Annotated in this window: 81 protein-coding genes, 3 pseudogenes and 1 riboswitch; of the genes and pseudogenes, 28 read left to right on the top strand and 56 right to left on the bottom strand. The window is 50.2% G+C overall.

From position 1 onward, the window contains the following. Positions 1–112: 112 nt before the first annotated feature. The 7 genes from JZI27_RS14860 to JZI27_RS14890 form a co-directional block, all read right to left on the bottom strand. Entirely contained in the window at positions 113–670 is a 558-nt protein-coding gene (locus tag JZI27_RS14860; protein ID WP_122910210.1) for a GerMN domain-containing protein, read from the bottom strand. Between the two features lie 27 nt (positions 671–697). After that, complete coding sequence (locus tag JZI27_RS14865; protein WP_251243635.1) at positions 698–2,371, bottom strand: N-acetylmuramoyl-L-alanine amidase; 1,674 nt, start codon at positions 2,369–2,371, stop codon at positions 698–700. 229 nt (positions 2,372–2,600) lie between these two features. Further along, a complete protein-coding gene (locus JZI27_RS14870; protein WP_280208014.1) occupies positions 2,601–3,023 on the bottom strand; it encodes a hypothetical protein in 423 nt (140 codons plus the stop codon). A 77-nt stretch (positions 3,024–3,100) separates the two neighbouring features. Then, the gene (locus JZI27_RS14875; protein WP_122910207.1) at positions 3,101–3,358 is read right to left on the bottom strand and encodes a hypothetical protein; all 258 of its coding nucleotides are present in this window, start codon (positions 3,356–3,358) and stop codon (positions 3,101–3,103) included. A gap of 130 nt (positions 3,359–3,488) precedes the next feature. Then, a complete protein-coding gene (locus JZI27_RS14880; RefSeq protein ID WP_251243637.1) occupies positions 3,489–5,123 on the bottom strand; it encodes a peptide ABC transporter substrate-binding protein in 1,635 nt (544 codons plus the stop codon). 224 nt (positions 5,124–5,347) lie between these two features. Beyond that, on the bottom strand, positions 5,348–7,000 hold the full coding sequence (locus JZI27_RS14885) for a peptide ABC transporter substrate-binding protein (protein ID WP_122910205.1): 1,653 nt from the start codon (positions 6,998–7,000) through the stop codon (positions 5,348–5,350). Between the two features lie 163 nt (positions 7,001–7,163). Next, positions 7,164–8,180: an LCP family protein gene (locus JZI27_RS14890; RefSeq protein WP_280208016.1), complete on the bottom strand. Its 1,017-nt coding sequence runs from the start codon at positions 8,178–8,180 to the stop codon at positions 7,164–7,166. A 240-nt stretch (positions 8,181–8,420) separates the two neighbouring features. Between JZI27_RS14890 and JZI27_RS14895 the strand changes: the two genes are divergently transcribed. Continuing rightward, positions 8,421–9,650, top strand: coding sequence for an MFS transporter (locus JZI27_RS14895; protein ID WP_122910203.1), 1,230 nt, complete (start codon positions 8,421–8,423; stop codon positions 9,648–9,650). Between the two features lie 57 nt (positions 9,651–9,707). Here the strand turns inward: JZI27_RS14895 and JZI27_RS14900 are convergent, their stop codons facing one another. The 6 genes from JZI27_RS14900 to JZI27_RS14925 form a co-directional block, all read right to left on the bottom strand. Beyond that, the gene (locus JZI27_RS14900) at positions 9,708–10,088 is read right to left on the bottom strand and encodes an SDR family oxidoreductase (RefSeq protein WP_481752815.1); all 381 of its coding nucleotides are present in this window, start codon (positions 10,086–10,088) and stop codon (positions 9,708–9,710) included. A 133-nt stretch (positions 10,089–10,221) separates the two neighbouring features. Continuing rightward, on the bottom strand, positions 10,222–10,653 hold the full coding sequence (locus tag JZI27_RS14905; protein WP_122910202.1) for a BrxA/BrxB family bacilliredoxin: 432 nt from the start codon (positions 10,651–10,653) through the stop codon (positions 10,222–10,224). Positions 10,654–10,738: 85 nt separating this feature from the next. Then, positions 10,739–12,412, bottom strand: a complete 1,674-nt coding sequence (rnjA, locus tag JZI27_RS14910; protein WP_280208020.1) for a ribonuclease J1 — start codon at positions 12,410–12,412, stop codon at positions 10,739–10,741. Positions 12,413–12,615: 203 nt separating this feature from the next. Then, the gene (locus tag JZI27_RS14915) at positions 12,616–13,254 is read right to left on the bottom strand and encodes an SCO family protein (protein WP_122910200.1); all 639 of its coding nucleotides are present in this window, start codon (positions 13,252–13,254) and stop codon (positions 12,616–12,618) included. 82 nt (positions 13,255–13,336) lie between these two features. Then, positions 13,337–13,651 carry a rhodanese-like domain-containing protein gene (locus tag JZI27_RS14920; RefSeq protein WP_122910199.1) on the bottom strand — a complete coding sequence of 105 codons (315 nt, stop codon included), beginning with the start codon at positions 13,649–13,651 and terminating at the stop codon, positions 13,337–13,339. A gap of 272 nt (positions 13,652–13,923) precedes the next feature. Further along, a complete protein-coding gene (locus JZI27_RS14925; protein WP_280208023.1) occupies positions 13,924–14,148 on the bottom strand; it encodes a hypothetical protein in 225 nt (74 codons plus the stop codon). 128 nt (positions 14,149–14,276) lie between these two features. Next, a riboswitch (SAM riboswitch) is annotated at positions 14,277–14,388 on the top strand. Between the two features lie 102 nt (positions 14,389–14,490). Between JZI27_RS14925 and JZI27_RS14930 the strand changes: the two genes are divergently transcribed. After that, positions 14,491–15,792, top strand: coding sequence for a homocysteine synthase (locus JZI27_RS14930; RefSeq protein WP_280208024.1), 1,302 nt, complete (start codon positions 14,491–14,493; stop codon positions 15,790–15,792). A 77-nt stretch (positions 15,793–15,869) separates the two neighbouring features. On the opposite strand, the gene JZI27_RS14935 is transcribed toward JZI27_RS14930, so the two are convergent. Then, complete coding sequence (locus JZI27_RS14935) at positions 15,870–16,712, bottom strand: EcsC family protein (protein WP_280208026.1); 843 nt, start codon at positions 16,710–16,712, stop codon at positions 15,870–15,872. Between the two features lie 196 nt (positions 16,713–16,908). Between JZI27_RS14935 and JZI27_RS14940 the strand changes: the two genes are divergently transcribed. The 7 genes from JZI27_RS14940 (at position 16,909) to JZI27_RS14970 (ending at position 24,332) form a co-directional block, all read left to right on the top strand. After that, a complete protein-coding gene (locus JZI27_RS14940) occupies positions 16,909–17,973 on the top strand; it encodes an ArsR/SmtB family transcription factor (RefSeq protein ID WP_280208028.1) in 1,065 nt (354 codons plus the stop codon). After that, positions 17,970–19,211 carry an MFS transporter gene (locus tag JZI27_RS14945; RefSeq protein WP_280208029.1) on the top strand — a complete coding sequence of 414 codons (1,242 nt, stop codon included), beginning with the start codon at positions 17,970–17,972 and terminating at the stop codon, positions 19,209–19,211. Before JZI27_RS14940 ends, JZI27_RS14945 begins: the two co-directional genes overlap by 4 nt. Before the next feature lie 138 nt (positions 19,212–19,349). Then, positions 19,350–20,288 carry an AAA family ATPase gene (locus JZI27_RS14950; protein WP_122910194.1) on the top strand — a complete coding sequence of 313 codons (939 nt, stop codon included), beginning with the start codon at positions 19,350–19,352 and terminating at the stop codon, positions 20,286–20,288. 3 nt (positions 20,289–20,291) lie between these two features. Further along, on the top strand, positions 20,292–21,482 hold the full coding sequence (locus JZI27_RS14955; RefSeq protein WP_280208031.1) for a DUF58 domain-containing protein: 1,191 nt from the start codon (positions 20,292–20,294) through the stop codon (positions 21,480–21,482). Next, positions 21,479–22,801, top strand: a complete 1,323-nt coding sequence (locus JZI27_RS14960) for a DUF4129 domain-containing protein (protein WP_280208032.1) — start codon at positions 21,479–21,481, stop codon at positions 22,799–22,801. Before JZI27_RS14955 ends, JZI27_RS14960 begins: the two co-directional genes overlap by 4 nt. Positions 22,802–22,968: 167 nt before the next feature. Continuing rightward, positions 22,969–23,391 carry a DUF5937 family protein gene (locus tag JZI27_RS14965; protein ID WP_280208034.1) on the top strand — a complete coding sequence of 141 codons (423 nt, stop codon included), beginning with the start codon at positions 22,969–22,971 and terminating at the stop codon, positions 23,389–23,391. 26 nt (positions 23,392–23,417) lie between these two features. Then, positions 23,418–24,332 carry a Nif3-like dinuclear metal center hexameric protein gene (locus tag JZI27_RS14970; protein ID WP_280208036.1) on the top strand — a complete coding sequence of 305 codons (915 nt, stop codon included), beginning with the start codon at positions 23,418–23,420 and terminating at the stop codon, positions 24,330–24,332. Between the two features lie 46 nt (positions 24,333–24,378). On the opposite strand, the gene JZI27_RS14975 is transcribed toward JZI27_RS14970, so the two are convergent. The 3 genes from JZI27_RS14975 to JZI27_RS14985 form a co-directional block, all read right to left on the bottom strand. Further along, positions 24,379–25,416, bottom strand: a complete 1,038-nt coding sequence (locus JZI27_RS14975) for an NADH:flavin oxidoreductase/NADH oxidase (RefSeq protein WP_280208038.1) — start codon at positions 25,414–25,416, stop codon at positions 24,379–24,381. A 171-nt stretch (positions 25,417–25,587) separates the two neighbouring features. Then, positions 25,588–26,691 (bottom strand): citrate synthase/methylcitrate synthase, encoded by a 1,104-nt coding sequence (locus JZI27_RS14980; protein ID WP_251243645.1) that lies wholly within the window; start codon positions 26,689–26,691, stop codon positions 25,588–25,590. A 115-nt stretch (positions 26,692–26,806) separates the two neighbouring features. Next, entirely contained in the window at positions 26,807–27,718 is a 912-nt protein-coding gene (locus JZI27_RS14985) for a LysR family transcriptional regulator (protein ID WP_280208039.1), read from the bottom strand. A gap of 329 nt (positions 27,719–28,047) precedes the next feature. Between JZI27_RS14985 and JZI27_RS14990 the strand changes: the two genes are divergently transcribed. Then, entirely contained in the window at positions 28,048–29,694 is a 1,647-nt protein-coding gene (locus JZI27_RS14990) for a DUF6583 family protein (RefSeq protein WP_280208041.1), read from the top strand. 61 nt (positions 29,695–29,755) lie between these two features. Here the strand turns inward: JZI27_RS14990 and JZI27_RS14995 are convergent, their stop codons facing one another. Together JZI27_RS14995 and JZI27_RS15000 are read right to left on the bottom strand one after the other, a co-directional pair. Next, a complete protein-coding gene (locus JZI27_RS14995) occupies positions 29,756–30,124 on the bottom strand; it encodes a cupin (protein WP_122910186.1) in 369 nt (122 codons plus the stop codon). Positions 30,125–30,162: 38 nt separating this feature from the next. After that, entirely contained in the window at positions 30,163–31,983 is a 1,821-nt protein-coding gene (locus tag JZI27_RS15000) for an SgrR family transcriptional regulator (protein ID WP_280208042.1), read from the bottom strand. A gap of 110 nt (positions 31,984–32,093) precedes the next feature. On the opposite strand from JZI27_RS15000, the gene JZI27_RS15005 reads away from it, so the two are divergent. Next, on the top strand, positions 32,094–33,296 hold the full coding sequence (locus JZI27_RS15005) for an MFS transporter (RefSeq protein WP_280208043.1): 1,203 nt from the start codon (positions 32,094–32,096) through the stop codon (positions 33,294–33,296). Between the two features lie 70 nt (positions 33,297–33,366). On the opposite strand, the gene JZI27_RS15010 is transcribed toward JZI27_RS15005, so the two are convergent. From JZI27_RS15010 to JZI27_RS15030, 5 genes are all read right to left on the bottom strand, one after another. Then, entirely contained in the window at positions 33,367–35,049 is a 1,683-nt protein-coding gene (locus JZI27_RS15010) for a methyl-accepting chemotaxis protein (protein WP_245997062.1), read from the bottom strand. A 153-nt stretch (positions 35,050–35,202) separates the two neighbouring features. After that, positions 35,203–36,216 (bottom strand): NAD-dependent epimerase/dehydratase family protein, encoded by a 1,014-nt coding sequence (locus JZI27_RS15015; RefSeq protein WP_251243651.1) that lies wholly within the window; start codon positions 36,214–36,216, stop codon positions 35,203–35,205. Between the two features lie 23 nt (positions 36,217–36,239). Then, a complete protein-coding gene (gene clpP / locus JZI27_RS15020; RefSeq protein ID WP_122910181.1) occupies positions 36,240–36,839 on the bottom strand; it encodes an ATP-dependent Clp endopeptidase proteolytic subunit ClpP in 600 nt (199 codons plus the stop codon). A 21-nt stretch (positions 36,840–36,860) separates the two neighbouring features. Beyond that, the gene (locus JZI27_RS15025) at positions 36,861–37,127 is read right to left on the bottom strand and encodes a hypothetical protein (RefSeq protein WP_122910180.1); all 267 of its coding nucleotides are present in this window, start codon (positions 37,125–37,127) and stop codon (positions 36,861–36,863) included. Continuing rightward, on the bottom strand, positions 37,124–37,717 hold the full coding sequence (locus JZI27_RS15030; RefSeq protein WP_122910179.1) for a winged helix-turn-helix domain-containing protein: 594 nt from the start codon (positions 37,715–37,717) through the stop codon (positions 37,124–37,126). The genes JZI27_RS15025 and JZI27_RS15030 overlap by 4 nt, the downstream gene beginning before the upstream one ends. Before the next feature lie 213 nt (positions 37,718–37,930). On the opposite strand from JZI27_RS15030, the gene JZI27_RS15035 reads away from it, so the two are divergent. Next, the gene (locus JZI27_RS15035; RefSeq protein WP_122910268.1) at positions 37,931–38,206 is read left to right on the top strand and encodes a hypothetical protein; all 276 of its coding nucleotides are present in this window, start codon (positions 37,931–37,933) and stop codon (positions 38,204–38,206) included. Between the two features lie 36 nt (positions 38,207–38,242). Further along, positions 38,243–38,377 (top strand): hypothetical protein, encoded by a 135-nt coding sequence (locus JZI27_RS15040; protein WP_280208045.1) that lies wholly within the window; start codon positions 38,243–38,245, stop codon positions 38,375–38,377. A gap of 38 nt (positions 38,378–38,415) precedes the next feature. Here the strand turns inward: JZI27_RS15040 and JZI27_RS15045 are convergent, their stop codons facing one another. From JZI27_RS15045 to JZI27_RS15055, 3 genes and pseudogenes are all read right to left on the bottom strand, one after another. Further along, complete coding sequence (locus JZI27_RS15045) at positions 38,416–38,796, bottom strand: cupin domain-containing protein (RefSeq protein ID WP_221175557.1); 381 nt, start codon at positions 38,794–38,796, stop codon at positions 38,416–38,418. 54 nt (positions 38,797–38,850) lie between these two features. Beyond that, positions 38,851–39,234: pseudogene (locus JZI27_RS15050) on the bottom strand (DUF2500 domain-containing protein); the annotation flags it as partial. Between the two features lie 57 nt (positions 39,235–39,291). Continuing rightward, positions 39,292–39,879 (bottom strand): NAD(P)H-dependent oxidoreductase, encoded by a 588-nt coding sequence (locus JZI27_RS15055; RefSeq protein ID WP_280208046.1) that lies wholly within the window; start codon positions 39,877–39,879, stop codon positions 39,292–39,294. Between the two features lie 119 nt (positions 39,880–39,998). Here JZI27_RS15055 and JZI27_RS15060 point away from each other — a divergent pair, with 119 nt between their 5' ends. Further along, entirely contained in the window at positions 39,999–40,439 is a 441-nt protein-coding gene (locus JZI27_RS15060) for a MarR family winged helix-turn-helix transcriptional regulator (RefSeq protein WP_280208048.1), read from the top strand. Positions 40,440–40,670: 231 nt separating this feature from the next. Beyond that, entirely contained in the window at positions 40,671–41,840 is a 1,170-nt protein-coding gene (locus JZI27_RS15065; protein WP_280208052.1) for a cation:proton antiporter, read from the top strand. A 24-nt stretch (positions 41,841–41,864) separates the two neighbouring features. Here JZI27_RS15065 and JZI27_RS15070 read toward each other — a convergent pair whose 3' ends face one another. Next, the gene (locus JZI27_RS15070) at positions 41,865–42,047 is read right to left on the bottom strand and encodes a hypothetical protein (protein ID WP_148038773.1); all 183 of its coding nucleotides are present in this window, start codon (positions 42,045–42,047) and stop codon (positions 41,865–41,867) included. 108 nt (positions 42,048–42,155) lie between these two features. Here JZI27_RS15070 and JZI27_RS15075 point away from each other — a divergent pair, with 108 nt between their 5' ends. The 3 genes from JZI27_RS15075 to JZI27_RS15085 are packed head-to-tail and all read left to right on the top strand — an operon-like array spanning position 42,156 to position 45,674. Next, positions 42,156–43,520 carry a VCBS repeat-containing protein gene (locus JZI27_RS15075; RefSeq protein WP_280208054.1) on the top strand — a complete coding sequence of 455 codons (1,365 nt, stop codon included), beginning with the start codon at positions 42,156–42,158 and terminating at the stop codon, positions 43,518–43,520. 50 nt (positions 43,521–43,570) lie between these two features. Next, complete coding sequence (locus JZI27_RS15080) at positions 43,571–44,284, top strand: response regulator transcription factor (RefSeq protein WP_280208056.1); 714 nt, start codon at positions 43,571–43,573, stop codon at positions 44,282–44,284. After that, a complete protein-coding gene (locus JZI27_RS15085) occupies positions 44,271–45,674 on the top strand; it encodes a HAMP domain-containing sensor histidine kinase (protein WP_280208057.1) in 1,404 nt (467 codons plus the stop codon). Before JZI27_RS15080 ends, JZI27_RS15085 begins: the two co-directional genes overlap by 14 nt. Positions 45,675–45,723: 49 nt before the next feature. On the opposite strand, the gene JZI27_RS15090 is transcribed toward JZI27_RS15085, so the two are convergent. Next, a complete protein-coding gene (locus JZI27_RS15090; RefSeq protein WP_122910266.1) occupies positions 45,724–46,338 on the bottom strand; it encodes a nitroreductase family protein in 615 nt (204 codons plus the stop codon). Between the two features lie 121 nt (positions 46,339–46,459). On the opposite strand from JZI27_RS15090, the gene JZI27_RS15095 reads away from it, so the two are divergent. The 3 genes from JZI27_RS15095 to cyoE all read left to right on the top strand — a co-directional run bounded on the left by JZI27_RS15095 (position 46,460) and on the right by cyoE (position 49,035). Further along, a complete protein-coding gene (locus JZI27_RS15095; protein WP_280208058.1) occupies positions 46,460–47,218 on the top strand; it encodes an SDR family NAD(P)-dependent oxidoreductase in 759 nt (252 codons plus the stop codon). Positions 47,219–47,625: 407 nt separating this feature from the next. Next, complete coding sequence (locus JZI27_RS15100; RefSeq protein WP_280208059.1) at positions 47,626–48,159, top strand: TetR/AcrR family transcriptional regulator; 534 nt, start codon at positions 47,626–47,628, stop codon at positions 48,157–48,159. A gap of 18 nt (positions 48,160–48,177) precedes the next feature. After that, positions 48,178–49,035: a heme o synthase gene (cyoE, locus tag JZI27_RS15105; protein WP_280208060.1), complete on the top strand. Its 858-nt coding sequence runs from the start codon at positions 48,178–48,180 to the stop codon at positions 49,033–49,035. A 71-nt stretch (positions 49,036–49,106) separates the two neighbouring features. On the opposite strand, the gene JZI27_RS15110 is transcribed toward cyoE, so the two are convergent. The 5 genes from JZI27_RS15110 to JZI27_RS15130 all read right to left on the bottom strand — a co-directional run bounded on the left by JZI27_RS15110 (position 49,107) and on the right by JZI27_RS15130 (position 53,700). Further along, positions 49,107–50,774, bottom strand: coding sequence for a b(o/a)3-type cytochrome-c oxidase subunit 1 (locus JZI27_RS15110; RefSeq protein WP_122910169.1), 1,668 nt, complete (start codon positions 50,772–50,774; stop codon positions 49,107–49,109). 14 nt (positions 50,775–50,788) lie between these two features. Beyond that, positions 50,789–51,256: a cytochrome c oxidase subunit II gene (locus tag JZI27_RS15115; protein WP_251243652.1), complete on the bottom strand. Its 468-nt coding sequence runs from the start codon at positions 51,254–51,256 to the stop codon at positions 50,789–50,791. 27 nt (positions 51,257–51,283) lie between these two features. Further along, positions 51,284–51,445, bottom strand: coding sequence for a cytochrome c oxidase subunit 2A (locus JZI27_RS15120; RefSeq protein ID WP_122910167.1), 162 nt, complete (start codon positions 51,443–51,445; stop codon positions 51,284–51,286). 532 nt (positions 51,446–51,977) lie between these two features. After that, positions 51,978–52,634, bottom strand: coding sequence for a response regulator transcription factor (locus tag JZI27_RS15125; protein WP_122910166.1), 657 nt, complete (start codon positions 52,632–52,634; stop codon positions 51,978–51,980). Then, a complete protein-coding gene (locus JZI27_RS15130; protein ID WP_280208063.1) occupies positions 52,609–53,700 on the bottom strand; it encodes a sensor histidine kinase in 1,092 nt (363 codons plus the stop codon). The genes JZI27_RS15125 and JZI27_RS15130 overlap by 26 nt, the downstream gene beginning before the upstream one ends. A 171-nt stretch (positions 53,701–53,871) precedes the next feature. Between JZI27_RS15130 and JZI27_RS15135 the strand changes: the two genes are divergently transcribed. Together JZI27_RS15135 and JZI27_RS15140 are read left to right on the top strand one after the other, a co-directional pair. Continuing rightward, complete coding sequence (locus JZI27_RS15135) at positions 53,872–54,399, top strand: GNAT family N-acetyltransferase (protein ID WP_280208064.1); 528 nt, start codon at positions 53,872–53,874, stop codon at positions 54,397–54,399. A 66-nt stretch (positions 54,400–54,465) separates the two neighbouring features. Beyond that, entirely contained in the window at positions 54,466–55,650 is a 1,185-nt protein-coding gene (locus JZI27_RS15140; RefSeq protein WP_280208066.1) for an MFS transporter, read from the top strand. Here JZI27_RS15140 and JZI27_RS15145 read toward each other — a convergent pair whose 3' ends face one another. From JZI27_RS15145 to JZI27_RS15220, 16 genes and pseudogenes are all read right to left on the bottom strand, one after another. Continuing rightward, a complete protein-coding gene (locus JZI27_RS15145) occupies positions 55,651–56,652 on the bottom strand; it encodes a copper amine oxidase N-terminal domain-containing protein (RefSeq protein ID WP_280208068.1) in 1,002 nt (333 codons plus the stop codon). It abuts the gene before it with no gap. A gap of 83 nt (positions 56,653–56,735) precedes the next feature. Continuing rightward, positions 56,736–57,407, bottom strand: a complete 672-nt coding sequence (gene yunB / locus JZI27_RS15150; protein ID WP_481752816.1) for a sporulation protein YunB — start codon at positions 57,405–57,407, stop codon at positions 56,736–56,738. Between the two features lie 81 nt (positions 57,408–57,488). Beyond that, a complete protein-coding gene (locus JZI27_RS15155; protein ID WP_276531704.1) occupies positions 57,489–60,308 on the bottom strand; it encodes a calcium-translocating P-type ATPase, SERCA-type in 2,820 nt (939 codons plus the stop codon). 100 nt (positions 60,309–60,408) lie between these two features. Continuing rightward, entirely contained in the window at positions 60,409–61,083 is a 675-nt protein-coding gene (gene ytaF / locus JZI27_RS15160; protein ID WP_122909465.1) for a sporulation membrane protein YtaF, read from the bottom strand. 122 nt (positions 61,084–61,205) lie between these two features. Beyond that, positions 61,206–63,665: a S8 family serine peptidase gene (locus tag JZI27_RS15165; RefSeq protein WP_280208072.1), complete on the bottom strand. Its 2,460-nt coding sequence runs from the start codon at positions 63,663–63,665 to the stop codon at positions 61,206–61,208. Positions 63,666–63,785: 120 nt separating this feature from the next. Further along, positions 63,786–64,652: an arginase family protein gene (locus tag JZI27_RS15170; protein WP_280208073.1), complete on the bottom strand. Its 867-nt coding sequence runs from the start codon at positions 64,650–64,652 to the stop codon at positions 63,786–63,788. Positions 64,653–64,774: 122 nt separating this feature from the next. Next, entirely contained in the window at positions 64,775–65,749 is a 975-nt protein-coding gene (locus JZI27_RS15175; RefSeq protein WP_280208074.1) for a sporulation protein, read from the bottom strand. Positions 65,750–65,826: 77 nt separating this feature from the next. Further along, positions 65,827–66,249: pseudogene (locus tag JZI27_RS15180) on the bottom strand (adenine nucleotide alpha hydrolase family protein); the annotation flags it as partial. A gap of 483 nt (positions 66,250–66,732) precedes the next feature. After that, a complete protein-coding gene (locus JZI27_RS15185; RefSeq protein WP_122909486.1) occupies positions 66,733–66,933 on the bottom strand; it encodes a copper ion binding protein in 201 nt (66 codons plus the stop codon). Positions 66,934–67,015: 82 nt separating this feature from the next. Further along, the gene (locus tag JZI27_RS15190; RefSeq protein ID WP_280208077.1) at positions 67,016–69,433 is read right to left on the bottom strand and encodes a heavy metal translocating P-type ATPase; all 2,418 of its coding nucleotides are present in this window, start codon (positions 69,431–69,433) and stop codon (positions 67,016–67,018) included. Positions 69,434–69,611: 178 nt separating this feature from the next. Next, on the bottom strand, positions 69,612–70,529 hold the full coding sequence (locus tag JZI27_RS15195) for a pseudouridine-5'-phosphate glycosidase (RefSeq protein WP_280208079.1): 918 nt from the start codon (positions 70,527–70,529) through the stop codon (positions 69,612–69,614). A gap of 3 nt (positions 70,530–70,532) precedes the next feature. Continuing rightward, positions 70,533–71,633: a carbohydrate kinase gene (locus JZI27_RS15200; protein ID WP_280208080.1), complete on the bottom strand. Its 1,101-nt coding sequence runs from the start codon at positions 71,631–71,633 to the stop codon at positions 70,533–70,535. Positions 71,634–71,780: 147 nt separating this feature from the next. Then, positions 71,781–72,554, bottom strand: coding sequence for a pirin family protein (locus JZI27_RS15205; protein WP_280208081.1), 774 nt, complete (start codon positions 72,552–72,554; stop codon positions 71,781–71,783). Between the two features lie 72 nt (positions 72,555–72,626). Beyond that, positions 72,627–73,025, bottom strand: a complete 399-nt coding sequence (locus JZI27_RS15210) for a DoxX family protein (protein ID WP_122909490.1) — start codon at positions 73,023–73,025, stop codon at positions 72,627–72,629. A gap of 79 nt (positions 73,026–73,104) precedes the next feature. Next, positions 73,105–73,731, bottom strand: coding sequence for an FMN-dependent NADH-azoreductase (locus JZI27_RS15215; RefSeq protein ID WP_122909491.1), 627 nt, complete (start codon positions 73,729–73,731; stop codon positions 73,105–73,107). 147 nt (positions 73,732–73,878) lie between these two features. Continuing rightward, on the bottom strand, positions 73,879–74,334 hold the full coding sequence (locus JZI27_RS15220; protein ID WP_280208083.1) for a MarR family winged helix-turn-helix transcriptional regulator: 456 nt from the start codon (positions 74,332–74,334) through the stop codon (positions 73,879–73,881). A gap of 206 nt (positions 74,335–74,540) precedes the next feature. Here JZI27_RS15220 and JZI27_RS15225 point away from each other — a divergent pair, with 206 nt between their 5' ends. Continuing rightward, positions 74,541–75,440, top strand: coding sequence for a DMT family transporter (locus JZI27_RS15225; protein ID WP_122909506.1), 900 nt, complete (start codon positions 74,541–74,543; stop codon positions 75,438–75,440). A gap of 86 nt (positions 75,441–75,526) precedes the next feature. On the opposite strand, the gene JZI27_RS15230 is transcribed toward JZI27_RS15225, so the two are convergent. Beyond that, a complete protein-coding gene (locus tag JZI27_RS15230) occupies positions 75,527–77,041 on the bottom strand; it encodes an acetyl-CoA hydrolase/transferase family protein (protein ID WP_280208084.1) in 1,515 nt (504 codons plus the stop codon). A gap of 146 nt (positions 77,042–77,187) precedes the next feature. Next, positions 77,188–77,862: a LytTR family DNA-binding domain-containing protein gene (locus JZI27_RS15235; RefSeq protein WP_122909494.1), complete on the bottom strand. Its 675-nt coding sequence runs from the start codon at positions 77,860–77,862 to the stop codon at positions 77,188–77,190. A 144-nt stretch (positions 77,863–78,006) separates the two neighbouring features. Between JZI27_RS15235 and JZI27_RS15240 the strand changes: the two genes are divergently transcribed. The 4 genes and pseudogenes from JZI27_RS15240 to menC all read left to right on the top strand — a co-directional run bounded on the left by JZI27_RS15240 (position 78,007) and on the right by menC (position 83,693). Next, the gene (locus tag JZI27_RS15240; protein WP_280208086.1) at positions 78,007–80,043 is read left to right on the top strand and encodes a sigma-54 interaction domain-containing protein; all 2,037 of its coding nucleotides are present in this window, start codon (positions 78,007–78,009) and stop codon (positions 80,041–80,043) included. A 148-nt stretch (positions 80,044–80,191) separates the two neighbouring features. Beyond that, positions 80,192–81,295 (top strand): annotated as a pseudogene (locus JZI27_RS15245) (YfcC family protein). 74 nt (positions 81,296–81,369) lie between these two features. After that, positions 81,370–82,542, top strand: coding sequence for a M20 peptidase aminoacylase family protein (locus JZI27_RS15250; protein WP_280208089.1), 1,173 nt, complete (start codon positions 81,370–81,372; stop codon positions 82,540–82,542). Between the two features lie 2 nt (positions 82,543–82,544). Further along, positions 82,545–83,693: an o-succinylbenzoate synthase gene (gene menC, locus JZI27_RS15255; protein ID WP_280208091.1), complete on the top strand. Its 1,149-nt coding sequence runs from the start codon at positions 82,545–82,547 to the stop codon at positions 83,691–83,693. Positions 83,694–83,731: 38 nt separating this feature from the next. On the opposite strand, the gene JZI27_RS15260 is transcribed toward menC, so the two are convergent. The 4 genes from JZI27_RS15260 to JZI27_RS15275 all read right to left on the bottom strand — a co-directional run bounded on the left by JZI27_RS15260 (position 83,732) and on the right by JZI27_RS15275 (position 86,716). Further along, a complete protein-coding gene (locus tag JZI27_RS15260) occupies positions 83,732–84,637 on the bottom strand; it encodes a hypothetical protein (RefSeq protein WP_122909496.1) in 906 nt (301 codons plus the stop codon). A 112-nt stretch (positions 84,638–84,749) separates the two neighbouring features. After that, positions 84,750–85,805: a sensor histidine kinase gene (locus JZI27_RS15265; protein WP_280208093.1), complete on the bottom strand. Its 1,056-nt coding sequence runs from the start codon at positions 85,803–85,805 to the stop codon at positions 84,750–84,752. Positions 85,806–85,833: 28 nt separating this feature from the next. After that, positions 85,834–86,043, bottom strand: a complete 210-nt coding sequence (locus tag JZI27_RS15270) for a hypothetical protein (RefSeq protein WP_280208094.1) — start codon at positions 86,041–86,043, stop codon at positions 85,834–85,836. Position 86,044: 1 nt separating this feature from the next. Then, positions 86,045–86,716 carry a response regulator transcription factor gene (locus JZI27_RS15275; RefSeq protein ID WP_280208095.1) on the bottom strand — a complete coding sequence of 224 codons (672 nt, stop codon included), beginning with the start codon at positions 86,714–86,716 and terminating at the stop codon, positions 86,045–86,047. Between the last annotated feature and the right edge of the window lie 393 nt (positions 86,717–87,109).

Genomic DNA, 87,109 nt, shown 5'->3' on the forward strand with positions numbered 1-87,109 from the left:
ATATAACGATTTTACCAACAAATAGAGGGGCTTGCGCCCCTCAAAATTATATACTTTCCTATATAGTAAAAAAAAGCACTTCCCCGATTACAGCAGGGAAGTGCTTTTTCATTTATTTATTCTCTAGCTGATCACGCGTAAAAGGCTCCGTGATCTCGACGTGCCCCATCAGGGAATCGACAACCTCACCATCCCGAAGAATCGCGATGCTCTCTACCTCTGGAAACTGAAAGAGGGTTTTCGTCAGGGCTTCCAGTGCCATGCCTTCACCGCCGGACCCCAGATTGTAAAGATTTTTACCATCTGAATCAATCGTGATTCTCCCTTTATCAAAGGTGAGCGAGTGATACTTGAAATCTACCCACAGAGGAAAGTGCTTCTCCTTGTCCTTCGGAACTTCCAGGGTCGCGATTGCCTTTTTGTACTTCTCCAGATCATCCGCAAAAGCAATTTCCTGTTTTTCTTCCTGCAAGGACAGCAGATCCCCATCCGAATAAAATACAGATATCGTTTGTTTGGTCAATTCAGGACCGGCCGGCTGCTCTGCAGATGTGTTGGGCTGTGGTGCAGGTGTGGGTGTCGGTGCTGGTGTGGCATTTTGTTGGCCGCAACCCGCGACAAGCACCAGGGCAAAAATGGCCAGTCCGATCAGACGACGTCTGTTCTTCATCGTTATTTCCTCCTTACGGTTCACTGCCTACTGATAAGACTGATAGTATTCACGTATGGCAGCTACAAGCGATTTTGCGATTTTTTCTTGAAACGCTGGCGACGTGAGCTTGCTGTTCTCCGCTGGGTTGGAGAGGAAGCCTGTTTCAGTCAGAACCGCAGGCATTTTCGTATGCTTGATGACATAGAAACCGGAAGACTTTACTCCTCGATCCTGGAATCCGGTAGCTCCCTGCAGATGCTTGTGAACAAGCTGTGCAAACTCCTTGCTGTTCGCATTGTAATAGAAGCTTTCCGTACCGCCGCTTTTTGGATTGGAGAAGGAGTTGGCATGAATGGAAAGGAACAGGTCTGCATCCCAATCGTTCGCTATAGCCACGCGCTCAGACAATTCCAGGAATACGTCCGTGCTGCGCGTCGATACCACCTGAAACTCCGGATACTGCTTCAACAGCTCTACAGTCTTATTGGCTACTGCAAGGGTATAATCCTTCTCGTGGTTGCCGGTTACCCCTAGAGCCCCAGGGTCTTTTCCGCCATGCCCTGCATCTACCACGATCAGATAGCCTGTTTTTCTCGGTTGAGGAATCAGCTGTACTTCGATGCCTCGATCGGTGTAAGTCAGGTTGTATTTGCTCTTTTGGTTCAACTCGATGACGACGCGAACCGTGTTGGGCGACGAATGAAACTGGCTAAAGCGCAGGTCGGACACCAGTTCATCCTGTACAGGCTCAACGTCTTTATCTGCTTGGACAGCCTCAGCTGTTTGATCTTCATCCTCAACAGCTTGTCCATCCTCGTCTGTGGATTCATCTGCTTCGTCAGACTCTTTTTCCGCAGTGGAAGCTTCTTTATTGCCGTAGCTGAGTGGCACCAGATCCTCGTCGAGGACAGTCTGTGGCAGATCCAGCACGATGCGATGCGGTCCATTGAGTACGATCGCTTCTGATCCAACAGGCAGTGTCGTTTGAATATGTACAGTCTCACCTTTTTGCTTCACGTCAGTCAAATAGCTGATTCGTTCGATCTCTACTTGGTTCTTCTTTTGACTCCAGGTAAATGTACCGCCTAATTCCGATTCCATCTGATCCAGTGGCAAAGCGAGCAGTCCATCCATGTTGAGGCCTCGCTCTGGTCGCTTCCAGGAATGATTCTTCAGACCAAACTGATCGGCAATTGTCTGTGCGGTCATGTACAAGGTATCGTTTACCTGATAAAACTTGACCGCCTCAGGAGCCTTTTGTCCATTCAACGTTGCTTGCGGAGTTTCGTTGGCGATGACCGTCCGGTTGTTATTTTCCCAACCGACCGTAATTCCCAATGATTCTCCGACAAAGCGGAGTGGCAAAAGCATACGCTGCTGGTTGATCACCGGCGGCGTATCCAATTGAACCGGCTTGCCGTTGACCACAGCTTGTCGAGAATTGAGCGTCAGCACAAGCTTCTGACCATTACGCGTGATTTCTGCAGTCTTTTTTTCTGCATTCCAGTCCACTTCAGCACCTAATCCCTCTGCGATCACCCGCACTGGAACAAGCGTGCGTCCCCCTTTGATTACAGGTGGAACATCGGGGGTTACAGCTTGTCCACCAATGATCAGATTGACCGGTTGATCCTGGGCTGTAGTGGCCGCAGCCGCCCAACCAGGGATGAGCAACAGGACCAGCAGCATGAGCAACATGGGGTATAAACTTCTTTTCATCCTGACCTCCTCCGTGATTTCTCTCTTTACTCGCGTTTCGCACACATGCCACGCTCAACATTCTATTAGACGCTCGTTGAACCATAAAGTTTATAGTCAATTGGTACCAATCTCGACAAAAATCGCATTCTTTTTTATAAGTCTCTCTTCTGCTCTTGAACTTGCCGAAAGAAAAGACTGCCTCCTGAGAACCAAGAAAGGCAGCCACGAATAGTTATGCGTATTTAAACTAGCGAAACAGCCCGCGTCGCTCACGCCGACTTACCTGCGTGACCGGCTTCTGCTTCAAAGCATTTAATCCACCATTAGCGACAAATTGTTGAATCATTGAAAGAACAGCCGGATTGGAGAGAACCTTGATCGAATCAGCCACTTTGGGGTTTTTCAGTTGAGGAATCGCACTGCTCAGATGCGGCAACAGTGGAAGCAGGTCTTCCAGCGAAAGAACCGGCTTCGGTTTTTCCGGCTCAACCCGGACAGGAACGGTGCTTCTGGGACGAAAGAGAATACTGCGTCTCTGCGTGGTGACCGAGGGCTTTGCCTTGAGTCGACCCAGTTGCTCTTTCATATCTTTCAGCTCCTGACGCACCTCGCTCATTTCCCGCATCATCTGTTCGTTGCTCACATGAGTGGAATCAGCAAGTCTATTCATCATCTCCACCAAATGCTCTTGGGGATTAGCCGGCTTTTTCTTTCTTTTTGCCTTGGCAGCGATAATGTCACCTCCCCTTATTTGAAGCGCTTCTTGATGTTATCCAATTCTTTGGAGCTCATGCCCTTTTTGGAGAGTTTATCCAACAGACTTCCCACGTTTTCTGTCTTGTACATGCTTCTGAACTGAGCCACATACCGATTGAGTTCTTGATCAGTAAAGTTTTTTCCAGACTTTTTCCCCAAGTCGCGAATCACTTCTTTCAAACCAGCATCCGTCTTCAGCTTATCCTTCGGAATCGTTCGAATAAAGCTCATCAGCTTGCCCAAATCCACAGCTATCCCCCCTGGTACAGTTTGTTCCTTTCACTCTATGTCAGGAAGCGCGGAATGGATTGGTCATTTGTCCATATGCATAAAAAAAAACGAGAGGCGCGTAGCGCACCCCTCGTCGGTCGAACTAAAATTACTCAGCTTTATCAGCGTATTTGTAGTCAACGTTACCCAAACCGTCTACGATTACGCCTGTAACCTTCTCATTTTGTACCCAAGATTGCGTGTAGAAGTAGATTGGCATGATTGGCATTTCATCCATCAGGATTTGCTCAGCTTCAGCCAAGATTGCAGAACGTTTCGCTGGATCTTGCTCCAGAGCGGATTGGTTCAGCAGTTCTTTGTACTTCGGATTTTCCCAGTTGGTGTCGTTGTTGCCACCTTTTTTATCCTTGTACAGCTCCAAGAAGTTGATTGGATCGTTGAAGTCACCCAACCAGCCCATACGACCGATTTGGTAGTTTCCTTGATGCAGGTCTTCGATGTAAACTTTCCATTCTTTGTTTTCCAGTTTTACATCTACGCCAAGGTTTTTCTTCCATTGGTCTTGGATCGCTTCTGCAATCTTTTTGTGCCCTTCGGATGTGTTGTAGGAGAGTGTAACGGTAGGCATAGAAGTGATTCCCTCTTCCTTCATACCCTCTTCCAGCAATTTTTTCGCTGTTTCCACATCGTTGTCTTTGAAGTAGCCATCTTTGTTCAGCGCCATGGATGGTGGTACCGCACCTGTTGCTGGAAGCTGACCTGCTTGCAGCACGTTGTCGATCAGGCCTTGACGATCAATCGCATAAGCAAATGCTTTACGGATTTTCACGTTGTTGAAAGGCGCTTTTTCTGTATTGAATTTATACCAGTACGTACCTGCAGTTGGTTGAGTCTTCATTTTTCCGGAATCTTTCAGAGCCGGAATAGCATCGGTTGGGAGCGCGCTTGTAGGTGCACCTGCCCAATCCAATTCGCCGTTGTCAAACATGGACAGCTCTGTATTCTCGTCTTCAACCATGGAGAACTCGATCTTGTCCACTTTTACAGCGCTGTTATCCCAATAGTTTTCGTTTTTCTCTACAACCAGCTTGTTTTTGTGCTCCCAAGTGGTCAATTTGAAAGGACCGTTACCTACGTGCGTAGCAGCTTCTGTTGCCCATTTTTCATTGGCTTCTACTACTTTTTTGTTTACTGGGTAGTAGGTGTAGAAAGCAGTCAGTTCAGTAAAGAACGGAGTTGGGTTTTGCAGCGTTACTTCCAAAGTTTTATCGTCGAGCGCTTTTACGCCAACGTCATCCATTGTAGCTTCGCCTTTGTTGAAGGCTTCACCGTTTTTAATGTAATAGAGCTGGTAAGCATAGTTGGAAGCTGTTTTTGGATCCAGAGCGCGTTTCCAAGCGAATTCGAAGTCGCCTGCTGTTACTGGATCACCGTTGCTCCATTTTGCATCACGCAGTTTGAATGTATATTTTGTTCCGTCTTCGGAAACTTCATAGCTTTCCGCAGCAGCTTCATGCACTTTACCGTCTTCACCAGTACGGGTCAGACCTTCAAAGGTTGCACGGATAATAGTACCGGAAGTAGAGTCTTCCGCGATTCCTGGGTCAGCTGTAGGTGGTTCGGAGTGCAGGTTCAGTTTCAGAACTTTAGGACCAGTTGCTGGCGCCTCAGCGTTGCTACCTGAATTATTTTCTGGTGCTGCTTGGTTGCCGCCACCGCATCCTGCAAGTGCTGCACCAAGTACGAGAATCGAACTCATTGCCACGAACACATTCTTTTTCATACAACTAAATCCCCCTTTTCTAAATCCTTTATCAATATACATCCTTTTATATTATTTTTAAACATGTTTTAGAGTGATTTAATAAAATTTTATTTATTCATTAAATATTATTATTTTATTGTTCTCTTACTATACTCTCCTATTCTAGAAATAAAAATACAAAAACCGCGATTATTCTCGCGGCCTTTGTTTTTTGTTTACTTATCATCTAATTATTGACGTTCCTACTCTACTTTCTCAGCCCATTTCAGGTCGATAAAGCCGAGTCCATCCACTTGTACGCCTTTCACTTTGTCGCTTTGTACCCAGATGTCCACGTCTGTGAAGAGCGGAATGAGCGGCATCTCGTTCATGAAAATTTCCTCTGCTTCCGCGAACAGCTGGGTCCGTTTTGCAGGATCATTTTCAGTTGCAGACAGCTTCAGCAATTCCTTGTAGCGCTCATTTTCCCAACCGGTGTCGTTGTTACCTGTATTCTGGTCACGGAACATTTCCATGTAGTTGATCGGATCGTTAAAGTCTGCGTTCCAACCGATACGTGCTACTTCATAGTTCAACTGATGCATGTCATCCAAGTGTACCTTGAATTCTTTGTTCATCAGTTTTACATCAATACCCAGAGCCTTTCTCCATTGGTCCTGAATCGCTTCGGCAATTTTCTTGTGACGGTCAGTTGTATTGTAGGACAAAGTGATCGTTGGAAGCTGAGTTACACCCAGTTCTTTCATCCCTTCAGCCAGCAATTGTTTTGCGGTCTCTACATCGTTGTCTTTGAAATAGCCTTCTTTTTTGATGATCATCGACTGTGGCAGCATTCCCATGGTTGGAACCTGACCTACTTGTGTGATGTTGTCCACGATTTCCTGACGATTTACAGCCAGGGACAGCGCCTTGCGGATCTTCACATTAGCCAAAGGACCTTTGGTTGTGTTCATTTTGTACCAGTACATGGTCGCTTTTGGATGTACAACCAGTTTACCTGAGTCCTTCAAAGCCGGTACTGCATCTACAGGCAATCCGCCGAGTGGTTGACCTGCCCAATCCAGTTCGCCGTTATCAAACATGGACAATGCTGTGTTGTCATCCTCGATCATTGCAAAGTCGATCTTCTCCAGCTTCACAGCGTCTTTATCCCAATAATGCTCGTTCTTTTCCAGAATGATCTTGCTTTTGTGCTCCCAAGCAGTCAATTTGAAAGGACCATTGCTTACGTGAGTAGCAGCTTCCATCGCCCAGTTCGGATTGGCTTCTACCACTTTTTTGTTCACTGGGTAGTAGGTATAGAAAGCAGTCAGTTGAAGGAAGAACGGTGTTGGGTTTTCCAACGTTACTTCCAGCGTTTTATCATCCAGGGCTTTTACACCCAGCTGGTCTGCAGAAACTTCACCTTTGTTTACTTTTTCAGCATTCTTGATGTAGTACAGCTGGTATGCGTACTCAGCACCAAAATTCGCGTCCAGGGCACGTTTCCAGGCAAATTCAAAGTCGTGTGCCGTTACCGGATCTCCATTGCTCCACTTGGAATCACGGATCGTGAAGGTGTAAACCAGGTTGTCATCGGACAGCTTCACATCAGAAGCTACGGAGTTCATTGGTTTGGAATCTCCATCCAGGCGAGTCAAACCGTCAAATGTCGCGCGTACCAGCGTACCGGAAGTGGCATCCTTCGCCAGACCCGGGTCAGCAGTAGAAGGCTCGCTCGTCAGATTGGCACGGAATACTTGCTCCACATTGCTTGCAGGAGCAGGGGCCGATGCATCAGGAGACTGAACCGCTCCTGGTTGGGTGGTCGGTGCTTGCCCGCCGCCCGTGCAGCCAGCCAGAATGGTGCCTACCAGCAAGGTAATGCCAGCCAGCATTGAAATATTTTTTCTCATTAAAATTTTCCCCCTTTATCTAAAAAAACCCACTGCCCCCAAAATATACTCGACAAATGCGGATTTGGGAATGGGATTTGAAATGATTTAATTAAGTTTTACGAATATTTATTCAAATGTGAATAAATATAAAGAGCCATGTCAAAAGAAAACAACAGCCCGCTTAATGCTGCGTGCTGTTGTCATTTGGTGCTCCATCCTTCGGCAATTCTGTTTCCTTTTCCTGAACAGGCGGATTGAGGGATTCCTGAATAAACGCCTGCACTTGCTTGACGTCGGGAATAAGAACGGAGCCCGCACGATTGGATTCGCGGAACATTCCCATCGGAGGAACCTGGTAATTACCCGGATTATCCGTATTCAACATGAGTCCAAGGGATGAAAGCTTCAGCATATCCATGGAGCTGATGTTGGTTTGAATATACGGCGTCACTTCTTTCAGGATCGTCGGCAGCTGGATCAATGTCGTTCCCTGCTTCATCTGATCCGCTACGGCAGCCAACAGCTTGCGTTGACGCTCTGTGCGGGTGTAGTCAGAGGTTGCATCGTGACGGAATCGCACGTACTGCAATGCTTTGTCTCCATCCAAGGTCTGCAGACCCTTCTTGAGGTTGATGTCATACATACCTTTGTCAGTCGGATCATGGTAGTACATGTTTTTTTCGACATCCAGCTTCACTCCGCCCATTGCGTCAATCAGCGCCTTGAAGCCTTCGAAATCTGTGATGACATACCGGTTGATGGGTAGGCCCGTAAAATGACTGACCGTTTTCATCGCCAGCTCCGGACCGCCATTCACGACCGCCGCATTAATGCGCGACATGCCGTGTTCAGGAATTTCAACATACGTATCCCTTAAAATGGAAAAAAGGTCAAAGCGCTTGCGTTCAGGGTCTATGCTCACGACCATCATCGAATCCGAACGCGGCAATCCGCTGTTGCGAACCCCTCGGCGATCCACACCCATCAGCAAAATGTTGACACGATCCTTGCCATCCCATTGCGGAATCTCCGCCGCCTTCGTTTCCTGGCCGCCTCCAGTAGGCGCTTCTGTCTCATCTACCAGATTGGGCTGCTGAATCCCTTGTGAGAATTCGTAAAAGGCATATCCGTAATAACCCGTCGTTGCCACTATACAGAGAAATAACAGGACAAATACGCGTTTCCATACTCGTTTCAAGAACGACTCCACCTTTAAGCTCTTTCTATTCTGTAGTTAGCAGTTCTCCGCCAAGCCTTGGGCTGAAGCCGAAGTGGGGCTTGAGTCCACCCCCTCAACTTTTCTTAGTATACTCGAATATAATCATCACGGAGCAGCCTTTATTTGGGTGAGCAATAACTATTTACTAAACATTTCTATTTACAAAGTATACAAAAAATTCTATACTTAGAATATATTACCGCAAAGGTGTGACTTCCTATGGTTTCGCCATTTTCTTTGTTGAACCGCTATCCTCGTGAAGCATTGCTTTTCCTCACTGCCAGCTTTATCAATGCCTCTGGCAGTGCATTCATGTGGCCCTTGACCACGTTGTACGTACATACGATTCTGGGCCGTTCGATGACAGAAGCTGGCTTTGTTCTCATGCTTCAGTCCATCGCTGGCATTGTCGGCCAGTTTGTCGGTGGTACGCTTTTTCACCGTCTGGGAGCAAAACGGCTTATTGTCGGGGCTCTCTTTCTGCAAGGCATGTTTCAGTTTACAATACCACTGATTCATAGCTGGCCTGTCTATTTAGCCGTCATGATGTGTCTTGGTTTTACCTACAATCTTTCCGCTCCTGCCATTCAGGCATTTATCGGATTTCGCTGGAAAGAGCAGCGACGTGAAATTTTTAACGTCGTCTATGTGGGCAACAATATGGGTATGGCAATCGGTACTGCGCTTGCCGGATTGATTGCCACGATTTCCTTTCAGCTTACCTTTTTTATCAACAGTATCAGTACACTTTTGTTCGCCCTGTTCTTCTTCCTGATCATGAAACATATTTCCCATCAGGAGCTGGTCGGCAAAGACGGCGAAAAGGCGGTCAAACGCACTGGTCTGGAGACACTCAAGCTTTTGTTCAACTATCGCGTATACCTGTTCATGGCTCTCGGCGGCGGCTTTATCTTTTTCTCTACTACGGTCTGGAACACGGGTGTAGCCCCTTATCTGACCAGTCAGGGCATGCCACTCTCGGCTTACAGCTGGCTTTGGACGGTCAACGGAATCGTCATTTTCGCAGGTCAGCCTGTCATTGCCTGGTTCAAGCGCCTGCTGCAGCAAAATCTGTCCGCCCAGCTCGTCGCCAGTGCCGTTGCCTACGGCCTTGGATTTGCTTTCATGCTGTTCTTCCACGACAGCTACGCAGCTTTTATTACGGGCATGATCATTACGACGTTTGGCGAAATGTTGATTGCCCCTACTATCCCCACCTTTGTCTCAGAAAAAACGGGGGACATGGCTCCTTTTTATCTGGGAGTGGTGGGATCGATTACCACAGTCGGTCGTCTCTTGGGTCCGCTGGCCTTGGGCTATAGCTACGATCAGGGTGGCGTGCAGTCCAGTCTTCTGATTTCTACCATCGTTGCCTTTAGCGCCGTGCTTCTCTGTCTGCTTCACGCCTTTTTGCAACGGGATCGGCAGAATCAGGTCCGATCCTTATAGGAATTCATCGAAAACAAAAAGTCGCCCTCCCCTTTGGGAATGAGCGACTTTTCCTATTCAGACGGCCCGGGGACAGGTAAGTGACTTGCCATTTTCCTTTGGACCGATCTTGAGAAGATACGGTACGGCTACGCGGCTCCACGCTTCGGGGGAAGGCGCTGTCTCCACCTCTCCCGGGGAACACTGCTGAAGCATCGCAGTGTCGATACTCCCTCCCGGATCGAGTGCCACCACGGCCATCCCTTTAGGCAGCTCCTGAGCCAGTGACCGGGACAGACCTTCTACGGCAAACTTGGATGCACAATACGGAGCAACCATCCCCTCTCCATGACGTCCCCAATAAGAGCTGATGTTAATGATCACCCCTTCTGCCCGCTCCACCATCGCCCGACCCAAACCGCGTGTAACCCCTGTAATAATCACCAGTTTTTGCTTCAAGCGCAAGTTCCCTCAATCTTATACTTTTTAAACAAATATGTTTATTATAATAATAGAAGGGACTCATGCACAACCTATATGTGGGAAATAATAAAGACGCCCTTGCAGAGCGCCTTTTTAGCTTGCCTATGCCTTATTCACTGTACTTGTCGTAAGCACTGGTCAACAGGTTGGAGATCGTTTGCAGATCGTTGTTTTCGATCTGATGACGTTCGATCATCGTCATGATTTTGCCGTCCTTCATGATCGCAAAGGATGGGGAAGACGGAGCATAGCCTTCGAAGTACTCGCGGGCTTTTGCAGTCGCTTCCTTATCTTGTCCGGCAAACACAGTGTAAATGTTATCCGGTTTTTTCGCATGGTTCAAGGAATGAACAACAGCTGGACGTGCAAGTCCTGCTGCACAGCCGCAAACGGAGTTGACAACAACCAGCGTCAATCCTTTCGCATTTGGCAGGGTTTGCTCCACTTCTTCAGCAGTGCGAAGCTCTTGAAAACCATTGCGAGTCAACTCGTCACGCATGGGCTGGATCACTTGGCTCATATATGCTTCATAAGACATCATCGGGCAGTCTCTCCTTTTTTTCTCAATTCCATTACCACTATTATAACCCGTTCATTCCATTAGGAGAATCCGGAAGTGTGTAGGATTACACTTCCATCAAAATGGTAAGGATCATCGGGTTGCGCCCCGTTTTTTCGTAAATGAACGGTTTGATCACTTCGTTGATCTGCGACTTCAGCTCCGACCATTCCTTGATCTTCTTCTCCAAAGCTTCCTGGAGGCGCTGACGAACGAGCAGCGTCGCTTCCTGAATCAGGGATTCGGAGCCACGCACGTAAACGAAGCCTCGGCTGACGATGTCGGGACCCGTCAGGATCTTGAAGTTTTTCATGTCGAGGCTGACGACCACGACCATCAGACCATCCTCCGCCAAATGCTTGCGATCGCGCAGAACGATATTGCCTACGTCCCCGATGCCGCTGCCGTCGATCAGAACGATACCGGCTTGTACCTTGCTCATCCAGGTTTTTTCCCTCGAGCAGTTGAGCACTTCCCCATTATCCATCAGGAAGATGTTGCTCTCCTCGATCCCGACCTGCTGTGCCAGCTTGGAGTGCGTCTTCAGCATGCGATACTCCCCGTGAATTGGGATAAAGTAGCGTGGACGGATAAAGTTGAGCATCAGCTTCAGCTCTTCACTGCTGCCGTGACCGGAGGCGTGAATGTCAAAAGCATGGCTCAACACGACGTTGGCGCCAGCGCGATACAATTTATCAATCGTCCGGCTTACATTGATGGTATTCCCAGGAATCGGTGATGCAGAGATAATCACCGTGTCATCCGGATAGATGGAGACGGTGCGATGCGATCCCGAAGCAATGCGCGTCAAAGCTGCCATCGGCTCACCCTGGCTGCCGGTACAAATGATCAGCACCTGGTTGTCCGCGTAGTTGTCAATATGCTTGATGTCGATCAGCATACCCTCCGGCATCTGAATATAACCCAGTTCTTGTCCAATCAAAAAGACTTTTTCCATACTGCGGCCAATGACAGCTACTTTGCGATTGCACTCCTGTGCGGCATCGACTACCTGCTGAAGGCGATGTACGTTCGATGCGAATGTAGCCAAAATGATGCGGCCACGCGCTTTTTGCACAACCTCCAGAATTCCTTCGCCTACTGTGCGTTCCGACATGGTATAACCAGGACGTTCGCTGTTCGTACTGTCAGAGAGCAGTGCCAATACATCTCCGCTCGCGCCGATCCGGGCAATTTTTCCGTACTCGGTCGTTTGCCCTACTGGCGTCATGTCGAACTTGAAGTCTCCTGTGTGGATCACCATGCCCTCCGGTGTATGTAGAACGACCCCAAACGAATCCGGAATACTGTGATTGGTGCGGAAGAATGCTGCCTTCAACTGATTGAAAGGGATCTCCGTGTCTTCCGAAATCGGAATCAACGATACGTCATTTTGCATGCGGTGCTCTTCCAGCTTTGCCTTGACCAAGCCCAGGGTCAGGCGTCCGCCGTAGATCGGCACCTTGATTTGTTTCAACACATAAGGAATCGCTCCAATGTGATCCTCGTGGCCGTGCGTCAGCAACAAAGCTTTGATCTTGTGCTGATTTGCCACCAGATAGGAAACATCCGGAATCACCAAATCAATCCCGAACATCTCGTTTTCCGGAAATTTAACCCCACAATCAATGATGATGATTTCATCCTCGTACTCGACGCAGTACATATTTTTTCCGATCTCGCCGAGGCCGCCCATTGCGAAAATCTTAACGTCGCTCAAACTCTTTCCTCCTAACGTCATCGTGCATGATTTTGGGAACCCGAACCAAGCATGCCACCTCTATTGTATCACACCGGAAGGCATTCGTTTCATCTAGTCTTGCCAATCTCGGCCTATCTCCTACATTTTGATGAGAAAAGGGACACAAAACGCCCACCTGCTCTTGCTTTACTAAGCAATCGCAAGTGGGCGTTCGCAACATCCGATTGGACTGTCAACTTATCCTAATCTGCGAGGATCGACATCTCTTTCATCATCAAATCCATATCCATGTCCGCTGCCATGCCATAGGCTTGACGCATGTTGCCATCACCATCGACGAGGAACATACGGGCTGTATGGGTAATCGAATACCCAGACGGCGAATTCTCATCCGGCAGCTTCATGACAGCCATCCCAAAGTCTTTAGTGACCGTTTCAATGGCTGCATTGTCGCCGCGCAAAAACTTCCAGCCGCTCTGGTCAGCGTGGAATTTTTCCGCGTACTGCTGCAGCACTTCTGGAGTATCATAATCCGGATCAAAGGTAATGGTGAGGAACTCTACCTTGTCCCCAAACAATCCCTTTTCCTTCAACTGCTCTTGCAGCTGGGACATATTGTAAGTCGTCGCAGGACAAATATCCGGGCAATTGGTGAAGATGAATTCAACCAATCGCACCTTGCCCGCACTCTCCGAGAAGGTATACTTCGAGCCGTCAATATTGTCCAATGTGAAATCATTCAATGCCTTGATGACCGGAATCTGGGTCTTCTGCATGTATTGGTAACCAAAGATCCCGATAATCGCCAAAATCAGCACACCAGCTAATACTGGAAACCAGTGTTTTTGAACAGATGATTCTTTCTTTGCACCTTCACTCACGAGTATTGCCTCCCCATGCTCTTCCCTGCGGCTTCACACCTCTCCTCATGCCAGCCGCATTTTACGTGCGTACACGTCTTGCTTAGGATTCTTCTTTCTCTCCCGGCCAAGCGAGCATGCCACCGACCATATTGGCTACATCATAGCCCATTTCGCTCAAATACTCGGTCGCTCTGTGGCTGCGCGCACCGCTGCGGCACACCATCACTACGGGAATATTTTTATCCAGCTCATCCACTCGATGAGGCAAGAATCCAAGCGGAATCAGCTTCGCTTGTTTGATATGACCAGCATTCCACTCATCCACTTCACGAACGTCAATAACCTGCACCGGTTCTTTTGCTTCGAGCTTTTCCAGCAATTCTTGTGGAGTTATTTCTTTTACCTGTTCGTTCATCCTGAAATCCCCCTATATGTACGATTACGCAATCGATTTTTTCCTGCTTCATCATAACATATGCACGTTTTATTTTCTAACTGAACGACACTTCACAAAGGCGACTTCAAACAGATGAACTCAGGTGAAGCTTAGCACAAAATGCAGGGCGAATCCCTTTACATCGGCAAAGTATTTGTGAACGAGCAAAGGCGAAAGCGTTACAAATTAACGTCATGAAAGAAAAGAGGAGGCAGATCAGCTGCTCTCCTCTTTTTTCTATGGCTCCGAAATCATATTTTTCCTTGCTTGATCCACGTAGCGATCCGATACGAGCCGTAGAGACTTACCAGTGTAAGCAGGATCAGCATCAATAGCCACATGCCCAACTGACCGATCTCCTCCAGCTCCCGGGCGTTTTGAAATATGAAGAAACCGATGTACAGAATCATCAGGTAGCAGCCGATATTCGGAATCAGATAGGCGATCCGAAGCTTGCCATGTTTCTTCGTGCTCATAAGCGTTCACAGCCTTTCCTTCCTATACTTAATCAAATGCCACATAAACCACTATGAAAACTAATATTTTAATTGACAGAAGAGTATCACTTTCATACAATTGTGATAATTAATACGAAAACTCACGATTTTCATCAAGAGTGGCGGAGGGACAGGCCCGATGAAGCCCGGCAACCTGCATGTCAAATGCGAGGTGCCAATTCCTGCAGGATCGAATCTGTAGATTCTGGGAGATGAATGTTTGCGTACGGTATAGCCGGAGCCTTCTTCTTCCCAGAAGTAGGCTTTTGTTTTATTTTCACCGTTTTGCCCATTTTACCACAGAAAAAGGGAGAGATGACCATGTCAGATCAACAACAATGGAAACCGGAAACGATTGCTGTACACGGAGGCCAGGAGGTAGACCCCGTCACTGGCTCCAGAGCGGTTCCTATCTATCAAACAAGCTCGTACGTCTTCCGCGATACGGAGCATGCAGCAAATCTGTTCGCGCTCAAGGAATTGGGCAACATCTACACGCGCATCATGAACCCGACTCAGGACGCTTTCGAAAAACGTGTCGCCTTGCTTGAGGGTGGCGTGGGTGCGCTCGCTACTGCTTCCGGTCAGGCAGCCATTACCTTCTCCATTCTCAACATCGCCCAGGCCGGGGATGAAATCGTCGCCTCCAGCAGCCTGTACGGCGGTACTTACAATTTGTTCGCGCATACATTGCCACGTCTGGGTATCAAGGTTGTATTTGCGGATCAATCCAACCCAGAAAATTTTCGCGCGCTGATTAACGAAAAGACAAAGGCTGTTTTCGTCGAGACAATCGGCAACCCGCGCATCAACGTCGCTGATCTGGAAGCCATCTCTGCTGTAGCACATGAAAATGGCATTCCTTTGATCGTCGATAACACTTTTGCCACACCCATCCTCTGCCGTCCATTTGACCACGGCGCAGACATCGTCGTTCACTCCACGACAAAATTCATTGGCGGACACGGTACCGCGATTGGCGGCATCATCGTGGATTCCGGAAAATTTGACTGGACCAACGGCAAATTCCCTGGCCTGACGACACCAGATCCCAGCTATCACGGTGTTGTATATACCGAAGCACTCGGTCCGTTGGCCTATATTCTCAAGGCGCGCGTGCAGCTGCAACGCGATATCGGAGCAGCCGTCGCACCATTCAACTCCTTCCTGTTCCTGCAAGGTCTGGAGACTTTGCATCTGCGGATGGAACGTCATAGCGAAAATACGCTGGCAGTCGCCCGCTTCCTGGCTGCTCACCCTGACGTGGAATGGGTCAACTATCCTGGACTTGAATCCGATTCTGAATATGAGCTGGCGAAAAAGTATTTGCCAAAAGGCGCAGGCGCGATTCTTACCTTTGGTATCCGCGGTGGCGTGAAGGAAGGTCAAAAGCTGATCGAATCCGTGAAGCTCTTCTCGCACCTGGCAAATGTCGGTGACTCCAAGTCGTTGATCATTCACCCTGCCAGCACGACACACCAGCAGCTGACAGAAGCCGAGCAGGTTGCGGCAGGCGTATCGCCTGGCATGATTCGCTTGTCTGTCGGAACAGAAGCCATCGACGACATCATCGGTGATCTGGAACAGGCATTGAAACAAGCTGTTGCCGTAAGTGCTGTTTAATCTCTCACACAAAAATGAGGCTGGTTCGAAAGTAGATTTCTACTTGAGAACCGGCCTTTTTTACATCAAATCGCCTTTCATTGCGGTGAGATCGTCGAGTCGTCCCTTTCGCTCCGATCAATCTCTCGCATGCGCTCCAGTATCCGCCGTTTGCGGTACAGCATCATTCCCGCTTCCGCCACATCCTGCACAGTGGAGCGATTCAAATACGCCCCGAACAAAATTCCTGCGATCGGCACCATTTGAAACAGCTTTTTCCAACCAAAATTCTCCGTGTACGTCACGACGACTTCACGCCAGCCCTGCAATTGCGCGATCACATCCTTCTGTGCATGAGGATCGTCAAAGTGCGAAAGCTCGGCCAATATCGCTTTTTTCCCCACGATATCTGACGAGGCGAACTGCAGACATTTCACCACAAACAGACGCTCCTTCTTCTCCTCCGGACGATACCCGTAGCTGAGCGACATTTCCTGCAACACTTTCAGCGATGTCCCGATCAGCAAAGGAATATCCAAAGCCAGCGTAAAAATCCCGCCGATCCCTGTCGTCGCTCCTTGCACCGTGGCGAAGGTTGCCCGCGATTCCCTCAGCTCCATCGCTACCTCGTTCATCATCGAGAGCGGCGCTGCTGCAATCTCGTCCACTCCAATGTTGGAGGAGCTCCCCTCCTTCATCCGCTTGCGAAATCTGTTGTAAATGGGTTCGTCCTGCACGAGATAGGTTCCACCCGTTTCGAGAAATGCTGTCATTTCGTCTACGGCCAAGCCCAGCTTTTCCCTCACGAAGGCTGGCGTAATGCGGTCCAAAAGGACAAAAGGAAGCCTTCCGAGCTTTTCCCAGAACCACAAATCGTTCTGTCCCTTCTCCCAAGCCTCCACTTCTTTCAAAGACTGTATCAATGACTCTTTTGACTCCATCGGCCGCATTTCCCTCCCAGATTTCACGCATAATATCTCTCTTACGATACCCAGCTTCAAATGTTTCACTTGCAGCATGGTAGGTTCGAGCTACGGCCTGATTCCAACAATCAAATGCTCTATTCCTAAAAATATTGAATATATCATTCGAATATTTTAGAATATCAAAAATGAATCCAACTGAAAGAGTGATCCAATGAAACGGTTAAACATGGGTATCAGCCGTACCACCTATCAGGTAGAGCTGTCGCATTCCCCGCTATTTGAAGCTGCATTGGGAATCGCTGCTGCAACCTATGACTCGATCCACCCCACTTTGGAACAGCCAAGTGAGTACTGGCATCAGCTGCTGGCTGACCTCCCCCCTGACGTTCACACGGAAGTGGCCTATGCGAAGGAGCACAACACATGGAAAACACTCCTGCAGCTGCTTCATGTCCAGGCATTTTCTGATCTGGAAGCATTTCTGGCTTTTCTTCAGCAGCTGTCTGATGAGGAGCTGCGCTATCTGGCCCTGCCCTATCTTGGAGAAGAGCATCAACCAGCACGACTCCGGGCTGCTGCTGGCAATGAAGGGGACATCTTGTATTTGCGCCAGACATGCCATGACCACCTCTTCTTTCCTGCATACATCTCTCATGTGGCCACCGTCAATCCAGGTGAGCTGCGGAAGCATTTGAGCGTATTGATCCAGGGCTGGTATCTCGCACATGTCAAGCCGCGAGAGCTGGAAATCTCCCGCATGCTGGAACGTGACCGGGCACAAAAAGAGGCCTGGATGGGAAAAATGTCACCTGAGGAACTCGTTTCGCTGGCCACGGACGGCGAATATCCTCCTGAGCCGACTGTTACACGCGTGCTGCTTGTTCCTCAAGCGATTTACCGTCCCTGGACCGTACAGGCAGACGCCCCACAGACAAAAATTTTCTACTATCCAGTCGCAGAGCAGCATCTCTTTGAACAGGCCGACCCGTATCGTCCACCTCAATTGCTTGTCCAGCTCTTGAAAGCATTAGGCGACGAACATCGACTGCGACTGCTCAAAATCCTTGCTGAACAGGAAATGAGTCTGCAAGAACTGACTGAGCGTTTGCAGCTTGGCAAATCCACCGTACACCATCATCTGTCCATGCTGCGCGCAGCCCGCTTGGTGGAAACACAAGGTACGAAGTATAGATGGAAACGAACGGCCTTGGACAGGCTGCCTCTGCTGCTCGAACAATTCGTTAGCGATAAGAGACCAGAGGGGGAATCTTTTTGACGGTTCCTTCCCTCTTTCGCCAACCTTCCTATTTGTATATCCTGATAGGGCAGCTTGTCTCGGAGCTGGGAGCTACCCTTGGAACCTTGGCCAACAGCTGGCTGATTTATCAGGCTACTGGCTCCTACACCGCTGTTGGCGGTTTGTGGCTTCTCTACTTTTTGCCTTCTCTGGCTGTACAACTGATCGCGGGACCCTACCTGGATCGCTGGGAAAAAAAACGGGTCCTTGTCTTCTGCCAATGGACGAGAAGTATGGCTTTTTGTCTGTCATTTCTCTGTCTGCTCCTCTGGCCCGAGGTGCAGTGGCCATTCTATCTCATTTCCCTGATCAACGGACTCATCCAGCCGCTCTACGTACCAGCCAGTCAGTCCTTGCTCCCTTCTGTGGTGAAAAAGGAGCAGCTGCTTTCGGCCAATTCCTACCTCGATGCAGTCCTTCGCATGGCGATGATCTGCGGTCCGGTGCTGGGTGGGGTCATTGTAGCCGCACTGGAAGGAACCTGGTCGCTGGTTCTGGTGGCAGCAGGTTTTGCGCTTAGCGGTCTACTCTTGTTGAAAAGCCCGATCCATCAGGAAAAGAAAGCAGAGAAGTCTCAATCGTGGGTCACGATGTTTCTCGCGGGATTGCGCGTATTTCAGGAAAAGCCGCTCCTGCTGTGGCTGGGCATTTTTTTGGCTGTCGTCCAGTTCGCAGTCGGCATTACTATTGTGCTGACCATCCCGTTTATCGTGGACGAGCTGCATGGGTCCTCGCTACATGTAGGAATTTTCCAGGCAGGCTTTCCATTGGGATATCTGCTTGGCTCACTACTCGTACCCTATCTTTCTCGCTATTTCCGGGTAAAGCATGTGATCATGCTCGGGTCGATCGCGCTTGGTGGCGCTACCTTCATCGCTCTCGGTGTCGTACAGGATCTTTACCTGGCGATTGCCATTGAAGTCATCGCTGGAATAGCTGCTCCCTTTTTCCATGTTCACAGTACCAATCTGTACCAGCTCTCCGTACCGTCAGATCTCATGGGACGCGTATTTTCCGTCCGGTTGCTGATCATGCGCATGACGATGCCGCTCGGTGTCTGGCTAGGTGGACAATGGGGTGAGAGTATCGGCATTCGCCCTCTCTATATCAGCATGGGATGCCTGATCGTAGCCGTCGCCCTGCTAGGCATATTCCTGCCCTATTTTCGCGCACTATCGCAAAGCCACGAGACCCGTCTGAAAGAAGCGCAGCAATAGCGAGCATGCTGAATGTGTGTACCTACTGGATCAATAAAATATTGTAAATTTTCCCAAATTACATATCGAGAATGTGTATAATGAAGGACGGGTACTATCGTTCGATGGATGGAAAGAATAAAAAGGAGACTATCTGCTATGTCCAATTCTTCTTTGAATACCTTGCTCGACGCCGTTAACCGCGTCATTGTCGGAAAAGACAAACAAATCCGTTTGCTTGTCACGGCCTTGCTGGCTCGCGGCCATGTCTTGCTGGAGGATTTGCCTGGCATGGGAAAAACCGTTCTGGCTAAAACACTGGCACAGGCGATCGGCGGCAGCTACAATCGCGTGCAATTTACCGCTGACCTGCTTCCGTCTGACATCGTGGGACTGCATGTTTTCAATCAGCGCAGCCAAGATTTCGAATTGCGCAAGGGCCCCGTGTTTGCTGACGTTTTGCTCGCCGATGAGATCAACCGTGCTACACCACGTACACAATCAGGTCTATTAGAGTGCATGGAAGAACGCCAGGTGACGATTGAAGGCGTTACGTTGCCGCTCTCCCCTGCCATGCTGGTCATCGCGACACAAAATCCGATTGAGTCAGAAGGGACTTATCCACTGCCAGAAGCGCAATTGGACCGTTTTTTGTTTAAAATTTCGCTCGGGTACGGCAATAAAGAGGATGCGCGGGAGATTTTGCGTCGCTTCCGCAGTCAATCCCCCCTCGACGAGGTACAACCGGTCATCTCTGTTGAAGAGATCATCTCTCTGCAACAGGAAGTAACGAAGGTTCATGTCAGCCCGACTGTAGAAGATTATGTGATCGACCTGACAGAAGCGACACGTCATAACCGCTCTGTGGAGGTCGGGATCAGTCCGCGCGCTATGCTTGCCCTGGTTCGCTGTGCACAGGCAGCCGCCTATCTCGATGGTCGCCGTTTTGTACTACCAGATGATGTGAAGCATGTTTTTCCCTACCTCGCCACACATCGCATCCGACTGTCTATGGAAGCCGAGCTGCATGTGACCGAGGAGGAAGTCATCGAGCAAATTCTGCAAAGCGTACCGACTCCGGTCGAAGAAAGCGTGTAAGCAATGAACGCGAAGCAACCTTTTCAGCTGATCGGCTTTATTCTCCTGTTTGGAGCCCTGCTTTCCGGGAGCGGCTTTCTCTGGATTTTCGGCGGCCTTTTCCTTTTCCTGCCGGCAGCGCAAGAGTGGTGGCAGACACGAATTGGCCGCTGGCTGAAGGTGGATTGGACTGCTGATCAAAGCCGGGTCATGCCGGGTACCCCCGTTCAAGTAACGGTCCGCTTGCACAATCGCTCCTGGCTGCCGTTGCCTGCTACCTGGCTTCGAATCACCCTGCCGGATCACGTCACCGTAACCGGAGCAGCCGAGAGCAGCCAGAGCAATCAACGGACGTATATTCGACTACGCTTTGATGTGCCAGCACGCAAAAATGCTGCTCTTACCTTGGTCCTAACCCCACACAAGCGTGGCGTTGTCTGGCTAACCGATGTGGAGTGTGAAACCATCCCGCTGTTTCTCGGTGAGCCGAGCACGTTGACGCTGCCACTCTCTTTTTCACTGCTTGTCTATCCGACTCCGCTGCCGCTTCCCCCGCTTGCTTTCGACGAGACGGAGCCTGAAGGTAGCAGCCTTTCCCGGCAGAGACAGCAGGAAGATATGACTTTTTTGCGTGGGGTAAGATCGTATTTTCCGGGTGACCGAATCAAAAACATTCACTGGAAAGCGACAGCCAAAACCAATACCCTGCAAACCAGGCTGTTCGAACATACTGCACGCTCCAACTGGAGAGTCGTGGGCCATATTCTGCCTTCCTATGAACCGTCCTTACAACGGCATAATCACGACGAGAATGAGCGAACCATCTCCTGCATGGCTGCGATCTCCGTCTATTGCAGACGACATTCACTCAGCTATGAGCTGTTCCTTACAGTCAAACAACGCGGGCGGGAGCTCTACCATCTGCCAGCAGGAAGCGGAAAATCCCATCATCTCTATGTCATGACACAGCTTGCCCAGCTTCATCACTATTTCACGACTCCACTCACCTCGTTATTGCGTCGATTGGAGGATAGCTCGTCCAAAGATGCGATCCTGCTCATCACGCCTCGTCTGGATGAGCACGTGCATGCATCGATTGATCGGTTGCTTCGGCGTGGTCATCGAGTAGCTGTGCTGGACGTTTCCGGCGAGCAGGCCGCTTTACGTCGATATGAAACCACCGCCATACAGCGGAGAAGGGCGGTGTCGCCATGAGCTTCTTCGCCCTTGGACGATTGGGCATCCACTTTTGGATGGAGGCTTTGATGACAGCTGGCCTTCTGATGCTCTTTGGCTTCCTGTCGATCAGCGTTACACATATGCTCGTCTTCGGGTTGGCTGCTTCCGCGCTTTTTCTGATGGGCAGCTGGCTGCATCAGTCAGGCAGCCGCATCCTGTTGTTGCATCTGCTCATGTACCCGCTCTTTGCTGGAATAGGTATGCTCGGCTATTTGTTCTTCGACTCCTGGCTGATCGCCCTGCTCTTGACCGGCCTGTTGTATTGGCGCGTTCAATCCATCTCGCAAAGCAGCTTTCAGTATGACAACCTGCAAAATCGTTTTTTTCTAGCCACCTCGATTTGTTTGACCCATTTGACTATAGCAGTCCTGTTCTTACGCTCAGGAGAAGGGAAAAGCTTTGATTCTGCACCCTTCTACGGAATGTTCGTCCTGATCCTGGCCAGTTATCTGGTGTTGAACTGGCTCATCTATATGACTGACCTGCGGAACACACAGGCTCGTCCTTCTGCCGGCATGTCAGCATCGTTTGGGACACAGCTGCTTGCGACACGCAGTCTCATTGTCGCCGGTTATATACTCGGCGCCTCTTTGCTGCTGTGGCTGCTCGACTCCCTTTGGACGTGGTTGAAGGAGCCTGTTTACGAGCTGCTTTATCTGATATTCAGCCCGGTCCTGCAGGCTTTGTCCGATTGGTCAGAGAGTTTGGCGAGCCTTTTCGCCAAAAATGAGCGCATCACGGATATGATCAATGATCAAGGTGGTGCAGCCGAGCAGGCCTACGAAAATATGGACGGAACCGGGGAGCCCCTCTTTACTTCACTGGAGCCGTATCTGATCGGTGGAACCATCCTCCTCGTAGCAGTCCTGCTCGCCCTGTACATCTGGAGGCAGCGAAATCTTACGAAAGCAGAGTCCGACCATCAGGAAAGCCAACCGATCGCGAGCAGCGTGCTGACCGATCTCGCTCCGCCAGAAGAACCCGGGCAGCCTGTGCTCGATTTGGACCGCTTTTTCCATCGTCGTCCCGGCCCGTCTGAAGAACCGGTTCGGTACGCGTACTTCGAGTTTTTACAGCACATGTCCAGACAAGGCATCCAAATCTATCGCTACGAAACAAGCCAGGAATTCCTGCAACGACTTCGCAGAAAGCTAGACAACGCTGAGCACCTGGCCCTGGCTGAGCGCATCACGCGTTACTATGAGCAATACCGCTATCAGGAGCATTCTCTCTCGCCTGAAGATCTCGCGGACATGCAGCATGCCGTTCGTCAGCTCATCGCGTCTTCCACCTGAGCCTCATAGCCCGTCATGTATGATCAACCACGCTTTCGAAAGAGCGTGGTTTTTTCGCTTGCATCTCTTGACTTTCCATACTGCTTCCAGCATAATCACTTCACTTTTGGCAACCTGAATTCTCGATTTACCAATCGGTTAATTGAAATAAAGAAAGGAGTCAGCTCATGCAAGACCTTCCCCTGTGGCTGCGAAAGCATCTCTCTATCGTCAATCTGCCAGGGAATGAATTTTTCCATAGTCTTCACGTATTAGCCAACCCAGAGCATCATGCAACTCGCTTGGCATGGACCGAGGAGATCCTCCCTTCCATCCCGACATCCTTGCGCCATCAGCTCCAGGAGATGGATGCCCTCTCCAATCAATTCCTGAACGTGTTGGACTTTTTCCTGCCCTGGGAGGATACATATCACCACTCTATCGCAGCGCTGGTACGAGCGCTGGTGATGGAAGGCACGGCTTTTACAGCGCTACTACCCGACCTGGGGCTTCTGGGGGTAGTCCTGCTTTTGCTCATCACAGCCACTCTCCTCTTGGTCAGACGCGCAGAGCGGCATATGAAGGAGACCGGGAACATGGTGTTGTATTAGGAACAGAGGAAGGAGATGTGGGGGAGATGGAATCACGAGTTGCTTTAGGAAACGCGCTCAGCAAGCTATTTCACATCGAAGAGTGGGAGACTGACCCTGCCTTTAGCCGTTTTATTCCGATGGTATACGATCCTCTGGGGTTTGACTGGGCTCACTATTTTGAACCGGAATTCGTTTCGCGTTTCAATGGTTTCATGCTGGCAGGACGCGAAGAGGTGGAAACGGTTTTTCTCGCTGTTTTTCCTACCGAAGAAGTCCTGCAGTCCTTCATCCAGCAGGCTGCACCTGGCGACCTCTTGTTCATGCATCATCCCCTGTTCATGGAGTGTGGTGATCCACGAGGGAAATGGGGCCGAGGTTTTTTACCGATACAACCTGATCTTTTACAACGCTTAAAGGACAAGGAGCTATCCGTTTTTACCTGTCATCTGCCGATGGATACGAGCATGCCGATTGGCACAGGCGGAGCGATCATGGAGGCGCTGGGTGCGGAGCTGATCCAGCCGTTTATCCCTCATGGAAACGGGCATGTGGGCGGCATTTTCCGGGTAAAAGAGACGAATACAGATGCGTTGATCACGCAACTAACAGCGATATTTGATATTCCATACATCGACTTTGAAGGGATCCGACGTACAAGTATCGATACGGTTGCCATCGTGCCTGGCTGTGGTGACGTGGTACGTGACATGCAAGAAGCGGAAGCCCTCGGGGCTCAGGCTTACATCACCGGTGAAATTCATTGCCATATTGACAATCCCTACGGCAGGCAGCGTTTCGCCCAGATGATGGAATACGTGCAGAAAACCTCCCTGTCGCTAATCGGGGTTTCACACGCAGCTTCCGAGTACCTGGTGATGAAAACGCAAATGAAGCGCTGGTTTGAGCAGCATACCTCGCTGAACGTCGTCTTGCTGCCGCAAAAGCGTTGGTGGGTGTAACAGACGTACAAAAAAAAGAGCCGTAACGGCTCTTTTTTTCGCTTCCTTATCGCTTTGTCGGAAAACCCGGCCCATACTGCCTAGGAATCCCTACTTCACCCGAAAGCTCACGGATCGCATGAATCGCCCAATACGGATCATGCAAAATTCCACGGCCTACTGCGATCAGATCGGCATCGCCATTGCCCAGCGTAGCTTCTGCCAGGCTGGCATCATCCAGCTTGCCTACTGCAATCACCGGAACGCCTAGTGCCTGCCGGATCGCTCTGGCGAGTGGTACCTGGTAGCCAGGATGAATGCCAGGACGGCCACGTGAGCCAATCGGACCTTCACCGCCACTGGAGATGTGGAAGATGTCGATTCCGGCTTCCTTGTATCGACGGCACAGCTCGATGCTGTGTTCCAGACCATATCCGTCATCTACATACTCGACGGCAGAAATGCGCATGATCAGAGGCATGTCGGCAGGAATGACATTTTTGATCGCCTGAATCACCTCTACACCGAACAGGGCGAGGTCGCGTCCGTACTGATCCTCACGCTGGTTCGTCAGCGGCGAATGGAATTGATGAATCAGGTAGCCGTGAGCACCGTGCACCTCGATCGTATCCATGCCCGCTTCCACTGCACGACGAGCAGACTCGGCAAACTTCTCCACCATCTGCTGCACTTCTTCTGTCGTCAATGCGCGAGGTGTTTTGTACACATCGCCTGGAAACTTGATCGCAGACGAAGAGACAGGAACCTCGGCATCCTCGGCTTTTCTGCCGGCATGACCAATCTGGATCCCGATTTTGGCTCCGTATTTATGTACTTCCTTCACGATGCGGGCATAGGCAGGAATCTGCTCGTCCGACCACAATCCCAGATCGCCATTGGAAATTCGGCCATCGGGCTCCACATCCGTCATTTCTACGATGATCAGTCCGGTCCCCCCTACAGCACGGGAAACGTAGTGAACAAAATGCCAGTCATTTGGAGTTCCGTCATGGGCATCCACTGAATACTGGCACATCGGCGGCATGACTACGCGATTTTTCAAGGTAAGTCCTTTGAATTGAAACGGAGATGCTAATAACACCATATGCTCCACCCCTTCTTTTTTTCTCATCATGCCAAAACAAAGACGCACATGCAATCCCGAACTGCACTTGGACTGCACTCCGCGTTTTTGTGGACGTTAAAACGAAAACACCCCCTCGGCAGAGCTGTACAGTCTGCTAAAAGGGGGAGGATATCTCGGTATATTTACGTTTTACTCTGGCATCGAGCCAATGTAGTTGGACTGTGGACGGATGATCCGGTTGCTCGCAGCCTGTTCCAGGATATGAGCGCTCCAGCCTACGACACGGCTTACTGCAAAGCTTGGCGTGAACAGGTCGTCATCCAGACCGACAGCACGCATCACAGCTGCAGCAAAGAATTCTACATTGGTATTCAGCTTGCGGCCCGGTTTGTACTCTGCCAACAGTCGCAGCCCTACCTGCTCTACATGTGTGGCGAGATCAAACCATGGGTCATCACCGGACAGCTGCTCTGCTACGACGCGCAGGGCCGTTGCACGGGGATCGATGGTTTTGTAGACACGATGACCGAAGCCCATCAGACGTCCGCCGTTTTCAAGTTTGTTACGAAGCCATGGTTCTGCATTTTCCTTGGTACCGATGGCCTCGATCATTTCCGTTACTTCCGATGGTGCTCCACCGTGCAAAGGTCCCTTCAAGGTCCCGATCGCACCTGTGATCGCAGAGATCAGATCGGATTCTGTCGAGGTGACCACGCGCCCGGTAAAGGTAGAGGCATTCATGCCATGCTCCTGAGTCAAAATCAGGTACGCATCCAGTGCGCGAACATGTGCGTGACTAGGTTCTGTTCCTTTGAGCATGTACAGGTAATTGGCCGTATGGTCCAGTTCGAACTTGGGAGCGAGCGGTTCACGGCCTTGCAGACAGGCGTAGCGGAAAGCCACGATAGTCGGCATTTTGGCGGTGACAGCGATCACTTCGTCAATAGTTGGAGGCCAGCCGTGAGCAGAGCTGCCGAGAGCAGATACCCCTGTACGAAGCACGCTCATCATATCGACATCAGCGGGGATCAAGCGCAGTAGCCCTTTTACGTGCTCAGGAAGCTCGCGGTTTTCCTTCAGCTTGTTTTTGAGCGCAGTCAGCTCTTCCTCGCTGGGCAAATGTCCGTACCAGAGCAGATGAGCAACTTCCTCGAACGTATGGTGAATCGCCAAATCTCGCGCCCAATATCCGCGATAAACCAATAAGCCTTCCAGACCGTCCACCAGGCTCAGGTCTGTTTCGGCAACTGCGATTCCATCCAACCCAATGGCTAGCTGCGATTGTTTACTCATTATCCCCACTCCCTTAAACGATTGATCTATCTTTCTATCTTCTTCTAGTATATCGATTGCGATTCGCAATATGAAATAAAATAATATCGGGTTTTTGATTATAAATCGTTATCAATTAATTGCGACCACCCTGTACGAGCGGCATCGGCGGATACAAGCTTTGCAAAATCTCTACAAAATGCTGCACCGCGGCTGACACACCGCCCTTTGGCACGACCAAATAAGAAGCTACCTTGGGCAGATGCAGACCTGGGGTAGGCAACTCAATGAACCGGTTTTCAAACAAGTCACGGTAGACGGCTGTGCGGGGCAGGAAAGATACTCCCAGACCATCCTCGATAAATCGCTTGGTGATGTCCACCTGCGAGACTGTCATGGTTCGCAGGCTAATCCCTCGCTGGCGCAGCTGCAGCAGCAGATCGTCCCAATATCCCGGATGATTGTAGGTAAAAAGCCGCTTGGTTTGCAGCTCCTGCTCCCAGTCCGGCAACGGCGCGTCCATGTCTCCTCCATTATGCGGTACCGCAAACACGATCGGATCTTCATACAGCAAGTACGTGGACAATTGAAATTCGCCCGGTATGATTCTGGTCAGACCGAGATCCGCTTGCCCGCTCTGCACCAATGGACCGATCTCGACCGAATCGGCAATTCGAATGGACAGATCGACATCGGGATACAGCTTTGTGTAGCGATGAAGCAAATGGGACAGCCTAGCACGTGCAATGATCGGTGACACGACGATTTGCAGCTTTTCCTGATACCCTTGTCTCCAAGCCAGCAAATCCTCCATTCCATAATGCCACTGCTCCAGAAGACTTTTGGCATGGGGCAAATACCGTTTCCCCGCCGCCGTCAAACGAACGCGCTTCCCCACCCGTTCAAACAAAGAAATACCCAATTCCTTTTCCAACAGCCGAATGTGCTGACTAACCGTCGGCTGGGCAATAAACAGCGCCTCAGCCGCCTGATGAAAATTTTCGGTAGTAGCCGCTACCATGAATGTTTGCAGCACGCGAAAATCCACTTACATTCCTCCCCCTGGTTGTCCCGAATCTATCTGAATTGAATATTTCCAATTACAATATCATATCATTCTAATTCATTTGAACCATAATCCTGCTTAATCCTATATCGGCAGGTACCCTCTTTGCCAACACCACTTCTCGGTTATTGGAAAAATCAGGACTGATTGACTGGGTATAAAGTTACTTTTTATCACATTTCGACAGCATTTTGCTGGAAATCATTTTCAAAGCTTTTCCATATGTTACAATACAAAACTGAGTGCGTGAAACCATAGCTGTTCAAACACGTATTCACTAAACAGATAGAAAGCTTAAAGGGGAGAAAGTGATGGAAACCACAACAAATGTCAACCCGCCACGCAAAAGCTACAAAAAAACACTGTTGATTATCGGTGCTGCAGCGGTAGTTGTCATCGGCGGACTGGGTACTGCGTACGCCAAACTGGACCTGTTCAAAAGTTCAAAAACGATTTACCTGCAATCTGAAGCTGAGAGCATGATGAAGCTTTCCAGCGATTTTTCAAAATCCTACGCAGAATATGAAGCGTACATGAAGCCTTACCTGGAAAAACCTGTTCACTCTAAGACAGAGTTGAGTGATATTCAGATTGATGCAGACATTCCAGACCCGCAAGCAGAAAAAGTGCTCGACTTGCTGAGCAGCGCAAAAATCATCATGAACAGCAACATCGATGAACAAAAGAAACAGCAATCCGGTAATCTGGAAGTTCACCTGAGCGAAAAGAAACTGGCTACCCTGGAGTTTTTCCTGAACGATACGCTGGTTGGCTTCAAGCTTCCGGAGTTTTATAGCAAGTACGCGTATGTAGACCTGAAAGACCGCGAGACCATCGCGCAGAATTTTGGTGAAGAATTGCCGAAGCGCTTCCTCACCTATGGCGATCTGTTCAAAGCAGTCGAAGTCAACAGTGACGAAGTAAAAAGCATCATGACGCCATACGCCTTGCTCTATGCGAACAGCTTGAAAGACAGTCAGATCAGCATGAAGAAGGACGTTGCCTTTAACGAGGAAGGGTACCAGACCAACGTTCGCGAAGTAACGGTCAGCTTTACCCCCGAGGAAGCCTCTGCCCTGCTGACGCAGATCGCAGAAAAAGCCAAGACAGATGAAAAGCTGTTTGACCTGATCTACACGCGATACAACAATATGTACACCTTGATGAACGACACAGGCTATGAAGTAGGGCCATCGATCACTCGTGAAGAGTTCAAGAAGTCCTTTGACCAGACATTTACCGACCTGATTGAAGATGTGAAGGTAGAAGAACCAAACAAGGAAGAGAAACTGAATATGGTTGTACTGATCGACTCCAACCACCAGATTCTTTCCCGCAAATTGCTGGTTGCCGAGAAGGATAAAGAAAGTGTCTTCTGGCAAAGCGTTTCTTATCAAAACGGAGCAGACACCTACCACCATTATTCCCTGCAGGATCCGGAAAATGCTGATAGCAACAAGCTGAGTCTCTCCTACAAAGCGAAGGAAGAACAAGGCAAGACGAACGGTACCTTCGGCTTCCTCTTAGTCGACGAGTCCCGGCCTGTGATGGATCTGAAAACCACTTTTGAGACAACCAAACAAGATAAAAAAGAAGACGGCACCTACGATTTCAACCTGGCCCTTCAGGATGACACCGCTCTGCAAACTGTATCCCTGTCCGGTAAAATCACTTCCACCACTACCAATACCGACAACGGACGCGAGTCTACAGCAGATGTGACACTCCATTTCGATGAGACACCTGAACTGCCAAAAGGCGTAAGCATGAAGCTGAAAACGACAGAGGAATTCGGAAAACCGCTTGAAATCCCTCAAGTCAACGACAGCAACGGCATCAACCTGGCAACCATCACAGAAGAGCAAATGATGGAAATCCAGCAGGAAGTGGGCATCTCCATGCAAACCTTCATGGAAGAGAATGCGGAGCTGTTTCAAGAATTTATGATGATGCCTTAATCGAAAGAAGAAAACCTCGCCAGTCATACGGGGTCAGTCCCTACGACTTTGGCGAGGTTTTTTATATCCTTTCAAGCAATGGCATGAAGCGCTCGGGATTCAATCCTTCTCCCTCGATCACCATGACCACCATTCCTTCATCACTTCCGGACTCATGCCCCTCACCTGCTACCCAAAAAGCAGCCTGGCCGGCGCTGATCGACACACGTTCCGTATCATCCTTGCCGCGAACCCAGCCTTCCCCGTCCACCACGAGAAAAAGCTGGTCCACGACCGCAGGGTGATAACCAAGCACGCTATTAGTTCCCAACCGAATACAGCCAATGGCTACCGGTCCCTGAGTTCGTACGATACGCGCAATCGCAGCATTGACAGAATCGTATACTTCAATCGCACTCGCTACCTGTTGATCAAAACGAAACAGCTTCATACACGTTCTCCTCCTGATATGAGTTCGTTCAGCCAGCCTTATTCCCCAGACTGAATCCAAATGTCCTTGTACTTCACCAGCCCCAATGCTGTCAGGGAAACGCCCGCCAGCGCTTCATGATACGAAATCTGTTGGGTAGAGTGGTACAGTAACGATATAGCCGCCCGCTCCTTGAGCAATGTCTCCACATCATGCACATCCTGCTGCTGTTGCTTCAAATCCGGTTCACACATGGCTCGATCCAGCGTGTCGTCGATCCCCTCCCGCAGACTGACATCACAGAGCATCCGTATAAAGCTGCGATCCGACCTGTACATCTCGATCATTCCGATCAGCAGCGGGTGTTCGAACACTTCGCCTGCCAGCAAGAGATCAGCTTGCAAGGCAATATTCGGCTGCTTGAGCTCTTCAATCGTGACTGCCTTTACGAACACACTCACCCCTGCTTCCCTTAATCTCTCCTGTACCCAGCAGACATCCTTCTCATTTCCTGCCCCCTGATAGGTGTACAGGTTGATCGTCTCTCCCTGATAGCCGCAGGCTTGCAACAGATGACGCGCTTCCTCCAGCTGCAGCGGCGGCTGGTCCTGGTTCTCCTTGGCTTGTTCCATTAGAAAACTATTTGCTGGCCGATGCCGTTCCTCCCCTAGTTGGGCAATCATCGAGTCACGATCCAGCAAGCGATCAACCGTTTCACGAAACACCTGATTCTGGACTATTCCGCCACGATTTAAGTTATACATGATGTACTTGCAGCCCATCTCGACCTGTTGAAGCGCTCTCCACTCGTCTCTCAGCTCCCGTATGGTTGTGGACTGGCGCAAGTGCTCGTGGTCGTCCTTGCCATCATGAGCGGTCAAAAGCCATTGGCTGATAGCGGAGACAATCCATATCTCGACCCGATCCAGATGGGCTCGGCCTTGGAAGTAATGCGGAAATGCCTCCAAGACAAACAGTCGCTCATCATTTCGTGTCAATCGGAATGGTCCGCTCCCAATCGGCTCACTGGAGAATGCCTCTTTTTTCTGCTGTACGATGTCTCGGGGTACTATGGACAAGCGATTAGACGCGAGGATCGAGAGCCACATAGGATTGGAACGCTTCAGCTTTATGCGCAATTTGTAAGGAGAAAGCGCGATCACCTCTACTAAATCCTGAAGCATCCATCGATAGGGAGAGCCGGTAGCTTTATCCGCAATACGTCGCAGCGTCCACACCACATCATCGGCTATCAGCTCTCGACCGTGATGAAACTGGACTCCTTTGCGCAAATATATCGTCCATTCAGTGCCGACGTCGTTCGCCTCCCAATGGTGCGCAAGATGCGGCTGATAGGCTCCCGTCGATTCATCATAGCGAATCAGCGTATCAAAAATCTGGTTGACCATATGTGATTCCGTCCTGCGCCCCACAAATGCCGGGTCCAGAGCTGGTATCGTTCTGTAAAATGACATCCTCAACGTATCCAGCGGTCGCTCGTCCCCTGGTTCCGTCCGAAAGCCAAACTGTTCCGAAAGCCATGACAAAAATCCTTCTTTTCCATGGGGAGAAAAGTGTGAATCCTGCACCAGCTGCAGGGCTTTTTCCACATCGCCTTGCCTTACACATTCCTGTGCTTGAGCCAGCACGACGTGTTCCACACCACACAGGAAGGTAACCCTGGATACATGCCCTCTTCCACGTCCAGGAGTCCATTCGATCCATTGTCTATGGACAAACTGCTTGATCACCAGCTTTGCATTTCTTTCCGTACAACAAAATATCTCCCCTAATTGGGGCAAAGTGATCTCCTGTGGCACCCCTTCTGCCACATCCTGATATCGCTCGCGCAAACGCAAGTAATACTGCATCATTTGCATGTTTCATCACTCAACTCTCTATAGAAAGAGGAAAACGAACGCTTCTCATTCTACCCTTTTTCCCTGTGGTATCCCATATAAGATTAGGGGTGAAAGAGGAGGTCAAACCCATGTCTGCTGTTCAATCCATCTGGCGTAACCGCCCATTTCTCATTCTTTTTTCCACTTCCGCGCTGGTGAGTGCCGGAGCCAAGGTCTATGAATTAACGCTTCCCCTGATGCTGTACGAAATGACTCGCTCACCGGTCACGATGGCAACCATGAGAACCATTGAGTTTTTACCCAATCTGCTGCTTGCCATGTTTATCGGCGTATGGGTAGACCGCTTTTCCAAAAAGCGCTGGTCACAATGGATGGTTTTCGGCCAAATGCTTCTCCTGTTCATGCTGTACGCCATGGTCGAGACAGGAGCTGCTGAAGTCATTCACTTTTACATGGCAGGCTTCCTTTTGATGACCTTCAACTACGGTTTTCACAATGCCCGGATGAGCATCATCAAAGTAGTTGTTCCCAAAGAGCTGCTCACTTCAGCCAATGCCCGCTTTTCGTTTATGTACACGATCATCGAAATCATGGGGCCAGCCATATCGGGTTTTATCCTGTTGTTCGCCAGCCTGCACAACGGATTCCTGATTACCGGTACCGCTTATCTTCTTGCTTTGTGTGCCATCTCCTTTTTAGAGAAGAAGGAAGAGTCTGCACCTTCAGCGAAAGAATCATTTTGGACGGAATTCGCTGCAGGCTGGCGTGAGCTTTTGCGCAACCGTCCTCTCTGGCAAATCACTGTGCTCGTGATCTTTTTGAATGCGACGTCTGGCATGTTTGACGCCATGATCGTTTACTTTGCCAAAGATCATCTGCGATTGGATAACTCCCAATTAGGCCTGGTTTTATCTGTCATCGGTGCAGGCGGCTTGGTCGGCAGCTCCCTGGTTGTGTACTTGCGCAAGAAATTTCCCACTGGAAGACTGCTGGGCACTACCATCCTCCTGTTGGGAGTCTCGTATTCCCTCATGGCACTTGCCCATAACATCTGGCTGATGTGCCTAGCCCTGTTTCTCACTGGCATGATTGGTACGATCGAAAACATCTGCATCTGGACGTTTCGCCAGGAGACCACTCCCTTGTCCATGATGGGTAGAATTACCGGCATCACGGGTTCCATTTTCAAGCTGGGCATGGTCTTCTCCATCTACCTGTCGGGTTGGGTGACAGAGTGGATGGGGCCTGGAATTGTCTTCACGGCAGCGGCCGTCGGCAATCTCATCATCTTTTTGGTTTATCGACAGCTTTCTCTGTGGCGCCTGGCCTAAGCAGACGCCAGACATCCGAAAAAAATCCCCAAACAGCATGTACTCACGGCTGACTGGGGATTTGTGCTGACTAGACTTTAAAACGTCCTATTCCTCTTTCCAACTCTTCAGCCAATCGGGTAAGCGAAGCGGCTGAGGTATAGATTTCTTCCATCGAAGCGAGCTGCTCTTGCGCTGCAGCTGATACATCCAGGGTTTTGGAAACGGCATGCTGGGTTACGTCTGCCATCGTCTGCATGGACTGCGCCACTTTATCCGTACTATCCGTCAGTGTACGCGAAGCAGAAGATACGTCCTGCACCTGAGCCGCCACACCGTCTACTGCATCTCGAATGTCCGAGAAGACACCTCCTGCACGAGTAACTCCCTCAACCCCTGAAGCCACTTCTTCCTTCCCGGTCTGCATGGAAGAAACGGCGTCTCTGGTCTCGTTGCGGATCATCTCCACGAGCTCGGTTATCTCACGCGTAGAATTGGAAGACTGTTCTGCCAGCTTGCGCACTTCGTCAGCTACTACAGCAAATCCTCTGCCGTGCTCTCCGGCGCGAGCGGCTTCGATTGCCGCATTGAGTGCCAGCAGGTTGGTCTGTGCCGCAATGTCCGTGATCACATTGACGATTTCGCCGATTTGCTCGGAGCGTTTTCCCAATTTGCCGACCGTTTCAGCCAAATGAGTCATCGTCTCGCCGATGCTGTTCATCTGTACAACGGCTGATTGAATCGTCTGATTGCCGTCAGCAGCCAGCTGTGAAGTGTGTACCGCTGTGTTGGTAACTTGCTCTGCTCTGTTCGCGATCTGGCTGATACCAGAAGCCATTTGATCCACTTCTACGTGACTTTCCTCGACATGATGCGCTTGTTTTTCCGTACCCTCCGCAAGCTCCTGCATCGTCGCCGAAATTTGCTCAGTTGCCTGGCTTGTCTGTTCGGAGCTGGCTGACAACTGCTCCGCTGATGCTGCTACCTGCTGGGCATGTCCCTTGATTTGCAGGATCAACTCGCGCAAATTACGCAGCATCTGGTTGAAGGAAGCTGCCAACATCCCGATCTCATCCTTGGAGGACACCTTCAGCTCTCTTGTCAGATCCCCTTCCCCTTCTGCGATGGATCGCAACTGTTCATTGATACGATGCAGTGGGGTCACGATAGAGCGAACGAGAAACACCCCTATAATAATGGAAAAAAGAATGCTGACAACAGCCACGATGAACTGGATCGAGTTGGCAAGCATCAATTGTTTGGCCTGCTTCATTTCACTGGCATCTTGGCTTATTATGACCTCATCCATTAATGCACCAACAGCTTCGTCCAATTCGAGTCTAGATTGGCTTTCTTCCCCAAAATGCAGCAACTGGGCTTCAAGCTGGTTCCCGCGGTCCCAAAATTTAACAGCTAATCCACTTTGATCCGCATAATCACGGTATAAGGTTTCAATCTGTTGAATGGTTTCCTTTTGACTGGCTGACAAATAATTGACCTCGCGCAATTTCTGGAACAGCGCCTCCAAGCGCTCGCCTTTTGCCAGCATCCCCTCTACGTACTGGGATTCACCCGTTAACAAGTACCCGCGCTCATCATTGCTATGACCAGTCATGACAAACTGAATTTCCCGGAGGTCACTGAGTGTCTCCGCTTCATCCATCATTCTTTGATACGATTTGGTAACCCTGTCATTTTGGATGTACGTATAATAGGAAGAACTAATCATCATGACCAAAAGTACACCAAACGCGATCAAAAACTTGGTTCTCATTTTCACAAAGATGCCTCCTCTAGTCTGCCTGCAACATGGTCTGTCGCTTGATTTTTCCCATTTCCCGTTTCCCTTTTTTGCATCCTCCTAAACATCCAACGCAAAAACAGCCCTGCACCATCGAACGGGCAAGGACTGTTTACTTCCTCTATTCTATTTCGTTCTCCGATTTGCCAGACATTCATCCTCCAGGTCATATTCTGTCTGACCTGGCACCTTTTCAGGCGGATGAGCACTCTCCCATTCAATCGTCCTGCGCATCGCCTCGTCCGCTGAACAAAGCTCCCGGTAGCCGAGCTCGCTTCTGATCCTGCTAGTATCCAAGAGGATATGCTGCCTTGAGTCGATCTGTATGCGCATGAATTCTGGTAGCTCACGAGCTGGCATCGTTACGATTTCTCCCTTCCAGCCAACCGCCTGTGCAATTCGGACAATCCATTCCTTCATGGTCAGAAAAGCGTCCTCACCCACGTGATAGATTCTGCCGCTAGCTCTCTTATCCGTCGTAACCAGACTAATCGCATGGGCAATATCCTCCACATAGCCACGCGTCCATCGCCACTCGGAAAACTCTTCTTCGAGCAGGATTGTTCGTCGGCCATCCAGCATCTGTTGCAGGTAGGGGTACGGACGGTGCTGGTAATCTCCTGGTCCGTACACCATCGGGAGTCGAATGACGGAGCCCGGCAGTTCCGGATGATTCATCACGACCTTCTCGACCAATACCTTGTCATAGTCTTCGCGACCATCGATCCTGTCACGAAACGGATATCGTTTCTCGCATAGTGGGGAATCCTCCGTCAGAAGTCCTTCCTCGATCGGGCCAGTCTCGATCCCGTTGACCTTGCCAAACGCCCGGTACACATCACAGCTGCTGACCGCCACGACACGGCCCGCGATTCCCGCAAACGTCTCCATGACGAGCTGTGCTTCCCTTTCTGTATAAGGAAACATATCGAGCACAACATCCGGGGAAAAGGAGTCGAACTCACGGCGGTAGTCACCGAGGCGTGCTCGATCTCCTGCAATTGTCAGCAAGCCTGCGGGAAGCTTCTTAGGATCGCTTAAACCCCTGTTGAAGATGGCGATGTCATGACCGTCATAGGCCAGCCTTTTCATGACATGCGGGCCGATAAACCGCGTTCCTCCCAAAAGCAGAATTCTCACTCCTGTTCCCCCCCTCGTCACGATTATCGTTTTTCGATGATCTTGTCAATCAAGCCGTATTCCAGCGCTTCTTCAGCCGAGAGGAAAAAGTCCCGATCGGAGTCGCGCTCAATCTGCTCGACACTCTTGCCCGTACGCTCAGCGATGATACGATACAACATCTGGCGCGTCTTCAGGATGCGTTCCGCAGCAATCTTCATGTCACTCGCCTGCCCCTGGCTTCCGCCCGAAGGCTGGTGCAGCATGACCTCTGCATTGGGCAAGGCAAAACGCTTCCCTGGCGCTCCTGCTACCAGCAGCATGGCGCCCATCGAAGCCGCAAAGCCCGTGCAAATCGTGGAGACATCAGGCCCAATGAAATTCATCGTATCGATAACGGCCATCCCTGCCGTGATAGAACCACCCGGAGAGTTGATATAGAGATGGATGTCCTTTTTCGGGTCCTCTGCTGCCAGGAATAACAGCTGCGCAACGACCGCATTGGCTACCTGATCATCGATGACGCTGCCCAGAAAAATAATCCTGTCCTTCAGCAAACGGGAGTAGATATCGTACGAACGCTCTCCATAGCTGGTCTGCTCTACTACCATAGGGATTAGATTCATGCGTAAATCCTCCTTCATATTCCTGTTTTGGAATACACGCTACGCGACCATGCGCATGTGCATAGCTTGCGGCGACGAAACCGAGGTGCTTTTTCTGGAAAAGCCTGAGGACACTTCTGTCACGACAGCAGGATGATTGGCAGAACCGACCTCCCGCCTGGTCACTGTCGCTTCCTGCTCAGCCTGAACGTTTCCATCCCTGGAATGAGGGAATAGAATCACATTGCTTTCCGCAGGCTGCTCTCCCCTTTTCTCCCATACAACGACTGGTCTCGACGCTCTCTGTGCAGTTGCCTCTGCCTTCATCCTTCTTCGCCTCCTTCTTTTGGATAGACAGCCAGTACGACCTGATACGTCTCCTGTCCTTCTGCGGCTGTCTGGTACTTTTCCACCAGCTGGTTCACCAGCTGTACGTACTCCTCGACGAAGGCACTGCGCTGCTCGGCACTAGCCAGCTGAATCCGGGTATCCAGCGTGGCACTCGGAATCTCCTCCTGCTGGTCCGATCGCTCCATCAACAGCAGGGCATCTCGCTTGATCCGCTCTGCGGTATGAACCAAATGCGACAGCGAGCCCTGATCCTTCATCTGCTGCACGGTGTTTCCTGCCCAGTTCAGCCCTTCTGACAAAACGTACGTGCGCGCGATCGCGAGGTAAAGCACCTCCACCAGATTGCGCACCTGGCGGCTCCCTACCCTGCGCACCAAGCCTACTTTTTCCAGTGCCTTCAGGTGGTAATTGACTCTCTGCGGAATTTCATTGATCCCACGTGCTACCTCTGCCGCAGAAGCAGGCTCCATCAGTCGGCTTAAAATCTCGGCACGAAGCGGGTTCAACAAGGCCATCGCCTGCTCTGGCGATTCGACTACATAGGTTTCAAGCTGCTCTTGTGCCACCTTTTCACACCTCATGACATTAATCATTTACGTAAAAATAGTTTATTACGTAGATTTCCCTTTGTCAAATGCTGGATGAGCCCAATATGTACCTTTTATTTTTCGAGGCTTAATTGCCGAACTTGGGTCGATTGCAAATCCCCGTCTTATTTCCAATTGCCCGAATGGAGGAACAGGAGTAGAATGGAGTTTACCGAGGAGGTGAGAATCGTCATGGAAGAATTGTTATTCTTGCTTTCGTTGGACGATCTCTTCGCCTTGCTGGCCATGCTCGTGGGAGGAGTAGCGACTGCCTGCTATTTGCGTCGTTACGTCAATCCTCAAAAGCTGGCTATTCATTGGCACGCGAGAGATGCCTACCAACCGTCTATTCATCCGAACACGGTGGAGGCATATCCGATGAAAGCAGGGCAAATGCTGCGCTACCGGTTGTTCCGACGCATGCATACAGACGGCGAATCCGATACATACGTTCACCTTTTGGCTTGATCCGCGCACAGGAAAAACCAAAAGGAGGTCGATCCCATGATCGCCAAGTATATCGGAGAAGCTTTGATTTTTTTTGTCAGTCTGCCACTTTTCGCTTATCAGACGTTGGAAGGTCTGCACGCTTTGGCTGACGCGTTTGCACAAATGTCCGATTTCATGAATATGAAGTAATACAAAAAAAGCCCGACCGCTGATGGTCAGGCTTTTTCTTATTCTTCTTTGCGATCCCCCCGTGTAGGAGGGGTAGATATGACGAGAAATTCCACTTCGTCAAAACGCTCATTTTTCATCTGATGCCACACTCCCGGCGGGACCTCTGCGCCCTCCTGTTCTCGGAGCATCAGCCTCACGCCGTCCACTTCCAGCATCGCCTCGCCCGACAGGACGAAGAAAAACTGTCGCGCGCGCTCATGATAATGCCGTACTTCTTCCGTTTTTCCAGGCATCCGCTCATGGATCACACTCAGATTATTTCCCTTGGCCAGATGCCAGCCGTCACATGCCGCTCCCCAATTGTAATGCTCCGCGCTTTTCTTGCTGATTTTATTGGGACGAAAGAATTCATGCGTCTCGGGCGCCTGCTGCTGCACTGGCGTAGGCTGCTCCACTTTACGCGACGCAGTAGCACGTGGCTGAAAGCTTTTAAATTGGGTTCCTTGAAAAGTCAGCAGTCCGGTCTCGTCTTCTTTGCATGCGCCGTAAACGGAACCTTTTACACCCAGTTCAATTCGTTCCCCATTAGCCAGCTCGAAAGTAATATAGTACGAGGTATTCGCACTCGAATTATTGGAGCCTCCCCATACCTGGATTCGTTTGCCAATCACCGTCACCTCTTCCTCTCTGACAGGCGAAGCGTTATTGGACATCCAGGTACTCACGCCTTTGATGACAATAAAGGCAATGGTCCCAAAAATAATCAGGGGAATGATGACAAATAGGATATTGAAGATTGAAAAGCCATCGGAATAAAAAGGATCAAAAAACAACTGCCTCTCCTCCTGTAGCATGGGTTTTTCCATGTTTTCCATTTCCGTTTATCTTACCATATACGGATATAGCAGGAGTGTGGTTGCATGCGAGGCACCTTATGCACGGACTGCCTGGAAGTAACGGCGCACTTTCTCCAGCTTTTCGACCTGCCCTCCCCTCGGACTTTCCATATTGCCGAATTCAAAGAATTTCACTTTGCGCATCCCTACGTATTGAAACAAGGCTTTCTTCATCAATGCCTTGTGTGCATTGTTCAACCAGAACAACGGATAATGTGTAGGTCCCTTCATCGTTGAAATGCACACAACCGATTTTCCGCGCAACAGCCCCTCGGGTAGCAACCCACCTTTTTCCCTGTAAGCAAACTCCGAAGCAAAAAGCTGGTCGATATACCCCATAAGCATGGCTGGGGGACGGCCCCACCAGATGGGATACACAAATACCAGCTGGTCAGCCCAGAGGATTTGTTCCCGGTAGGTTTCTAAATCAGGGTCCGCATGCATATCCCGTCTACGTTTTTGCTCATTGAAAACCAGGACCGGATTGAACCCTTCCTCGTACAGATCCAGCACTTTGATTTCTTCGATTTGCGGATTCTCTGTACTTCCTTGAATGACCTTTTGCAAAAAGGCATAGCTAAGACTCTGATGATTTGGATGTGTGTAGATAATCAGCGTTTTCAATGCCCAGCCCCCTACTTATCATTCGATAAGTAAAAAATACCACCTCCATGAATTAGTTGTCAATTGATAATTGTTTGTTGATAATGATTTTGCTATCGTTACGATAGAGAGGTGATTTTGTGGACAAGGAACTGTTTTTTCAAAAGCTAGTCAGCTTTACTGCTGCTGTTCACCAAGTGACGCATGATTTAACCAAAGATGTGAAAACCGGCGATATCACCCCCGTGCAATATAAAATGCTGGAATACATCACCGTCAGTCAGCCCGTTACCTTGAGCGAAATCAGCGACTGTCTTCATATGTCCATGCCCAATACGAGCCGCGAGCTGAAAAAATTATGCGAGAAAAACCTGTGTGAAAAAATGACGGATGCCGAAGATCGGCGAAAGCAGGTCATCCGTCTTTCCGCCGATGGTGAGGTCTTGATGCAGCAGGCCTTTCAGCGCATTGCGACTCTATTTAACCAGCGGATACAGGAGACTACTCTAGAGGATTTGGCCGAGCTCGAGCGCGCTATAGATTTGCTTTCTAGCAAGCTTTTCTACGTCAATCCAAGATGAAAGCGCTTGAGGTTCCACTTTTCTCCTTTTTCCGACTTTTTATTTCATATTTATTTACTTTCAAAAAAACGCGTGCTAAGATAGAAAAGTGATCACAAAATGAATATTGTTTTCACTACTGGAGGAGCCTGTCAACACAGGGTTCTTTTTGTCCATTTTTAGTGATACAAAGGAACCTTATCCATACAGGTTCCTTTTTTTCTTATCCATTTTTCACGAAGGGGGATCCATATGCTTCTCATCTTTCAGTTGGCAATCATCTTGTTCGCATCCAAAATTGCCGGTGACCTAAGTGTCAGGCTAGGCCAACCATCTGTTTTGGGGAAACTTCTCGTTGGTATTATCTTGGGGCCATCCGTCCTGGGGCTCGTAACCAACTCGGAAATTTTGAAGGAAATCAGCAACATCGGGGTTATCCTGCTCATGTTCGTAGCCGGTTTGGAAACGGACGTCAACGAATTCAAGCGATCTGCAAAAGCAGCTACGAATGTAGGGGTTTTCGGGATTCTCGCTCCGCTCGGGCTAGGGTATGTCGCAGGGATGAGCTTGGGCATGCATGCTTTTGAATCCATCTTCCTGGGACTGTTGCTGTCTGCCACGAGCGTCAGCATCTCTGTACAAACGCTTAAAGAGCTGAACCAGCTGAAATCCAAGGAAGGCTCCACGATCATGGGAGCTGCCGTCATTGACGATGTGCTAGTCATTCTTGGACTGGCGTTCCTGATGAGCTTTGCTGGTGGGGACGTAGACCTCGGCATGGTTGTACTGAAAAAAGTCATCTTCTTCGGAGCAATCATTTTGCTCTCCTGGAAGGTGGTCCCTTGGGTTCTCAAGCGCTTCACCTCCTTGCAGGTCACTGAAAGCACCTTTACAGGCGGCTTGATCATCTGTTTCCTTTTTGCCTACTTCGCAGAGTATACAGGTGTTGCAGCGATTATCGGTGCGTATATTGCAGGTATCGCGATCAGCTTGACCAAATTCCGGGACGAGGTTTCCCACAAAGCAGAGACGGTCAGCTATTCTCTGTTCGTTCCCGTATTCTTTACCTCCATCGGATTGAGCGCTGAGTTTTCGGGAATCTTAAGCAATCTCTGGCTCATCGTCCTGCTGAGTGTCATCGCGATCTTGACCAAACTTGTTGGTGGAGCCATTGGTGCGAGAATTTCCGGCTTCAAATGGAAAAATTCGATGGCAATCGGTGCAGCGATGATCTCGCGTGGTGAGGTGGCTCTGATTATCGCGGCGATTGGTCTGGAAAACAATCTGCTCCCAGCGGACTTGTTTGCCGTCCTGATCGTAGTGGTGCTGGTGACCACCATCGTCACTCCGCCGTTGATGAAATTCTTCTTCGGCAGACTCCAAAACGAGTCAGATGCAGTAGCTTTGAAAAAGAACGCGTAAATACGTACACAGAAAAGCTCTCCCTCATCGCTCTGACGAAGGGAGAGCTTTTTTCACTTGGTCATCGGAAGTAGGCATCGGGTCAGGCAAGAGGCTCCAGTCCGAAGCATATTCCTCATCGGTCAGCAGGCAATCGTTCAGCATTTTCTCAATCTGCACCTGATCGATTTCAATACCGATAGACAAAAGAAGAAATGCCGTATTCAATATTTCACTCGGCTCTACTTTCCCATTTTACCGATTTGCAACAACTTTTCCCTTCGTACGAGCTACAATAGATTCAAATGGATTCAGCCACAGAAAGGAACCAAACACATGAACAAGTCCTGGCTCTGCGCTGCCGCACTGATTGCCCTGTTTACCAGTGGCTGCGGACTAGTCGAGACCCCGAATGAACTGATGCGTGCCCCTTCATCCGATGGCGATCAAAAGACGATCAATCAGGCCATCATGCAGTATTTGCCTGCTGGCGCTCAATTGACCGTGCCCCTCAATCCCGATGAGTCCAGCGCGGTTTCCTTACGAGATCTGGATGCAGACGGAACGCCTGAAGCAATCGCCTTTTATAAAACCGATAAGAACGACTACGAGATCGGCGTCCTGATCCTGACACAAATTCAGGGGCATTGGGAAAAGCTCACCTCCTTTACCAGCATTGGCAACCGACTCGATTACGTCCAATTTGTCGATCTCACCGGTGACAACATACCCGAGATTTTGATCGGACTCGGCGGTGGAGACGACCTGAATCGCGAGCTTTCTGTCTATACCCTGGATCAAGGAAGACTCCAGGAACAGATGAAGCAAGCCTATTCTGTCTTGGCTGTCGGTGATCTCGACGGAGATGATCAGCCCGAGCTAGCGTTGATTCTGCACGATCACAATCAATTCACCTCCGTCATGTCCTTGTACGGTGCACGGGACCAGCAGCTTGCCAAGCTGGCTGAGCAATCCCTGGAGGGCAACATCAACGGCTATGAACAAGCGCTGATCGGCAAAGCTTCCGCCGATAAAAATGGACTTTTCATCGAGGCAGGACTCGGCGCTCATTCGGCATCCACCGAGCTGTGGCTTTGGGAAAACGGTAAGCTGCGCAATCCTTTTGCAAAAGCTAATGATGGAATGGATCTGACCTTCAAGCCGTATTCGTTGTTCAGTGAAGATATTAATCAGGACGGCATCATCGAGATTGGCATACATTCACAGCCTCCGGGAACAGATGAACTGCCGATGGCCTTTATTCCCTGGATCTCTTCCTACTATCAATGGGATGGACATAGCGGCCTGTCTCACGTGGTGGATCACTATCGCAATTACAGTCTCGGACTCGATTTCAAGATCCCAACCAAATGGGCCGGTAAGTTCAGCGTTTCAACAGAGCCCGAGATAGATCCACAAAAGGTACACTTCTACTATTACGAGGAAGACAGCAAGGAGAAAGTGCTTCTCTTGACGCTGCAGGCGGTCCCGCAGCAAGAATGGAGCAAAGCGGAGGAAAAACTGAAACAACAGCAGCAATCCTACGTCTTGGTAAAAGAGGCGGGCAAAATGGTCCACGTCGCGATCGTTCCAAACCAGATGCCAAAACTGAGCCCTTCCGTCCTGCAATTGGTTAACTCCATGCTGTTAACGCATGATGAAATACGCCAGCATTACCGTCCCTTGCACTATTCCATGTAATGACAGACAAGCAAAGCAAGAGCCAGTAAGGAAGATAAGGAGAAATACAAATGAAAGTTTTGCTGCTGGAAGATGAAAAATCAATTCGAGATTTTATCCGCATCAACTTGCGGCGTGAAAACTATGAAGTCGTGGAAGCCGCTACCGGAGAGGAAGCACTGGCGTTGGCGGAAGAGCAGCATGACATCGAAATCGCAATCCTCGACGTGATGCTGCCAGGCATAGATGGTTTTGAAGTGTGCAGTGTATTGCGCCAAAAGTATCCGCGGATTGGCATCATCATGCTGACCGCCAAAAGCCAGGAAGTAGACAAGGTCATGGGGCTGAACAACGGAGCAGACGACTACATGAGCAAGCCGTTCAGCCCTGCTGAGCTATTGGCCCGCGTCAATGCCCTACACCGCCGTCTCTCTCCTGTGACACCCGTACAACAGGAAGAGACCAACAAGATCAATCTGCACCCCTTCACCCTCCTGCTGGATGAACGGAAGCTGATCAATCAGGGGCAAGAGATCGTCTTGACCCCAAAGGAATTTTCCATCATCAAATTGCTCGGCGAGAATGTCAACAAGGCGATCAGCCGCGACGAAATCCTGACTGCTGTATGGGGGCAGTTTTTTGTGGGTGATTTGAAGGTGGTTGATGTCAATATCCGCAGAATCCGGCAAAAAATCGAACAGGACCCGGCGCACCCCGCTTTCCTAGAAACCGTGTGGGGCTACGGGTACCTATGGCGAAAGGACACTGTCGATGCGGGGCATTAAAAGCAGGATGATCGTCCATTTCGGACTGATTCTGCTGCTGATCGTACTGCTTCTCGAAGGCCTGTTTTACTGGGCAGTGCACACCTACTACTTCGGGACAGCTACGGAAGCGTTGGTCACGAGGACGACGACCTTTACCACTTTTATCAATAAATACACCTCAGGCTACAGTCTCAAGCAAAAAACCCGCTATATTCTGGAGAGTATTTCGGATGATGAGTATGCCAAGATTGAGGTGCTGGACGTCAATGGAAAGCTGCTGCTCAATTCCTACGGCTTTCAGACCGGTGAACGAATCAACACCCCGGATGTGACAGAAGCTCTGGTAGGCAAAACCGGTCTCTACGTAGGAAAAACACCGCAGACACGTGAACGGGTCATTGCCGTGTCCAACTCCCTGACGTACGGCGGTGAAATCGTTGGCGTGCTTCGCTACTCTATCTCGGCTGAACCGCTGTACAACGCCGTCAATCGCATTGCCCTCTACGGAGCAAGTGTCGGAGCTGTCGTCATTCTGTTGGCGATGTCCCTCAGCTGGATCATCGCCAAGCGCATCGTCGATCCGATCGAGGATTTGACCAAGGCCGCGATCCAAATGGCAAAAGGTGACTTCTCGGTGCAAGCAGCCAAGCAATTCGATGATGAGGTGGGAACGCTCGCAGATACGTTTAATTACATGGCAGCGGAGATTGGCAAAAACGAAAAGCTGAAAAACGACTTTATTTCGTCCGTCTCCCACGAATTGCGTACACCCTTGACCTCCATCAAAGGCTGGGGCGAGACGCTGATCTCCGGTGGCCTGAAGGATCATGAGGAGACCACACTAGGACTGGAGGTCATCTCCAAGGAGACAGACCGACTCATCGGCCTTGTAGAAGAGCTGCTTGACTTCTCCAAGTTGCAGTCTGGTGAAATGACGTTGTGCGAGGAAAAGCTCGACATGCGTGAGGTACTGGATGATTTGAACGTCCAATTCGCAATACCGGCGCAAGAAAAGCAAATCGAGCTGCGATTGGAGATGCCTGCCCTCCCCTTGACTGTCATGGGTGATTCCAATCGACTGAAGCAGGTATTCGTCAATCTGCTGGATAATGCCATCAAATTTACCCCTGTCAATGGCACCATCTCGGTGGTTGCGACCTCCTCTGACGGGCGGTTGATCACCACAGTCCAGGACACAGGCGAAGGGATTGACCCCGATGATCTAGGCCGAATTACAGGGAAGTTCTACAAAGGACGTTCCAAGCTGTCCGGCAGCGGCCTGGGTCTGGCGATCAGCAAGGACATCGTTCAGCTCCATAAAGGAAGTCTCACCATTCACAGCAGACTCGGCCACGGAACGACTGTTACCGTCGATTTGCCGCTAGTCCAGACGATAGAAAAAGGGTAGGGAGTGTATTTGGCACCCCTACCCTTTTCGGCTATGATCAGCGATTCTATTAAAACTGGTTTTGAATCACCAGTTCGTCCAGTCCAAAGCGGGCACTCGGATAGGCTTCCACTCTTGCCTTCCCCAAAGAAATCATCAAGGTCGGCAGGTAACGCGGCGGAATGTTCAAGGCTTCGATCAGAGCATCCCGATTGTAGCCGCCCATTGGGCAAGTATCATAGCCCTTGGCTTTAGCAGCGAGCATCAGCTGCATCGCGGCATAGGAAGAATTTCGTATCGCCTCGTCACGTGCAAATTGCGGGTTTGTCTTGTACGCCCCTTCGATCTGACCAATCATGATGTCGCGGACGCGTTCATCCATATACCCGTTCGTCACTGCAGCTTCATAGATCGGACGGGCTGACTTGTCTGCCTCCAGATCTCCCAGTATGATAATGGTGGCCGAAGCGTCTACAACCTGCTGTTGTCCATTGGCAATAGGCAACAGCTTTTCCTTCACTGCCTGGTCTGTCACGACGAGAAAACGCCAGTGCTGCAGATTCCAGGATGAAGGAGCTTTTGCAGCCAGTCGGAGGATATCATCCAGTTCTTCTTGTGGAATGACCACACTGGAATCGTATTTTCGCACACTATGGCGCGCTTCGATGACTTGTTCTGCTGTCATTTGATCGATTTGTAGCAAAAACGCCAACCTCCTCTCGATGTGTTCCCTATTGTATTATAGTTACATTTTGTTCGCAACTAACTTTTTTAATGTTAATTGCATTTGATTTGGAGGGATTCTTATGAATAACTTTGCTCAGCACGTAGTGGTTGTCACCGGAAGCGGTCAAGGTATCGGACGCGCAATCGCGATGATGTATGCCCAAAACGGCGCTCATGTCGTCATCGCCGAACGAGATGCCGCATTAGGCGAAGCTACAGCTCATGCCATCAACGAGCAGAGCCTTGCTGGAGGAAGCGCCTTTTTCCACCCTGTCGATGTCAGCCAGCCGCATGAAATCGAGCGGCTGATGCAGATGGTGGATGAACGTTGGGGCCGTTTGGATGTACTGGTCAATAACGCGGGCATCAGTACCTGGGAGTCCCCTTACGATCTCACCGTCGAAGCATGGGACTACATCCTGAATACAAATCTGCGAAGTGTCTTCCTCGGGTCACGGGAGGCAGCCAAAATCATGCGGAAGAATGGTGGCGGTGCCATCATCAACCTCTCCTCTACCCGAGCACACATGTCAGAGCCTCACACAGAAGCGTACGCAGCATCCAAGGGCGGAATTCTTGCCTTAACCCATGCCTTGGCTGTCTCTTTCGCCACAGACCGCATCAGCGTCAATGCCCTTTCACCTGGCTGGATCGAGACAGGCGACTACGCTAGCCTGCGGACCGAAGATCATGACCAGCATCCGGCAGGCCGCGTCGGCAAACCGGACGATATCGCCCGCGCCTGCCTGTTTTTGACACAGAAGGAGAATGATTTTATCACCGGTGCGGAGCTTGTTATCGACGGCGGAATGACCCGTAAAATGATTTACCTGCCTTAATCAGCCAAACCAATCCCATCCTCCATGAATATCCTGTGATAACACAGAAAGGAGGAGTTTCATGCCATTTGAAGCGGAAGACCTCAGAGTGATCGCGCTCTGGCTGCTCGCAATCGGGTATTTGATCATGGCCTTCGTCGCTTGGTCTGAACTGTCGTACTAAGCAAGCACATCCGTCTCCTTATGTCCCTGCAGGCGAAATGTCTTCAGGGGCTTTTTATCTCATTATTCCCCACACCTCAGCAAATGATTGTATGTTACGCTGTTATTGTGCTTCATTGACCAGTATGGTATTTTAAATTAGACTGAACGTTCTGTTTAAAAAGAGGAAGTGAGCGTCTATCCGTACAAAAGGTTCACGCGGCAATGACAAGATTAAAAAACGAATTGCTCTTGTTGCCAAAGATTTGTTTTCACAGAAGGGGTATCTGGGAACCTCGATTGAAGAGATCGTGGAAGCAGCCGAGAGCAGCAAGGGCAATTTGTATTACCACTTCAAAAGCAAGGAAGGTCTTTTTCTTCATTTGCTGGTGGAGCAGGTGGACGAATGGCTGGAGCAATGGTCTGCCAAGGAAAATCACTATCGTACCGCAACCGAGAAATTATACGGTCTGGCCGAACACGTCGCTGATGATTTGCGAAACCCGCTCATGAAAGCAGCTGACGAATTCCGGTCCAGCGTAGCAGCAGACCCAGCTGTAGCCGAGCAAATCAAGATTGCTGTACGCAGGCAGCGTGAGATTTTCCACTCGGTCATACAGGAGGCTCTCGAAGAAGAGGAAATTGGCGGCTACGACAGGGAACAGCTGGCCATGATTCTGTACGCACTCATAGCAGGTTTAGGTACCGTTCGTCATGAACGAAGGCTGGATGAGCTCACCTCGCTGCACCATGCAGCTATTTCCATTTTTTTACATGGAACGGCTAAAGCGAAATCATGACCTATCAGGAGGTTTGTTGTGCTGAAAGATCTAGTGGCGCTTACGAAGCCACGTATCATTCGATTGAATTTGATTGCAGCATTCGGCGGTTATTGGGTCGCCTCACAGTGGAATTTTGACCTGTGGACCCTGCTGTGGATGCTTCTCGGCTCCACGTTGACGATGGCTTCGGCTTGTGTGTTCAATAACTACCTGGATCGGGATTTCGACACCAAGATGGAGCGTACCCGCGATCGCGCCTTGCCACAGGGACGGATGAAGCCCCAAGGCGTACTCCTCTATGCGATCGTCCTTGGTGTTGCCGGTATTAGTATTCTGTTTGTCCTTGTTAACGCATTAGTGGGATGGCTGGGACTGCTCGCGCTCTTCGTCTATGATGTCATCTATACGCTCTGGCTGAAACGCCATTCAACCTGGAGCACCTCTATCGGTGGTATATCCGGTGCCCTGCCTCCGGTCATTGGCTATTGTGCCGTCACCGGTGAGTTGGATGCGGGAGCGTGGATTTTGTTTGCTCTGCTGTTCTTGTGGCAGCCTGCTCATTTCTGGTCCCTCGCCATCCGCCGTGTCGAGGAGTATCGGGCGGCTGGGTTTCCGCTGCTACCGGTCGTAAAAGGCATCACTCGCACGAAAAAGCAGATGATTCCCTATATTTTGCTGCTTTTTCCTGCTTCCATCCTGATGTACACCTATGACTATGTAGGCATCTATTTCCTCGTCATCTCGATCGTGCTGGCCTTGGTGTGGCTCGTCCACACGCTATACGGCTTCAGTGCGAAGGAAGAGGAAAAGTGGGCGAAAACGAATTTTTTCATCTCCATCAATTATTTGATGATCGTGTTTGTGACGATGATGATCGATACCGTAAGCGCATAATTCAGTCGCCTAGCCAAAAGAAGGAGCTATCCCCCAACGGGACAGCCCCTTCTTTTTTACTTGTAGCCCTCCTACCAGGTACGGAACGGCGGTGATCCCGGTGCTTGGTGCTGAATTTGCTCCATGATTGGATAACCGTACGCCAGCACGATCAGTACCACGAGAACGCCTACCCAGACGGTCCAACGTTCCAAAATGCGCGGTACAGGCTGAGCTTCCTCCGTCTCGGCAATCGGATATTCCGTATGCCCTTTTGGCGCCATAAAGGTGAGATAGAGCAGAATCAGGATCAACAGGACCGCGGCTACGAAGAGCAGACCACCACCAAACGCCATCACGCGTTGGTAATCCATCCAGCCCAAGGCTAATGGGTGATCCATGTAAGTCGTGTAATCTGTACGGCGAGGTCCGCCTTCCAGCCCCATGGTGTGCATGGCAGCCGACATGATGAACATCCCTACCGACCAGAAGACCGTTTGCACCATCCCCATCCGGTTGGCAGTTGGAGTCAGCGTGCGACCGGTCAATACCGGAACGAGCCAGAAGCTGACACCGAAGAAAGTGAGAGCGACAGCCGCTCCGACCGTGATGTGGAAGTGACCGGTTACCCAGATCGTATTGTGGACAACCGCGTTTAGCTGGTTACTTGCATTGATGATTCCCCCTGCTCCGCCAGGGATAAAGAAAAGCATCCCCATAAACGGTGCGAAGAAGCGCACATCGGTCCAAGGCAGTTTTTTGAACCATCCGAAGAGACCAACTCCGCCTTTTTTGCGTCCGGTTGTCTCAAAGATCGCAAACATGGAGAAGGCAGTCATCAAGGAAGGAACCACCACAATCAGGGTCAGGATGACGTGAATCATTTTCCACCCTTCGGAAATACCCGGCTCCATCAATTGGTGGTGAAATCCGACCGGGATAGAGAAGAGCAAGAGACAGATGAAAGCAAGCCGACTCAGCGAGTCACTGAACACATGGCCGCCGATCACGCGCGGTACGCAGACATACCAGGCAATGTAAGCTGGCAGCAACCAGAAGTAGACCAATGGGTGTCCGAAGAACCAGAACAAGGTGCGGCTTAGCATGATATTGATTGTAGGCGTCCAGCCGAGCGACCAGGGAATCAATTGGAACAATACCTCAATCGCTACGGGAATCGTTGCGACGATCCACAGGATGTACGTAGTAACAGACATGTACAAGAACAGCGGAGAGTTTTGTCCTTTGTTCAAGCGTCTCCATTTGCGGTAGCGGGAGAAAATCCCGAAGCCTGCCAGCCAACTGCCGACGACAACCAGAGCCGTTCCGATATAAAAGACCGGTGAAGCCTTGAGCGGTGCATAAAACGTATACAGGACAGAGGCTTCATTCAGGATAATCATGACGCCAGCCATCAAGGTACCGATGACCATCAGAATCCAGCCTGACCATCCCCAGCCAAGTGCTGAGCCGTGCAAAGTCCCGCCTGTCGTTTTGGCTACCCCTGAGTAGAGGAACCCGATGATGAAGAAGGTTGTAAAAATAAGTGCCATTAATACGCCGTGCGCAGTCAAAATTTGATAGTAGTTCATCCAGCTCGGCAGCTCCATGATTCCTCCACGCACCATGCCCTGCAGCATACCTGCTAGTGCTGCGACACCGAATGCGATATACGCCACCCAAACATACGCCAGACTGAGTCGGGCAGCAGGACGATCAACGGCTGCCTCTTGGATTTGACCCTTTTGCAAGATATTCATCTCGATCACCTACCTTATTTCACAATAATCGTAGTCGCCATCACCTGATGACCGGCTCCGCAGTATTCATTGCAAAGAATCAGAAATTCACCAGGTTCGTCAAATGTATAGGTCGCTGAACTGATATGTCCTGGCAAAACCATGAAGTTCACGTTGGTCCCTGGTATCTGGAAGCCGTGGATGACGTCCGGACTGGTCACATGAAAATTGACCTTTGCACCAAGCGGCACCTCCATCTTATTGGGAGCAAACCCGAAAGCGAAGGCAGTCATGTAGGCGTCATACTCCTGATCGCCCACCTTTGTCAGACCAGGTTTGTCAAACGGTGGTGTTTCCGTCACCTTGGTCGGATCGATCATGGTCATATTGCTGGGCGGTGCCATTCCCATCGCAAAAGCATTGATACATAATAGCAGGATGAACAGCGCTAGTCCGCCAGCACCCAAAATCAACCAAATTTTTTCATAACGGTGTAAATGCATGATCCCTAACCTCCCTTACGTCCTCTCTTACGCCCGATCCAGGAAAAGTCCGAAGATGCCGAACCAGCTAACGAGAATAATGAGTCCCACGATTATTACGGCAGCAAACGTCCCTTTTAGATTCTCCTGATGCGGCTTGGTTTGAGGTGCCTTTTTCACATCACGCTGGGTGTTTGGTTGTGTCTCCATCACGCTTACGCTCCTTTCTTCCGTCCGATCATCAGAGGCGTTGTTCTTTACGCCTTCATTCTACCTGTGGAGCATGGAGGAAGTAATTCAGGGAAATCCCCTATAATGGTCGGGAAACCTCCTGATATTCCCTAAATTTTGTCACATTATGGACATAAGCGAAGGACGGGCTGTTTCGAAGGAAGGTATTCAACCGTGCTTTGGTGAGAGGAGAAATAAGCGAAGATCTTTGGGCTACCTACCGAGACGGAGTGAAAAAAACGAAACACGCTCTTAAGCGTCCACCCCTGAGAGACTCCTCGGAGACGGCTGCTTTGGACGCGGTTTCGTTTTTTTCATGGAGTCGGGCAGTGAGTCTCCCCTGCTGGTAGCCCAAGAAGCTGGAGCGTTTTCTCCTGTTTCCTGCCCGCCACTGCGGCTGGATGGATAGGCCCTTGATCTAAGAGCGTCTTTACGGTAATCCCCAAAATACCCATCTGTAAATAAAAAACGACCCGCAAAGGTCGCTTTCAAAGGGTTTATCCTGTTCCTGTTATTCAAAATCAAGCCAGCCTTTTTTGATCGCATAGCGAACCAGGTCTGGACGTGTGCGCAGGTGCAGCTTTTCCATGATATGCGCTTTGTGCGACTCGACCGTCTTGACCGACACGACCAGTTGCTCGGCAATCTCCTTGTTGCTGAAGCCTTTGGCAATCAAGACGAGCACTTCCTTCTCGCGATCAGTCAGGATTTCGTACTTGGCCTGTTCCTCACCGTTCTTCACCATGTGCAGAAATTCCTCGATCAGCGATTTCGTTGCCGAAGGGTAGAGATACGCCATTCCCGAATGGACAGTGCGGATCGCATGGATCAGATCCAGATCAGGAGCGCTTTTTAAAATGTATCCTGCCGCTCCTGCTTGCAGCACACGGAACAAATACTCCTCATCATCATGCATGGTCAGCACCAGCACCTGGATTTGCGGCGCGTTTTCCTTCAGTCTGGCTGTAGCGGTCAGTCCGTTCTCCCCTGGCGGCATGCTCAAATCCATGAGCACAACATCTGGACGCAGCTCCATCGCCTTTTCACAGGCTTCCTTCCCGTCTGCTGCGAATCCGACTACCTGCATCCCTTCCTGGGCATCAATCAACATCCCCAGACCTGACCGTACAATGGCATGGTCGTCAGCTACCAATACGCGAATGGTCATCTTCCGTTCCCTCCTTTGGCACTGTAATTCGTATAATTACAGTCGTGCCGTCATCCGGTGCAGAGCGAATATCGACGGTTCCGCCCAAGAGCTGGGCACGCTCTCTCATACCGAACAGCCCGAGCCCTTTTCCTGCATCCAAGGCTTGCTCCACATCAAAGCCGACCCCGTCATCTACAACCGTCACAACGACTTCCTTTTCCCTGTTTTCAAAGACAATCCCCAGCTGACTGGCTTTGCCATACTTGGCTGTATTGGTCATCGCTTCCTGCACGATGCGGTACAAGGCTGTTTCCATCGCAGCTGAATACCGGCGCTTCTCCCCTTGTACATGCATTTCCACCTGGATGTGAAAGCTTTTTTCCACCCGCTTCATCAGCGAGCGAAGCGCTGGCAAAAGACCCAGATCATCCAGCGCAGAAGGCCGCAGCTCCAAGGCCATGCGCTTCACTTCCTCCATCGCCTTGGACGTCATTTGCAGGAGGTCGTTCACATGCTGCTTGATCGGATCCGTCAAATTGTCCTGCCCAATCACATTCAACCCGACCAGAATGCTGTAAAGCGCCTGTCCCACTCCGTCATGCAGCTCACGGGCAATCCGCTTGCGCTCCTCTTCCTGAGCCTGGATCGCAAAATGGGTCAGCTTGTACTGATTCCGCTCCTTTTCGGTCCGTTGCTGGACAGACAGATCGCGGATAATCATGACGATTTTATTTTTGGACTCCTCTGGAAGCCTTGCCGAGCTGGCGGTTACCGGGTATTCTCGTCCATCTTTGGTTCGCAGGCGCATCTCAAAAGACGGCATCTGCACCTGTTTGAAAAAACAATCGGCACACGTCGAATCTTCCATACAAGTCGCCATGCCCAGACATAGTTCGCAAATGTGTTTTTTTCCTATCAACTCTTCGGTGGTCCAGCCAGTCATTCGCTCCAGTGCAGCATTCGCCCGCACAATGACGCCTGCCTCATCTACCACCAGGATCGCATCACTTACGTTGGCAAAGATAGACTCCATCAAAGAGACTGCTTCACTTGCCTGGCCCGGTTCTTCCCACAACGTACTCATGCGCTCCTCCCTTTCCTAGAAACATTCTATCGCTATTGTAGAGTGAACAGGCGGGAATGTGTATCGGGGAATTCCCTTAACTGTAGAAGACGAAGTAGGACGCTTGACACATCTCTTATTTTGATTAATATCTAATTATATAAATATTTAATAACATAAGGAGGTTCCTTTATGCCTACCCTATTTCCATCCGCGAGCAATCGCCTTTATTTTGCACCTGTCACGCCTGACGATTTTTCAGAACTTCTGGGTCTTTACAATTCCAATCCCGACTACATGGAATACGCCTTTGGAAAACGTGTTGTCACCCTGGAGACCGTCGAACAGGATCACAAAGACAATCTCGCTTTTCCGGATTCCTACAGCGTCATGCTGAGAGAGCAATGCAGCGACGCCCTCGTCGGCATCAGTCAATTTATTCTGCGCAATCCCCGTGACGAGCAGGCCTGGCTCGGATTGATCATGCTTGATCATCACTATCAAGGGAAGGGATACGCCCGTGAATTTCTCGACATCCTGATTGACTGGTATGCGGAGAACGGTTATTCATCCCTGCATCTGGCAGTCCTGGAAAAGAATCAAGTCGTTATCCCTATTTATGAAAAGCTAGGCTTTTCGGTGTATGAGGAGCGGGTGACACCAAAGCTGGGACGTGTCATCTGCATGAAATACGAGATTGGCACAGGAGGTGAAATCTAGACACCAACGGCATCTGGCTCCATATAACTGGTAACAAGGCCTATTCGCTGAGGAGTGAACGGTTTCATGGTGAACAAGGAAATCTCTTGGCTGGTAACAGGAGCCTCCACTTTATTTATTGTGGGGACAGATGTCTTTATCGTTTCTCCGATACTTCCGTCTATCGCAGCAGAATTTGATGTGTCTCCATCTCTCGCCGGGTGGCTGGTCGCTGTCATGGCGATCATGTACGCCTGCGGGTCGCCAATGATGGGCGCACTGTTCGACCGTCTGCAGGAACGTCGCGGTCTGATATTGTGGAGTGGGTTGACCGGACTAAGTCTTGCCAATCTATGGACCGGCTCGACCTCCTCCTTCGAAATGCTTCTGATCAGTCGTGCCTTGGCCGGGCTTTCACTGGCTGCAATCGCCCCATGCGTCTACGCTTTTATCAGTGATCTGGCTCCTGTCCATCGCCGCGCAGCCTGGTTATCCGTAATCGTCTCAGGCAATTTGACAGGCTTGTGGGCAGGCACTCCACTCGGCACATTACTTGCTGAGGGTTGGGGATGGCGCTCCCCTTTTTGGCTGATCGCTGCACTCAGTTTTTTTCTCGCATGGGTCAATCTCGTCATATGGCCCAGGCAAATACGTTCCACGCCGCTCCCTGTCGGCAAAGCCCCAGCCCCAACAAGCCTGATGCTGCGCTCCATGCTCGTCACTGTTTTCTGGGCGACGGCGATGTATGCCGTCTATACTTATCTGGGGACTGCCTTGACGGAGGACAGCCAGCTTACTTCCTCACAGCTCGCCTCTTCCCTGATCGCTTACGGACTCGGTGCGATGCTCGGCAGTCTGAACGGCGGACGCATGGCGGACAGATGGGGAGCAAAAAACGTATCGTCTGCCAGTCTGTTGGGGTTGGTACTGCTGCTTGGTGCTGTTGGGCTCTTTTATCAATATGCGGGTTGGCTCTATCTGCTTCTATTTGCTTGGGCTTTTGGCGGGTATGCTTTTGTGCCAGCCTATCAATCACGCCTATCCGTAGAATACCCGCACCATCTCGGTTTGATCATGGCCTGGAACATCACGGGCATGTATATCGGCATGACGCTGGGTGCTTATCTGGGCGGTCCCATCTATCAGCTCGCTGGCTTTTCCAAGCTTGCCTACCTGAGCGCCGCTGTCGCCCTCGTTGCCAGTCTGTGCAGCTTGCGTCCTGCACCACAAAAAAAAGAAGAGGCTCGGGCAGCACCGAACCACTTCTCCTAATTATTTGTTTTCCTCTACGATCTCGACCACGATCTTTTCCGCTACTCCTTGCGGTGGCAGACTGCGGGTCAGCTTTGGTCCGTAGAAAGCGTACACCTTCATCTCGGGCTTGAGATCCTCCGGCTTCATGCGCTGCTGGTCACGCGCGTTGACAATAACGGTATCCTCTGTGATCAACAACGCGACATTTGCCTGCGATTCTTTAGTCAGGGCATCGCCCTCAACGGTGATTTTGGTTGCACCGTCGCCGGCTTGATCCTTCTCTACACTGACCACCCTTCCAGCCGTACCCCATACGTCTTCAGAATCCAGGCTGCTCTTCACCACGATACTGATCGCTCCCGCTTGTGGAGGCATGCTCAACGCCATGAAATTCGGGTGGGTTGCCTCTACTTCCATCCCCAGCTTCAGATCCTCAGGCTTCAGCTCCTTGCCATCTGCCGAGGTAATCTTGGTTTCCTCGCTCAGGTGCAGGATGATACCCGTCTGATAGCCATTCAGAAGAATCGAGATCTGTCCTTTGTCGTTTTTGTTAATGGTTGTAATGGTGCCTTTTTTCACAGGTGCCACCTCGGATTCTTCCGTTACGGTAACCGAATCATCCGTGATGTTGACTTCTGCTTGCAGTACCTCGGCCACGAAGCCCACTGGAACATACGTATTTCCATTGTACAGACGAGGCTCTGGGCGGAACATCTTGTCTTGAACACCTGCAGGGTTGCGAGCCTCGTTCAGTTTAACCTGCCCGGTGATATCGCCTTTGCTTACCTCTGCTGCTTTGGCTGCCGCATTCCACGTCACCTGGAAGCCCAGAGATTCCGCGACATCGCGAAGGGGTACCAGGACGGTTTGCTGACTTTGATCCATGATCGCCATCGATTCCATTTTCTTGCCATTGATCTCGATGGAAAGTTGTTTGTCCTGTGCGGATGCAGTTACCATATTTGTCCCTAAAACGGCCAACGCGGCCAGTGTCATCATGCCTGTGCGTACCTTTTTCATGCTTTTCAGCCTCCATTTACCTGTCGTTGATTTCATTAGTGTGTCATTCTATGTGACGGAGACATGCATGAAACGTTTCAAGATTATTGCGCCGGATCAATGGAGTATGCATTTCGCGGCATCGGGACATCTGGTTTGCCCGTGGGATTGTTGTAGAGATACTGCGGGACCTTTCCTACGATCAAGGCTTCTGTGATCGGGATCGTGGTGGTGACCAAGTGCTGCTCGGTAGCGAACGGAATGATAATGCGCAGATTGACCTCCACGTTGATGTAGACCGTCACCAGCACCATGTTGATGCCAGCCTGCTTCATCCTCGTTTCCAGACGCGTTTTGACAGCCCCGATCGGTACGAAGGAGATCGGAATGTCAGGACCAATATGCTCCAGGAAGACGTTTTTGGTCGCCACGCCAAGCGGAATGCTCGTCTGGGCATGCTCCTCCTCGAACTCCTTGAGGCGATTTTGGATACGAGAGGTCGTTTCCCCCACAATCCGAGAATACTCCTTGAAGTTAAAATTGACCGCATTGATCGTCCCCTCTTTATCCTTTTCCATGATGACGATCTGATTGAAATCCACACCTTGCTGGCTAATCCTTTTCGTCACGGCATCAGATATAGCCAGCTTGGCGATCTGCTCTGCCTTGGCTTGCGCGATCAGCATGAGCGTAGGCTGCAGCCTACGCTCCGCAATGAAAAACAGTGCGACCAGAATCGCTAGGATGATCAGGAATACCGCGACCATTTGTCTCATTCGCCTCGCCCAACGGCTTCTTTTATAGCGCACAAGCGATCCCTCTTTCCTGCTTGACGGTACCGATCAGCTCGTCACGGACTAGGAGCGAACGGTACGCATGGACGAGCTTTTTTTCTTGGGTGCGCGCTTTTCTTTTGGACGCCCGCCAAACAATACTCCACCTATACCTGCCACAAAGGTTGGTATGCCCGATGTGACGAGGATCAAAGCCCAATCACGCACATTCAGGTCAGTGGTTTTGAAGATCGGCTGCAGGGAATCAATGTAGACGACACCCAGCACCAGTACCAGGGAAGAGACCACTGCCCACACCAGGTATTTATTTTCAAAAATGTTGCGGTGGAAGACGCTGTACTGACTGCGGCAGTCAAAGACATGAATCAGCTGCGCCATCACCAAGGTGACGAAGGCAACGGTCTGTGCATGCACCAGATCGTCCGGATTTTCTTTCAGGGTAAGCCAGAACGCGAGCAAGGTCATCGCACCGATCAAAAATCCACGGCTGATAATTTTCCACCCCAGGCCTCGACTGAAAATATTTTCATTCTTGTTGCGCGGCTTCTGGTACATCGTATCCCGCTCTGCCGGATCGACCCCCAATGCCATCGCCGGCAATCCATCTGTCACGAGGTTTACCCACAGAATCTGGATCGGCACGAGAGGCAGTGGCAGACCCAACAGCATGGCGAAGAACATGACGAGGATTTCCCCTACGTTGGAGGCCAGCAGATAGCGGATAAACTTGCGAATGTTGTCGTAGATGTTGCGCCCTTCCTCTACAGCAGAGACGATCGTGGCGAAGTTGTCATCGCGCAGTACCAGATCGGCTGCTTCCTTGGTGACGTCCGTTCCTGTAATTCCCATCGCAATTCCGATATCGGACGTCTTGATCGCTGGCGCATCGTTCACGCCATCCCCTGTCATCGCCACTACATGCCCTTTGCTCTGCAGGGCACGGACAATCCGCAGCTTGTGCTCCGGCGAGACACGAGCGTAGACGGAAATGCGGTCGGCGTACTCCACTAGCTGCGCGTCAGACATGTGATCCAGCTCACGGCCCTCCAAGACTTCGCCGTATCCGCGCATCATGCCAATCTGGCGTGCGATCGCCTCTGCTGTCACCTTGTGGTCGCCCGTAATCATGACCGTCTTGATGCCCGCCTGATGGCACAGCTCGATCGCGGGACGAACCTCTTCCCGCGGAGGATCGATCATGCCGACCAGTCCGACGAAGACGAGATGATTTTCCATCACTCCGATCGCCTGACCAGGTCGATAGCCTTGCAGCTGCCGATAGCCAAAAGCGAGAACACGCAAAGCACGTGCTGCCATCCGCTCCGTCTGATCCAGCACCTGATGGCGCAGTGTAGCGGAGAGAGGTTGCAGCTCCCCTTTCCAGAGAATGTGCGTGGATCGGGATAAGACGGACTCCACTGCCCCCTTGGACAAAAGGGTAAAGGTCCCATCCGAGCCTTTTTCTACGACGGACATCATTTTGCGGTCGGAGTCAAAAGGAAACTCCTCTACCCGATCAGCCTGCTGCCCATTTTTCCCACGCTCGACACTTCCGTTTTGCGCTTTGGCGGCCAGCACCTTCAGCGCTCCCTCTGTCGGATCACCGACTATATGCCAGGTACGCGTCGTCTTGCCCATACCCAACAGCTTTCGCGCACTCTGCTCTTCGCTGGTCAACCTCGCGTTGTTGCAACGATCGGCAATGCGCAATATTTGATTCAGGGCGCCATCCCGAGCCACAGAGACCGTTTTCCCCTGCTGGTGAAAAGAGCCCTGAGGATCGTAGCCGCTCCCGCTCACCTCGTACATCGTATCGCTATGCCATACATGCGTAACCGTCATTTTATTCTGCGTCAAGGTGCCTGTTTTGTCTGAGCAAATAACGGAAGCGCACCCCAGTGTCTCTACCGATGGCAGCTTGCGGACAATCGCGTTGCGCCGAATCATCCTTTGGACACCAAGCGCCAGCGCCACGGTCACAATCGCAGGCAGCCCTTCAGGAATGGCAGCCACCGCGAGACTCACTCCGGCGAGGAACATCGTGAACAGCTCGTGACCATGCCAGATTCCTGCGACAATCACCACAATCGTCAACAGGATCGCCACTACGACCAAAAGCTTGCCCATCTGCTCCAGCCGCACCTGCAGCGGGGTTTCCACTTCTTCTGCCGTATTCATCAAATGGGCAATTTTCCCAATCTCGGTATTCATGCCTGTCTCGACCACAATCCCGCTGCCCGTACCCCCTGTGACCATCGTGCCCATAAAACCAAGATTCTTCTGATCGCCCAACGGAACTTGGGTAGCTACGGCATGCTCCAGCTTCCTGGACATTTTCCCGACCGGAAGTGACTCTCCGGTCAGTGCCGACTCTTCAATCTCCAGGCGATTGGCCGTGATCAGTCTCAGGTCTGCAGGTACCCGATCGCCGGCTTCCAGCAGGACCAAATCGCCAGGGACCAAGCGCGAAGCAGGCATCATGGAGAGATGACCATCCCGCATGACACGCGCCATCGGAGAAGCGAGCTCCTTCAATGCCTGCAGGGAGCGTTCAGCCCTGGCTTCCTGGATGAAGCCCAACACACCATTGATGATAATGATCGCGATGATGGTGATGGCATCCAGGTACTCGCCGAGAAAATACGAAATCAACGTGGCAATAAAAAGAATGACAACCATGAAATCCTTGAACTGATCGAGAAAGACCGTATAGAGAGGCTTTTTCTTGCTTTCAGCCAACTTGTTGGCGCCGTGTTTTGCCAGCCTCCGCTCTGCCTCCTGTTGAGTCAGTCCCTGTGACGCATCACTCTGAAGGGCTTCGGTCACGTCGGCTGCCGCCAGCGTGTACCATTTTCGAATTGGCTGCTGTGAATCCACCTGCATCTCCTCCATCCACTTCTCACTCATTTTCATGTGTATGCAGACGAGCTGGAAAATAAAACAACCCGTCCCTTGGAGAGGACGGGTCAGACATGCTGGTTATTTAAAAGATTTTTGCCACGCCAATGCAGATCAACAAAACAGGGGGCAGCCAGGTCAGTTTGGCGACCCAGTTATGTTGTCCTACCCGACGTCCCATAGCCAAACCTGTCCACAGCAAGAAAGCACTCATCAAGGCAATACAAAGAGAGACGAGCAGCGGATCATACCCTAAAAACGTCAAACTAATCCCTGCCCCAAACGCATCCAGAGACAAGGCAAGCCCAAGCATGACGGCTTCCCAGCCCATGATGTGCCCTGAGCGGTCAGCGTCCGCCTGAGACGGATCTCGCAAGATCTGAATCATCACACCAAAGATACGAAACTGAGACAGCACAGTACGCTCTGGCTCCCCCTGTTCGGTCATGCTTGCGGCAGGAGGTTCCTCCTGCTTCGCTTCAGGTTTGGAATCAGATGAAAAAAGTCGCCACAGGGTAAACAACCCCATCCCGATCAAAACAGCGGCACCCACATGCTGCCCGATCTCAGGAGTGAGCCAGGAGGTAAGTGAAGAGCCTACCAGCATAACCCCGTAGACGACCGCGAATGAACAACCTGATACCACGACGAGAGACAAAAACGGCATTTTCATTTTCCGTAAACCGTACGTCAAGCCAACACTTACACTGTCCATACTGATGGCCAGGGAAACGAGCAGGAGTGATAGCCATCCGCTCATATGTGGTCACCTCTTTCCCGTTGCCTACTAGGTATACGCGGATGGCTTATTTGATGTGCATGAGCAGATTCTTTACACAAAAAAAACAGGCCCATGCAACTAGGCCTGTCCATGCTCTTCATCTAATATTGAATCTCTGCTTGAGTCATTTCGTAGTGACCATTTTTATTAACAGCTACGACTACAAGATCAGATAGGGAAGATTTTGATTCAAATGTTACCTTAAAAGACTTCTTTCCAATAGAAATGGGTATTAATTTATTGTTCAAGATGTAATACATCGCTTTCACATCAGTAGATGTTGTGCCACTTAATTCGTAAGTGTTGACTCCAGACGACGATTTCTTCTCAAACAAAAGGCTGTTGTCGTCAATAAGATTCTTCTCTGTTGATACACTCACAAGCTCTTTAGTACCCTTTTTGTTGCTTGCTGTGATCTGAACTTCCTCGATCGGATAGCTGCCGGCCTTGACCGTTTTACTATAGGAAAAACTGGACTTGCTTATTTTGGCCGTAGCATTCTTGATACCTGGTGCATTTATTTTTACTGAATTTGTACTCGGATCAACTTTTCCCTTAATTGTGATTTTAATCGAATCCTTAGTAAGGACTCCGCTCGCTTCAATGCTTCCTTCGTCAATTAATTTAGGGATAATGACGCCACTGGAAGCTAATGCAAAAGGTTGAGGCCCCTTAGGTATGTTATAACCTGAAATAGAAACGGTGTAGATTCCTTTCTCCGGTCGCCCAAGATATACTTGCTCCACGTTATTCAGATTATCTCTTTCATCGTCGGGTTGTGCATCGAAATCGTTTCCGTTATATTCCTTTCCAGATGGAGAAGTGACGACAAGATCAAGGTCGTTTACCAGTGTACGAGAAGCAAAAAGAGAAGCAGGATAGTCAGTCCATACAGCAGTAGCGTTAAATGGCCTCCGTGTATCCTTAACCTCTACTTGAAAGGATACCGTATCACCAGTTCTTAATCCGGACTTCTGGTCTACATAGGTTGAACGAACAGAATTTGGGAGATTTACACGCCCAAACCCCATACGCAATAGGCTATCTCCCAGATCATCAGCCCCTGAGATTACCAATGCCTTCATCAGGGCTCCACTTGGATTTGCCGCCCCATTCTCTTGAAGATACTGACGGATCTGGGCTACTCCACCGGCTGTTATGGGTGTTGCCATGCTCGTTCCGCTCATAAGGCCATAGGCACCAATAATATCCGCATATTTATTGCTTATTATAGATCTTGTGGAGAAAATGGAGGTACCTGGTGCAACTACATCTGGTTTAATCCGTCCGTCTAAAGTCGGACCACGGCTGCTAAAATCAGCTACTTCATCAGCATCATCCGATTCATACCCATACTCAGGACGATAATTTTCTGAAGCGCCTACCGTTATTACGTTCTTAGCAGTAGCAGGTGGAGTCACCGTGTAATATTCATCGAGGAATTCATCTCCATCATTACCTGCTGAAACAAGTGAAATCGCGTCCGGATGTTCCCATAGGAAAATGTCTACTAGTTGGGAATTATAGGTATACCGTGCATGCTCTGAGCTTCCTATAGACAGCGAATTAATGCGTGCACCTTTCTTGTACGCATCCGTCCAAACCTTATTATAATCAACAGGTAATACTCCTCCGGCTCCATCATCGACCGTGTAAACGATTGCTTTTGCAGCAGGAGCCATACCCTTCACTTGGCCGTTCGAAAGAGTTCCCTTCCCGACGATTGATCCTAAAACATGTGTACCGTGTCCCTCAAAGTCTCTTGGATCAGGTCCAATTGGGATAAGTCTGCTCACTTGACCTTGTAAATCCGGATGCATGGTTTTCAAATTACCTGTATCAAGCCCACTATCTGTTACACTGACGATCTGTTTTTTTCCGTCATATTTAGTTTTTTGTAAGGTGTTGCTCCCAATAATTTGCCCCGCCACATCATTATGAAATTCTTGTTTTGTTATCGGTGCAACATACACAATATCATCCGAGTTAAGCAGTTTGTGAATGTCGTCGCTATCGATTTTGACATTTGTCTGGTTTCGATCTTGAGAACTTCTAGCAACTTTCCCTCCGGCTTTTTTTACTGCTTTATCAAGATCTGTGTTTGGGCCAAATCCCTCCACATAGACCTCAAGCTTTTCTTTTTCGTCCACTGCATCAGCAAGGTCCGGATGAATTTTATAGATCGGTTTAAATTCTGCTACATCCTTTACAAAAGGAAGTTCTTGCAACTTGTCCTCTGTAGATTTTTTATCGGGAAATTTCACAATATAAGCAAAGTCAGGCAAATACCAGCCTAATGAAACATTTAAATTCTCTACTTCTTCTATCCATTCTTCCTGAATGGGTCCTTCAAACCGAATAATGAAGAGATTTGATGAGTTCTGTAAATTTGAAATGGATTTGTAGTTTGATTTTTTTACCTTATTAGGTATTGGATCTATTGTTTTGGCTTCAATATCAATATCCAAATCCCGAGCCGGTGTTTTCGCATAAACAGGCGGTGAACTGCACAATAAAAAAACTGCTAAACTGCTTGAAAGGATGACTCTCCACTTACTCATGTTCCCCCTGCTTTCGTATCCTCCTGAATAGCTATATTAAAGTCATAATTTCGAGACCACGTACATTAGTTGGCGTCCAGTGATCTACATCTATTCGCAATCTTGTAATTCCCTAAAAAACTAATTACTCCCGCGCGCTTCCAGAGCGACCGCAATCATCTCGACCAGCTTTTGCGCCTGTTCACCAGTGGTGTCGCGCAGCGCGGAAAATTCCGTCACTTCCATCCCTACCACTCGCTGATCCTGGAGCACACGCGTCAGAAGCCGCTGTGCTTCATCTGCGCTGATTCCCGTCTCGCTCGGAGCATAAGCAGCCGGCATCGCTTCCTTATTCATCACATCGACATCAAAATGGACAAGGATTTTCGCGTCAGCAGGGATCGATGCTAATACCTCGCTGATTACCCGATTCAGTTCATGGGCTTGAAGCTGATCAAGCGTCACGATCTCCACCCCGAAATGTTCTTCCGGCAGCTTCTGGCAGCCGACCAGCTTTACCCGATCTGCTGTCCAGCCTGAACGCTCGATCCAAACACCCTGGTCCTGCAGCAGGAACCACAGCCCCATCCCTGCAGCACCAATACAACGGGAAGCAGACGGAACTAAGGCGTCGAGGTGTCCATCGATGACCAGCAAATAAGCCTGCTCGCCGTAAAGCTGTTGATGCGCGATCGCTGTTCCCACGATCATACTGCAATCTCCGCCCAGCATAAGCAGAAAGTCATCCTGCTCCAGCCACTCTGCCGCCTCCTTTGACAGGAGATCCCACACCATGCGAGGCGCAGGCCAGTTGCGAACTGGTGGAATATTGTGGCGAGGCAAATAATCAGGAAGCTTCAGATTGCCCAGATCCTCTACGATCAAGCCCTTCACCTGCAGCTGCTGGACGAGCCCTGCCTTGCGAAAAGCATCTGGTGCCATCTCAGTACCAGAAACAAACGCTCCAGAAAAATGGGGTATTCCTTTTATTCTTATCGTAATCGTCATTCCCTCCATCAGACTTGGACTATAGACCTTCTCAAAATACCATAAACTGGATGTCAAAACAACGAAAAAGCCACCCTCCTGCTGCTCTGTGCAACAGGAGAGTGACTTCCTTGTATCATCCATTAAAACTCATCAAAGTCATCAAAACCCATATCCATTTCTTCGTCCATAGCTGGCTCTTCTTCTCCCATCTCGCCACCAGCCATCTCGTCGCCCATTCCGGACATCATCTCGCTAAGCAGCATTCCGCCCAAAAGACCAGCTGCCATACCGCCAATCATGCCGCCCATTCCGGAACGACGTTGGCCGTGTTGGCCGAAGCCTGCTGCTCCCTGTTGATACGCCGCCATCGAGACGTATGGAATGGATTGTGGATTGTTGGCATACTCGCGAATTTTGTCCAAAAGAAAGCGAGACAATGCTTCTTCCTGACCAGCTGCAAGCAGCTCCTGTGGTACGATGATCTCTGCTTTATATTCCTTTTCACGTCGCATGAATCCGTTCGCCAGATCCAGCTCGATCAACAGACGCAATTCTTCAGGAGTCGCAAAGAAGATCACTTCCAATTCCTTCAGCGGAACACCGAGGTCTGCCCCAGGGAAAAAGGAAAATTCCTGACCATACGGCGTCAGCCTGCCTGATTGAGGCTTTTGACGAAAGTCGTTTCTCACCAGCGCTTGCAGGACACGGTCTACCGGTTCGGGTGGAAGGATCGTGATCAGATCCATATCCGTAGGATCAACTGCCATCTCGACATCCAGCTTGGTTTGAAGATTGTATTGTACGGATGGCGTAGAAATCGCCAATCCATCTGGCAGTTCAAACGAAAAAGGGATTTCTTGTACGGCTGGTTTGGGCTGCACAGTGAATTGACTTTTCACCGGGAAGGATTCGACCTGCTTGATCACATCTTGCCCTCTCACGGATACCTTCATCAGAAGATTTACACGCAGGTCAATGATTCGCTGCTCGACATTGCCGCCTTCAATGCGGATAATCCCTGTCGCCGTTTCTCCCATACGATATCCCGGGCGATCCAGTCTCAGATCGATTCTTGCAGCACCGATCCCCATCTTGGCCATGATTTTTTTAAACATAGTTCCCTTCCTCCCTAGCGCATCAATATCCACTTATATGTCTATTGTATCAAAAGCCATCCCCGTTTTACGAGCGATTATTTTGATGGGGTTGAATGATCAGCTACGACTAGTACGTCCATGTGACGAACCTCTCGCAGCAACCGCTGAATCACCGAGCCCTCCAAAATTCCCTTCCAGCGAGTCCTGGCCGATTGGCCGATGACTGCCTGTGTTACCCCTTTTTCATTCATTTGCCCGACCAGTCTGGAAAAAACCTTGCGTCTGCCGGGTACCTCGTACTGTTCAAAGACACCCCCGAGTCGCTCGGTCAATTGCTTCAGCTTTTCCAACTGTATACGCTCTTCAGTGGTAAGTGTCTTGTGATCCTGCACGTAGGCAGCGTACCAGGTTGCCTTTAGTCGATAGGCGATGCAAAAGCCCCGACGAATCAAACGTTCACTGTCCGGCCGCAGGTTGACACATACAAAGATCACTTCCCTTTGCCGCCAAGGTCCTTGTCGTGCTGTGGTGGAGGAGGGAAAAAAGAAGAAAACGCTCCAAGTTCTTGGCATTCCTGCTGGGGGTCTTCCCTGCCCATCTCCATGAAAAAAGGGAAACCCGCGTCCAAAGCAGCCGCCGGTACAAGATGCCTCTCATAGGTGAACGCTAAAGGCTTTCAGCTACGCAGTACGCATCGTTGAATAAGCTCCATATGATTTTTAAAAGACGGGGAAAATCCAATGCTGTCCACAGGAAACAGGAGAAATAAGCGAAGATCTTTGGGCTACCTACCGAGACGGAGCGGCTGCTTTGGACGTGGTTTCGTTTTTTTCACGGAGTTGGGCAGTCAATCTTCTGTGCGGGTAGCCCAAGAAGCTGGAGCGTTTTCTCCTGTTTCCTGCCCACCACAAAAGCTGGATCAAAGTACCCTTTATTCCTCAAAAAAAGCTCCAGCCCGATGTGTACGATCGGACTGGAGCTTTGTATTTCATGCAGTGCGTTTACTTCACGTCGTATCCTTGATCCTCGATGGCTTCCTTGATCGATTCCACTGTCACTGCGCCCTCTTCATAGGAGACCTCAACCGTCTTGGCAGCCAGGTCTACTTTTCCATTTGCGCCTAATTCCTTCAAGGTTTTCTCAATGGTCATGACGCAATGATTGCAAGACATTCCTTCTACGTTCAATGTAATGTTTTTCATGATTATCTCTCCTCATTTTCAATTTATATAATATACCCTTGAACACTCACAGATAAAGCCGTGTGAGGTTCAGAGAGTGGGTTTACAGTTTTACGCGTTGCAGGCGCAGGGCATTGAGCACTACCGAGACGGAGCTGAAAGCCATCGCAGCTCCTGCCAGCCAAGGCGCGAGAAAGCCGATTGCCGCGACAGGAATGCCTAATGTGTTATAAGCCAAAGCCCAGAACAGATTTTGCTTGATGTTGCGGATGGTCCGCTTGCTCATCTCGATAGCGTCGGCTACACTGGTCAGCTCACCGCGCATCAAGGTAATGTCCGCTGCCTCCATCGCCACATCGGTACCTGTTCCAATCGCCATCCCGATATCGGCTGTGGCCAAGGCAGGTGCATCATTGATCCCATCCCCGACCATCGCCACTTTCTTTCCTTGCTCCTGCAATTTTTTCACTTCTGCCGCCTTGCCTTCTGGCAGCACTTCGGCAATCACGTGATCGATTCCTGCCTCACGGGCAATCGCTTCCGCTGTTTGACGGTTGTCGCCCGTCATCATGATGACCGTCATTCCCATCTCCTTCAAACGCTCAATGGCTTTGCGCGAGGAGGGCTTGATGGTATCTGCCATCGCAATCATTCCGGCCAGCTGACCATCTACTGCAGCCAGCATAGCGGTCTTGCCTGCCTTTTCCAAAGAGAGCATCCCCACGCTCAATGGCTCAAAAGAAATGTTGTATTGCTCCATTAAACGGCGCGTCCCTACCAGCACTTCTTTATCGTCCACCACAGCGCGAATTCCATACCCCGGAATCGCTTCAAAAGAATTCGTTGTGCCAAGCGCTACTCCTTGATTGACAATTCCCTTCACAATAGCCTGTGCCAGTGGATGCTCGGAATTTTTCTCCGCCGCTCCGACCAATGCCAGCAGCTCCTGCTCCTCCAGGCCATGCGGGACGACATCCGTCAGCTCCGGCTCACCTTTGGTGACAGTACCTGTTTTATCCAGCACAATCGTGTCCAGGTGATGCGCCGTCTCCAGATGCTCTCCTCCTTTAAAGAGGATGCCCAGCTCTGCCGCACGTCCCGATCCAGCCATGATGGAAGTAGGTGTCGCCAAGCCGAGTGCGCACGGGCAAGCGATGACGAGTACAGCAATGGCCTTTTCCAGAGCCTCGCCAAAATTGCCCGGTATGACCAGCAGGTACCAGATCAAAAAGGTCAGAATCGCGATTGCTACCACGATTGGAACAAAAACCCCGGAGATGCTGTCTGCCAGCCGTTGGATGGGAGCTTTGGAACCCTGCGCTTCCTCCACGACGCGAATGATCTGTGCCAAGGCCGTCTCCTTGCCTACCTTTGTTGCCTTGACCTTCAACATGCCGTTCTTGTTGATTGTAGCTCCAATCACATTGTCGCCGGCTGCTTTGTCGACCGGGATGCTCTCTCCTGTCAGCATCGACTCATCCACAGCAGACTGCCCTTCCAGCACGACTCCATCGACGGGTACTTTTTCACCTGGTTTGATCTGAACGATATCTCCAGGTCTGACATCCTCGACCGGAATCACCATCTCTACACCATCACGAATGACAGATGCTGTCTTGGCCTGCAAGCCCATCAGCTTGCGAATTGCCTCCGAGGAGCGCCCCTTGGCTCTGACCTCGAAAAGTTTACCCAGCAGGATCAGCGTAATCAGCACCGCACTTGTTTCAAAATACAGCTCTACCATGTGTGCATGTGAACCGATGGACTCAATCGCCATATACAGGCTGTAAAAGTAAGCGGCTGAAGTCCCGAGGGCTACCAGTACATCCATGTTGGCGCTTTTGTTGCGCAGCGCTTTGTACGCCCCCACATAAAATTGAGCTCCGATTACGAACTGAACAGGCGTAGCCAAAGCCAGTTGTACCCAGGGATTCATCAGCGCCTCCGGCAGCCAGATGAACGACGTGAAGGAAAAGTGACTGACCATCGCCCATAGGAGAGGGAAGGAAAGCACCGCAGAAATCCAGAACTTCCTCGTCTGTCTTTTGATCTCCTCTTCCCGACGATCCCGCTCGGCTCCTGAGCCGTCCTCTTCCCGGCGAGCAGCCTGATACCCCAGCTTCTCTACCTGACGGATCAGATCAGACACCCCGATATGTGAGCCATCATACTCGACTGTTGCTGTCTCCAGAGCAAGGTTGACGTTGGCCTTCAATACGCCAGGCATCTTATTCAGACCTTTTTCAATCCGCGTGGAGCACGCTGCACAAGTCATTCCAGTGATCGACAGCTCCACCTTATCGGCAGCGACACCGTAGCCAAGCGCTTCAATCTTGCCGCGAATATCCTCAATGCTCGTTTTTTCCGGATCGTAGACCACCGACGATTTCTCCAAAGCCAAATTGACATTCGCTGTCTCTACTCCATCCAGCTTTTTCAGGCCTTTCTCAATACGTAGAGCGCACGCGGCACAAGTCATTCCGGTAATCGGAAGTGTTGCCTCAGCTGTTTTGGCACTCATTTGTTATTCCTCCGTATCACATACCCATAAGGGGTATGTTTATTGGTATTGTTCCCCCGAAGCTGTCTGCTTATCATGACCTCATCTTACTATACCCCCCTTATGTATATCAAGGGTTTTTAAAAAAAATTGCTGCCCCGATTTGTTCGGAACAGCAACTTCTACATTTGTTTAATGATTACTTGCTTTTCGCGTTGTATGCAGCAGCTATTTGCGCCGCTACTGCCGCATTATGCTTAACCAGGGCGATGTTGGTTTGCAGGCTTTTGCCCTCAGTCAGCTGCTTGACTTTATCGAGCAAAAATGGCGTTACTTTTTTCCCGGCGATGTTGTTTTCCTTTGCTTCATTCAGCGCTTGCTGAATGACAGCCTCGATTTTGCTATGATCCAGTGCGTCGGATTCAGGAACAGGGTTGGCGATAATCACCCCGCCATCCATGCCCAGCTTCCATTTCGTTTCCATCAGCGTTCCCACTTGCTCTGGCGTATCCATGCGGAAGTCTACGCCAAAGCCGCTTTCGCGCGCAAAGAAGGATGGGAATTCGTCTGTGCGATACCCCACTACAGGTACTCCTTGCGTCTCCAGGTATTCCAGCGTGCGACCCAGGTCCAGGATCGATTTGGCTCCAGCACATACGACTGCCACACTGGTTTGTGCCAGCTCGGTCAAGTCTGCAGATACGTCCCAAGTGATTTCCCCTTCGCGGTGAACCCCCCCAATTCCGCCTGTAGCAAAGACTCGAATGCCCGCCAGCTGTGCCGCGATCATCGTTGCTGCTACAGTTGTAGCTCCAATCTTGCCGCTTGCCAGGATGTACGGGAAGTCACGACGGCTTACTTTTTCTACCGATTTGTTCGTCGCGAATTCTTCCAGCTCGCTTTCGGACAGCCCAATCTTGATCTGTCCGTTCATGATCCCGATCGTCGCAGGCACTGCTCCGTTGTCGCGAATGATCTGTTCTACTTCCTTGGCCATCTCGATGTTTTGCGGATATGGCATCCCGTGAGAAATAATCGTGGTTTCCAATGCAACCACTGGCAGATTGTTCTCCAACGCGTGACGCACTTCATCTGTATAGCTCAGGTATGATTTCATTATTTATCGCTCCTTTTCGTATTGTTCCACGATCTCTTCGAGTTGTTCCGGCTGGAGTCCAACCGCTACGGATTGCTCCGTCTGCAAAGTCAAGGCAGATGCCGCCAGTCCCAGACGCAACGCCCTCGGGAAAGCTTCGCCATTCACGACTCCGTATAGCAACCCGGAGACAAAGGCGTCCCCTGCCCCGGTCACATCTACAACCTCTGCCGGGTAGGGAGCCAGCTGCTCGGCGTATTCTTCGGACTGATAGTAGACTCCCTGCTCTCCCATTGTCACGACGACGTGTTTGACGCCGCGCTCCCGAATTCGCTCGCATGCCCGGGCACAATCATCGAGCGAGCGAATGTCCATTCCTGCCAGCAGCTCCGCTTCCTCCAGATTCGGCAGAATCGCTTCCACGCCGTCCAACCGCTCTGGCAGCTTCTGCGCTTTGGCCGATGATACCGGATCGATGAACAGGAGGATCTGCTCCTTCCTGCAACGCTCGATGATGTAGGCCAGACAATCCGTCGGCACATTGGTATCGAGAAACACCACGTTCGCTGCTGCGATATGCGACCATCTTTCATCGAACATCGCAGGTGTCAGCGCATCGTAAATATCCATATTAGCCAGGGAAACAACCATTTCTCCGTCAATGTCCAGCAGCGCTGTATAGGTACCTGTACGCTGGGTAGGCAGCCTCCAGATCTGACTGATATCCACTCCATGCTTTCGCGTTTCCTGAACGATCCATTCACCTTCCTTGTCCTCGCCAATGCAGGTGATGATTGCTGTATTGCAGCCTAGGCGTCCCAGATTTTCTGCGATATTGCGCGCTACTCCCCCGCAGGACTCCGAAATGGTCACAGGATTGGAGGAATGGAGTCGGATTTGCTGCTTGCCTCTCGCTTTTCGATCCAGGTTTGCGCCACCGATGCAGGTAATCAAGCCCTCATCCCGGAGCACATAAGCACGCCCCTTGATCTCTCCCCTTTTGGTCAGCTGCGCGATATAGCCGGCTACTGCTGAACGGGAGATGCCGATCAGATCTGCTAACTCCTGTTGGCTGATAAAGGGATTGTGCCGGATGTGATGCAAAATCTGTTTCTCTTTGTCCACGGTCATCCTCCTTCCTTCCTTATCATTCACACTAACGCCCGCAAACAAAAGTCTATCATATAAACAAATGTTTTTAAAGCCTTTCAAAACAGAAAAAAATGCCCCCAAGCCAAAAATTCTGCTCGAGGGCACTCTTTCCTGTTTTTCTTATTTTCGATACAGGGGATAATCCACCTCAGTCGGTACCTGGATCAACACCAACCGGAAATCTTCATCTGAATTTGCCTGATAGGTCACGTTGTGGTCCGCTTCCGTAGAAGTGACGACAAAGTCTCCATTTTTGGCAGCGACACCATTCACATCTTCCTTGCCAGCTTCACTGACCACCCCAGAGCCTTCTACCACGACAACAGCATGCGCGTATCCGGCCGGGAGGGACAGGGAATAGGTAGCGCCAGCAGGAATCCGAACATCCTGCATCTTCACATCAGCTACGACCTCGATTGGAGCATGAGCGCCGATCATCTGCTTGACGCTCACGCTGCCCGCATGCTCCACCGGAAATTCCTCATGATCGTACTGATTGTACGTCGGCGGACGTTTGGTAGCCTGAGACAGATGCGGCTCGAACCAGATTTGAAACATCTCGGTATCTTTGCCGAGCTCCTCCGCATGATGAGCGCCAGATCCTGTTTGCATGATCTGAACGCCGCCAGTGGTCACTTTTTGCCAATTTCCCAACGTGTCTTTATGCCCTACCGATCCATTCAATACATACGATAAAATTTCAAATCCGGAATGAGGATGAAACGGTATCTCAAAGGTTTTCAAGGATTTGGCCCACGCCCAGTAAAAGAGCGGACCCACACGGCTGACCACAGAGCCTTCTCGTGGAAATCCGATTGGTTTGTTTTCTACAATTTCACCGTCGCCAAAATGTCCTTTTGCCTGTTCGTTTTGTGTATAGACACGAATATCCATCTGCTAGTTCCTCCTTTATTCCGTCGATTGGCGCACGTTGCACGAATGATTCGTATTCGTCAGAGGGTGCGATTAAAACAGGATGTATGCGCCAGGTCCAATCAGAGCAACACCGATAACTACCGCGATCAAAGTCAGGTTGAATTCATAGCCGTTTTGCGTGACCCAAAATCCATTTTGAGCGTGAACCTTCACGATTGCAACCAGCATGGTAAAGGCGATCAACAGAGCACCGACCCAGGTGCCAACACCACCGCCAACACCGGTAGCGAACAGCAGTCCCCCAACCAGTTCAGACAGTCCGGCCAGCAGTGCCATTGTGACACCAGGCTTCATGCCGAGCGATTCCATCCATCCGCCTGTTCCTTTCAAACCATAGCCGCCAAACCAGCCAAACAGCTTCTGTGCCCCATGACCTACGAACAACAACCCAATCACCAAACGAATAATGAGCAAACCAAGATCCATCATTTTTCATCTCTCCTTAAATTATTTTAAATTATAGTATCTTTAAATAAAGATACTTGCTGAAAAAAAGGCTGGCGGGCCTTTAGAAAGTTTCCGCCAGTTTCGCTGCTTTGACGACGCCTTCATGTACGATTTCTTCTGCTTTGTCTGGGAATTGGTTGTGGCCTTCCACAATCACTTCAGTGATGTTGCTGATACCCCAGAATCCAAGCATGGTTTTCACGTAGCGGTTAGCCAGTTCGATTGCGTCCATTGGAGCTTCGGAGTATACGCCGCCGCGAGCGCTCAACAGTGCAACCTTTTTATCACCCATGAGACCTTCAGGTCCATTGGCTGTGTAACGGAATGTTTTGCCTGCTTGAGCCAGGTAGTCCAAATAGGTGTGCAGAACAGCCGGTACAGTGAAGTTCCACATTGGGAAAGCAATCACAATTTTTTCTGCTTCAGAGAATTGGTTCAGATATTTGTTCACCAGATCAGCTGATTTTTGCTCTTCAGCGGTCAATTCCATTCCACGACCTGCTTTGAACATAGCAGTGATCATGTCGTTTCCGTAGTAAGGAAGATTTTCTGCAAACAAGTCCAGTTCTACAACCTCGTCGTTTGGATGACTCTCCTTATAGGAATCTGCAAACGCGTGATACAGTTTCACGCTTGCAGCTTGGTCGATAGGGCGATCGTTGGCTTTAATCAATAATACTTTACTCATGTTAGGAATATTCCCCTTTCTTGATGTTAGTAACTAACATTCAATTTGCATATCTTGATTTTGAGATTATTACATTTAAGGCATATTGTCAAGTCTTTTACTGTTGAAAACTGCAGGCACTTCGCAGGAACATCAGCAAAACGCTTGCTAATAATGCTCCTGCGCGGCCCTGCCCAATTTTTTTAAAAGCGCAATGGCTTGATGCTTTTCTTCCGGAGTCAGTCCACTTACTGCCTTTTCGATGGACTTTGTGTGCCCAGGAAAAATGTCACTCAAAAGCTGATGCCCTTTTTCTGTCAGCTCTGCATAGATGACGCGACGATCGACTGCACAAGGCTTGCGGACCAGCAATTGCTTTTTCTCTAGTTTGTCCACGACATAGGTAATGTTGCCGCTGGAGATCAGGATCTTTTCTCCAATTTGCTGCAAGGGCTGTGGTCCTTTATGGAATAGAAATTCTAGAACCCCGAATTCAGTGGGATTCAATCCATACTGCCGAATATCGCGATTGATATGAGCCGTTACCCAATTGTAGGATCTCGAAAGCACAACTAACAGATCGAGGGAATCATTTCGAAGTGGCTGCTGATGCTTCTCTGACATGGCAAGCCCTCCTTTGCAAACAAATGATATATCTTTAATTTAAGATAATTTTACTTGAAAGTTATGCACTTGTCAAATGTGGCCTGTCTGGCTGGAGGAATGGCTTGCAATGTCCTTGTCTGCGGTTCAGGAATGGGATATAGTCCATACTAGATGACAAAGTAGGGAGAAATGTAGAAGTGTCGACGCGAATCCGTGGTTTCAGTATGGTGCTTGTTGCTTCGCTTTTATGGGGTGTTTCCGGGACTGTAGCCCAGTCTCTCTTGCAGCATTATCATTTTACGACAGATTGGCTAGTTGCGGCGCGCCTCCTCTTGTCGGGAGCGATGCTGCTGCTCCTTTCTCTGGTTGGTGATAATCGCCAGAATGTTTGGAAGATCCTTCGTTCAGGAGCTGACTTTGGTAAGCTTGTAATCTTTGCCCTGTTTGGTCTCTTGGCTGTGCAGTATACGTATTTTGCTTCTATCGAACTGGGAAATGCTGCTACCGCGACACTGTTGCAGTACCTGGGACCGGTTTTTCTCACGGGCTATCTCGTAGCTCGCAATCGACAGCTGCCTAGTGTGGCGCAAATGCTAGCGCTTTTCCTCGCACTGCTGGGCACCTTCCTACTGATCACCAACGGCAATCCAGGCAATTTGTCCATCTCGACAGGGGCGGTACTGTGGGGGCTAGCATCGGCAATCGCCCTCGCCTTTTACACCTTGTATCCAAAGAAGCTGCTTGAGCGATGGGGAGCAACCGTAGTGTTGGGCTGGGGGATGCTCATCGGCGGGATCGGTCTTTGCCTTCTGTCTCAGCCTTGGCAAGCGACCGGTCAGATCTGGGCTGTGCAGTCTGTTCTCGCTGTCGCCTTTCTTGTCTTGTTTGGAACGCTGATCGCATTTTACCTGTACCTGGACAGCCTGCGCTTCATCCTCCCATCAGAAACAAGTGTCTTGGCAAGTGCTGAACCTTTATCCGCCGTCGTCGCGACAGTTGTATGGCTGCATGTACCGTTTGGCCTGTTCGAATGGCTGGGAGCGTTTTGCATTGTCGGTACTGTCTTCGCATTGGCCAACCACAAAGAAAAGAAGGCAGAGCTCGCCCGCGAGCAGCATATTTAACCTTCTACATGCAGCATACAAAAACCCGCCCGTGTATCCGTATCGATACCAGGCGGGTTTTTTAATTAAGGTTTATTCACGTATGCTTAACGGCTAAGCACAGGTGCATTTTCCAGCATGGATCCTTCCTCGGCAAAACGCTGGTGCCAGGAGAAAGCTTTTTCCAGGACATGTGGCGTGTGACCGCCGCGTGTCAGTGCCTCCTCATAATATGCACGGAGCTGATCCCGGTAGATCGGGTGCGCACAGTTGTCGATGATTTTCAGCGCTCTTTCACGTGGTGCCAATCCACGCAGATCCGCCAAGCCTTGCTCTGTCACGAGAATATCTACATCGTGCTCCGTGTGGTCTACATGAGAAGCAAACGGTACGATACTGGATATCTTGCCGCCCTTTGCAATAGACTTGGTCACGAAGATGCCCAGACGAGAGTTGCGGGCAAAATCCCCGGAACCACCAATTCCGTTCATCATCTTGGTTCCCGATACGTTGGTGGAGTTCACATTGCCGTAGATGTCCGCCTCCAGAGCGGTATTGATCGAGATCAGGCCGAGACGACGGATCAGCTCTGGGTGATTTGTGATTTCCTGAGGACGCAGCATGAGTTTGTCACGATAGGCAGCGAAATTTTCTGTTACGTGCTTCATCTTCTCTGCGGTCAGCGTGATCGAACAGCCGGAAGCAAATGCGATTTTGCCTGCATCCAGCAAATCGAATACAGCATCCTGCAACACCTCGGAGTAAACCGTCAGATCCGTAAACTCAGAGTCCAGGAATCCATTGAATACAGCGTTCGCAACCGAGCCAATACCGGATTGCAGCGGAGCCAGGTTTTTCGGCATACGCCCCGCCTTTACTTCCTGACGCAAAAACTCGATCAGATGTACAGCGATTTGCGCAGTTTCTTCATCAGGCTCGACGATCGTGGATGGCGAGTCAACCACTTCAGAGACCACAATCCCCTTGATTTTGTTGATATCGACCGGGATGCCGATTGTGCCAATGCGCTGTTCCACCGATGTGAGTGGAATAGGGCCACGCTCGCCCTGCATTTCCGGTGTATAAATATCATGGATGCCTTCCAGTGCGAGTGGTTGGTTCACATTCAGCTCGATGATGACATGCTTGGCTTGATCCACAAAGATATTGGAGTTGCCTACAGATGTCGTCGGAATGATCATGCCATCCTCTGTGATTGCAACCGCTTCCACAATGGCGTAATCAATCTGTCCCATTACGCCCGTGCGAATCAGTTCTGCGGTATGAGACAAATGTTGATCTACAAACATGATGCTGCCATCATTGATTTTTTTGCGCATAGTCGAGTCAGCTTGGAATGGCACACGTTTGTTCACGATGCCCGCTTCTGCCATAATTGCGTCTACATCTGCTCCAAGCGATGCTCCTGTATATACGTTAACGCCAAAAGGTTTATTTTCTCTTTTTGCCTTCTCAGCCAAAGCGATGGGAACCAGCTTGGCATCACCTGCGCGCGTAAAACCGCTCAAGCCAAGTGTCATGCCATCTTCGATCCAACTTGCTGCTTCATCAGCCGTGACGATTTTATCAGCCAATCGTTTATCACGTAAGCGCTCCCACATGATTAAGTTCCCCCTTGTGACAGTCATAATCTTGTTGTAAATAAACTAGCACACAGACGACTGAGCGGGCACTCAATTTCATGCAAAGCAGAAATTCCGGCCATAAGCTAGAATATTTGAGCGCGAATGCTAATGGGTAAAAAGTCCTAGAAACCGAGCAATTGGCGGAAAGTGCTGGCGTAAGACTGGCTGACCGGAACGCGACTTTTTTGCTTGTCCTTCATCTCCAGAATGAATGTGGAATGGAAATGCGGATGGATAAAACGAATGGCTTCCAGATTGACAAAATAAGAGCGATGACAGCGAATGAACTGCCCAGGTGCAAGCAGGTTCTCCAGCTCTGCCATATTGTATTTATTGGTATAAGCCCCATTCGCTGTATGGAGCTGTGTTTTTCCTTCATTGGAGCTGATGTACATAATCTCGTTCATCGGAATGGGCAACCAGCCGTTTTCGTCCCTGCCGATCAGAAAAGGTGGCCGTGGCGGCTCAGGTATAGCCATAGGCATCATTTGCGGAGAATAGATGGCGGTAATATACCCCTCGATTCTTCCTTGCATGATGACAGGAATGGAAACTCCGTAATACGGAATGCCAAAGACACGGCTCTCCACATGATGAGCCACTTTTCCCTTGATTTCCAAAGCCTTGTGGGTGGCGGAGCCAACCGGAACCAGATCACCAGGTTCAATTTTTAAATCAATAGCTTCACTTGGCTTGTAATAGGTATACTGTTTCCCGTCTGAGATCGCGATGGAAACCCCTTCAGGAATCACTTGACCAATCATCTGTAAAACCTCAGGTACCAATGTGTTGTCCATAATGACTCCTCACCCTCTCCTCCTATTTTCTCTCTTGCTCCTCCTTTCATTTAACCATATTTTTGCGGTTCTGGAGCAAGCCTTGTCTTGCCAACTTCATGAAGATATGATGAAGGCAATTGCTTATTCAAAAGGTGGTGCATCATGCTCAACACCATTATCTTGATCGCCAATGGGGCGGATACCCTTGCCTTTTTGCGACATGAACTGAAAGCCTATTTTGAACCATATTGCCGTGTCGTCGGCTACCTCAGCCACCAGCCGATACCCAATCTAAAAGACGCATCCCATGTTTTCATTACGACTCGTACAGCAGAGCATTACGCGGTTGCCCGTCAGGCTGTAGGCGATGCTCAAGTGCCAATCACGGTGTTAAATCGTTTTTTTGAGCTGGGCAAATTAAAAAAGCTCATGCAAATTCCTGCTGGCAGCACCGTGCCCGTGATGAACAATTCGCGTGAAACAGCTCAGGAGGTCATCGATGATCTGCTCAAAGCTCGCATCGACCACTTGCAATACATCCCGTTTCATCCGGGCTGCACGTTCGATGATCCCGCGATCCACTACACCATTATTCTGAGTGAGCCCGACGTTCCTCCTCCTCCCCATGTCGAAATGATCGACGTCGGTTTTCGCAAAATTCATATCCACGACTTGATTGACATCGGTCGCAAGCTGGGAATCCCTGTGGATCGGGAGCAAGCCTACCTGTCCGCTTTTATCGCGGAAATGACCGAGCTGGCCAAGCTGCTCGGCACATCCTATACGGAGGCTCAAAAGCTCCATAGCCAGCTCCAATCCACTTTCCAGGCGGTGAAGGACCCGATTATCGCGTGCAATGAAGAGGGCATGATCTCCTTTATGAACGATGCAGCCAGTGAGTGGTTCGGTCAAGGCAGCCATTCAATGATCGGACACCCCTACAAGACACTGCGGGAACACGAGCAGCTCCGCCCTTTTTTCGAACAAGACGGGCAGGAAGATACGCTGCTATCCATCGGTCACAGGCAGTGTATCGTCAGCAGCCAAAGCATTCGCAGCCGCCAGGAGCACCTGGGCTATGTGTGCACGTTCAAGGATGTGACGGAAATCCAGCGTCTGCGCCATCAGCTTGTGCAGCGGGGCCACACCGCCATCTATACCTTCTCTGACTTGATGGGGCAAAGCCAAGCGCTGACACAAACCATTGAGCTCAGCAAGAAGATGGCGGTCCATAACCAATCGATCCTGTTGCTCGGCGAAAACGGGACGGGCAAGGAGCTGTTTGCTCACGCCATTCATCTTCATTCCCAGCACAAAAATGGCCCCTTTGTAGCGATCAACTGCTCCTCTCTTCCGGAAAACCTGCTGGAGAGCGAATTGTTTGGCTATGCAGAAGGAGCTTTTACCGGCGCTCGCAAAGGAGGAAAACCAGGCTTGTTCGAACAGGCAGACGGAGGAACCATTTTTCTCGATGAGATCGGCGAAGTCTCTCACAGCATCCAGGTCAAGCTGCTGCGTGTCCTGCAGGAAAAGCAGATCATTCCCGTCGGAGGGACGGGCATTCTTTCGGTTGATTGCCGTGTCATTGCCGCTACCAATCGCAACCTGGAGCAAGCGGTCTTGGACGGCCTTTTCCGGGAGGACCTGTACTATCGCCTGGCGGTTCTTCCCATCGACATTCCTTCCTTGAAGGAACGAAAGGAAGACATCCCGCTCATCATCGCCGATCACCTGCAAAAGCTGGGTGTCAACAAAACCTGCTCGCCGGAAGTAATGGACCTACTGCTGCGTCATGATTGGCCAGGCAATATCCGCGAGCTAAAAAACGTGATCGAGTACGCTGTTACCATCAGTGAAGAACCGGTGATCCTGCTGTGCGACCTACCCCAACGATTGACGAGCCGACTGTCTTCACCGCCCCCAAGATCTGCTTCTTGGCACGATAAAGAGACGGATGATCGGGACCTGGAGATTCTGCGTACCCTGTATCCCTACTACGCGATGAACAAGCCAGTGGGACGCTATCAGCTCGCAAGATCTCCTCTCCTTCAATCACAGGGCTGGACGGAAAGCTCCTTGCGCAACAAACTCAAGCAACTGGAGCAACAAGGATTGGTTCGTTCAGGAACGACACGTCAAGGAACGATACTTACGTCCAAAGGGCTGGAGGTTTTAAACGCTTCAAACATTAGGTCTTAATAGGTGTTTATAACCTAATGAACGACCTATTAAAAATCCTATTCTCTCGCTCTATGGCTAAATCAAACGCGAAAACCCCGTTGTCCAAATATTCATTCGTTGGCACGGGGTTTGCTTATCCATTTAGCAAAAAAAGCGAGGTGATTCCATGAGTGCACCACACTCTACTTCATCGGCGAATCTTGCGCCAGCCAAAAAGCGGTTTAACATGCCTCATACTTATGCCATTTTGTTTATCATGATTGTATTGGCTGCCCTGCTTTCGTACATTCTCCCAGCTGGTGAGTTTGAGCGAATACAGGACCCGGAATCCGGTAAAACCATCTTGTGAGCAACAGCTATCATCAGGTAAAGAGCAGTCCTGTGAGCTTTTTTGATATGTTCAAGTCGATTCCGACCGGCATGCAAAAAGGAGCTCAGATCATCTTTTACATCTTCATCGTCAGCGGTGTCTTCGGCATTATTCGTTCCACCGGAGCGATTGAAGCAGGAATCAACAAAGGTGTACGCCATCTTGCGGGAAGAGAAATCCTGAGGATTCCCGCCTCCATGCTGCTCTTCTCCATCGGTGGCTTTGCGATGGGAATGGCGGAAGAGACCATCATTTTCGTACTGATCGGAATTGCGCTGGCGCGAGCGATGGGCTTCGATGCAGTGACAGGAACTGCGATGGTGACGCTTGGGGCAGCCAGTGGATTTATCGGCGGTATGCTGAATCCTTTTACAGTCGGAATTGCCCAATCTCTGGCGCAAATTCCTCTCTTTTCGGGACTGGCCTTCCGCTCGGTCGTCTACGTCTTCGTCCTCGGCTTTGCCATCTGGTATGTGATGCGGTATGCCTACAAGGTCAAAGCCGATCCGACCCAAAGCGTCATTCACGATCTCGAATATGCTTCGATTCAGGATGAGCGGGAGGAAGTGGCGATCTCCTGTCGTGGCCATGTTCCTGATTCAATCTCTGATCAACCTGTTTATTCCTTCCGGCAGTGGACAGGCAGCAGCCACCATGCCGATCATGGTGCCCATCGCCGACCTTTTGGGAATTCAAAGACAGGTAGCCGTCCTCGCCTTCCAATACGGCGATGCGATCACGAACTCCATCATTCCCACTTCCTCGGCTCTGATGGGATACCTGGCTGTTGCCGGAATCCCTTATGAAAAATGGGTGAAGTTCGTCTGGAAGCTCATCCTCGGCTGGACATTGATCGCCTGTATCGCTCTGATCGTCGCCGTGCTCATCGGTCTCACGTAGGTTGACGAACAGCTGGAATTGGAATACAGTCTGAATTGAAAGACAATTTGACGAGACGTCACCCTGGAGGAACTATGCGCACAACCATTGAACAATTGAAGCCTGCCATTTTTTCTCTGTACGAACATTTTCATCAACATCCCGAGATTAGCTGGCAGGAAGTACAGACGACTTCCTTTCTTGCAGACTTCCTGAAATCATACAACTGTCGCCTGACGACCTTTGAGGACATGACAGGCGTTGTCGCTGAGTGGGGAAGTGAGTCACCGGACGCTTTCACAGTAGGATTGCGTGCTGACATGGATGCTTTGTGGCAGGAGGTGGACGGACTTTTTTGCGCCAATCATTCCTGTGGACACGATGCGCACATGACGATGGCTCTAGGCGTGCTTATGGTGCTGCATGAGCGAAACCTTCCACTTCCCGGCAAACTGAAAATGATTTTTCAGCCTGCCGAGGAAAGCGGCACAGGGGCATTATCGCTCGTACAAAAACAGGTTGTTGACGATGTGGACTACCTGTATGGCGTTCATTTGCGCCCCATCCAGGAAGTAGCTTACGGCAGAGCCGCATCTGCGATACTGCACGGTGCTGCCGCTACCCTCTCTGCTCACATCAAGGGTGACGACTCACACGGTGCACGCCCGCATCTTGGAACCAATGCCATCGAGGTCGCGGCATCCATCGTAGGAGAACTGAAAGGGATTCATTTAGACCCGCTGGTTCCTTACTCGGTCAAAATGACCCAGCTCAGCTCAGGTGGCAAAAGCACAAACATCATCCCCGGCTCTGCCCGTTTCCATCTGGATATCCGCGCCCAAACCAATGCCATTATGGAGGCGCTGCTGACCAAAACAGAGCATGTGCTGCAACAGGTTGCCAAGCTGTATGAGATAGAGCTGGACTATGAGATCACTGAGCGGGTGTACGCTGCAGAAGTACATGAAGAAGCACGCCTGATTATGGCTCAGGCTATCTCAGATGCATTGGGGTCCGAACAGCTGGAACCGCCGATCCTTACTCCGGGCGCCGAAGACTTTCACTACTACACCAAGGAAAGACCGCATCTGAAGGCAACCATGCTCGGTCTAGGCTGTGACCTAGCACCAGGCTTACACCATCCGCACATGCATTTTCGGAAGGAAGCCTTGCTGGATGGTATTGAAATTTTGACACGAGCCGTTCTGCTGACTTTTGATCACCATGCACAAAACCAAGCACCCATTCAACCATTGGAGGAGAGGTAATCGTGAAACTGGAGCGTATCGATTTGCAACGCATCAAAATCCCGTTGAATTCCCCGTTTGAAACCAGCATGGGTGTGGAAACGCACAAGGAATGCATCCTCGTTCGCGCGTATAGCGGCGAGCATGTTGGCTTTGGTGAAAGTGTCGCAATGGATGTTCCGGTCTACAACGAAGAAGATGTGGATACTGTCTGGTACATGCTGGAGAAATACCTGATCCCGCAACTGTTCAAACGTGAAATCGAGCATCCTGATGAAGTATCCCACCTCTTTTCCTGGATGAGGCGCAACCACATGGCCAAAGCTGCCTTGGAGGGCGCCGTCTGGGATTTGTATGCCAAAATGCAGGGCATGTCTTTGTCTCAGGCTTTGGGTGGTACACGTACGACGATTGATGTGGGGGTCAGCATCGGAATCGAGCCCACCATTGAAAAGCTGCTCCAGCGAGTCGAAGGCTTTGTCCGTGACGGGTACAAAAAGATCAAGGTGAAGATCAAACCCGGCTTTGATGTGGAGCCGATGCGTGCGATCCGCCAAACATTTGGTCCAGATGTGCCCTTGATGGCCGATGCCAACTCTGCTTACACCTTGTCCGATATCGAAATGCTGAAGGAACTGGACGAGTTCGGATTGATCATGATCGAACAACCGTTGGCCCACGACGATATCATCGATCACGCCACCCTGCAAAGAGAGCTGAAAACGCCCATCTGCCTTGACGAGAGTATCCATACGGTAGAAGACGCCCGCAAAGCAATCGGTCTCGGAAGCTGTCGGATTATCAATATCAAGATCGGTCGCGTAGGCGGGCTGACAGACGCGAAGAAAATTCATGATCTGTGCCAAGCAAATCATGTACCTGTCTGGTGCGGCGGCATGCTGGAGGCAGGAATTGGCCGCGCTCACAATATTGCGATGGCCTCACTTGCCAACTTCACCATTCCTGGCGATACCTCACCTTCCCATCGCTATTTTGCAGAAGATATCGTCACTCCGTGGATCGATTTTGCCAAGCCTGGTGTTCTGAATGTACCGACTGCTCCTGGTATCGGCTTTGACATCAATGAACAGGCGATTCGCAGTGCGCTGGTGGAACACAAAAGCTATTTTGCCAACTGCGAATCGACTACTACGCTCATTCCCAATTATTAATACAAAGGGGAGGTCCATTGCGGCCTCCCTTTTCTTCGTTACTCGGTGATGGTGAGTATTTTGCATAGATTTTGCTCTGCTTCCGGTCTCTTTTCCTCTGTCAGCTGCTTCAGCAAGTCCAGCGCTGCATACGGCAGCTTCAAGGCATGCGGGTCACGGTAGGTTTTTTCCCAGTACTTCGGGGAAAAAATCTGGTTAAAAGCCGGTTCCTTCACCTCGTCTTCGAGAATCAATTCCGGTCGTTGACGATTCAGAAACATTTGTACCCGATGGTTTCTGATCCCTTCTTGAACCAAATCGTCATACCCAAACCGGCTCAACTCACTCAAAGCCTGTGCATGTGTAATGCTGTGCGTCACTTCGCCTTCGAAGAAATAACGCTGTCCGTCAATGACTCGGTTCGGGTAAACGGCATGGAGTTCTTCAAACGTATGTTTTGCCATTTCATTGACCTTTTCGTAAGCAGGGATCCCCTCAATCTGCTCCACGGTGACTTCGGTGTAATCTTCAATCCCCCAGTAACGATTGGGGCGATCTACAGTGGTCGCCTTCAATAGCTTCACCAGTCCTGCTACGATACTCGGGCGGATCAGGTCAGGACGTTCGCGCAAAGCCTTTAACGCCATCACGCCCAATGCCAGCCCATGACCGGAGGTACGCAGCTGCTTTACGTTTTCAGCCAAACCCGCTACAACAAGCTCCAATAGATCAGGATCGGCTTTTTCATCTTGTTCCAGCGGTGCGAACCACGCGGGCTTGAGGGCCCGGTAGGATTCGCAGGTTCGTTCAATACCGTCCTTCATATGCTCCGGCAAATCATGCTCTCTAGACATGAAATATCCTGCCAGGAGCGCTGCTCCATAATGGCCGCCAAACCATCCTTCTTCTGCTGCTCTAGCCATCGCTACGACACCAAGCTCCAAATATTCGTCCAACAACCTCATCGCAATTCCTCCTTTTTCCAATTCGTTATATTCATAATATAACATACATTTTAATTTGTTAAGTGTAAAAAAATAAAAAAACTGAATTCCAGCTCTCGCCAGAATATCGGCTTCATACCTTCATCGGAAGTGTGACCAGAAATGATGTTCCGATCCCTTCTTCACTGCTAACCTGAATTTTCCCTTGATGTACTTCGACGATCCATTTGGCGATGGAAAGTCCGAGTCCAGTCCCTTCTGTGGATTTAGAACGCATCTTATCCACACGATAGAACCGGTCAAAGACGAGCGGAATTTCATCCTTCGGAATACCAATTCCCGTATCCTTGACCATGATCGCTACACGCTGCCCCTCCCTTTTGCAGGAAACGAAGATGCTTCCACCGGGATTCGTGTACTTCAGAGCATTATCCAATAGGATGACCATCATTTGATGGATTCGTTCTTCATCGCCCATCATATCCAGAGACTCTTCAATCTCTGTCTCCAGCCTTACTTCCTTGGCAATCGCCATTTGGGAAAACACCTGGGTGCAGGTTTGAACCACTTCATTGACGTTGAATCTTTTTTTCATGATTTGCAGCTCGTTCGAATCGCTGCGCGCCAGGGTCAACAGATCGGAGACAAGATGGCTCAGGCGCTTGGCTTCTTGCATTCCGATCATGATCTTTTCGCTCTCCTGTTCAATCGTCTGATCCGGGTGACGGAACAGCCGCTCCAGATTGACCAGAATCGCAGTCAGCGGAGTACGCAGCTCATGGGATGCATCCGCTATAAACTGCTGCTGCTTCTCCCAGGATACCTGGATCGGCACGAGTGCCCTTTTCGCCAGAAACCACCCTACGACGATCGCGATCAGGATGCTGATCACATTGCCGATCAACACGACATACAACAAACTGTTTAGCATATTTTGCTCGGGGGCCAGGTTGTAAATGACCTGGAACTGCTGCGACATGACCATTCGATCGCCGACTATGACTCTTTTCGGGATTGTCACCGTCTGGACACGGAACACATGTTCATTGACGGTCCTGGTATCGATCCCGGCCACTACCTCGGGCTGGTGAAATTGCTCAAAATCATCAGGGTCCATACGTTCCCCAAAGGCAGACCCGAGGAGCCTCCCACCCCCATCCCATACAAGCAGGACATATCTGCGCTCCATATCGGCGAATTTCTTGCGCTCTTGCCGATTATACGGGTAGGGATCTTCGTTTATCCGCTGTAGCCGTGGAAACGGGTCGTGGACCAAGTCGTTGGGATACCTTCTCCAGCTCCCGATCCACCTGTGAATAGAGGAGAATTTTCATGGTAAAATACACGGCGCCCCCCAAGGCATTCAGCAGTAAAAAGACGACGATGACATTCAGCGTCACCAGACGAAATCTGGTTTTTTGAAACATATCATTCTTCCTTTTTTAAGATGTAGCCGACGTTGCGGACCGTTCGGATGATATTTTCGCATGCACCCATTTTTTTGCGAAGATAATGGACGTAGAGATCGACCACGCCGTAGTTCGCATCGGAATGAATGCCCCACACTCGATCAAAAATCTGTTGGCGAGTCAAAATCTGCTCCCGGTTTTGCAAGAAGTACTTGAGCAGTTCAAATTCCTTTGTCGTCAATCTCATCGGTTCATCCTGAATAAATCCATCGTACTCGTTCATTCTCAGGGAGATTGGCCCGTACGTCATCTCTCCTTCTGCTGCTGTTTTGCCGTGTCGTCTCAGGAGGGCTCTGACTCTTGCCGTCAATTCCTCCACGGCAAAGGGCTTGATCAAATAATCGTCTGCTCCAGCATCCAGCCCCTCTACCCGTGCCTGCACGCTGTCTTTTGCGGTCAAAAACAGTACAGGTGTCGTCACTCCTTTGGTGCGCAAGGTTTTTACCATCGTAATTCCATCCATACCTGGAAGCATAATATCTAAGACCAGCAAATCATAGATTCCTCTCTCCGCCAACAAGAGACCATCGTCTCCCCGTTCTGCTGTATCCACTTGGTAACCTTCATCTGACAAAACTCCCTCTATAGCTTGAAGGAGAGCCTGCTCGTCTTCTACGGCAAGTATTAACATACCCATCCCTCTTCCTTGAACTTCCACCCTTTATCGTGTTAGTGAAATGAATCAATCTGAAATTAGAACAAAAGCGATCCTCGTATTTTCGAGCCTTGTACTCCTGACATTCAGCATAGCATAAAGCGCTTCGATCACAATGCGAGAATCGCCTTATGCCTGATCCCCATATACCAAAAGACAAGCCTTTGTTTCGATGTATTTATTAGAGCATTGATTTTTTTGATTAGTATTTGAAAAGGTGATTTGGAAATAAAAAAAGCTGTATTCACCATCACTCTTTTGAGTAATCGAGAATACAGCCTTTATCCTTGTTCCATCAAAACTGGATCTGCATGATTGCTAAAGCATGTGGATAAGTCCTCGACCGATTAGTATTCGTCAGCTCCACGT

It is taken from the genome of Brevibacillus sp. AY1, from assembly GCF_029870785.1.
Lineage (GTDB): Bacteria > Bacillota > Bacilli > Brevibacillales > Brevibacillaceae > Brevibacillus > Brevibacillus invocatus.

Coding starts and splice junctions, on each gene's coding strand:
- JZI27_RS14860 (WP_122910210.1), bottom strand. CDS start 670: ATGAAGAACAGACGTCGTCTGATCGGACTGGCCATTTTTGCCCTGGTG.
- JZI27_RS14865 (WP_251243635.1), bottom strand. CDS start 2,371: ATGAAAAGAAGTTTATACCCCATGTTGCTCATGCTGCTGGTCCTGTTG.
- JZI27_RS14870 (WP_280208014.1), bottom strand. CDS start 3,023: ATGAATAGACTTGCTGATTCCACTCATGTGAGCAACGAACAGATGATG.
- JZI27_RS14880 (WP_251243637.1), bottom strand. CDS start 5,123: ATGAAAAAGAATGTGTTCGTGGCAATGAGTTCGATTCTCGTACTTGGT.
- JZI27_RS14885 (WP_122910205.1), bottom strand. CDS start 7,000: ATGAGAAAAAATATTTCAATGCTGGCTGGCATTACCTTGCTGGTAGGC.
- JZI27_RS14895 (WP_122910203.1), top strand. CDS start 8,421: ATGGTTTCGCCATTTTCTTTGTTGAACCGCTATCCTCGTGAAGCATTG.
- JZI27_RS14905 (WP_122910202.1), bottom strand. CDS start 10,653: ATGATGTCTTATGAAGCATATATGAGCCAAGTGATCCAGCCCATGCGT.
- rnjA (WP_280208020.1), bottom strand. CDS start 12,412: ATGACGTTAGGAGGAAAGAGTTTGAGCGACGTTAAGATTTTCGCAATG.
- JZI27_RS14920 (WP_122910199.1), bottom strand. CDS start 13,651: ATGAACGAACAGGTAAAAGAAATAACTCCACAAGAATTGCTGGAAAAG.
- JZI27_RS14925 (WP_280208023.1), bottom strand. CDS start 14,148: ATGAGCACGAAGAAACATGGCAAGCTTCGGATCGCCTATCTGATTCCG.
- JZI27_RS14930 (WP_280208024.1), top strand. CDS start 14,491: ATGTCAGATCAACAACAATGGAAACCGGAAACGATTGCTGTACACGGA.
- JZI27_RS14935 (WP_280208026.1), bottom strand. CDS start 16,712: ATGGAGTCAAAAGAGTCATTGATACAGTCTTTGAAAGAAGTGGAGGCT.
- JZI27_RS14940 (WP_280208028.1), top strand. CDS start 16,909: ATGAAACGGTTAAACATGGGTATCAGCCGTACCACCTATCAGGTAGAG.
- JZI27_RS14950 (WP_122910194.1), top strand. CDS start 19,350: ATGTCCAATTCTTCTTTGAATACCTTGCTCGACGCCGTTAACCGCGTC.
- JZI27_RS14955 (WP_280208031.1), top strand. CDS start 20,292: ATGAACGCGAAGCAACCTTTTCAGCTGATCGGCTTTATTCTCCTGTTT.
- JZI27_RS14960 (WP_280208032.1), top strand. CDS start 21,479: ATGAGCTTCTTCGCCCTTGGACGATTGGGCATCCACTTTTGGATGGAG.
- JZI27_RS14965 (WP_280208034.1), top strand. CDS start 22,969: ATGCAAGACCTTCCCCTGTGGCTGCGAAAGCATCTCTCTATCGTCAAT.
- JZI27_RS14970 (WP_280208036.1), top strand. CDS start 23,418: ATGGAATCACGAGTTGCTTTAGGAAACGCGCTCAGCAAGCTATTTCAC.
- JZI27_RS14975 (WP_280208038.1), bottom strand. CDS start 25,416: ATGGTGTTATTAGCATCTCCGTTTCAATTCAAAGGACTTACCTTGAAA.
- JZI27_RS14980 (WP_251243645.1), bottom strand. CDS start 26,691: ATGAGTAAACAATCGCAGCTAGCCATTGGGTTGGATGGAATCGCAGTT.
- JZI27_RS14990 (WP_280208041.1), top strand. CDS start 28,048: ATGGAAACCACAACAAATGTCAACCCGCCACGCAAAAGCTACAAAAAA.
- JZI27_RS14995 (WP_122910186.1), bottom strand. CDS start 30,124: ATGAAGCTGTTTCGTTTTGATCAACAGGTAGCGAGTGCGATTGAAGTA.
- JZI27_RS15000 (WP_280208042.1), bottom strand. CDS start 31,983: ATGCAAATGATGCAGTATTACTTGCGTTTGCGCGAGCGATATCAGGAT.
- JZI27_RS15005 (WP_280208043.1), top strand. CDS start 32,094: ATGTCTGCTGTTCAATCCATCTGGCGTAACCGCCCATTTCTCATTCTT.
- JZI27_RS15010 (WP_245997062.1), bottom strand. CDS start 35,049: ATGAGAACCAAGTTTTTGATCGCGTTTGGTGTACTTTTGGTCATGATG.
- clpP (WP_122910181.1), bottom strand. CDS start 36,839: ATGAAGGAGGATTTACGCATGAATCTAATCCCTATGGTAGTAGAGCAG.
- JZI27_RS15025 (WP_122910180.1), bottom strand. CDS start 37,127: ATGAAGGCAGAGGCAACTGCACAGAGAGCGTCGAGACCAGTCGTTGTA.
- JZI27_RS15035 (WP_122910268.1), top strand. CDS start 37,931: ATGGAAGAATTGTTATTCTTGCTTTCGTTGGACGATCTCTTCGCCTTG.
- JZI27_RS15040 (WP_280208045.1), top strand. CDS start 38,243: ATGATCGCCAAGTATATCGGAGAAGCTTTGATTTTTTTTGTCAGTCTG.
- JZI27_RS15065 (WP_280208052.1), top strand. CDS start 40,671: ATGCTTCTCATCTTTCAGTTGGCAATCATCTTGTTCGCATCCAAAATT.
- JZI27_RS15075 (WP_280208054.1), top strand. CDS start 42,156: ATGAACAAGTCCTGGCTCTGCGCTGCCGCACTGATTGCCCTGTTTACC.
- JZI27_RS15080 (WP_280208056.1), top strand. CDS start 43,571: ATGAAAGTTTTGCTGCTGGAAGATGAAAAATCAATTCGAGATTTTATC.
- JZI27_RS15085 (WP_280208057.1), top strand. CDS start 44,271: ATGCGGGGCATTAAAAGCAGGATGATCGTCCATTTCGGACTGATTCTG.
- JZI27_RS15090 (WP_122910266.1), bottom strand. CDS start 46,338: ATGACAGCAGAACAAGTCATCGAAGCGCGCCATAGTGTGCGAAAATAC.
- JZI27_RS15095 (WP_280208058.1), top strand. CDS start 46,460: ATGAATAACTTTGCTCAGCACGTAGTGGTTGTCACCGGAAGCGGTCAA.
- JZI27_RS15110 (WP_122910169.1), bottom strand. CDS start 50,774: ATGAATATCTTGCAAAAGGGTCAAATCCAAGAGGCAGCCGTTGATCGT.
- JZI27_RS15115 (WP_251243652.1), bottom strand. CDS start 51,256: ATGCATTTACACCGTTATGAAAAAATTTGGTTGATTTTGGGTGCTGGC.
- JZI27_RS15120 (WP_122910167.1), bottom strand. CDS start 51,445: ATGGAGACACAACCAAACACCCAGCGTGATGTGAAAAAGGCACCTCAA.
- JZI27_RS15125 (WP_122910166.1), bottom strand. CDS start 52,634: ATGACCATTCGCGTATTGGTAGCTGACGACCATGCCATTGTACGGTCA.
- JZI27_RS15130 (WP_280208063.1), bottom strand. CDS start 53,700: ATGAGTACGTTGTGGGAAGAACCGGGCCAGGCAAGTGAAGCAGTCTCT.
- JZI27_RS15135 (WP_280208064.1), top strand. CDS start 53,872: ATGCCTACCCTATTTCCATCCGCGAGCAATCGCCTTTATTTTGCACCT.
- JZI27_RS15140 (WP_280208066.1), top strand. CDS start 54,466: ATGGTGAACAAGGAAATCTCTTGGCTGGTAACAGGAGCCTCCACTTTA.
- JZI27_RS15145 (WP_280208068.1), bottom strand. CDS start 56,652: ATGAAAAAGGTACGCACAGGCATGATGACACTGGCCGCGTTGGCCGTT.
- yunB (WP_481752816.1), bottom strand. CDS start 57,407: ATGAGACAAATGGTCGCGGTATTCCTGATCATCCTAGCGATTCTGGTC.
- JZI27_RS15155 (WP_276531704.1), bottom strand. CDS start 60,308: ATGCAGGTGGATTCACAGCAGCCAATTCGAAAATGGTACACGCTGGCG.
- ytaF (WP_122909465.1), bottom strand. CDS start 61,083: ATGAGCGGATGGCTATCACTCCTGCTCGTTTCCCTGGCCATCAGTATG.
- JZI27_RS15165 (WP_280208072.1), bottom strand. CDS start 63,665: ATGAGTAAGTGGAGAGTCATCCTTTCAAGCAGTTTAGCAGTTTTTTTA.
- JZI27_RS15170 (WP_280208073.1), bottom strand. CDS start 64,652: ATGACGATTACGATAAGAATAAAAGGAATACCCCATTTTTCTGGAGCG.
- JZI27_RS15175 (WP_280208074.1), bottom strand. CDS start 65,749: ATGTTTAAAAAAATCATGGCCAAGATGGGGATCGGTGCTGCAAGAATC.
- JZI27_RS15185 (WP_122909486.1), bottom strand. CDS start 66,933: ATGAAAAACATTACATTGAACGTAGAAGGAATGTCTTGCAATCATTGC.
- JZI27_RS15190 (WP_280208077.1), bottom strand. CDS start 69,433: ATGAGTGCCAAAACAGCTGAGGCAACACTTCCGATTACCGGAATGACT.
- JZI27_RS15195 (WP_280208079.1), bottom strand. CDS start 70,529: ATGAAATCATACCTGAGCTATACAGATGAAGTGCGTCACGCGTTGGAG.
- JZI27_RS15205 (WP_280208081.1), bottom strand. CDS start 72,554: ATGGATATTCGTGTCTATACACAAAACGAACAGGCAAAAGGACATTTT.
- JZI27_RS15210 (WP_122909490.1), bottom strand. CDS start 73,025: ATGATGGATCTTGGTTTGCTCATTATTCGTTTGGTGATTGGGTTGTTG.
- JZI27_RS15215 (WP_122909491.1), bottom strand. CDS start 73,731: ATGAGTAAAGTATTATTGATTAAAGCCAACGATCGCCCTATCGACCAA.
- JZI27_RS15220 (WP_280208083.1), bottom strand. CDS start 74,334: ATGTCAGAGAAGCATCAGCAGCCACTTCGAAATGATTCCCTCGATCTG.
- JZI27_RS15225 (WP_122909506.1), top strand. CDS start 74,541: ATGGTGCTTGTTGCTTCGCTTTTATGGGGTGTTTCCGGGACTGTAGCC.
- JZI27_RS15230 (WP_280208084.1), bottom strand. CDS start 77,041: ATGTGGGAGCGCTTACGTGATAAACGATTGGCTGATAAAATCGTCACG.
- JZI27_RS15235 (WP_122909494.1), bottom strand. CDS start 77,862: ATGGACAACACATTGGTACCTGAGGTTTTACAGATGATTGGTCAAGTG.
- JZI27_RS15240 (WP_280208086.1), top strand. CDS start 78,007: ATGCTCAACACCATTATCTTGATCGCCAATGGGGCGGATACCCTTGCC.
- JZI27_RS15250 (WP_280208089.1), top strand. CDS start 81,370: ATGCGCACAACCATTGAACAATTGAAGCCTGCCATTTTTTCTCTGTAC.
- JZI27_RS15260 (WP_122909496.1), bottom strand. CDS start 84,637: ATGAGGTTGTTGGACGAATATTTGGAGCTTGGTGTCGTAGCGATGGCT.
- JZI27_RS15265 (WP_280208093.1), bottom strand. CDS start 85,805: ATGGAGCGCAGATATGTCCTGCTTGTATGGGATGGGGGTGGGAGGCTC.
- JZI27_RS15270 (WP_280208094.1), bottom strand. CDS start 86,043: ATGTTTCAAAAAACCAGATTTCGTCTGGTGACGCTGAATGTCATCGTC.
- JZI27_RS15275 (WP_280208095.1), bottom strand. CDS start 86,716: ATGTTAATACTTGCCGTAGAAGACGAGCAGGCTCTCCTTCAAGCTATA.